Source organism: Pseudomonas sp. GM50, assembly GCF_000282375.1.
Taxonomy (GTDB): Bacteria; Pseudomonadota; Gammaproteobacteria; order Pseudomonadales; family Pseudomonadaceae; genus Aquipseudomonas.
In genome coordinates this window covers 1-115,343 of sequence record NZ_AKJK01000049.1, presented here as the reverse complement: position 1 = coordinate 115,343, position 115,343 = coordinate 1, and the positions used below count along the sequence as shown (strand labels likewise).

The window sequence follows — 115,343 nt, the reverse complement described above, 5'->3', positions numbered from 1 at the left end:
CCTTCACCGGCTCGACCCCGGTCGGCTCGCACATCATGAAATGCGCCGCCGAAAACATCATTCCGTCCACCGTGGAGCTGGGTGGCAAGTCGCCGAACATCTTCTTCGAAGACATCATGAAGGCTGAGCCAAGCTTCATCGAAAAAGCCGCTGAAGGCCTGGTGCTGGCATTCTTCAACCAGGGCGAAGTCTGCACCTGCCCGTCCCGCGCCCTGGTGCAAGAGTCGATCTACGACGAGTTCATGAAAGTGGTCATGAACAAAGTCCTGCAAATCAAACGTGGCGACCCGCTGGACACCGACACCATGGTCGGCGCCCAGGCGTCCGAGCAGCAATTCGACAAAATCCTTTCGTACCTGGAAATCGCCAAGGGCGAAGGCGCCGAACTGCTGACCGGTGGCAAGGTGGAAAAACTCGAGGGCAGCCTGGCGACCGGGTATTACATCCAGCCGACCCTGCTCAAGGGCACCAACAAAATGCGCGTGTTCCAGGAAGAAATCTTTGGCCCGGTGGTGAGCATCACCACCTTCAAGGACGAAGCCGAAGCCCTGGCCATCGCCAACGACACCGAGTTCGGCCTGGGTGCCGGCCTCTGGACCCGCGACATCAACCGCGCCTACCGCATGGGCCGCGCCATCAAGGCCGGTCGCGTATGGACCAACTGCTACCACCTGTACCCGGCTCACGCCGCGTTCGGCGGTTACAAAAAGTCCGGCGTCGGTCGTGAAACCCACAAAATGATGCTCGATCACTATCAGCAGACCAAAAACCTGCTGGTGAGCTACGACATCAATCCGCTGGGCTTCTTCTAAAAACCGGGGGCGACACCGATGTTTCGGTGTCGCCCTTCAGATGGCAATCGCGAGCAGGCTCGCTCCCACATTGGATTTGGATCAACCCCCAAAAGTTGATTCACCACCTAACCCTGTGGGAGCGAGCCTGCTCGCGATGGCCGTCCTCAACGACACACCAATCATCGCCCTGCCGCTCTGGCATGGGCTTTGCGTGCCCGCATCACACATAAACGCCATACCCGAAAGTCCAACAGATCAAACAATAAAAAAGACAGAGAGGACTTATGACTTCTACTACACAGCTCAAACCCACACTCGGCACCCTGCATTTATGGGGCATTGCCGTCGGCCTGGTGATTTCCGGCGAGTACTTCGGCTGGAGTTACGGCTGGGGCACCGCAGGGACCCTGGGTTTTCTCGTCACCGCCCTGATGGTGGCGACGATGTACACCTGCTTCATCTTCAGTTTCACCGAATTGACCACCGCCATTCCCCACGCTGGCGGGCCATTTGCCTACAGCCGCCGGGCCTTCGGTGAAAAAGGCGGACTGATCGCCGGCATTGCGACCCTGATCGAATTCGTCTTTGCGCCACCGGCAATTGCCATGGCCATCGGCGCCTACCTCAACGTGCAATACCCGGAACTGGACCCGAAAATCGCCGCTGTTGGCGCCTATTTCGTGTTCATGGGTTTGAATATCCTCGGCGTGAGCATTGCCGCCACGTTCGAATTGGTGGTCACCGTGCTGGCGGTCGCCGAGTTGCTGGTGTTCATGGGCGTGGTCGCACCGGGCTTCAGCTTCAGCAATTTCGTACTCAACGGTTGGTCGGGTTCCAACGAATTCACCATGGCCTCGATCCCCGGCATCTTTGCGGCAATCCCTTTCGCGATCTGGTTCTTTCTCGCCATTGAAGGCGCCGCCATGGCCGCCGAGGAAGCCAAGGACCCGAAACGCACGATTCCCAGGGCTTACGTCAGCGGCATTCTGACCCTGGTGTTCCTGGCCATCGGCGTCATGGTGATGGCTGGCGGTGTCGGCGACTGGCGCCAACTGTCGAACATCAACGATCCGCTGCCTCAGGCGATGAAAGCGGTGGTCGGCAACAATTCGACCTGGATGCACATGCTGGTATGGATCGGCCTGTTCGGCCTGGTGGCGAGTTTCCACGGGATCATTCTTGGCTATTCGCGACAGTTCTTCGCCCTGGCTCGCGCCGGTTACCTGCCCAAAGGGCTGGCCAAACTCTCGCGTTTCCAGACGCCGCACCGGGCGATTCTGGCGGGCGGCGTAATCGGCATCGTGGCGATCTACAGCGACGGCCTGATCAACCTGCAGGGCATGACGCTGACGGCTGCGATGATCACCATGTCGGTATTCGGCGCCATCGTGATGTACATCATCAGTATGCTGAGCCTGTTCAAGTTGCGTAAAACCGAGCCAAACCTGGAACGCACCTTCCGTGCACCGGGCTACCCGATCGTACCGGGCATCGCGCTGTTTCTGGCCGTGGTGTGCCTGGTGGCGATGGCGTGGTTCAACACCTTGATCGGGTGTGTGTTCCTCGGGTTCATGGCGGCCGGTTACCTGTATTTCCAACTGACTGCCAAGCAGCGTTCCGACGCGCCGGCGGATGCGATGCTCGAAGGCATCTAATTGCACCGGTGCCGGGCGCACGCCCTATTTGGGAGCGCCCCATTCCTGTAGGAGCGAGGCTTGCCCGCGAAGGCGTCCTCGAGTACGCCAAAAGCTTCGCGGGCAAGCCTCGCTCCTACAGGTCATCAATAAACCAGGAGGACACCATGGCCGTATTTGCCCATACCGTCGGCGCCCAGACCTACCGCTTCGACAGTCTCAAAGACGTCATGGCCAAGGCCAGCCCGGCGCGCTCCGGGGACTTTCTGGCCGGCGTTGCCGCCCTCAATGATGGCGAGCGAGTGGCCGCACAGATGGCCCTGGCTGACATCCCGCTGACTCACTTCCTGCAGGAAGTACTGATTCCTTACGAGGCCGATGAAGTCACCCGCCTAATCATCGACACTCACGATAAACAGGCTTTTAAAGCAGTCAGCCACCTCACTGTCGGCGGCTTTCGCGATTGGCTGCTCAGCGACGCCGCCGACGAACAGAGCCTGCGCGCCCTCGCGCCGGGACTGACCCCGGAAATGGCCGCCGCCGTATCGAAGATCATGCGCGTGCAAGACCTGGTGCTGGTGGCGCAGAAAATCCGCGTGGTCACGAAATTCCGCGGCACTCTGGGCCTGCGCGGCCGGCTCTCGACCCGCCTGCAACCCAATCACCCCACCGACGAACCGGCCGGCATCGCCGCGAGCATTCTCGACGGCCTGCTGTACGGCAACGGTGACGCGATGATCGGCATCAACCCGGCTACCGACAGCATCGCTTCGATCTGCGCCATGCTGGAAATGCTCGATGCGATCATCCAGCGCTACGAAATTCCTACACAGGCCTGCGTGCTGACCCACGTCACCACCTCCATCGAGGCGGTGAATCGCGGCGTTCCGCTGGACCTGGTGTTCCAGTCGATCGCCGGCACTGAAGCGGCCAACGCCAGTTTCGGCATCAACCTCAACGTATTGAAGGAAGGTTATGACGCGGGCTTGAGCCTGAATCGCGGCACGCTGGGCCAAAATCTGATGTATTTCGAGACCGGCCAGGGCAGCGCCTTGTCAGCCAACGCTCACCACGGCATCGATCAACAGACCTGCGAAACCCGCGCCTACGCCGTGGCACGCCATTTCAAACCGTTTCTGGTGAACACCGTCGTAGGCTTCATCGGCCCGGAATACCTCTACAACGGCAAACAGATCATCCGCGCCGGCCTCGAAGACCACTTCTGCGGCAAGCTGCTGGGCGTGCCCATGGGTTGTGACATCTGTTACACCAATCACGCCGAGGCAGATCAGGATGACATGGACACCCTGCTGACCCTGTTGGGCGTGGCCGGGATCAACTTCATCATGGGCATCCCAGGCTCCGACGACATCATGCTCAATTACCAGACCACATCGTTCCACGACGCCCTCTACGCCCGGAAAACCCTGGGCCTGAAACCGGCACCGGAATTTGAACAGTGGCTGGCGAACATGGGCATCTTCACCCAGGCAGACGGCAAAATTCACTTCGGCGACAACCTGCCGCCAGCCTTCCGTCAGGCCATGGCGCAACTGGGATGAGTATTGAGATGGAAAAACCACCTGTCGATCCGCAAAACCCATTGCTGGAACTGCGGCGCCTGACCCCGGCACGTATTGCCCTCGGTCGTACCGGCACCAGTATGCCGACCAGCGCGCAGCTGGATTTCCAGTACGCCCATGCACAGGCCCGGGATGCGGTGCACCTGCCGTTCGACCACATGGGGCTCAGTTCGCAACTGGCCGAGCGTGGACGTGAGAGTTTGCTGCTGCACAGTGCCGCCACGGACCGGAACAGCTATCTGCAGCGCCCCGATCTGGGGCGCAAACTGAGTGATCAGTCAGCGCAGACCCTGCGCGACTACGCGCTGAGCCATCCTGGCGGGGTGGATCTGGCCGTCGTGGTGGCCGATGGCCTCTCGGCATTGGCCGTTCATCGCCACACCTTACCGTTTCTGGCGCGCATGGAAGAACAGACAGCCGCTGAGGGTTGGTCCCTGTCGCCGGTGATTCTGGTGGAACAGGGCCGAGTCGCGGTGGCCGACGAGATTGGTGAGCTGCTGGGCGCAAAAATGGTGGTCATATTGATCGGCGAGCGCCCCGGATTGAGCTCACCAGACAGCCTGGGGTTGTATTTCACCTATAATCCCAAGGTCGGACTGACAGATGCCTATCGCAACTGCATCTCGAATGTCCGGCTCGAAGGCTTGAGTTACGGCATGGCGGCACACCGCTTGCTGTATTTGATGCGCGAAGCCTGTCGGCGGCAGTTATCGGGGGTCAGTCTGAAGGACGAAGCCCAGATTCAGACGCTGGAGTCGGACATTGGTGCGGATATGAAAGGTAATTTCCTACTGAACCCGTCGGCTACCTGAACCGTTTCCGCATTGCGTTTCTATTCAGGTTTCAGGCAGGATCGATGCACGGCCGCCAGGGTTTCCCGTCGCCGTCACCACGTAAGACAGCCACTTGAAGACGAGACCTACCATGCGGATTATTCAAGCGACCCTCGAACACCTCGACCTGCTGACCCCGTTGTTCGTCAAATATCGTGAGTTTTACGGTTCCCTGCCGTATCCGGACTCGTCCCGGGCGTTCCTCGAGAAACGCCTGCGGCGCAAGGAATCGGTGATCTACCTGGCCCTGGCCGATGACGACAACAACAAACTGATGGGTTTTTGTCAGTTGTACCCGAGCTTTTCGTCTCTTTCGCTTAAACGCGTGTGGATCCTCAACGACATCTACGTCGCCGAAGACGCCCGCCGCCAGTTGGTGGCCGACAATCTGATCCGCACCGCGAAAAAAATGGCCAAGGAAACCAATGCCGTGCGCATGCGCGTTTCCACCAGCAGCAATAACGAAGTCGCGCAGAAAACCTACGAATCCATCGGGTTCAAGGAAGACACCGAGTTCAGGAACTACGTGCTGCCGATCAGTGACGGGCTGTAACGCACTAGGACCTTTGTGGCCAGGGAGCTTGCTGCGGCGAGGGGGCTTGCCCCCGTTCGGCGGCGCAGCCGTCGTAAAACCTGAGCATGCGGTGTATCAGAAAAACCGTGACTACCTGGTTTAGGGGTCGCTTCGCAACCCAACGGGGGCAAGCCCCCTCGCCACAAGGATTGTGCAAAGCCAACAGCCCCATGGTCGCCCCATCGACATCCCCCGCTACAAACTCGACGCGTTTTTCACTTGTCACCCCTTATAATGCCCATTCTTCCGGCTCGTAAGAAAAATCACACTTAGCTGTAGTCTTACGCGAAGCCATCCGCACAGGCCTGCAGAGTCGGGCCATCACCACAGGTGCTTTCCATGGATTTCAACCCGATCGACCTTATCCTGCATCTCGATGTTTACCTCGACCTGCTGGTAACTAACTACGGGGCATGGATTTACGCCATTCTGTTTCTGGTGATCTTCTGCGAAACCGGTCTGGTAGTGATGCCATTCCTGCCGGGCGATTCCCTGCTCTTCATCGCCGGCGCCGTAGCGGCCGGTGGCGGCATGGACCCGGTGCTGCTGGGCGGCCTGCTGATGCTGGCGGCGATTCTCGGCGACAGCACCAACTACATAATCGGCCGCACCGCCGGTGAAAAGCTGTTCAGCAACCCGAACTCGAAAATATTCCGCCGCGACTATCTGCAACAAACCCACGACTTCTACGACAAGCACGGCGGCAAAACCGTGACCCTGGCGCGTTTCATGCCAATCATCCGGACCTTTGCCCCGTTCGTCGCCGGTGTCGGCAAAATGCCTTACCCGCGTTTCTTTGCCTTCAGTGTTCTCGGAACCATCCTCTGGGTGGGCGGCCTGGTCACCCTCGGCTACTTCTTCGGCAACGTACCGTTCATCAAGAAAAACCTGTCGCTGCTGGTAGTGGGCATCATCCTGTTGTCGCTGCTACCGATGATCATCAGCGTGATCCGCAGCCGCCTCGGGAATGCCGCGTCCAAAGCCGAACCCCGCTGACTCACGATGTGGTCCCTTAGCGCCTGGCGACGCCAGCGCACCCTGGCCAGGCATCCGATTGCCGACGACATGTGGCAACGGGTGCGCCATCACCTGAGCTTTCTCGATGGCCTCAGCGCAGACGAAGACCAGTGGCTGCGGGAAGCCTGCGTGCTGTTCCTGCAAGACAAACACCTGACCGCCCTGCCCGGCGTCGAGCTTCACCAGGAGCAACGCCTGCTACTCGCCGCCCAGGCCCAATTGCCGCTGCTGCACCTGGGCGATCTGAACTGGTATCAGGGCTTTCACGAAATCATCCTCTACCCCGATGATTTCCTCAGCCCCCAGCGCCATCGCGATGCCAGCGGCGTTGAACACGAATGGGACGGCGAACACAGCGGCGAAGCCTGGCAGCAAGGCCCGATCATCCTAGCCTGGCCCGGCGTGATGGCCAGTGGTGGCTGGGAAGGCTACAACCTGGTGATCCACGAACTCGCGCACAAACTCGACATGCTCAACGGCGACGCCAATGGCCTGCCCCCGCTGCATGCCGACATGCGCGTCAGCGACTGGGCCAGGGTCATGCAAGAGGCCTATGACGACCTCGACCGGCAACTGGATCGCAACCCAGACGCGCAAACCGCCATCGACCCGTACGCGGCGGAAAACCCCGCCGAGTTCTTCGCCGTCACCAGCGAATACTTCTTCAGCGCCCCGGATTTGCTGCACGAGGCTTATCCACAGGTTTATGAGCAACTGAAGCTGTTTTACCGCCAGGACCCGTTGGCCCGGTTGCGGCAACTTCTGGCCGAGAACCCGGTCTATCAGGCACACGACTAAGGTCTACACGACCTCTGGCACATAGCAACGGTGGCGGAATATGCCTATAATCGCCGCCACTTTTTGGTCAATCCGGCCAAGTGTTTTTGGTCAACTAACGGGGGCACCGCCCAATGAGCTACAGCAAGATTCCGGCTGGCAAAGACCTGCCGAACGACATCTACGTCGCGATCGAGATCCCGGCCAACCACGCGCCGATCAAATACGAAATCGACAAAGACAGCGATTGCCTGTTCGTTGACCGTTTCATGGCCACCCCGATGTTCTACCCGGCCAACTACGGTTACATCCCGAACACCCTGGCTGACGACGGTGATCCCCTCGACGTGCTGGTCGTGACCCCTTACCCGGTTGCCCCAGGTTCGGTGATCCGCGCACGTCCAGTCGGCATCCTGAACATGACCGACGACGGCGGCGGCGATGCCAAAGTGATCGCGGTTCCACACGACAAGCTGTCCCAGCTGTACGTCGACGTGAAGGAATACACCGATCTGCCTGCGCTGCTGATTCAGCAGATCGAGCACTTCTTCGCGAACTACAAAGATCTCGAAAAAGGCAAATGGGTGAAAATCGAAGGCTGGGCCGGCGCAGATGCCGCCCGCGACGCGATCACCAAGTCGGTTGCCGCTTATAAAGGCTGAGAAGCCGCGGTAAGCTTCTAGCTGCGACGGTTGAAGAAGACCCCGGTTGATCCGGGGTTTTTTGTGGGCGCTCCGCCCAGACACTGACCTTTAACGGTACGTGGAACGCTTCTTGGCTTCGGTTTTTGCCTGTTTAATTTCCACTAAAAGCGCCTTACATCCAGTCTTAAATTTCCCTCGAAATTTGAACGGATCGTTTATTCAAACCCCCATCCTGCGCCAGTAGACTCGTGTTTATGAAAAAGAACACTAGCGGCCCACGATTTAAAGCGCTCCTTGAAGCAGCGAAAATCACAACCACAGGATTTGCCGCTTTCTTCGACACGGAAGCGCAAAATATCCATAACTGGTACACCCGCGGTGTGCCCGCCTACCGCATGGAAGAGGTCGCTAGACTACTGTCTGTAAACAGCGACTGGCTGAAAACCGGCGAAGGCCCGAAAGAGTCCTCACGCCTGCGCGTGCTCGACGAGTCCGGCAACACCTTCGACGCCCAGGCCATCCGCGGCATCTATACGGTGATCGAATCCATCGACGTCGAGCTGCCCTTCTACATAGAAACCGCCACCGCCCCGGGCTCCAACAAAACTCACGTTATCAAAGACCCCAGCCAATCCATCCGCCTGCCCCGCAGCCACCTGGACTCCCTGGAAATCAACCACGCCGACGCTATTTGTACCCACATGATCGGCAACAGCATGGGCGAAAAGATTGAAGATGGTTCGACGCTTGCGATCGACCGCGGGCTTACCCAGGTTATTGATGGGGAGATTTATGCGATCGAGCACGACGGGATGTTACGGATCAAATACCTGCACCGAATGCCGGGGAATGCGTTGCGGTTACGCAGCTATAACAAAGCCGAGTATCCAGACGAGATATTCAATGCCGAGCAGATCGACAAGCAAAACATCAGGGTATTGGGGTGGGTATTCTGGTGGTCGACGCTCAACAAACGCCGGCCGTCGGTACCGTTCCTATAAGCACGCACCCGGTGATCCACTGTGGCGAGGGGGCTTGCCCCCGTTCGACTGCGCAGCAGTCGCAAACCATTCACTATGGCGGACACTACGCTTACCGGATTTACGACTGCTTCGCAGCCGAACGCAGCCTTCGGCAGCTGCTACACCTCTCCGCAATCGCCCTATCCCACACGCCAAGCTGGGAATTCCTCAAAAAAATCAGTATGCTGCGCCCCACATTTGCGCATCGACCCTTCTTCAGGCTCAGATCGCACCGACAAGGCAGATGACTTTCTCGCCAAGTCCCACAGCCGGACGCAAGATCCGGGTGTACGTTTTGAAGGCTGGCGCGGTTTACCAAAAATAAACCAAGCCAGTCCCCGAGAAGCCGGCCACAAGCCGGCTTTTTAATGTCTTTTTGAAAGCCACCCTCTTCTACTGAAAATCGCGACAGCCTTGCTAGATCAAGGGTTTCAGCCTATTTTTGCTCCTGTGACTTCCTTTTTCATCCATCGTCTTCCACAGCCAAGTGGGGGATCAAGTGGGGGACCAGAGGACAGAAAAGATGGGTAAGCTGACCGCAAAGTATGTCGAAAATGTGACCGAACCAGGCACCTACGAAGACGGTGAAGGGCTGCGCCTTATCGTCAAAGCTACGGGGCGAAAAAACTGGGTGCTGCGGTTTCAGCTACACGGCAAACGACGAGAGATGGGATTGGGTGGCTACCCCCAGTTCGATCTAAAAAAGGCCCGCACGGCCGCCTATGAAAACAAAGTCCAGATCCTCAAAGGCACTGACCCACTCGCAAAACGACAGGCTGAACAAGCCGCTCAACGGGAAGCTGAACGCCGAGAATTGGCGCAGCTGATTACTTTTGAGAAATTGGCCGCCGACTATCGAGATGCCCATGGTTCGAGCTGGTCGGAGAAATGGCGCAAGGGCTGGCTAAGGAAACTCGAACTCTATGCTTTCCCTACTATAGGGAAGCTGTCAGCTGACCAGGTCGAAACCAAACACCTGATCAAGGCACTGCAACCACTATGGGCAACCAAAACGCGGACGGCTGACGAAGTACGTGGGCAAATCGAACAGATCCTGGATGCCGCCAGAGCCCGAGGTCTCAGGACTGGAGAGAATCCGGCACGCTGGCGCGGCCATCTGGAAAACCTGCTCAGCCGGCATGAGAAGAAGAAAGCTCGCAAACGCCAACATCACCCGGCACTGAAATGGCAGGATCTTCCAACACTAATGGAAGCCTTGCGTAAGGACACCAGCCACGTTTCTGCCGCTGCTCAGTTACTGATCCTAACCGGCGCTCGCTCGCATATGGTCCGATTCGCACGTTGGGATGAGTTTGACTTGGAGTCGGGTCGATGGTCTCTGCCTGATGAGCGCATGAAAACACGGCAAGCGTTCGCGATCCCCTTGGCTCCGGAAGTGGTTTCACTTCTGAAGAACCTTCCGAAAATCAACACCAGAAGTCCCTACGTTTTCCCCGGCCACGGTCGAAGCGGCGTGATGCACGCTAATGGCATTCGCAATCTGCTACATGCACTGGGTTATGAGCACATCACTCGTCATGGTTTCCGCTCAACCTTCCGGGATTGGGCTGGTGAAATGACCCCTTTCCCAAGAGATATCTGCGAGCTCGCGCTGGCCCATGACGAACGCGGGGAAACCGAAAGCGCATACTCTAGATCAGACTTTTTTGATAAGCGACGGGAGCTGATGCACGCGTGGGCCATCTACGCTACATCCACACCTGAACACGCGGATGAGGCACTACGCGATACATCGGGGAAATAATGAGGCGGCACCGCTGAATGCGTCGAACCTTGGGGCGCATCTATCAAGGCGACAATCCCGCAACTGCGGCGAAATCAACATCGGTGTAGGACCACGAGATCTATGGTTACCGACTAAAAAAAGCCAGGTCCCTTTAAGCAGGGATGCGTAGCCTCCCTGCTTAAAGGGACCTCACTTAAAAAATCTAAAGCCCACACAACTGTCTGTGGAAAACCACGGATTTCCACCGGTGGATAATTTCATCCACAGCCGCAGAGTTCCCGAAAATTCGAGCCTTGACCCAAATTATCCACAGGCGTAGAAAAGATCGGGCAAAGCGCTGTCGTTGACAGCAACCCAGGTAGCCAGAACCTTTAAGGCTACACCACACCGTGGTGGTTCTCCCAAAGTGCGATTAGCGTCCGGCGGCTCGCACAGTCACTCACCGAGTGATGGATGCCTACTTCAGATCATTGCCATTGCGGCAAATACATCCCCCCTACCCAGCTGCCCTGCAGCAACCTATCCGCTTGGCCATTTCACTGCGCCAACCTGCGCCCGTCTCTTTCTTCTGGAAAGAGACGGGCGCTCCTACCGCTGCTGCAGCCCATCTCGTACAAGGCTTTGCGGCATTTCCCCTCGTGACAATCGGCGTGACAAACACCGAAGTCACCAGCAACAGCGATGCAGATGATGGTGCCGCAGCCCACGGAATGGGCTGCACCTGACTGACAGTCAGGCATGCCCCAGTCATCGCATCACTGCCTTCACCCGACTCAGGATCTCGCGGCACCGGTCTCGTCAGCCAGTGCAGCCTCTACCCGCCCACTTCTTCGGAGGTGTTCAGGAGGCCAGATCATGAAATGCCCAAGCTCCCGGTCGTAAAGAGCCGTCAGTCCCGCGTTAGTGGACAACCCTCACAGGCCGCAGGGGCCTTGATCCCTGATAACACTCAACATTCTTGGCGGGATGACGTGAGGGAAGGCTTCAAGGTTTTGTCCTCGAGAGGAGTTTGATCATGGCACTGCTGGGCAGCCGAGATGGGCGCAATTTTGGCTATGGTCGGCAACTGAGTTACGCCGGACCGCAGGCGCTGCGCTACCTGCTTGGCGGCGGGCATTATGGGACGGTCATGCAGCCTTTGCCCAGCACTCTCAATTTCCGGCCGCATAACCGCATCCAGTACTGCCAGAAAGCTTGCTGATGCATCCTGGGTTAGAATCCTGCCCATCATTTATATCCCCTTGGGAATCCGTCGCTCACAGAGCGACGAAAAGGAAATTCGTAATGCCCCTCACGCTTCAGCAACTGGAACGTCACCTGTTCAAGGCCGCCGATATTCTGCGCGGCAAGATGGATGCTTCGGAGTTTAAGGAATACATCTTTGGCATGCTGTTTCTCAAACGCTGCTCTGACGTGTTCGAGGAGCGTTACAAGGAGGTGTTGGCGCAGGAGCTCCAGGCAGGCAAGAGCCAGGCCGAAGCCTTTGTCTCTGCAGAAAATCCGCGCTGGTACAAACGCGATGGCGGTTTTTGGGTGCCCAGCTCCTCGCGCTTCAAACACCTGCTCAACGAGGCGCACATCAATGTCGGTAATCTGCTCAATAAGGCGCTGGCGGGTATTGAGGGGAATAACGCTTCTTTGGAAGGGGTGCTGGAGCACATTGACTTCACCCGTAAGGTCGGCCAGAGCAAGATCCCCGACATTAAGCTTCGTCAGCTGATCAGCCATTTCAGTCTAGTGCCTCTGTGCAACTCAGACTTCGAGTTTCCCGACCTCCTCGGCGCTGCCTACGAATACCTGATCGGCGAATTCGCCGACTCTGCCGGCAAGAAAGGGGGTGAGTTCTATACCCCGCGGTCGGTGGTGCGCTTGATGGTTCGTCTGCTCAAACCAGCGCTGAAACACGACATCTATGACCCCTGTTGCGGCTCGGGCGGCATGCTGATCGCCGCCAAGGAATATATTGACGAGCACGGCGAGGATGGCCGCAAAGCCAACTTGTTCGGCCAAGAGTTCAACGGCACCGTTTGGTCCATCGCCAAGATGAACATGCTGCTGCACGGCATCAGTACGGCAGACCTGCAAAACGATGACACCTTAAGCGACCCGCGCCACTTGGAAGGCGGCGAACTGCTGCGCTTTGACCGCATCCTCACCAACCCGCCGTTCTCGATAAACTGGGGCCATACCGAGAAAGATACCAACGGCCAGCCTGCCTGGAGTCCGGAGCACCCGGAGCGTTTCAAATACGGACAGGTGCCACTGGGCTCCAAGAAGGCCGATTTAATGTTCCTTCAACACATGCTCGGCGTCTGCCGTGACGAAGGTATGGTCGCCACAGTTTTGCCCCACGGAGTGCTGTTCCGTGGAGGGGAGGAGAAAGGCATCCGCGCAGGCATCATCAAGGATGACCTGCTCGAAGCGGTGATCGGCCTGCCGGCCAACCTGTTTTACGGAACCGGCATCCCCGCCTGTATCCTGATCCTGCGCCAACAGAAGCAGGACGGTGCCAATCGCGTCAGCGGCAAGCCGACCGACCGCCAGGGCAAAGTGCTGTTTATCAATGCCGATCGAGAGTACTTCGAGGGCCGCGCGCAAAACTTCTTGCTGCCAGAACATATCGAGAAGATTGCCACTGCCTTTGATGAATTTCGCCAGATCGATGGCCTGTCCGATATCGTCGACCTCGCCACGCTGCGCGATCACAACTACAACCTGAATATCCGCCGCTATGTGGACAACGCCCCTGCGCCAGAACCCCACGACGTGCGTGCCCACTTGGTTGGCGGCATACCCAAGTCCGAAGTGGCAGCCAAAGCCGGACTTTTCCGGGCTCATGGCCTAGACCCGCAGGACTTGTTCATCGTCCGTGACGAACGCTATTTTGACTTTCGCCCAGAACTGAACAACCGCCAAGCGCTCAAGCCAGCCATTGAGGACAATGTCGGCCTGCAAGCCAAAGAAACCAAAATTCGCGACGCCTTCAAAAACTGGTGGGAAGAGCACAGCCCACGCATCACCGCCCTGGCTGGGCAAATGGACAACAGCAACAGTCTGGTCAGCCTGCGCAGCGAACTGTTGCAAAGCTTTAGCCAGTCGCTGGAAAACATTGGCCTGCTCGACCCCTTTCAGGTGCGCGGCATCATTGCCGGCTTCTGGTATCAGAGTAAATATGACTTCCTTACCCTAATGGCCCGTGGTGCCACGGGTGTGGTTGATGCTTGGCGCACTAGTATCGTCACCGCCCTGGAGGACAAAGCCAGCAAGGACAGCCCGCTGGAGCACAAGCTGGTCAAGTTTCTGCTCAGCGACTTCGTGACCAAATTGGCCGAACTGGACGGGAAGAAAGCTGAGTTGGAAAGTCAGCTCAAGGCCCCAGTCCCAGCCAAAGACGAGGATGAGGTCGAAGCTGAAGGCGACGAGGAAAACATCGTTGACGAGGCTCAGCTCAAAGCGTGGAAGGACGAACTGACCAAGGTGAAAAAGCAGCTCAAAACCAAGAATGAAAGCTTTACCAGCCACCTAAACAAAGCCGTCGACGGACTGACTCAGGAGGCCGCTGCCGAACTTCTGCTGACCATACTGCACAACGACATGCAGGCTATCGTCGACCGCTATATCTCTGTTCAGCGCAAGCAATTAGTCGCGGCCGTTGAAAACTGGTGGGACAAGTACCGCGTGACCCTTGCCGAGATTGAACACAAACGCAATACGGCGGAACAGACATTGCAGGGTTTGCTGAAGGAACTTGGATATGTCTGAGGTTTCACTTTCAACGATAGCCAAGGTAAACCCTGCTATTCGAATACCCCATGATTTACCCGCCAATGATGAAGTGTCCTTTATTCCGATGAGCGATGTATCCGAATCAGGAGACTGGACTACACAACAGACACGGCCCCTGAGATCGGTGACAACAGGATTTACTGCCTTTGAAGACGGTGATGTGCTCGTAGCTAAAATCACACCTTGCCTTGAGAACGGCAAAGGTGCCTACGTACGCGGATTACGTAACGGAATCGGCTTCGGAAGCACGGAATTCCATGTGCTCCGGGCAAAACCAGGCATCGATCCACGTTTTGTTTTTCACGTTACGCAAAGCCAGCGTTTCAGGCGTGCAGCGGAAAGACAGATGGTCGGATCCGCAGGACAACAGCGCGTGCAGCGCCAGTTTTTTGATGAGTTCTTTGTTAGGGAATTTTCCTCTGACGAGCAAACGCTTATCGCCAAAATCCTCGACACCCTCGACAACACGATCCGCGCAACCGAGGCGATCATCGACAAACTCAAGATCGTCAAACAGGGACTGCTGCACGACCTGTTGACCCGGGGCATTGACTCCAACGGCGAACTGCGCCCGCCACAGAGCGAAATGCCGCAGCACTATAAGGAGTCGCCGCTGGGGTGGATCCCAAAAGAATGGGAGGTAAGGTTGCTTGACTCCGTTGCTGTACGTGGCAGCGGGCATACCCCCAACAAGAACATTGCGTCATATTGGAATGCTGGCATTAAGTGGGTTTCTTTAGCTGATTCACATAACCTCGACAAGATTTTCATCCACGAAACTGACAAGGAAGTCAGCGAGCTTGGCATAGCCAATTCGTCCGCTGTAGTTCATCCAAGCGGAACAGTCATTCTATCTCGTGACGCTGGCATCGGAAAAAGTGCCATTCTGGTAGGCAATATGGCAGTAAGTCAGCACTTCATGGCTTGGCGATGTGGAGAAAAGATGAACAATTTGTTCTTGTATTTCTACTTGCAGCGTGAAAAGCCGAAGTTTGAAAGCATCGCCATTGGAAGTACGATCAAGACGATTGGACTTCCATTTTTCAAAAGCTATAACGTCGTTGTACCTCCACGGTACGAGCAAGATCAGATCGTCGCTATCTTGATGACGACCGAGCAAAACCTGACCGATCATTCTTCGGAACTGGACAAGCTGAAGCAGCAAAAAGTCGGCCTAATGGACGACCTTCTCACCGGCCGCGTACGCGTCACACCTCTACTGGAAGGCGCCACCACCCCATGACCGACTCTCGCCCCATCTCGCTAATCGATCCTCCCGGTGGCTACACCGTCTGGCTGGCCGAACTGAAAACCCGCATTCACCACGCCCAGCAGCGTGCAGTGCAGACAGTCAACCGCGAGTTGGTGCTGCTCTACTGGCAGATCGGCCACGATATCCTCGAACGTCAAAGTCGCGAGGGTTGGGGTGCCAAGGTCATCGAGCGACTGGCTCACGACCTGCGCACGGCCTTCCCCGATATGAAAGGCTTTTCCCGCGCTAACCTGATGTATATGCGCGCTTTTGCCGAGGCATGGCCGGACGCTGAAATTGTCCAACAGGCTGTTGGACAATTGCCGTGGGGCCATAATTTGGTACTGCTCGCCAAGCTGAAAGATTCGCAGCAACGGCTGGCCTATGCCCAAAGAGCCGTCGAATACGGATGGTCGCGCAGCGTGCTAAGCATGCACATCGAAACCCGCTTGCTGGACCGCGAAGGTCAGGCACAAACTAACTTTGCTACGCAGCTGCCGGCTCCGAACTCGGACCTGGCTCAGCAGACGCTGAAAGACCCCTATGTCTTCGACTTTCTCGATGTAAGCCGGGAGGCGAACGAGCGTGAAATCGAACACGCCCTAGTGCAGCATGTCACTCGTTTTTTGCTGGAACTGGGCGCAGGGTTTGCCTTCGTTGGGCGGCAAGTGCCGTTGGAAGTGGGTGGCGACGACTTCTTCATCGATCTGCTGTTCTATCACCTCAAGCTGCGCTGCTACGTGGTCATTGAGCTGAAGGCCGACAAATTCAAGCCTGAGCATCTGGGCCAGTTGGGCTTCTACCTGACGGCCGTGGATGCGCAGATGAAGGGCGAACATGATGCCCCCACTATTGGCCTACTGCTGTGCAAGAGCAAAAACAAGGTAGTGGCTGAGTATGCCCTGCGCGACAGCGCCAAACCCATGGGCGTCGCGGAGTATCAATTGATGGAGGCGCTGCCAGCTGAGCTGCAAAACACCCTGCCCAGCATCGAGCAGATCGAGCAGGAGCTGGCTGATAATTGAGTGTTTATGAACTGACATCAGCCCGTATGGGCGCCAGGTAAATCTGATGGAGTCGGGTGAGATCGGATAGATTTCATCCATTGAAAATGGAGTAGTGAGATGGGCTGGGAACTGGACGACGTTGAGCAACCCTTTGTCACACAGCTGCAAGGACTGGGCTGGACACACATCGAGGGCAGTCTCGACATCCCGGCCTTGACGGGTCGCAACACCTTTGCCGAAGTCATTCAGGAAGCCCAGCTGCGCGAGCGGCTGCGGACCATTAACCTGCGCGATGGAGAAACCTGGCTGGATGACGAGCGCATCAGCGAGGCTGTTTCAGCCATCACTCGCCTGGGCACCGCCAAGCTGATGGAAGCCAACCAGAAGGCCACCGAGCTACTGCTCAAGGGCATCACGGTGGACGGCCTTCCTGGTTGGGATGGCGGCCGTGGGCAGACGATCCAGTATATCGACTGGGAGACGCCGACCAACAACCGCTTCACCGTGATCAATCAGTATCGGGTGGACTGCCCGCCAGGCTACAACAGTGGTAAAAAATTCATCGTTCCCGATCTGGTGTTGCTGGTAAACGGCATTCCACTAGTTGTGGTGGAATGCAAGAGTCCATCCATCCCCGAGCCTTTGACAGAGGCCGTGGACCAACTACGCCGTTACAGCAACCAACGCAAGGCGGCCTTCGAAGTTGAGGACAACGAAGGCAACGAAGCGTTGTTCGCCAGCGTACAGTTACTGATCGCCAGCAGCTTCGACGAGGCGCGGGTCGGCTGCATCGGCTCTGGCTTCGCTCATTTCGCTCAGTGGAAAACGATAGTCGGACCGGACGGCCAGGGCAGCGAACAGGAAGTAGCAAGCGGGCTGAGCAAATCCGTTTTGTCCGAGCAGGAGCGGCTGATTGCCGGCCTGTTGTCCCCTGCGCACCTGCTAGATGTGTTGCGGCATTTCATGCTGTTTATGCAGGTCAGCGGGCAGACCATCAAGACCGTCTGCCGCTACCAGCAATACCGTGCTGTAAACCGTGCCATCACCCGACTGAAGACCGGACAGACCCGCCACGAGCATGGCGAACACGACCAGCGAGGCGGTATCGTCTGGCATACCCAGGGTTCTGGCAAGAGCCTGACCATGGTGTTTCTGGTACGCAAGATGCGCACGGACACACAACTACGTCGTTTCAAAGTCATCGTGGTGACCGACCGCAAAGACTTGCAGAGCCAGTTGTCGGCAACTGCCACGCTGACCGGCGAACTGCCGGAAGTGGCTTCCAGCACCGAGGGTGTGAAGGCGCTGGCTCGGCGTCAGGGACCGGGACTGATCTTCGCCACTATCCAGAAGTACCGAAGCTCTGAACTGGAAGACGAAGCACTGTCCGACGAGAAAGATCTGCCCGAAACGCCTGACGCAGGGCTCAAGGCTGCCGAAAGTCGCGGCGCCTACCAGGTCAGTAGGCCCATCGAAGTATTGAATAGCGACGAGAGCATTCTGGTGCTGGTGGACGAAGCGCACCGTACCCAGGCCGGCGACCTACAGGCCAGCCTGATGGCTGGAATGCCAAATTGCGCACGCATCGGCTTCACCGGCACGCCGATCATCATGGGCGACAAGAAGCGCACCCATGAAATTTTCGGTGCATTCATCGACAAATACACGATCAAGGAAGCCGAAGCCGATGGTGCTACGGTGCCAGTGCTCTACGAAGGGCGCACAGCCCATGGCGCGGTCAAGGACGGTGCCAGCCTGGATGAGCTTTTCGAGGATCTCTTCCGCGAACACAGTAGCGAAGAGCTGGAGTTGATCAAGAAGAAATACGCCACCAAGGGCCATATCTTCGATGCCCCGGCGCTGATCGACGACAAGGCGCGTGACATCCTTCGCCACTACGTCACGAATATCCTGCCCAACGGCTACAAAGCTCAGGTAGTGGCTTACAGTCGGCTGGCCGCCATTCGTTATTTCAGCGCCTTACAGAGCGCTCGTGACGAACTGCTGAACGAGGCAGAAGCGCTGCCAGCCGCCGAAAAGATGCTCGACGATGAAGCCCTGTGCCTGCGCCCACCCAAAGTGCAGGCACGCATCCAGGCCTGGCGCTACCGCGACACGCTACGTAGCCTGGAATTCGCCGCGATTATTTCCGGTAGCAACAATGACGACTCGTCGTGGAAAATCTGGACCGACGGCGGGAAGCACGAACAACTGATCAAGCGCTTCAAAAAGCCGCTACGGCATGAACAGCCGGGCAAGGCTGATCCGCTAGCCTTCCTGATCGTAAAGTCGATGCTGCTGACCGGCTTCGACGCCCCCATTGAAGGCGTCATGTACCTGGACCGACCGATCAAGGAGGCCGAACTTCTGCAGGCCATTGCTCGCGTGAACCGTACTGGCCATGGCAAGCGTTGCGGTATCGTGGTGGACTACTATGGCGTGGCCAACCACCTAAAAGAAGCCTTGGCGGCCTATGCCGACGAGGATATCGAGGGTGCGCTGGTCAGCATCAAGGACGAGGTACCAATCCTGCGAGATCGCCATCTGCGAGTAGTGGACGTCCTGCGCCGCCAGGGTGTCGAGTCGCTGGACGATACCGAAGTCTGCTTAGCCGCCCTCGATCAGGAGAAAGTGCGGGCAGAGTTCGCAGTCAAACTCAAGGCCTTCCTCGCGTCGCTCGATACCATCTTGCCGCGCCCAGAGGGATTGCCCTTTATCAAGGACGCCAAACGTCTGGCCTATATCCACGCTCGCGCCCGCAATCGTTACAAGGACCTGCCCGTGCTAGGCAAAGATATCGGGGCCAAAGTGCGCAAACTGATCGATGACCACGTCATATCACTGGGTGTCGATCCGAAAATTCCACCCATTCAGCTGACCGATGCTGATTTCGAGAAGCAACTATCACGCAGCGCCAACGACCGCGCCAAAGCCTCGGAAATGGAGCACGCCATCCGCTCGCACATCCGCAAACATGCAGATGAAGACCCGGTACTGTTTCGCAAACTGTCCGAACGACTGAACGACATCCTCAAGTCGCTTGATGAGCAGTGGGACGCACTGGTCGCTCAACTGCAGAAAATCATTTCCGACCTGCGTTCGGGACAGATCAACGATGACACTACTCCGACCGATCTTCCCGAGCATTACGCGCCCTTCCTGCGCACCGTATTGGAGGTCGTCTGTGCCGAAGCGGACCCGCAGCCGGCTGAACTGATACGGCTGAAAGATGTGACTGTGGAGTTGGTCGATCTGCTGGTTGATGAACTGCAGAGCCACCGGGACATCTGGAGTCCTCGCAAGCGAGTAGCGCAGGAAGACCTCACCGGCCGACTGTTCGACCACCTGATGCTTTTGCGGCCGCCGCTTGTCGATGCCGACACCGCCGGGATACTGGCCGACCGGCTATTGGATCAGGCTCGGGCCAGCCACGACAAGCTGATGCAGGTGTAAGCATGACGGCCAGCCTGACGGTAAACGATCTGTGTCTGACGCTGCGTCGCAGTGCCCGGCGCAAAACACTACAGATCACCGTCGAACGTGACGGCACGTTGGTGCTCTCAGCACCGCCTGAGGCAGACGAAGAATCGCTGAGCCGATTCGTGCAGGAAAAAAGCTTTTGGATTTACTCTCGCCTGGCCGAGAAGGAGCGCCTGCTACGTGCGGTGCCAACCAAGGAGTATGTGGATGGCGAAGGATTCCTGTACCTCGGACGCAGTTACAGGCTCAAACTGGTCGACGAGCAGGAGGTGCCCTTGAAACTGACTGGGGGACGCTTTCTGCTGCTACGCAGCCAGCTGCCACAGGCGAGGGACCACTTTATTCGCTGGTACAGCCTGCATGCCCGGAACTGGCTCGCCTTGCGGGCAAAGGAGTACCAAGGACGTTTGGACGTTTCCCCCGGAGGGGTGCGGGTGCAGGATCTTGGCTATCGCTGGGGCTCATGCGGCAAAGGTGACATCCTGTATTTCCACTGGAAGAGCATCCTTCTGCCCAAGCGCATCGCCGAATATGTCGTGGTCCATGAAATGGTCCACCTACACGAGCCGCACCACACCCCAGAGTTCTGGCTACGGCTCGAGCGCGCTTTGCCCGAATACGCACAGCGCAAGGAATGGCTGGCTGAGCATGGGATTGAGGTGGAAGGGCTATAAAAGGTCGGAATGCGCGGAGCCTCCACGACTGGTGTTACTCAACCCTCTCAGAAGGTCGTCAAGCAGGCTTTTCTATAAGTTCAATTGCAATGGACAGCCCGAACTGACGGATTCGCTCACAAGCTGCCTGCAGGCTGACTTTACTAAAAAATGGCAAGTCAATCGATCCATCGGCATATGGCTTTCGCATAATTCCATAAACCACGGTGTAGTCTTGACGAGGAAATTTGCTGGCTTTACCAGAGGGTAAGAAAGCTTCAAATCCTCCGCCTTTTTTTCTAACCACTTCGCGCAGTTTCGAACGGAAATCCGCATCGCTTACCAGCGCCTCAGCACTCACCACACCCTGAGACCACAAATGACTGATGGGACCCGAAGAATGACCATCCTTTAGGTGTATGAACTCTCTATTTTTCGAGTAAAAGTCACAGGGCTCAATGTTCGCATAACGCACCCCTTGCGGATTAATTTTTGTCTGGTCAAGCATCAGTATATCTGGCCGATTTTTAACTAGGTCCTCAATCAGCTCTCTTTCGTTTCTGCACCCAGTTGCACCAATCAAACTCACTTGTTTGAGGCTATTGAAGTGTGCTTCAACTCGAGCTCTGAAACCCTTTTCAACCCGATACCATTTCCCAGCAAAAAGAACATGATAACGGTCCGCCCCTTGCTTACCCAGTGACGTTTCGAACGTAAAGCAGTCGTAAACCCTCCAACGCTCGTTGAACTCACCACTTGCATCCTTCTGCGCTCGGATTCGATGATTTTTCTTGATCAGATCAATATCATCAGTACAACCACAACGGTTTAACTCTGACACATAGTCTTCGATAGAAAGATCGTTGAAATTTACGCCATGACTACCAAAGCCGTTGTAGTGAAGTTGTCCACCCTCAGTGTAATTAACAATCTCCGGCGGGGCCATGTGCAGTTCGTTGGTGCCACCCTGGCGTAGCTCATCCAATGCCTGAAACAGTTTTGCATCAAGCCTCGTCAGAGTTGCTTTGAGGGTAACAACCTGCATGTTATCCACCCAAGCAAAATCATTGCGATAACGCTTTGCACTAAATGAATCGAGAATTTCCTCACATTTAGATTCAAGGCCGTCCGCCTCTACTTCACAAGTAATGGAGAGCGCATCCTTACCAGCCACGAATTTTGCAAAAAGTCGATCAGTCGGTGTACCACCTGCGACTCGCGCCAGGTCACGAAGCAGATCAACCCCGAAAGCCTGCAAATCACTGTCCTTGCTCGCCTGAACACGTTTCTGAAACGTCACAGCATCAGGTGTTGCCAAGTCTAGAGTACGCAAACCGTCACGAGGTACGCTATTAAGCGCGACCTTAAGGCCAAAGTGGGGAACAAATGCATCATCGTTCAATGTTATGTGAGCATGGCCGAAGCATAAAGCGAACACCCGCCCCGCAACTGGCAGAAACAGTACGGCACCCGCCCCGCTTGCGCTCAAGTTATCAGGAAGCTCATCCGTATTAGCTTCTAAAAAACCTAACCAGTCAGGACGTTTCCGAAATATTTGGCCGACGTAAAGCTCTCCGCCATCCACTCCGGACCAATCCATACGCGACAGCGGGCGATCACCGTCGGGGCTAAAACTCTCGGTAAACGACCCTTCAGGCTCGTAAGCTTTACGAAGCAGGCGGACGTTCAGTGTTCGGGTTTTCTTCCGTGGGGGCAAAACGTGCTCCTCCTTGATGCCGACAGCTCCAAGGAGATGGCGTGCGTATCGCCTAACGCTATCAATTAGCCATCTTGATGTCTATCGGCAACGTCGCTCCCTTTAGGCTAAAGGCCTAGCACTCTTTCCGCGTCAACGTCATCATAATGGGGAAAATGCTGCTTTAGCCGCTCGATAGTCCACCGCCATTTTGGCGTGGAGGGACGGCAAATTGTGTTCTGGTTTCCGAACATTCCTACCTCTCGTACCGCTTGAGTTATCGGTACCGTCTGAAGCCACTCTATCGATACGAAGTGATCACAGCGCTCAGGATCATCGACAAACTCGGCGTGATAGTTTGCGCGGGTAGCGACTTCAAGCACCGGTACCTCACATCCGTTATGCAGAACAGTGAAGTCCGCCGCAGGTGTGGACGATCCAAGGACACGTCCGACACCGACGTAGCCTTGCTGGGGAATATTTACCCAAACTCGATCCCCTGGTGAAAGCAATTGAAGGGTTCGACTGTACCAGGCACCTCCGCCTCCGGAGATGAAGCCAAACTCAACAGCATCCTCCCAAGAGCGGGAAGTGGAATCTCCGAACGAACAATAGAACTCGCCATTCCAAGGTTCGTTGTGCCCCCCACCCGCCGACACTGCATTGACCTGAGTCTGGACAGGGTCGAGCAACCAAGAACGACTCAATAGTTGCTGGCCACCTGATTGAAAAATCTGAAAACACAGGACATTGATTGGAATATCCCGCTCACTGAGGTACGCGACGATGCGCTCACTGCTGGCATCCAATTCAGTCGCAACAATGATGAGTTGATGGCTCTTGTTCAATTCGTCATCGTCCAAGGCGCGGCCGAAGCGCTCACGAAAGTCGTCGTCCAAGATGCAGCCAGGTCGGAATCGCTTGTAAATAGCGCCAATCTCATCAGCGCGAAGACTTTCGACCCAAACTGCGTAGTCAAGTGCTTGGGCAACCACCTCACGGGGCGTGCGGTCACGCTTGAGCTCAATCAGCACTAGCGCACCGTCAGGCGCTATGGCTAACAAATCGATGCGCCCTCCCATGCCAGTGCTTTCTTGTCTCCCTATAAGCATCCATTCATCTGAGAGTATGCTCGGAGCATTTACGATCATGTCTTCTAGTAGCTGCTCGGTTGCGAGCTTACTTTGCAGCAATCTGGTCGGCATGGTGCCGACAGTCCAAACGTCCGTCTTGATCGGCACGCCGTGTGTCCTTTTCTGGGTTATGTGTGAGCTAAGATGTAAGCAAGCGGACTTTGCCATGTTTCAGTCAATTGGGATGAAAATCCACTTGGGTTGCAGCCTGTTTGCAAGCTATCACCCGAGTCTGCTCAGTACGACGCCTCGTCTCCGAATATTTTTTATCGCGTATCAAATGACAAGAAAGCCGGTCAAAAGCCGCGCAAACATCACAAAAAAGTGGGGGAACATATGGGGGACCAGAACGCTTTGTAAAATCAATAATTCATTGTTTTTCAATTGCCTACTTCAATAAAAAGCTAACCACAAGCCGGCTTTTTAATGTCTGCGAAAAAGTTCGACCCAAATCGACGGAAGACATCGTGCTGGTGGACGGTACGCGGCTGGCGCATCTGATGATGGATCATGAGGGGGTATTACATCGCGATTGTTGCGGTTGCCTGCGCTGGATCGCGATTACTTTGGTGAGGAGTGAGTTTTTTTGGGCAAATATAGGCCAATCCCCCCTAATATTTGTGGCTTTAGGTGATGGCACACTAGAATCATGACGCATGTCCTACTCTGAACGTCGCCGCTAACACGGACAAAGGGTAGGACTGAAGCCAGCTTAAATAGATGTGCAGATCAAGGAGACCACCATGCCGGACGCCAAAAATATCAAGGAACAAAAGCTTCTCTACCATCTCACGTCGATTGAAAACCTGGATGGCATTTTTCAGGAAGGCCTGAAACCTCGGGCCGATCTCACTAATTTCAAAGACGTAGCAGACAGTGAAATCCTGAAAAAGCGTCAGGCCCTTGAACTTGACCGCTATGTACCCTTTCACTGGTTTGCTGCAAATCCATTTGATGGAAGCGTGCAACGCAATAGACCCGATGCCAAATTCGTCCTGATCTCGGTTTACAGATCAATTGCGAAACAAAACGGTTGGAAAATCATTCCGCGCCATCCACTGGCTAGTGATTCAATCCAGCTACTCGATTACGACGAGGGTTTCGAAGCCATCGAGTGGGAAGTCATGAACACCCGCGAGTATCAGGACGCTCATTGCAAACATGGCGGAATGCCTGGCGCCTGGCGTTGTGAAACCAAACGCCTTCTTCAAAATCTTCACTCCTAACGAGGAGGTCGAAGCACTCTGCGTGGCTAAAATGCGAGAGGCCGGTGTTAATGTACTCACCGGCGCGAATCAGAGAATGTTTTATCAATGAACTACACCAGTCTGAATCCAGAGAAGGCTCTGATTTGGCGTATCGTCCATCGCGATAACCTGCCCTGGATTCTGGACAACGGTCTGCATTGCGCAAACTCGGATGTGCAGGCACCGCAGTACGTGAATATTGGCAACGTTGACCTGATCGACAAGCGCCGAACTCGCCGTGTACTCATCCCACCTGAAGGCGTGCTGGCCGACTACGTCCCCTTCTATTTCACACCCTTCTCTGTGATGATGAAAAATATTCACTCCGGGTGGAGTGTTCAGCAGCGCAGCAACGACGAGATCGTGATTCTGGTCTCCAGCATGTACCGCGTCGAACAGCTTGGCCTACCGTTTGTCTTCACAAACGCACATGCCTACCCGGATTGGACAGACTATTACAGCGATCTGGCGAATCTCGGCGAGATCGATTGGTCTATCCTTCAACGACGCGACTTCAAGCGTGACCCTGATGACCCTCGAAAGATGGAGCGTTATCAGGCCGAAGCGCTGATTCATCATCACCTACCGATTACAGGACTCCTTGGCATCATGTGCTACAACGATGCAATGAAAGAACGCATAGAGCAGGACGTGGCCGCTAGAGGCCTGACGTTATCTGTTCATGCGCGTCCGGGATGGTATTTCCAATGATCAGATTTACCCAAGGCAACCTTCTGGAAGCCAACACCGAAGCCCTCGTCAACACGGTCAATACCGTGGGTGTGATGGGCAAAGGTATCGCGCTGATGTTCAAAGAGCGCTTCGCGGAGAACTACCGTCTGTATTCGGCGGCCTGCAAGGCTGGCGAGGTAGAGACAGGCAAGGTTCACGTAACGGCAGTCAACGAACTGGAAGGTCCTCGCTGGATCGTAAATTTCCCTACCAAGCGTCACTGGCGATCGCCGTCGCAGATGGCATGGATAACGGAAGGCTTACACGATCTGCGTCGCTTTTTGATTGAAAACCATGTGAAGTCCGTTGCGGTTCCACCGCTAGGTGCCGGTAATGGTGGTTTGAAATGGCCTGAGGTCCGCGAACAGATTGTTGAAGTTTTGAGTGATCTGGATGTAGATGTGCTGGTGTTCGAACCTTCCAATCAGTATCTGAATGTCGCCAAACGTAGCGGCGTGGAGAAGCTCACGCCTGCTCGCGCGCTCATTGCAGAATTGGTTCGACGCTATTGGGTTTTAGGCATGGAATGCAGCCTGCTTGAGATTCAGAAGCTGGCCTGGTTCCTTGAACGCGCTATAGAAAAGCTGCCGAACACCGAGAACCCTCTGAACCTTAAGTTCGTAGCTCATAAATACGGTCCGTATGCCAATCGGTTGGAGCATCTGCTTAATAATCTTGATGGCAGCTATCTGCATTGCGACAAACGCATCAGTGATGCGGGTATCAGTGATGCGATCTGGTTTGACGAAGACCGCAAAGCCTTTCTGCAAACCTATCTAAAGACAGAGGCCAAAGAGTACTCCCAGGCCTTGGAGCAAACCGCCGAGTTGATTGACGGCTTCGAATCGCCCTTCGGTATGGAGTTGTTGGCGACGGTCGATTGGTTGTTGAGTCAGGAGGAGGTTGCCCCGACCGTTCCTGCCGTGCGCGAAGCGTTGAGGCATTGGGATGGTGGAACCGCTGCAGCCGCTCGCAAAAGCAAGCTGTTCGACGATCAGGCGCTTGATATTGCGCTCAAACGTCTTACCTCCAGTAGTTTCAGGCCTGAGATGGCTACCTGCTAGGGGAGGTCACGATTGTAAGAATCGGATAGACACTGAACCTCGTACCAGATGCCTACTGCTCTATCTGATCCTCGCCGTCAGCACCATGTCGCCTGTCACTCCGACCAACCTGAAATCACAGAGGTGGCTGAGCGGTGAGCCGAATAGGCGCCATATTCGGCTCACTATATGAGCCGAATAGCATTTCTAATCGGCTCAGTCAGCCGCATCGCCCCGTTCGGCTGCGTAGCAGTCGCAAATTGCTGAATGCGGTATGCCTGAAGAAACGCGGTGTCTGGTTTAGGGGCGCTTCGCACCCCAACGGGGGCAAGCCCCCTCACCACAGCGGTCGCATTGACGCCCAAAAACCAGTGGCCGAAACGCCCCGCTCATTTGCCCATAACCCCTATGTCTGCTAGTGTCGCGCCGGTTTAACGTCAACCGGAAATAGCCGCCATGGCCCGCAAAAAAGCTGCACTGGATTTCGAACAATCCCTCGCTGACCTGCAAACGCTGGTGGAGCGTCTGGAGAACGGCGAATTGTCGCTGGAAGATTCGCTGACCGCTTTCGAGCAGGGCATCGGGCTGACCCGCGATTGCCAGGCGGCGCTGGCTCAGGCCGAGCAGAAGGTTCAAGTGCTGCTCGAGCGTGACGGTGAGCTGGCCGAGGAACCCTTCGACGCGGATCAGCCAGAATGATTGCGGCGTATTCGGCGTCCAGCCAGGCTCGCGTCAACGCGGCACTGGAAACCCTGTTCAACGCGCCGAGCCCCGAGCTCGCCCGCCTTTACGAAGCCATGCGCTACAGCGTGATGAACGGCGGCAAGCGCGTGCGTCCATTGCTGGCTTACGCCGCGTGTGAGGCGTTGGGCGGCAAGGCCGAGCAAGCCAACGGCGCGGCCTGTGCGGTTGAGCTGATCCACGCCTATTCGCTGGTGCACGATGATTTGCCGGCCATGGACGACGACGATCTGCGTCGCGGCCAGCCGACGACGCATAAGAAATTCGATGAAGCTTGCGCGATCCTCGCTGGTGACGGTTTGCAGAGTCTGGCCTTCAGCGCCCTGCTCGACCCGCGCCTGAGCAGTTGCGACGCCGAAACCCGTCTGCAGATGGTCAGCGCCCTGGCGTTGGCGGCAGGCCCGGCGGGCATGGTCGGCGGGCAAGCTATCGATCTCGGTTCGGTGGGCCTGAAGCTTGATCAAAAAGCCCTTGAATACATGCACCGTCACAAGACCGGCGCGTTGATTGAAGTCAGCGTCAAGCTCGGTGCCCTGGCCAGCGGTCATGCCGCGAAGGACGAACTGAAGTCCCTGCAGAGTTATGCACAGGCCATCGGTCTGGCATTTCAGGTCCAGGACGACATTCTCGACGTTGAAAGTGACACCGAAACCCTCGGCAAACGCCAAGGCGCCGATATCGCTCGGGACAAGCCGACCTACCCGGCACTGCTCGGTCTCGACGCGGCCAAGTCCTACGCCCTGGAACTGCGCGATCAGGCCCTGCACGCGCTGCGACCGTTTGACGCGGCGGCTGAGCCATTGCGCGATCTGGCCCGGTACATCGTCGATCGCCGCAGCTGACGGCGTATCCGCCAAAAAAAACCAACGCGTGGGCAGGGGGCGATGCATCAGGTAAACTGCCGCATCTTTTATACCTATAACGATTCGCCTGATGCCCACGACGTTTCATGAGATTCCCCGCAAGCGCCCGACCACGCCCCTGCTCGACCGTGCCAACACGCCGGACGGCCTGCGCCGGTTAGGCGAAGCCGAGCTGGAAACCCTGGCCGATGAGTTGCGCCTGGAATTGCTCTACACGGTCGGTCAGACCGGTGGGCATTTCGGTGCCGGCCTGGGCGTGATCGAGCTGACCATCGCGTTGCATTACGTCTTCGACACCCCGGACGACCGGTTGGTGTGGGACGTGGGTCATCAGGCCTACCCGCACAAAATCCTCACCGGCCGTCGCGAGCGCATGGGCACCCTGCGCCAGAAGGATGGCGTTGCCGCCTTCCCGCGTCGTTCCGAGAGCGAGTACGACACCTTTGGCGTCGGCCACTCCAGCACCTCGATCAGCGCAGCGCTGGGCATGGCGATTGCCGCCCGCCTGCAACACAGTGATCGCAAGGCGATCGCGGTGATCGGCGACGGCGCACTGACCGCCGGCATGGCCTTCGAGGCGCTGAACCACGCGCCGGAAGTGAATGCCAACATGCTGGTGATCCTCAACGACAACGACATGTCGATCTCGCGCAACGTCGGCGGGCTGTCGAACTATCTGGCGAAAATCCTTTCCAGCCGCACTTACGCGAGCATGCGCGAAGGCAGCAAAAAGGTTCTGTCGCGTCTGCCCGGCGCCTGGGAAATCGCCCGTCGCACCGAAGAATACGCCAAAGGCATGCTGGTTCCCGGCACGCTGTTCGAAGAGCTGGGCTGGAACTACATCGGCCCGATCGATGGCCACGATCTGCCGACCCTGATCGCCACCCTGCGCAACATGCGCGATCTGAAAGGCCCGCAATTCCTGCACGTGGTCACCAAAAAAGGCAAAGGCTTCGCTCCGGCGGAAGTCGACCCGATCGGTTACCACGCCATCACCAAACTCGAACCTGTGGATGCTCCGGCCGCCGCGCCGAAGAAAGCCGGCGGGCCGAAGTATTCCGGTGTGTTCGGGGAATGGCTGTGCGACATGGCCGCGGTCGATCCGCGCCTGGTCGGGATTACCCCGGCGATGAAGGAAGGCTCCGACCTGGTGGCGTTCAGCGAGCGCTTCCCGGAGCGCTATTTCGACGTGGCGATTGCCGAGCAACACGCCGTGACCCTCGCCGCCGGTATGGCCTGCGAAGGCGCAAAACCGGTGGTAGCGATCTATTCGACCTTCCTGCAACGCGCTTACGACCAGCTTGTGCATGATGTGGCGGTGCAAAACCTCGACGTGCTGTTCGCCATCGACCGCGCAGGTCTGGTGGGCGAAGACGGTCCGACACACGCGGGCAGCTTTGACCTGTCGTTCCTGCGTTGCATCCCCGGCATGCTGGTGATGACCCCGAGCGACGAAAACGAACTGCGCAAAATGCTCAGCACCGGCCACCTGTACGACGGCCCGGCGGCGGTGCGTTATCCGCGCGGCACCGGCCCGAATGCGCCGATCGCGAAAGACCTCGAGCCGATTGAAATCGGCAAGGGTGTAGTCCGCCGTCAGGGCAGCAAAGTCGCCCTGCTGGTGTTCGGCGTGCAATTGGCCGAGGCATTGAAAGTCGCCGAGAAGCTGGATGCGACCGTGGTCGACATGCGTTTCGTCAAACCGCTCGACGAAGCACTGGTTCGCGAAATCGCTGGCAGCCACGAGTTGTTGGTGACCGTCGAAGAGAACGCCATCATGGGCGGTGCCGGTGGTGCGGTCAGCGAGTTCCTCGCCCGCGAGAACATCCTCAAGTCGGTGCTGCATCTGGGCTTGCCGGATGCCTATGTCGAGCACGCCAAGCCTGCGCAAATGCTGGCCGAATGCGGGCTGGATGAGATTGGGATCGAAGAAGCGGTGCGCCAGCGCCTGCAATTGCTGAACCTCTAATTCTCTAGCTACATGCAAAACCCTGTGGGAGCGAGCCTGCTCGCGATAGCGGTCTGACAGTCAATTTAGATGTTGACTGACACACTGCCATCGCGAGCAGGCTCGCTCCCACAATGGTTTTTGCGCCTTTCAAAATTTTGTTCGCTCCAAAGCGCCAACGGATTGCCCATGAAACTCCCCCATCTCGCCCTGGCGCTGGCCCTCCTGCCGGCCGGCCAACTCTTGGCCGACACCTTCGAACGCGACCAAGCCCTGAAACTGCCGGACGTGCTGATCAGCGCCAACCGTCAGGTCGAAGCGCGCAACGACAGCAGCGCCGCCAACACGGTGTTCACCCGCGACGACATCGACCGTCTGCAACCGAGCAGTGTCACTGACCTGCTGCGCCGCGTACCGGGTGTACAGGTCGGGCAAACCGGCGGGCGCGGCAGTCTGCCGGGGGTCTACATTCGTGGTACCAAGTCGGCGCAAAGTCTGGTGCTGGTCGACGGCCAGCGCATCGGCAACTCGACCTCCGGCGACAGTAACCTGCAACACATCAACATCGAACAGGTCGAGCGCGTGGAAGTGCTGCGCGGCTCGCGCTCAGTGATTTACGGCAGCGATGCGATTGGCGGGGTGATCCAGATCTTCACCCGCCGTGGCGACGAACAAGGCCTGCAACCACGCATGCACGTGGGGGCTGGCAGCAACCAGACCTGGGAACGCAGCCTCGAATTGTCCGGCGGCGATGGGCAGACCCGCTTCAATCTCGGTGCCAGCCTCGATGAAACCGCAGGCATCAATCGCACCCGCGAGTCTTATCCCGGCGACGGAGAGCACGACGAATACCGCAATAAATCGGTCAGCTTAAGCCTGAGTCACGCCCTCACCGACGACATCGAAGTCGGCGCCAATCTGCTGGATAACCAGGGCAAAAGTGCGTTCGACAACCCGTTCGGTCGCTTCGACATGAACACCTTTGAATCGGTCCAGCAGCAGCCCTACAGCGAGTTCGCTGTGAGCAGCGTCAGCAGTTACGTCGACGCGAGGATCAATGACCGGTGGAAAACCCGCGTCGAACTCGGCCACAGCGAAAACCGCGAGAAGACGCTCGACAAGCTCAGCGACGAGCGCAGCGTGTTCAATACTTATCGCGATTCGGTGAACTGGCAGAACGACCTGACCCTGGATGAGCGCAACAGCCTGATCCTCGGCGGCGACTGGTACGAAGACCGAATCAACAGCAGCACAGCGTTCGACGAAGACAGCCGCTGGAACCGTGCAGCGTTTATCCAGCATCGCTATCAGGCCGACAGTTTCTCTACCGAACTGGGCCTGCGTCGCGACCAGAACCAGCAGTTCGGCAGCCAGAACAGCTGGAGCGGCACGTTCACGCTGCCGCTGAACCCGAACAACGATGTGCTGTTGACCTACAGCGAAGGCTTCCGCGCGCCGACCTTCAACGACCTGTACTACCCGGATTTCAGCAATGCGGATTTGAAACCCGAAACCTCGAAAAGTTATGAGCTGCAATGGCGCAGTCAGCTGACGCAGAACAGTCGTCTGGAAGCTTCGCTGTACCGCACCGATCTGCAAGACGCGATTATTTTCGGCAGCAACAACCGCCCGGCAAACGTCGCTTCGGCGCGGATCAACGGTTTTGAAGCGGCCTTGAAACAAGAGCTGTTCGGCTGGCAGAGCAACCTTGGCTTGGCGATCATCGACCCGCGGGATCGCGACAGCGGCCACACCCTCGCCCGTCGTGCACGGCGGACTTTGAGCCTGGACCTCGATCGACAATTCGATCGACTGGGCTTCGGTGCCAGTTGGCAGGCAGTGAGCAGCAGTTTTGACGACGAGAACAACCAGCAGCCGTTGGGCGGATATGCGTTGTTGGGGTTGCGCAGCAGTTGGGCGCTGAATCGCGAGATCAAGCTGGAATTGAAGGTCGATAACCTGCTGGACAAGGGTTACAGCCGGGCGCTGTACAGCCATGACGGCAGTCAGTATGGGTATCGCGAGGAAGGTCGGGCGTGGATGTTCGGGGTGACCTGGACACCGGGGTTTTGACCAGAGATCAGCGGTGTTCAGGCGGGCCTCTTCGCGGGCAAGCCTCGCTCCTACGGGTTTGAGCCGATCAAAAAAATTGAATAACTCCTATCCTGTAGGAGCGAGGCTTGCCCGCGAAGGCCGCGCCTCGGTCTCAACGGTCCGGCGCGATCACTTGGCACAACTTGGCAGTCGCTTCGATCATCTGCCCACTCGGCCGCTCCAGGCCTTTATCCGTCACCAGCAGCAATTGCCCCTGCACCACCGCCGTCACTTGGGGCCAGGCCTTCCACGCGTCGAGCTGCGCCTGATCGCTGGCTAGAATCACCTCGGGATTGCGCTGCAACACCGCTTCAATACTGACCTGCGGAGCAGGCTGCGTCAGGTCGGCAAATACATTGCGCGCCCCGCATACCTGCAGCGCATCGCTGATAATCTGCCCACCGCCCACGGTGTACAGCGGCCGATCCCAGACTTGATAAAACACCCGTAACGGCTCATCCCTTCGATAACGCTGGCGCAGGGAATCGAGTCGTTGACGCAGATTTTCGGCCAATGAAACGCCACGTTCAGGCCTTCCGAGCTGCGAAGCGATCACTTCAATCTGGGCAGTGAGTTGTTCGAGGTTGTGAGGTTCGGCGACATAGGTGGGAATGTTCAGCCGTTTGAGCTGCTCACGCTGAGCCGGCCCCACACTGCCCGGCCAGAGCAGTAACAGATCGGGCTTGAGGCTGAGCAGTCGTTCCATGTCCAACTGGCCGTAGCTGCCCACGGAAGGAATGTCTTTGAGTTCAGCGGGACGTTCACCGGCATCCAGCACACCGACCAGAAGGTCAGCCGAGTTCAGCTCAACGACAATCTCGGAAAGCGACGGAGCCAGACTGACGACCCGTTCAACCGCAGCCGCCGAAGCGCTGACAGCCAGCAGCAACACTGCCAGCCAGATGCTGCGCATCAGCCGAGTTGACGCGGGATACGGTAGAGGTAGAACAGCACCGCGGTCGACAGCGCCAGTAGCACCAATGGAACGGCTTCAAGACCGACGAACACCGCCAGCGCACCGATCCAGGCAGGCAGGCAGGCCGCCAGAAACGCGGTGCGGCGTTTCGCGGCCAGGGCGATCCAGGCGTCGGGTTCATCAGGGGTGTCGAGGGCTTTCTGGGTGGCGATCAGCGCGTGTTTGTAGCCGCCGAAGAACTTCAGGCTGACAAACATCGACGCCACACCGGCGATGAACAATGGCATAGCCAGCACCGGCAGAATTGTCTCGCTCTGGCCGAATACGCCGTTGATCACGAACAATGGCACCAAGGCCAGCGCAAGGTATTGCCACCAATTGACGGACAGTCGCCGCCGTACCTGACCGCGGGTCACGCCCGGTCAACCTCGCCCTGGTGCTCATTGCCCATCATGTGATCGAGCTTGCTGGCCTTGGTGGCCAGATAGAGTTTGTTGTGCGGGTTGTGCCCAGTGTGCAACGGCACGCGCTCGGCAACCACGATGCCCATGTCGGTCAAGGCTTTGACCTTGCGTGGGTTGTTGGTCATCAGACGCAGGGACTTCACGCCCAGGTGCTCCAGCATCGGCAGGCACATGGCGTAGTCGCGCTGGTCGGCGGCGAAGCCCAGACGTTCATTGGCTTCAACGGTGTCTGCACCGCCATCCTGCAATTCATAGGCGCGGATCTTGTTCAGCAGGCCAATGCCGCGACCTTCCTGACGCAAGTAGAGCAACACGCCACGACCTTCACGGGCGATCGCCTGCAACGCCGCCTCGAGTTGCGAACCGCAGTCGCAACGCTGGCTGAACAAGGCATCGCCGGTCAGGCATTCGGAGTGCAACCGGCCGAGTACCGGAGCACCGTCGGCAAATTCACCCAGGCTTAGTACTACGTGCTCGCGCCCGTTCTCTTCATCGAGAAAGCCATGCATGGTGAATTGCGCAAAAGGCGTTGGCAGCTTGGAAGCGGCGACAAAAACGACAGGCACCGGTGTGCTCCTGATCTATAGGTACTGAAGATTCGCAGAGGCGGCATTGTAACAGCACGTTCCTACAGACGCTTAGGCTGAATTATGGGGCATAACGATCAAAAAGTTTGATATCAACCTCCGTATCCCCTGTGGGAGCGGGCTTGCTCGCGAAGACGGTTCCACATTCAAAATCATTGTGACTGTCACACCGCTTTCGCGAGCAAGCCCGCTCCCACATTGACCGTATTCAGTCTGCGCCAAACGGGTACGGCTGTTTCCACTTGGCGAAGATCGGTTTCAGCTGGCCGTTTTTTACCAGCACTTCCATACGCTGATCGAACAGCGCCATCAACGTGCGAGCCCGAGGTGTATCGGCGAAGCACAGGTACAGTGGCAGGTCCACGATGTGCGTGCGGCGAAACTGCGACGGGTCCTTGGCTTGATTAACGATGTAATCGATTTCTGTCAGGGCATCGATGTAATAGTCGGCGCGATTGTGGGTCAGCATCGACACAATTCCCGTCCGCCGCACGACTTCGTTATAGCGCTGCACATTGGGCAGATAAGCCTGGTACTTGTAGCCGCGCACCCAGGCCAATCGATAGTTGCCCAGGGTTTGCAGGGTCGGCGCCGGATTGCTGGCCAGACCCAGTGCATAGATCGGATCGGTATCGAAACTCCAGCGCGGATAGAGCACGTCGCTGACTTCATCCCGATAGGTACCGACACAAGCGTCCACTTCGCCACGCTGTGCAAGGCCCGTGGCGCGTGTATACGGTTCGATTCGAATATCCAGTTTGACGCCGGCCGGCTCGAACACTTCGCGCAACACATCCCAGCCCAAACCACGGCCATCGGCGGCGGTAAAGTCTTCCCAGGCTTCGCTGGCCAAGTGAATCACGGACGGCGTCGTCGGGGCCTCCCCCGCCTGGGCGAGCGAGCAAAATAGCGCGAAAACCATCAGCAGCAACCCGCGTCGCGCTATACCCGGTTCTCTCACTTGGCGCCTCAGACGAAAATCCACACCAGCCCTTGCATCGCCAGCCACGCAAATACGCCTGCCAGCACGTCGTCGAGCATGATCCCGACACCACCGTGCACATGCCGGTCTATCCAGTGAATCGGCCAAGGCTTGAGGATGTCGAAGAAGCGGAACATCAGGAACCCCGCCAGCAACCAATACCAGCCTTCCGGCACCAGCCACAGGGTGATCCACATACCGACCATTTCGTCCCAGACGATGCCTTCGTGGTCGTGCACGCGCAAATCATCGGCGACCTTGCCGCACAGCCAGAAGCCGAACAGCATGGTGATGCCGAGCATCAGCCAATAACCCCAATCGGGCAGCATCTGCCACAACGGAATGAAGGGTAACGCCACTAACGAACCCCAGGTGCCCGGCGCTTTTGGCAGGGTGCCCGAGCCGAAGCCGAACGCCAGGAAATGCCAAGGGTTGCGCCAGACCGACGGCGGTACGAACTCCGCCGGGACCTGTTTGGGATGATCTGTCACGGTGTCTCCCGAAAATGTTGATAACCCCGGATTGACGGGGTGATGTCGTGTCCGTCGGCATCCAGCAGTATCACGCCCTGCCCTGCTACGACCCGCCCAAGCACATGGATCGGCCAGCCGTCCGCCAGCAATGATGGCAACTCGGCGGGCGGTAAGGTGAAGGCCAGCACGTAGTCGTCACCGCCGCTCAGGGCGGCTTGCTCAGCGCCGGACTGACCGAGGAAGGCCAGCAGCGCCTTCGACAACGGCAGTTTACTGCGCTCCACCTGAACCCCGACTTTCGACGCCAAGGCAATATGCCCACAGTCGGCGAGCAGGCCGTCGGAGATGTCCAGCGCCGCAGTGGCTCTGCCGCGCAACGCCATGCCCAGACCCAGCTGCGGTTGCGGCGACCAGTAATGGGCCAGCAAGGGATCGGCGATGGCCGCTTCGGCCGTCCGCTGGTCGAGCACCAGCGGCAACGCACCCGCGCCGTTCCCCAGCTCACCACCCACGCAGAGCAAATCGCCCGGTTGAGCGCCACTGCGGGTCAACGCCAGACCGGCCGGCACCCGACCGAACACGGTCATGGTCAGGCTCAACGGACCGCGGGTGGTATCGCCGCCCACCAGCGCCACACGGCAATTCTGCGCCATGAGGTTCAAACCACGGGCGAAGGCTTCCAGCCAATCGGAAGTCCCGGTCGGCAAGGTCAAGGCAAGGGTAAAGGCAATGGGAGTGGCGCCCATGGCTGCCAGATCACTGACGGCCACAGCCAGCGAGCGCTGACCGAGCAGAAACGGGTCGCAGGGATCTGCGAAATGCACACCGGCCACGAGCGTGTCGGTGGAAATGGCCAACTGTTCCCCGGGAGGAACAGCCAGCAAGGCGCAGTCATCGCCAATCCCAAGGGCAACGCCTTCGCCGCCTTGCGCACAAGGCGCGGCGGCGAAGAAATTGCGGATCAGCTCAAACTCGCCCATTGGGTGTCCTGTCTCACCAATACTGTTCATTTTTTAGCGGCGTCTAGTGTCGCCATACTGCGTTGCCACTCCTCGCCATAGCCAGCTATGACTCGTCGCGGCGCCTTGTCTGGCAACACCAGCCACTCGCTAAAAAACGAACGTATCGGCGAGACAGGACACTGAGACAAAGAGTTCAAGCGCCAATCAGCGCTTGAACGCCTTCACTTCAGCTTCACGCAGACGCGGGGCCAGCTTGTCGAGCACACCGTTGACGAACTTGTGGCCGTCGGTGGAACCGAAGACCTTGGCCAGTTCGATACCTTCGTTGATCACAACGCGGTACGGCACGTCCACACGCTCAAGCAGTTCCCAGGTGGACAGGCGCAGAACGGCCAGTTCAACCGGGTCCAGCTCTTCGATGGTGATGTCCAGGCATGGCGCCAGTGCGGCGTCGATCCGGTCCTTCTGAGCCGGAACCCCATGCAGGATTTCACGGAAGTAGGCGCCGTCGACATCGCTGAAATCGTTATCGACCCGGAATTGCGCTTCGATCTCGTTCAGCGACTGCTTGGCCATGTGCCACTGGTACAGTGCCTGAGTCGCGAGCTGACGGGCTTCGCGACGCTTGACGCTTTTCGATGGCTTGCCGGCATCCGCAGGCTTTGGATCGCGCGGGTTGAAACGATCACTTTCGTCGCTAATCACTTGGCCTCCAACTGCGCCAGCAGGCTGACCATTTCCAGAGCGGACAAGGCAGCTTCAGCACCTTTGTTACCGGCCTTGGTGCCGGAACGCTCGATGGCTTGTTCGATGGAATCAACGGTCAGTACGCCGAAAGCGACCGGTACGCCGAACTCCATGGACACCTGGGCCAGGCCCTTGGTGCACTCGCCCGCTACGTATTCGAAGTGCGGAGTACCGCCACGAATGACTGCGCCCAAGGCGATGATTGCCGCGAACTCGCCCTTCTGAGCGACTTTCTGCGCAACCAGCGGGATTTCGAAGGCGCCAGGCGCACGGATGATGGTGATGTCGCTTTCGCTCACGCCATGGCGAACCAGGGCATCAACTGCACCGCTGACCAGGCTTTCAACGACGAAGCTGTTGAAACGGCCCACTACCAAAGCGTAGCGGCCTTTAGGGGCGATGAAGGTACCTTCGATGGTCTTCAGGGTCATTCGTTAGATCTCTTAAAGAGCCGGGACGCGTTTTCTACGCATCCCTCAGTGATGTGTTAACCGCGAATACAGGCCCGCAAATTGCCGGTCATTATTCGGAGGGCACGTATTCTACAACTTCCAGATCGAAACCGGATATCGCATTAAATTTCATCGGCGCACTCATCAGGCGCATTTTGCGCACGCCAAGGTCGCGAAGGATCTGCGAACCGGCACCGACGATGCTGTAGGTGGTCGGTTTTTTCACTGCGCTGTGATCCGCGGTTTCGCGAATGTGCGCCAGCAATACGTCGCCATCGAGCGGGTGACCGAGCAACAGCACCACACCACTGCCAGCCTCGGCAACCGCAGCCATGGCGGCGCGCAGGCTCCAGCGGCCTGGTTGTTTGACCATCAACAGGTCACGTAGCGGGTCCATGTTGTGCACCCGGACCAGCGTCGGCTCTTCGGCGCACACGGTGCCCAGAGTCAGGGCCATGTGCACGTCGCCTTCCACCGAATCACGATAGGTCACCAGGTTGAACTGGCCCAATTCGCTGTCCAGCGGCTGCTCGGCAATCCGCTGAACGGTACGTTCGTGGATCATCCGGTAGTGAATCAGGTCGGCGATGGTGCCGATCTTGATGTTGTGTTCAGCGGCAAACGCTTCGAGTTCGGCGCGACGGGACATGGTGCCGTCGTCGTTCATCACTTCGCAGATCACACCGCTCGGCTCGAAACCGGCCATGCGCGCCAGGTCGCAGGCAGCTTCGGTATGACCGGCGCGGGCCAGCGTACCGCCGGCCTGGGCCATCAGCGGGAAGATGTGGCCGGGGCTGACGATGTCTTCAGCCTTGGCGTCTTTGGCGGCAGCGGCCTGCACGGTGCGCGCACGGTCGGCCGCGGAGATACCGGTGGTCACGCCTTCGGCGGCTTCGATGGACACGGTGAACTTGGTGCCGAAACCGGAACCGTTGCGTGGCGCCATCAACGGCAGCTTGAGCAGTTCGCAGCGCTCGCGGCTCATTGGCATGCAGATCAGGCCACGGGCGTGCTTGGCCATGAAGTTGATGTGTTCAGGCTGGCAGCACTCGGCGGCCATGATCAGGTCGCCTTCGTTCTCGCGATCTTCGTCATCCATGAGGATGACCATCTTGCCTTGGCGGATGTCTTCAACCAGTTCTTCGATGCTATTGAGCGCCACAAGGCACCCCCCTTCTTTCGAAATTTGAGCTTCAGGATTTGAGGTAGCCGTTTTGGGCCAGAAAGCTTTCAGTGATGTTTCCGGATTTTGTAGGCTCTGCGGCCTTGTCGCCGAGCAGAAGGCGTTCCAGATAACGGGCCAGCAAGTCGACTTCCAGGTTCACCCGGCGACCTGGCTGGTACGACGCCATGATGGTTTCGCTCAGGGTGTGCGGAATGATGGTCAGCAAGAACTCGGCGCCATCGACCGCGTTCACGGTCAGGCTGGTGCCGTCGACGGTGATCGAGCCTTTATGGGCGATGTACTTGGCCAGGTCTTTCGGGGCACGGATGCGGAATTCCACGGCCCGGGCATTTTCGGTGCGGGCAACCACTTCGCCCACGCCATCGACGTGACCGCTGACCAGATGCCCACCCAGACGCGTGGTCGGGGTCAGGGCTTTTTCCAGGTTGACCAGGCTGCCGCTTTTGAGGTCGTTCATGGCGGTGCAGTCGAGGGTTTCGCGACTGACGTCCGCCGCAAAGCCATTGCCCGGCAATTCAACCGCGGTCAGGCACACGCCATTGACCGCAATGCTGTCGCCCAGTTTGACGTCGCTCAGGTCGAGCTTGCCGGTTTCTACGTGGACCCGTACATCTCCGCCTTTTGGGGTCAATGCACGAATACTGCCGATGGATTCGATGATGCCGGTAAACATGGAGTCCTCCTCGAGAACAGGGCCAGCGCTAGAGCAATGGCCGGAATTATACGCTCGCCGATGGCACTGGGATGGCAGTGACTCGCCAGTCATCGCCAACCGCGCGGATTTCAGTGATTTTGAGCTCGGGCGCGTCTTTCATCTGCGCCAGTGGCCAGTCCAGCAAGGGGCGGGCCGAGGAGCCAAGAAACTTGCCGGCGATGAAGATCTGGAACTCATCCACCAGCCCGAGCTGGGCAAACGCGCCAGCCAGTCGTGGGCCAGCCTCGACCAGCACGTCATTGACACCACGGCTGGCGAGTTCGACCAGCAACTGATGCAAATCGACCTGGCCATCATCGCCCGGCACGATCAGGCATTCCGGGCCGTTGGCGTACTGTTCTTCCACCGCGACACACGTGGCGACCAGTGCCGGACCCGCCTTGAAGAACGGTGCATTCAGCGGCACCCGCAGGCGACCGTCGATCAGCACGCGAAGCGGCGGACGGCTCATGGCCAAGGCCGTTTGTTCAGCGTCCAGACCCAACTCGTCGGCACGTACGGTCAAGCGTGCATTGTCCGCCAGTACCGTGTCGGCGCCGGTCAGCACCACGCTGGCCTCGGCGCGCAAACGCTGTACCGCCGAACGCGCCGCCGGCCCGGTGATCCACTGGCTCTCGCCGCTTTCCATCGCTGTGCGGCCGTCGAGGCTCATCGCCAACTTGACCCGCACGAATGGCAAGCCATGTTCCATGCGCTTGAGGAAGCCTTGATTGAGCTTGCGCGCCTCGCCTTCCAGCACACCGCTTTCAGTGGCGATACCGGCCTGGGCCAGACGTTGCAGACCGCGACCGGCGACTTCCGGGTTCGGGTCCTGCATCGCCGCAACGACACGCGCCACACCGGCATTCACCAGTGCATCGGCGCAGGGCGGCGTACGGCCGTGGTGGCTGCAAGGTTCAAGCGTCACGTAAGCCGTGGCGCCCCGCGCCTTGTCGCCAGCGGCGCGCAGGGCGTGGACTTCGGCATGGGGCTCACCGGTGCGCACATGCCAGCCTTCGCCGACAATCTGCCCGTCAAGCACCACCACGCAGCCAACCCGGGGGTTGGGATGCGTCGTGTAATGACCTTTGCGCGCCAGTTCCAGGGCCCGGGCCATGTAATGCGCGTCGAGGATGGCTTGTTCGGGAGGTGTGGTCATTCTTTCACCGGCTCACGGGCGAGGCGATCGATCTCTTCGCGGAACTCGTTGAGGTCCTGGAAGCGTCGGTACACCGAAGCGAAGCGGATATAGGCGACCTCATCAAGCTTCTTCAGCTCGGCCATCACCAGTTCGCCGACCACGAGGGATTTGACCTCGCGTTCGCCGGTGGCGCGCAGCTTGTGTTTGATGTGCACCAGCGACGATTCGAGGCGTTCGACACTCACCGGGCGCTTCTCCAGCGCCCGCTGCATGCCGGCACGGAGTTTTTCTTCGTCGAACGGCTGGCGACTGCCGTCGGTTTTGATCAGGCGCGGCAACACCAGTTCAGCGGTTTCGAACGTCGTGAAACGCTCGCCGCAGGCCAGGCATTCACGCCGGCGGCGCACCTGTTCGCCCTCGGCGACCAGACGCGAGTCGATGACCTTGGTGTCGTTGGCACCGCAGAAGGGACAGTGCATGGTGGCAGGCAACAAAAAATGGGAGGGCCATGGTAGCGCATCCCCGTGGCAAGACAAGCCATAGGGTTTGCGGTATACAGACTGGCTGTCTATGGATTTCACTTGCTGGAGCCGCCAATGTCTTTACGACCACTCATTTTGCTCAGTCTTTTCAGCCTGTTGGTGGCCTGTGGCAGCGATGCGCCCAAGCCCCAGCCGCCAACGCCCGGCCCTGCACCGCAACAGGCGCAGAAGAAAGCCAAGGCGTCGGCCGAGCTCGGTCCGCTGCCGGCTTACCAACGTGAAATCAGTGGCACCCTGCTGGGCGTGCCGGCCGATGCCGAAGTCGAACTGGCGTTGCTGGTGATCGACGAAAAGGATCGTCCGCAACTATTGCTCGCCAGTGCCAACCTGATCGGCACCAATCAAGTGTTGCCGTTTCGCCTGCGCTTCAACCCTGAATCCTTTCCGGCCGGTGCCCGCGTCGAACTTCGCGGCCGCGCCAGCCAGTCCGGGCAGTTGATTCTGCATCTGCCCGCGCAAATGATCACACAGCCAACCACCCAGGCATTGGGTCAGCTGCAATTCGTCAAAGCGCCATGATTGCACCGCTCGACCTGCAACAGGCGTTAAGTGAACTGCTGGGCGATGCACAGCTTGTAGCCTGTGAGTTACCGGGCACCAAACTGAAACTCTGGCTGATCGATGGCGACAATATGGATCGCGCCTTCAGCCCGGAAGAAACCCGGCGGATTCTCCACGAGCCGCCGTACTGGAGTTTCTGCTGGGCCAGTGGGCTGGCCGTGGCGCGTTATCTCGCCGAGCACCCGCAATGGGTCGAAGGTAAACGGGTGCTGGATTTCGGCGCAGGCTCCGGGGTGGCCGCGATTGCGGCGGTGAAAGCCGGGGCACTGGAAGTGGTGGCCTGTGACCTCGACCCGTTGGCGATTGCCGCGTGTCGGGCGAATGCCGAACTCAATGGCGTGCAGCTCAGCTACTCGACGGACTTTTTCACCGAGGCCGATCGGTTTGATCTGATTCTGGTGGCCGACGTGTTGTACGACCGGGCAAACCTGCCGTTGCTCGACGAGTTTCTCAGCCGTGGCCGGGAAGCGTTGGTGGCGGATTCGCGCGTGAGGGATTTTCGCCACCCGTTGTATCAGCGCATTGAAATGCTGGAGGCAATGACCTTGCCGGATCTGGCCGAACCCGAAGAGTTTCGGCATGTGAGCCTCTATCACGCGCGGCGTGGCTAAAAGCTTCGCGGGCAAGCCTCGCTCCTACAGGGTGGGTGTAGATTTCGAAACTGTAGGAGCGAGGCTTGCCCGCGAAGGCGTCCCGTCAGGCAACACATCACTCAATCGCCACCCCGCTTTCAGCCACCCCCCACCAAGCCTTATAGTGACCACATCCACGCTTTTACGAGATCCCCCATGAGTCAGGAAACGCCGTACATTTTCGACGCCACGACTGCCGATTTCGACCAGTCGGTGATCGAGAACTCTTTTCACAAACCGGTGCTGGTGGATTTCTGGGCCGAATGGTGTGCCCCGTGCAAGGCCTTGATGCCGATGCTGCAAACCATAGCCGAGAGCTATCAGGGCGAGTTGCTGCTGGCCAAGGTCAATTGCGACATCGAGCAGGACATTGTTGCGCGCTTCGGCATTCGCAGCCTGCCAACTGTGGTGTTGTTCAAGGACGGTCAGCCGGTGGACGGTTTTGCCGGTGCACAACCGGAATCGGCAGTGCGCACCATGCTCGAGCCCCACGTGCAAATGCCCCCGCCCGCTGCTGCCGACCCGTTCGAACAGGCTCAGGCGCTGTTCGATGACGGCCGTTACGCCGACGCCGAAGCCACGCTCAAAGTACTGCTGGCTGAAGACAACACCAACGCCAAGGCGCTGATTCTCTACGCACGCTGTCTCACCGAGCGCGGCGAACTGGGTGAAGCGCAAATCGTGCTCGATGCGGTCAAGACTGATGAGCATAAGGCTGCCCTGGCCGGCGCCAAGGCGCAGATCCAGTTCCTCGGTCAGGCCAGGGATTTGCCGGATGCGGCAGACCTGAAAGCGCGTCTGGCGAAAAATCCGCAGGACGATGAGGCCGTCTATCAACTGGCGATCCAGCAACTGGCCCGTCAGCAATACGACGCGGCGCTGGATGCCTTGCTGAAGCTGTTCATCCGCAATCGCAGCTACAGCGAAGGCTTGCCGCACAAGACCTTGCTGCAAGTGTTCGAACTGCTGGGCAACGATCACCCGCTGGTGACCACGTACCGTCGCAAGTTGTTTGCTGCGCTCTATTAAGATCAAAAGATCGCAGCCTTCGGCAGCTCCTACAGGGGAATACAGATCCCGCGCAGGAGCTGCCGCAGGCTGCGATCTTTTTGCGGCTTACTCGATCCAGCTATAAAGCGGTGTATCCCCGCCGCTCACCACTTTGACGTTTGCGCAGTGGCGCAAGCGCACCAACAAGCGCTTGCCCGCCGCGGCGCTGCCGGTCAGCCCTTCCAGCTGCTCCAGCAAATCCGGCCCGCTCAATTGCCCGGCCTTGCGCAGCAGCTCTTGGGCGATCTGCCACAGCGCATCGTCCTGATTCACCGGTTTGGCAGGTGTCGCATTCGCCTCGGGTTTTGCTGCCTGCAGCTGCGCACCGAGCTGCGCCCAGTCGCCCTCATCCAGTTCCAGCGTCAAATCCACCGGCCAGTCGCCGATGCTTCCGCGTATTCGCAACATAAGTCTGCTCCTGCACATACCTGACTCGCATGCTCCCATGGGTCTTGCGCAACGCCAAGCAGACGGTCAAACTCTCGGCACTTTCGTTATAAGATTACATAACAAATTTTTCATTTTACTTTTCGGAGACCCGTCATGCGCCATCTGCTGCTCGCTTTGCCGTTTGCCTTGTTGCCGCTGGCTGTCGCCCATGCGGCGGTCGAGCATGATCACGATCATGATGAACATGGCAGCCTCAGCGCCCACGAACATGGCGTCGGTCGCCTGAACGCGGCGCTGGATGGCCAGACCCTGGAGCTGGAACTGGAAAGCCCGGCGATGAACCTGGTGGGTTTCGAACACGCCGCCACCAGCGATGCCGACAAGGCCAAAGTCGCCGCCGTCCGCACGCAGCTGGAAAAACCACTGGTGCTGTTCAATCTGCCAAAAGCCGCCGGTTGCGTGGTCGCGACTCAGGAACTGGAAAGCCCGCTGTTCGGTGACAAGCCGGATGCCGATGATGACCACGACGAAGCGGACAAGGACGGTCACGAGCACCACCATGACCACAGCGAGATCCACGCCCACTACCAACTCAGTTGCTCGGCCCCGGGCGCGCTGAAGACCCTGGACCTGGCGAATATCTTCAACACATTCCCGGCCACCCAGAAGATTCAGGTACAACTGATCAGCCCGAGCGGGCAGCAAGGGATTGAAGTGACGGCCAAGGCGGCCGCCCTGAAATTCTGATCCGACACCACCCCCTGTAGGAGCGAGGCTTGCCCGCGAAGAGGCCGTCACATCCAACAGGGATGTCGACTGTGAGAACGCCTTCGCGGGCAAGCCTCGCTCCTACAGGGGTTGGTGTTGAATGTGAAATTGAGACAACCCCATGAAATCGGCGCCATGACCCAAGCACTCATCGAACTGTCCGACCTGGGCTTCAGCTGGCCCGGTCATCCGCCACTGCTGGACATCCCGGCGTTTCGTCTTATGCCAGGTGAAACCCTGTTCCTCAAAGGCCCCAGCGGCAGTGGCAAGACCACCCTGCTCGGCCTGCTCGGTGGCGTGCAAAAGCCTGATCGCGGCAGCATTCGCCTGCTCGGCCAGGAGCTGACCGAACTCTCCGCTGGCGCACGCGACCACTTCCGCGTCGATCACACCGGCTACATCTTCCAGCAGTTCAACTTGCTGCCATTTCTCTCGGTGCGCGAGAACGTCGAGTTGCCCTGCCACTTCTCCAAACTGCGTGCCGAACGGGCGATCCAGCGCCACGGCAGCGTCGATCAGGCCGCGGCCACCCTGCTCGCCCACTTGGGCCTGAAGGATGAAAGCATCCTCAGCCGCCGCGCCGATTCGCTGTCCATCGGCCAACAGCAACGGGTCGCCGCCGCACGTGCGTTGATCGGTCAGCCGGAACTGGTGATCGCCGACGAACCGACCTCGGCGCTGGACTACGACGCCCGCGAAAACTTCATTCGCCTGCTGTTCGCCGAATGCCGCGAAGCCGGGTCGAGCCTGTTGTTTGTCAGCCATGACCAGAGCCTCGCGCCGCTGTTCGATCGCCACCTGTCACTGGCCGATCTCAATCGCGCCGCCACCCCGTCCGAGGTCTGAGATGTATTTGTTTCGTCTAGCCATGGCCAGTCTGGCTAACCGCCGCTTCACCGCGATCCTCACCGCGTTCGCCATCGCCCTGTCGGTCTGCCTGCTGCTGGCGGTGGAGCGAGTGCGCACCGAGGCCAAGGCCAGTTTTGCCAGCACCATCAGCGGCACCGACCTGATCGTCGGCGCACGTTCCGGCTCGGTGAACCTGCTGTTGTACTCGGTGTTCCGCATCGGCAACGCCACCAACAACATCCGCTGGGACAGCTTTGAGCATTTCGCCAACAACCCGAAAGTGAAGTGGGCGATCCCGATGTCCCTCGGCGATTCCCATCGCGGATATCGGGTGATGGGCACCACCGAGGCGTACTTCGAGCACTACCAGTACGGCCATCAACAGCATCTGGAGCTGGCCGACGGCCGTGCGTTCGCCAGCGATCCGTTCGAAGTGGTGCTCGGCGCCGAAGTGGCCGATGCACTGCATTACAAGCTTGGCGACAAACTGGTGCTGGCCCATGGCGTGGCGGTGATCAGCCTGGTCAAACACGACGACAAACCGTTCACCGTGGTCGGTATTCTCAAACGCACCGGGACCCCGGTGGACCGCACGCTGCACATCAGCCTTGGTGGGATGGAAGCGATTCACATCGACTGGCACAACGGCGTGCCAGCACGCGGTAACGGCCGGATCAGTGCCGACCAGGCGCGCAACATGGACCTGACGCCGCAAGCGATCACCGCGTTCATGCTCGGCCTCAACAGCAAGATTTCGACGTTTGCACTGCAACGGGAAATCAACGAATTCCGTGGCGAACCGATGCTGGCGATCCTGCCGGGTGTGGCATTGCAGGAGTTGTGGAGCTTGATGAGCACGGCGGAAAAAGCCTTGTTCGTCGTCTCGCTGTTCGTAGTGCTGACCGGGTTGATTGGCATGCTCACGGCGATTCTCACCAGCCTCAACGAGCGGCGTCGCGAGATGGCGATTCTGCGTTCGGTGGGCGCGCGGCCGTGGCATATTGCGACCCTGCTGGTGCTGGAAGCCTTTGCCCTGGCGTTGTCCGGGGTGATTGCCGGTGTGGCGCTGTTGTACGTGTGCATCGCTGTGGCGCAGGGTTACGTTCAGGCGAATTATGGTTTGTATTTGCCGCTGGCCTGGCCGAGTGAATATGAATGGACGCTGCTCGGTGGCATCCTGATCGCCGCGTTGCTGATGGGCAGCGTGCCGGCCTGGCGCGCCTATCGCCAATCCTTGGCCGATGGCCTGTCGATCCGACTATGAGGACATTCATGATGCCCCGCGCTGTGCTTGCACTATTGATGCTGGTTGCCCTTCCGCTGTGGGCGGCCGAGCCGAAGGACCTGACCTGGTCGGAAATGATCCCGCCGGATGCGGCACCAGAAGTGCCGAACATGACGCCCCTGCATGACCTGTCGAAGATGAGCGACGCGTTGTCCGCAGAGTCGGCCCCAGCGGCCAAGCAGGACATGCCCAACGCGCCGGTGGTGAAGAGCCTCGACGGCAAGAATATTCGTTTACCGGGGTACATCGTGCCGCTGGAAGTCAGTGAAGAAGGCCGCACCACGGAGTTTCTGCTGGTGCCGTATTTCGGCGCCTGCATCCACGTACCGCCGCCTCCGTCGAACCAGATCGTGCACGTCAAAAGTGAAGTCGGCGTGAAGCTTGACGAGCTGTATCAGCCGTACTGGATCGAAGGTGCGTTGCAGGTCAAGGCGTCCACCAGCGAGTTGGCGGATGCCGGGTATCAGATGGAGGCGGACAAGATTTATGTGTATGAACTGCCGCAGTGACCGGTAGTTGTGTGTTGATTGGGAGGACGCCTTCGCGGGCAAGCCTCGCTCCTACAGAGGTCACGCAAGCCCCGTAGGAGCGAGGCTTGCCCGCGAAGAGGCCATCAAAGGTTCCGCAAAAACCAGGGCCATCACTGTTTCATTGAGCTGAATCAAAAGACCGTATCAGTTGGATCCCTACCATTGGACATCGAACATTTTTAACGTCCTTTGGAGCTCCCATGCACAAGTCCTTGCTCTGCGCTTCGCTGTTCGCCCTCGCGCTCGCAGCCCCGCTCGCCCATGCTCACACCGCCGGTGACATCATCGTTCGGGCCGGTGCGATCACCGTCAACCCGAAAGCCGACAGTTCCAGTGTCAAGGTCGATCAAGGCCCGCTGAAGGGTGCCAATCTGGGTGGCAAGGCCACCATGAGCAGCGACACGCAACTGGGTCTGAACTTCGCCTACATGATCACCAACAACCTGGGGATCGAACTGCTGGCGGCCTCGCCGTTCGAGCATGACGTGAAGCTCAAGGGCACCGCGCTCGGCGCCGCCAACGGCAAACTCGGCACGCTCAAACACCTGCCGCCAACCCTGAGCCTGGTCTACTACCCACTGGATTCCAAGTCCGCGTTCCAGCCGTACATCGGCGGCGGTATCAACTACACCTGGATCTACGACGAGCACGTCGGCAGCGAAGCCAGCGCCAACGGCTTCAGCAACTTCAAGGCGGAAAACTCCTGGGGGCTGGCCTGGCAGGTCGGTGCCGACTACATGCTGACCGACAACGTAATGATCAACGCCCAGGTGCGCTACATCGACATCGACACCACCGCGACCGTGGAAAACAACGCCGTCGCACCGGGCACCCGGGCCAAGGTCGACGTTGATGTGGACCCGTTCATTTACATGGTTGGTTTGGGTTACAAATTTTAATCAACCCATCTGGCGAAGGAGATCCTGTGGCGAGGGGGCTCGCCCCCGTTCGACTGCGCAGCAGACGCCATCCAGTCGATGAGAACTGTCAGGCGAAATGCGCTGGGGCTGCTTCGCAACCCAACGGGGGCAAGCCCCCTCGCCACAAAAGACTGCACATAACCGTAATATTCGACACACAAAAAAGGCGCCTTCAAAGGCGCCTTTTTCATGGCTGTGTAAAACCTCAGTGCCCCAACAACCGCGCCAGGCCGACACTCATCGGCGTCTGCTCCGGGTAGGTAAACCGCTCCAGCAAACGTCGGTTGTTCGCCCGTGAATGGCGGATGTCACCGGAACGCGCCGGGCCGTAGCTCACGGGTGGCAGCTTGCCGACCACCGCTTCAAGGGCTGCAAGCATTTGCTTGAGGGTCGTCGCCTGATTCCAGCCGACATTCACAGCCCCGACTTCGACCTGCGGTTTCTCGATGGCTTGCACCAACACGTCCACCAGGTCCTCGACATAGACAAAATCCCGAGTCTGCTCGCCATCGCCAAACACGGTGATCGGCAAGCCTTTCTGCGCGCGCTCGCTGAATATGCTGATCACCCCGGAATACGGCGAGGACGGATCCTGGCGCGGGCCGAAGATGTTGAAAAAGCGGAAAATCACCGGTTCCAGACTGTGCTGGCGACGATAGAAATCGAAGTAATGCTCGCTCGCCAGTTTGTCCGCCGCGTACGGCGTCAACGGTGCCTTGGGCGTGTCTTCGTCAATCGACTCGCCTTCGCCATTGTTGCCATAGACCGCTGCGCTGGACGCGTACAGCACCCGTTTGACGCCGGTCTGACGCATGGCTTCGCAGACATTCAGCGAGCCGATGAAATTGCTCTGGTGAGTCTTCACCGGATCATCCACCGAAGCCTGCACCGAGGCCACCGCGGCCAAGTGCGCAACAGCGCTGCAACCGACCATCGCCTGCGCCACCAATGCGGCATCGGCGACGTCGCCCACGATCAGTTCGATGAGGGGATTGTCCAGCGGCAGGTTGCTGCGTTTGCCGGTGGAGAGGTCATCGAGAATGCGCACCGAATGTCCTTTGGCAAGCAAGGCGTCGGTCAGGTGCGAACCGATGAAACCGGCACCGCCGGTGATTAAAACAGGGCCGTCAGCCATGGCGATAAAACCTATCCAGTAAGCCCGGGAGTGCCGCGCGCCAGGCGCGGGGCTTGATCCCGAAAGTGTGCAGAATTTTCTTGCAGGCCAGCACCGCGTGTTGCGGTTCTTCGGCGGCGTCGGGCCGCGCGGCGTGAGCCTGGGCGGTCGGTGCTTCGATGGCCAACGGGTGCAGGGCGCGTGCTTCGGTAAGAATCGCCTGCCCCAGTGCCAGCGGCGTGGTCGCCTCATGCCCGGCGTAGTGGTAAGTGCCCCACAGCGGCGCAGAGCAATCGAGTTGCTTGAGCACTGAAATGATCACCCGGGCGGCATCGTCCACCGGCGTCGGATTACCCCGACGATCATCGGCCATCAGCAGCTCTTCAGCTTTCTCGGCCCGATTCAGGAATCGCCCAAGGGTGCCGTCGGGGCTGTCATCGAGCAGCCAGCCGAAACGCAGCAGCACGTGCTGCGGACAGGTGGCGCGTACGCTTTGCTCGATTCGCCACAAGGCCTGGCCGCGCAGGCCCAGCGGTACCGGTTCGTCTTTTTCGCTGTAGGCAGTCGCTCGAGAGCCATCGAACACGCGATAACTCGACGGTTGCAGCAGCACAATGTTGTGATGCTGACACAGCTCAGCCAGCCGTTCGACGGCTCGCTCCTGCCCGGCCAGACGCTGTTCGCTGACGGTCTCCGCCTGGAACCAGTCAAAATAATAGGCGAGATTGATCAACGCATCCGGACGGGTATCGTCGAGCAGTTGCGTCAGGCTCGCGGCGTCCCAGCCGTCTTGTGGTGGGCGGGGGGCGAGGAAACCGATGTCTTCCTCCGCACCGAGGCGAATCAGCGCCTGCCCAAGGGCATTTCCGCCGCCCAGTAACATAAGGCGCATTCGCATAGAGTCAGCAGGCCCAGTCTGATTGGAACGATGGCTTTATCGACAGCGCCCGCAGGCGATGTCCTCAATAATTGCCGGAATCGTTGCATTTTGCGGGTTTAGTGCGCAACCGTCATCCGTAAAGTGTAGATCCCAGGGATTTGTGGTGCTTGTGAGGGTCTCTTCGCGGGCAAGCCTCGCTCCTACAGGTTTAACGCTGTCCTTGTAGGAGCGAGGCTTGCCCGCGAAGGGGCCCTCAGCACCGACCCAGATCCTGAGCGGTACTTGCAACTTCCCGCCCCCACCCGCATAAATTACTCCATGAATCTGCCCATCCCCACGGACGCTGCACTGGCAGGCTTTCACCCCGCCGTCAGCGCCTGGTTCAGCAATACCTTCGCGACGGCCACCGCCGCCCAGGCCCGGGCGTGGCCGTTGATCCGTCAGCGCCGCTCGACCCTGATCGCCGCGCCCACCGGCTCCGGCAAGACCCTCACCGCGTTTCTGGCCGTGCTCGACGATCTGGTCCATCGTGGCCTGGAGAGCCCGGATGGCCTACCCGACGAAACCCTGGTGGTCTACGTTTCACCGCTCAAGGCCCTGTCCAACGACATCCGGATCAACCTGCAAAACCCGCTGGCCGGCATCACCGAACAGTTGCGCGTGATGGGCTTGCCCGACGTGCCGATCAGCACCGCCGTGCGCACCGGCGATACGCCGCAAAAAGAGCGTTCGGCCATGCGCAAAACCGCGCCGCACATTCTGGTGACCACCCCGGAATCCCTTTATGTGCTGCTCGGCTCCGACTCCGGCCGGCAAATGCTCGGCACCACCCACACGGTGATCGTCGATGAAATCCACGCCATTGCCGCCAGCAAACGTGGCAGTCACCTGGCCCTGAGCCTGGAGCGTTTGCAGGCGCTCTGCTCGCAACCGCTGGTGCGTATCGGCTTGTCCGCCACGCAAAAACCCATCGAAGCGGTCTCGCGCTTTTTGGTCGGGCGTGATCGCGACTGCGACATCATCGACATCGGCCACGCCCGCCCACGGGATCTCGATATAGAGGTGCCGCCCGTGCCGTTGTCGGCGGTAATGGCCAACGACGTCTGGGAACGGGTCTATGACCGACTCGCCGTCCTCGCCCGTGAACACCGGACCACGCTGATTTTCGTCAACACCCGGCGTCTGGCCGAACGCCTGAGTCGACACTTGAGCGAACGCCTCGGCAAGGATGCCGTTGCCGCCCACCATGGCAGCCTGGCCAAAGAGTTTCGTCTCGACGCCGAGCAACGGCTCAAGCGCGGCGAGCTGCAAGTGCTGATCGCCACCGCTTCGCTGGAATTGGGGATCGATATCGGCGACGTCGACCTGGTGTGCCAGATCGCTTCGCCACGCTCGATTGCCGGATTTCTGCAGCGAGTCGGCCGCTCCGGGCACCAGGTCGGCGGCACGCCCAAGGGCCGGTTGTTCGCCACCACCCGCGACGACCTGATCGAATGCGCCGCCCTGCTCGATTGCGTGCGCCGTGGCGAGCTCGACACGTTGCAGATCCCCGAAGCGCCGCTGGACGTGCTGGCCCAACAGATCATCGCCGAGGTCAGCTGCCAGGAATGGCAGGAACAGGCGTTGCTGGAAATGCTGCGCAACGCCTCGCCTTACGCCACGCTCGACGAAAAGCACTATCAGGCACTGCTGCAAATGCTCGCCGAGGGCTACAACGGGCGCCAGGGTATTCGCAGCGCTTACCTGCACCGGGACGCCGTAAGCCGCACCCTGCGCGGCCGTCGAGGCGCCAAGCTGACCGCCGTGACCAGCGGCGGGACGATTCCGGACAACGCCGACTACAGCGTTTTGCTGGAGCCGCAGGGGTTGAACATCGGCAGCGTCAACGAAGACTTCGCGGTGGAAAGCATCGCCGGGGACATCTTCCAGCTGGGCAATACCTCGTATCGAATCCTGCGGGTCGAAACCGGCAAGGTCCGGGTCGAAGACGCTCAGGGCCAGCCGCCAACCATTCCGTTCTGGCTCGGTGAAGCACCCGGGCGCAGTGATGAACTGTCGTTCGCCGTGGCCCGCCTGCAAGCGCAACTCGATGAACGACTCGGCGCCACACCCGGCAACCTTCAGCCAGCCGTCGACTGGCTGACCGACGTACTCGGTTTGAACCTCCCCAGTGCCGAACAACTGGTGGATTACCTGGCCCGGGCACGCCAGACCCTCGGCGCCTTGCCGTCGCAAGACACGCTGCTGATGGAGCGGTTTTTCGACGAGTCCGGCGGTACTCAGCTGATCATCCACTCGCCGTTAGGCAGCCGCATCAACCGCGCCTGGGGGCTGGCCCTGCGCAAGCGTTTCTGCCGCACGTTCAACTTCGAATTGCAGGCCGCCGCCAGTGAGGACGCCATCGTGCTGTCGCTGTCCACCGGTCACAGCTTCGAGCTGGATGACGTCTGGCGCTATCTGCACAGCAACAGTGCCGAACATATCCTGACTCAAGCGGTGCTCGAGGCCCCGCTGTTCGGCGTGCGCTGGCGCTGGAACGCCGGGGTCGCTTTGGCGCTGCCACGCTACAGCGGTGGACGCAAAGTACCGCCGCAGATCCAGCGGATGAAAAGCGAAGACTTGATCGCCAGCGTGTTTCCCGATCAGATCGCCTGCGTGGAAAACCTCGCCGGCGAGCGCGAGATTCCCGACCATCCGCTGGTGGAACAAACCCTCGACGATTGCCTGCACGAAGCCATGGACAGCGAAGGCTGGCTGGCATTGCTGCGGCGCATGGAACAGGGGGACATCCGCCTTATCAGCCGCGATCTGCCGGCGCCCTCGCCACTGGCGGCGGAAATCCTCAGCGCCCGCCCCTACACCTTTCTCGACGATGCGCCACTGGAAGAGCGTCGCACTCAGGCAGTGCTCAACCGCCGCTGGAGTGATCCGCAATCCACCGATGATCTCGGTGCGCTGGACGCCGAAGCGATCACTGCAGTGCGTGATGAAGCCTGGCCTACGCCAACCGGCATTGATGAAATGCATGAAGCGCTGATGAGCCTGGCGTGCATTACCGAGACCGAAGCTCAGGCCAACCCGAATTGGCTCGATTGGCTGAACACCCTGGCCGACAGTGGCCGCGCCAGCCGTTTGCAGATCAACGCCGAGCAATCGCTGTGGCTGGCGCTGGAGCGACTGACCTGTCTGCGGGCGATTTATCCACTAGCCATATTGGTTCCACCGCTGGAGGCGTTGCCCGGTTTCGATGAAACCTGGGAGCCGGACGAAGCGGTGCTGGAAGTGATCCGCGCGCGGCTCAGCGCGTTTGGTCCGTTGCCGCTCAAAGCGATTGCCGAACCGCTTGGATTACCGGCGACTCGAGTCACTCAGGCTTTGGCACAACTGGAGCGCGAAGGCTATGTACTGCGCGGGCAATTCACCCCAGGTGCCCCTGATGAAGAATGGTGCGAGCGGCATCTGCTGGCGCGGATTCATCGCTACACGGTCAAACGGCTGCGACGGGAAATCGAGCCGGTGGCGTTGCAGGATTTCATGCGTTTTCTGTTCGACTGGCAGCATCTTTCCGCCGCGAGCCAAGGCCAGGGCCGCGCGGTGTTGCCGGCGATCATCAGCCAGTTCGAAGGCTACCCCGCCGCCGCTTCGGCGTGGGACAGCGACATTCTGCCGGCGCGGCTCAAAGACTATTCGGCGAGCTGGCTGGATGAGTTATGTCGCAGCGGCAAACTGGTCTGGACCCGCCTAACCGCGCACAACAAGAGCACCAGCACGGCATTGCGCAGCACGCCGATTCTATTGCTGCCGCGCAGTCAGGTCGGGTTGTGGAGCGGCTTGACCGAACAGACGCCGGTCAGCGAACTGTCGCCCAAAACCCAAAAAGTCCATGAAGCGCTCAGCCAGCACGGCGCACTGTTTTTCGATGAGCTGATTCACGAAGCCCATCTACTGCGCTCGGAACTGGAAATCGCCTTGCAGGAACTGGTCGGTGCCGGGCTGGTAAACGCCGACAGCTTCGCCGGCCTGCGGGCGCTGATTACCCCGGTCAGCAAACGCCAGAATCGCAGCAGCCGACGCGGACGCGGAGCGTTTGTCGGCGGCATGGACGATGCCGGACGTTGGGCGTTGCTGCGACGCGGAGCTACCGTGCCGGCTGTGGATAAGCAACGACCCGCGCCCACACCCAGCGAAACCCTGGAACACATCGCCATGACCTTGCTGCGCCGTTACGGCGTGGTGTTCTGGCGCTTGCTGGAGCGTGAGGCGGATTGGTTGCCGAGTTGGCGGGAATTGCTGCGCACGTTCCATCGGCTCGAGGCTCGGGGCGAGATTCGTGGCGGGCGGTTTGTCAGTGGCCTGGCGGGGGAACAGTTTGCGTTGCCCGAGGCGATTCCATTGCTGCGCGAAGTCAGACGGCGCCCACACGACGGAAGTCTGATTGCGGTGTGTGGGGTGGATCCGCTGAACCTCGCCGGCACTCTGTTGCCGGGCGCGAAAGTGCCGGCGCTGGCGAGTAATCGACTGGTGTATCGCGACGGCTTGCCAGCCGCCGCCGAAATCGCCGGCAAGCAGCAGTTCTGGCTGGAGCTGGATCAGCAGGCCAGTGGCGAACTACGCAATAAACTGACTCGCCACAGCTTCCCGTAGGAGCGAGGCTTGCCCGCGAAGGGAGCGCCGCGGTGTATCAGCGAGACCGCGTCATCGTTCTTCGCGGGCAAGCCTCGCTCCTACGGGGGGATGGTGGTGGTGTTGGGTGCGCGGCAGATCTGGCGCCCGATTCACCGCCTATTGCCTGCCCGACTCAAATACCTGTGGCGAGGGGGCTTGCCCCCGTTGGGGTGCGAAGCGCCCCCAAAACCTGCCAACCGATTTCTTCTGGCACACCGCGTTTACCGGTTTACGACTGCTGCGCAGCCGAACGGGGTTTCATTCGCCGCTCGATCTTTGACCTCAGCGCAAATATCAAATGCCCATCCCTGTATTTTTCCGCACGCCCCCAACCCCGACACTGCGCTCCATCAATCAATCCCCACCGGAGTTGCAGCCATGCCCATTGCCTTGCTCGCGCTGACCCTCAGCGCTTTCGCCATCGGGACGACGGAGTTCGTCATCGTTGGCCTGTTACCCACCATCGGTGCCGATCTCGGCGTCAGCCTGCCGTCCGCCGGTTTGCTGGTCAGTCTGTATGCCCTCGGTGTGGCCATCGGCGCGCCGGTGCTGACCGCCCTTACCGGCAAAGTCCCACGCAAATTGCTGTTGTTGTCGTTGATGGTGCTGTTCACGCTCGGCAACTTGCTGGCCTGGAAAGCGCCGAGCTACGAGTCGCTGATCATTGCGCGGATCGTCACGGGCCTGGCCCACGGGGTGTTTTTCTCGATTGGTTCGATCATCGCCACCAGCCTGGTGCCGAAGGAAAAAGCTGCCAGCGCGATTGCCATCATGTTCACCGGCCTGACCGTGGCGCTGGTCACCGGCGTGCCATTGGGGACGTTTATCGGTCAGCATTTCGGCTGGCGTGAGACCTTCCTCGCGGTGTCGGCATTGGGTGTGATCGCCTTCATCGGCAGCCTGCTCTACGTGCCGAAAAACATCGCCCACAGCAAACCGGCTTCGCTGTTGCAGCAATTGCAGGTGCTCAAGCAGCCACGCCTGCTGCTGGTGTATGCCATGACGGCGGTCGGTTACGGCGGCTCATTCATTGCCTTCACCTTTCTGGCGCCGACTCTTCAGGACATTTCCGGCTTCGGCGCCAGCACTGTCAGCCTGGTGCTGCTGGTCTATGGCATCTCGGTAGCCGTCGGCAACATCTGGGGTGGCAAACTGGCGGACAAGCACGGCCCGATCAGCGCCCTGAAAATCATCTTCGCCCTGCTCGCCGCCGTGCTGTTCGTGCTGACCTTCACCGCCGGCAATCCATGGCTGGCCCTGGCCACCGTGCTGGTTTGGGGCGCCGTCGCTTTCGGCAACGTGCCGGGCCTGCAGGTGTATGTGGTGCGTCAGGCCGAACATCACACCCCGAATGCGGTGGACGTGGCTTCGGGCCTGAACATTGCGGCGTTCAACCTCGGCATTGCCGGTGGGGCGTGGGGCGGTGGTTTGATCGTGGCGCACATGGGCCTGATCCATACCGCATGGATCGGCGGCCTGGTGGTATTGGTCGCACTGGCACTGACCGCCTGGAGTGGGCGTCTTGACCGGTTGGGCCCGGTGTATGCCGAACCTGCTGAGGGTTCTGCCCGGATCGTCATAACTCATTAATAAATTAAAAGATCGCAGCCTTCGGCAGCTCCTGCACGGGCATATGAATACCTGTAGGAGCGAGGCTTGCCCGCGAAGCTCTTCGCTTTACCGTCCGTAGCCCCGTCGAAACTTTCTCGCCCGCCCCGCAGTCATCAAAAGACAGGGCTGTCCGAGGACGGGAGGCGACATGGCGGCGATTCATATCGGTATTTCAGGCTGGCGCTACACGCCCTGGCGGGGGGAGTTCTACCCGAAGGGGCTGACCCAGAAGCGCGAATTGCAATTCGCTTCACGGGCGGTCAACAGCATCGAAATCAATGGATCGTTTTACGCCCTGCAACGGCCCGAACGTTACGCCCAGTGGTACGACGAAACTCCAGCCGGCTTCGTGTTCAGCGTCAAGGCGCCGCGCTTTATCACCCACATCAAGCGCCTGCGGGACATTCATAAACCCTTGGCGAATTTCTTCGCATCCGGAGTGCTGGAGCTCAAGGAAAAACTCGGCCCGATCCTCTGGCAATTTCCGCCCAACTTCAAATTCGACCCCGAGTTGTTCGAAAACTTTCTAGAACAATTACCCCACGACACTGAACAGGCCGCCGCCCTCGCCCGCCAGCACGAACCGCGCCTGAATGGTCACGCCAGCATGAAGGCCTACGGCAAAAAGCCGCTGCGTCATGCCGTGGAAATACGCCACGAAAGTTTCGTCGATCCCGCCTTCGTCCGTCTGCTCAAACGCTACAACACCGCGCTGGTCATCGCTGACACCGCCGGCAAATGGCCGTATCGCGAAGACCTCACCAGTGATTTCGTCTACCTGCGCCTGCACGGTGCCGAAGAACTCTACGCCAGCGGTTACACCCCACAAGCGCTGCAACGCTGGGGCGACCGGATCGAGGCCTGGTATCACGGAAAGCAACCAGCGGATCCGCAATTGATCGCCCCTCGACAAAAAACCAAGACATGCAAATCCCGGGAAGTGTTCTGCTATTTCGATAACGACATCAAAGTCCGTGCGCCCTTCGATGCTCGCCGCCTGCTTGAGCGTTTGCATCTCGACAAAGACCTTGCCACGGCCCCCGGTGAGCCGGTTGCCGAAGGAGTGCTGCCATGAGCATTCCCGAACCGGTCGGCACCACGGATGAACAGCAACCCATCATCACCGCCGTGAGCCGTTTCACTGTGCTGACGGTCAACACCCACAAGGGTTTCACCGCGCTCAACCGGCGCTTCATCCTGCCCGAGCTGCGTGAGGCGGTGCGCAGCGTGTCCGCCGACGTGGTGTTTTTGCAGGAGGTGCATGGCACCCACGAACATCATCCACAGCGCTACCTCAATTGGCCGGCGATGCCGCAGTACGAATTCCTTGCCGATACCTTATGGCCGCAATTTGCCTATGGGCGCAACGCGGTCTACCCGGCGGGCGATCACGGCAATGCGCTGTTGTCGAAATTCCAGATCGTTCGCCACGACAACCTCGACGTTTCCATCAGTGGCCATGAAAACCGTGGAATCCTGCATTGCGTGCTACGGATGCCCGGCGATGGTCGGGAAGTGCATGCCATTTGCGTCCATCTGGGGCTTCGCGAAAGTCATCGCAAGGCACAACTCAAACTGCTGAGCCAACGTATGGAAGAGTTGCCGGAGGATGCCCCGGTGGTGGTCGCCGGCGACTTCAACGACTGGCGCCTGCGCGCCGATGCGCTGCTCAAGCCCTGCGGTTTGCGTGAAGTCTTTGCCGAGCTGCACGGCAAACCGGCACGCAGTTTCCCGGCGCGTTTGCCGGCATTACGCTTGGACCGCATCTACGTGCGCAACCTCAAGGCCAGCCATCCGCAAGTACTGGCGGCACGGCCCTGGTCACACCTTTCCGACCATGCACCGCTATCGGTGGAGATCGAGCTATGACCGGCCCATTGATGGAAAAAACCACGGTCGAACACGTTTCCACACCTCCGCCGGTGCGCAAGCCCGCAGTGGTTGATGTCGAATACGGCTGGCACGGCAATAACCGGGTCCAATTGCTGGAGAACGGTGAGGAATACTTTCCACGGGTGTTTGAAGCGCTGCGCCAGGCCCAGAGTGAAATCCTGCTGGAGACCTTCATTGTGTTCGAGGACAAGGTCGGCAATGAGCTGCAAAAAATCCTGATTGAAGCGGCTCAACGCGGGGTGCGTATCACCGTCAACCTCGACGGTTTTGGCTGCGGCGAACTGAGCACGGAGTACCTTGCGGCGCTGAGCAATGCAGGTGTGCGCCTGCAAATATTCGACCCCGCGCCGCGTCACTTCGGCATCCGCACCAACTGGTTCCGCCGCATGCACCGCAAGATTGTGGTGGTCGACGGCACGATTGCGTTCCTCGGCGGAATCAATTTTTCCGCCGACCATTTGGCCGACTTCGGCCCTGAAGCCAAACAGGATTATTCGGTTGAAGTGCAAGGCCCGGCGGTGGCCGATATTCATCATTTCACCTTGCTGCAAAGCGGTCGCCCGGCCCGGGCCAAATACTGGTGGCAACGCCGAAGACAGAGGCGTGCGGAACTGGCGGTCAGCGATCATGATGGTCAGGTTCGGCTGGTGTATCGCGACAATGGCGAACACCAGGGCGATATCGAAGAGGAGTACTTGCAGGTGCTGCGCGGCGCCCGACATCGCGTGATCATCGCCAACGCCTATTTCTTTCCAGGCTATCGGCTGCTGCGGGAGATCCGCAATGCGGCGCGCCGAGGGGTCGAGGTGCGCCTGATTCTTCAGGGGCAGCCGGATTTGCGGGTGGCCAGGCTCGCCGCGCGCATGACCTACGACTATCTGCTGCGGGCCGGGGTAGCGATTTACGAATATTGCGACCGTCCCCTGCATGGCAAAGTGGCCTTGGTCGACGAGGACTGGAGCACCGTTGGCTCAAGCAATCTCGACCCGCTGAGCCTGTCCCTGAATCTTGAGGCCAACGTGTTGATCCGCGACCGCGCCTTCAACCGCGACCTGTTCCAGCGCCTCGACGAGTTGAGCAGCAATCACTGCAAGGTCATGTCGGCGGACAAGGCGCCTCGCGGACGGGTCTGGGACATGACCATCGGTTTTCTGGTGTTTCACTTCCTGCGGCATTTCCCGGCGTGGGCTGGTTGGTTGCCGGCGCATAAACCGCGTCTGAAACCCTTCATCCATCCGACCGAGAGCGATAAGGCATGAGCCATTCTGATGCGCGGCCGGCCCCTCACTCCGACACGCCGAGAAAATCCCACTGGCACCGCTGGAAAAAGCCTCTGACGATGCTGTTTTTTCTGGCGCTGATCGTACTGTTCACGATGCTCGCCCAACGCATCGAATGGGGCGAAGTGTTCGATACCCTCGCCGACTTCAAAGTGCGCACACTGATCATCGCGTCCGGGGTGACGCTGATGAGTTTTCTGGTGTACGCCTGTTTCGACCTGATCGGCCGCACCTACATCCGACAGGACCTGACCTGGCGACAGATCCTGCCGGTGGGAATCATCAGCTATGCCTTTAATCTCAACCTGAGCGCCTGGGTCGGCGGCATCGCCATGCGTTATCGGCTGTATTCGCGGCTCGGCGTGAGCAAAAGCAACATCGCGAAAATCCTCGGGCTGAGCCTGGCGACCAACTGGTTCGGCTACATGGTAATTGCCGGCGCGGTGTTCAGCAGCGGCTTGGTGCGAATGCCGCCAGGCTGGAAACTGAGCAGCGATGCCCTGCAAGGCGTGGGCGTGCTGTTGCTGCTGTTGAGCGCGGGGTATCTGGCTGCCTGCCGGTTTTCCAGGCGGCGGGAGTGGTCGATTCGTGGCGTGGAAATCAACCTGCCGTCGTTGCATATGGCAATTCTGCAACTGGCCTTGGGCGCGCTGAACTGGTCGTTGATGGCGGCAGTGATCTTCACCCTGCTGCCGAGCAAACTGGACTATCCGCTGGTGCTTGGCGTGTTGCTGATCAGCGCCATTGCCGGGGTCATCACCCACATTCCGGCCGGGCTCGGTGTGCTGGAGGCGGTATTCGTGGCGCTGCTGCAACATGAGGTCTCGCGGGGAAGTCTGGTGGCGGGGTTGCTTGCTTATCGGGCGATCTATTTCCTGCTGCCGCTGCTGATTACCGTGGTGATGTATCTGGTGGTGGAAGCCAAGGCGAAGTCGTTGCGGATTTCGAAAAAATCGGGGTGAGGTGCGGTGTTCGGGATGACGCCTTCGCGGGCAAGCCTCGCTCCTACAGGTTTTGTGTGATTCCTGTAGGAGCGAGGCTTGCCCGCGAATGATCGCAAGAACACCACACCTCTCATGTCGACTGAATGATGCTCAACCGCTCGCCCACCACCATTTCCGTGATCCAGCCCACCAGGATCGAGGTGTACGCCTGTTGCGAAACCGGATCACTCAGGGCGTGATCGGCGCCGTCGATAATCCGGTGGGTCAGCGAGTGGGTCTGCTGACATGCCGCGCGGTAACTCATGATGGTCGCGTGGGGCACATAGGCGTCTGTCTCGGACTCCACCAGCAACACATCCCCGGTAAATTGCGAACAGGCATGCAGTGCGCGATTGCTGTCGGCGCGGACCCGCGTGCTGCGGTAATCGCGCAAATCGAGCTTGTCCAGCTCACGCTTGGGTGTGTGCCAGAAATCGTCGCGATACAACGCCGGCACCCGCAGCGCCAGCCAACGCACCGGACGCAAGGACGTCAGGATCGCCGCCAGATAACCACCATAACTGGTGCCGACCACGGCGATCGCAGACGTGTCGAGCGCCGGATGGGCGAGCAGTCGGTCGTAGGCCGCCAGCAGGTCACGCAGGTTGTCTTCGCGGGTGACCCGGGACAACGGAATACCGGTCCCGCCGGTGTGGCCACGCAAGTCGAATGTCAGGCACACGCAACCCAACCCGGCGATGCCTTTGGCGCGCTCCAGGTCGCGCTCCTGACTACCGCCCCAGCCGTGAACGAAAAGCACTCCCGGGACTTTCGATTTGGGGCTGAGGAAGGTTCCGCTCATCTGTTCATCATCGATGTCGATCGCAATGGTTTCGCTTCTAGCCGTCATAGGATTTGACCGTTACGTACTTGAGAAGAAAGTCACTGTGTTCCGCAGGCCCCCGGTAGACCTCAATGGCGTTGGCCGGCAGAGGTTGATCGGTATAGGTTTCGACCGACGACACGCGAATCGCGCGCAAGCCGGGGTTGTTGACGAAGCTCTGCAGTGCCGCGACTTCAGCACTGCTGGCACCGCCCAGGCGCCAGGACTGTTCGAGCACGCCGCTGCGTTGTTTGCCATCGTAATCCAGCCCCTGGGCGATGTCGTAGTTGCGCCGCGAGGCATAGAAACCGGGGTAGGCTTCATCGGCCGCGCTGTCGAATACCTGCGCTTGCTGGATCGCCAGCCTCGTGTCATCCGGGAGTTCCAGCGCCAGCAGGTCCTCGTAATAACCCTGCACCACCAACAGATTGGACCCGCCATAAACCTGCTCGCCCTGACCGTCTTCGGTCAAGTATTGATCACCGCAATAACTCAGCACTTTGTCGCCGATAAAACTCTGACCGACGCTATGGGTGACCACCTCGGTCAAGTCTTGCTCCAGCACCACACCTTCGGTGAACAATGTTTTGGCATCGGGGCGAGCGAGGATGGCGTCGAACTGGTCGAGGCTTTTGATCACTTCCTGACCACGTCCGGCGCAGGCATGAATCGGCTTCATGCGGATCGGACCGCTGTAGAGCAAATGCTCCGCTGCCGGGCGAGCATCGTCCAGGGAGAACACGCTGAGGCCATCGAGCACAACGCTGCGTACCCGTTCGGAAAACAACGACGACCAGCCTTCGGGGGCGAACGCATAGCGGTTCAACAACCCATGACTGATGGCTTTGGTGCAGATGAAAGCGTGGTCGACGTAACCGCCCCACAAATCCTCCGGCCCTTTGACGCCCAGCTGCCGGGCGGCAGCAACGCCCACCAGCGTCTGGGTCGGCAACAGATAAACATCACGGCCGCGATGCAGGTCCAAGTCATAACTGCCGCCGTATTCGAGCCCGACGACTTGCGCCAGCCAACGAGCGAGTGCGCGATTGGTTTCGACTTCGTGCAGCGGGGCTTTGGGGCGTACCGAATGGGCGAGCACCAGTTTCTTGCGGTTTGTTGGGGTCATGCGTTCCCCTTCAATTTGCGCTTGATGAATGTAGCTGAAGGAGGTGCAGAGATCAGGCCAACGGCGGCTGGAGAGAAACGGGTTTCAAATCAGCCATTTGTGAAATATGCGATAGCACAAGGCCTGTTTTATTCTGCACGACGCCTTTCAATACTCCCGGCATTTTGCACGACTCAAAACCTGCCGCCTGCCCCATGTGGGAGCGAGCCTGCTCGCGATAGCGGCCTGACATTCCAGGTTTATGTTGAATGACACACCGCTATCGCGAGCAGGCTCGCTCCCACATTTTCTGATCTGGTGTGCTCTGATTACCGAGCCATGGCGGCAGTCGGCATCACCCCAAACCGCGCCCGGTAATCACTCGGCGCCAGCCCGGTAATCTTCTTGAACGTTGCCCGAAACGCACTCGGGTCCTGGTAACCCACGGTCCAGGCAATGTGATCAATGGTGCCGTTGGTGAATTCGAGCATTTCCCGCGCCTTGCCAACCCGCAGGTGCTGGCAGTATTCGGTGGGTTTCAACCCGGTCGCCGCACGGAATCGCCGCAGGAAAGTGCGCTCTTCCAGCCCCGCCCGCTCGGCCATTGTCGCCAACGAGACATCGGTTGCCCCGGTGCTTTGCAGCCAATGCTGGACCTTGAGAATCGACGCATCGCCATGATTGAGAATGGGTGCAAAGTTACTGCCGCATTCGCTCGCGCTGTCGCTGTGTTCCACCACCAGAAATCGCGCCGTGCCGGTAGCAATGCTCGGCCCGAGCAAGCGGTTCACCAAGCGTAATCCCAACTCTGACCAAGCCATCAACCCGGCAGTGGTGATCAGGTCACCGTCGTCGATGATCGGCGTGTCAGCCTTGAGCTTGACCGCCGGGTAACGCTCGGCAAAGGCTTTGGCCGAGGTCCAGTGGGTGGTGGCGCTACGGCCGTCGAGCAAGCCGCTTTCAGCCAACAGAATAGAACCCACACAGACTCCGCCAAGGGTCGCGCCGTTGGCGTGTTGCTGACGAAGCCAGCGAATCAGCTCTTGGGGCGCCTGCCGCTCGGAAAAACCTCCGATCGAGGGCGGGATCAACACGGCAACCAACGCGCCGGCCGGGCCTGGATGAGTGTCATAGACCCGCTCGGGCACTTGATCGCCATCGACCTGCCAGTGACTGACCCGCAGCAACGGTAGCTGCGCCGCCTGATGCTCGGCGGCGATCCGGTTGGCCACGCCGAACAGGTCCGTCAGCCCATGCACCGCCGCCATCTGCGCACCGGGATAGATCAGCACTCCCAGTTCGGCGACTGCCCTTTCTACACCCATTGTCAGTTTTCCCCCTTCTATTGTCGGTGCGGCCAATCCTCGGACGGCCAGCAAAACCTGATACTTGATGCACACCCAACAAACACTTCAAGGAAACACTCATGGCCAGGCAAGCACTCATCGTAGTCGATATCCAGAACGACTACTTCCCCCAAGGCAAGTGGCCGCTGGTGGGCGCCGACGAAGCAGCAGACAATGCCGCACGGTTGATTCAGGCGTTTCGCGAGGCCGGTGATCCGGTGGTGCATATCCGCCACGAATTCACCTCCGATGCCGCGCCGTTCTTCACTCCGGGCTCCGACGGCGCGAAGTTGCATCCCAAAGTTCTCAACCGCGCCGACGAACCGGTGGTGCTCAAGCACTTCGTCAACTCGTTCCGCGAGACCGAACTGGAGGCCATCCTCGACCAGCAAGGCATCGAGCATCTGGTAATTGTCGGCAGCATGAGCCACATGTGCATCGACGGCATCACCCGCGCCGCCGCCGATCTTGGCTATACCGTCACAGTGATTCACGACGCCTGTGCCACCCGCGACCTGGAGTTCAATGGCATCACTGTCCCGGCTGCCCACGTTCACGCCGCCTTCATGTCGTCCCTGGGTTTTGCCTATGCAAGCGTGGTGTCCACCGATGATTTTCTGGCTGGTTAAGTGAGATCAACCTGTGGGAGCGGGCTTGCTCGCGAAAGCGGTGTATCAGGCAACATCAATGTTGACTGTCTCGCCGCCTTCGCGAGCAAGCCCGCTCCCACATGACCTTCTATTGTCATTACTCCTGCGCAACAGTCGAAAAAATCTCACGCGTGAGCTATTGAGATCCGCAAAAATTGCCTGTAGTGTTTCTCACGCGTGAGATTTTTCACAACGGGGTCAGCATCATGAAAAGCAGCTCTCCATCAGATCCGCCTACCGGATCTGTTACCGATTCAGCGAGCCAAAAGGGAGAGCGCTCGAAACCGTCCGCGAAAAAACCATCTAGTTTTTATATGAAGCAGATGCGCGCGGGCCTGGGTGCCGCCGGGTATGTGAAACACGAGACTTGGGTGCTTCCCGAAAACCGAAGCCTGCTCAAGCAGATGGAGAAACAGCTACGCCAACCGATTCTGGCTGGCTCATTCATGTCGGAGAATTACATGAGCGCAGGTAACAACTGGAACATCGATCGCCTCTACAGCGCCCTTCAGGCCCTCGACGAAGTGGTTTCGAACGACATCACCCTCTCCCTCGTTCAAGGTTCCGAGTCCAGCATCAAGCTGGAAATGAACGATTTCGGTGGCTTGCCGATTTACATCGCCGTGGTGGGTGATCAGATCATCGTGGACACCGTTCTGGTCGACGTCGAGTCCATCAACGACGTACCGGCATTCAACGATGCCGTTCTGCGCAGCCGGGAAATGTTCCCGCTGTCCTCGATCGGTATCGAGTCCATGCCCAACGGGCAGATCGTTTACAACATGTTCGGCGCCCTGAGCTCCGACTCCAGCCTGACCAACGTCGTGACCGAGGTCAAAACCCTCGTCGACAACGTCCAGCGCGCCAGCGAAGCCTTTGAACGTTTCTTCATCTAATTTTTCGGGAACAGGAAATATCCAATGACTCAGTCCATCTGGAGCAAATTGTTCACCGCGCTGCGTGGCGGTGCCAACGAAGTCGGCGAATCGATCGTCGACCAACAGGCCCTGCGCATCCTCGACCAGGAAATTCGCGATGCTGACAGCGCGCTGGCCAACGCCAAGCGTGAGCTGGTCACCATCATGGCCAAGCACAAACTGTCGGCTGATCGCGTCAGCGAGTACAACGCCAAGATCAAGGATCTGGAATCCAAGGCCCTGGCCGCGATCCAGGCCAATCGCGAAGACCTGGCACTGGAAGTGGCTGAAGCCATTTCGACCCTGACCAATGAACTGGATGTCGAGCAAAAGCAGGCCACCGAATTCGGCGGTTACGCTGACAACATGCGCAAAGACATCACCAAGGCCGAAAACCGCATCAAAAGCCTGCGCCAGCAAGTGGACATGGCCAAGGCGCGTGAAAGCGTACAGAAAGCCCAGGTCAGTGCTTCGATCGCCAGTGGCGGCGCCAACGGCAAACTGGAAACCGCTGTCGGTACGCTGAACCGCCTGCAAGCCAAGCAGCAGCAACGCGCCGCTGAGCTGGAAGCCCAGGACCAACTGGCCGATGCGTCGACCGGGACCGACCTGGAGCGCAAGCTGCGTGAAGCTGGCATCACGCCGAACGAAGGCAGCGCCAATGCGATTCTGGAACGCCTGAAGAAAAAATCGGCTGAGTAACCGGCCCTGATGCCTGGCGCATAACCTGTGGGAGCGGGCTTGCTCGCGAAGAGGGAGTATCAGTCGACATCAATGTTGCCTGACACACCGCCTTCGCGAGCAAGCCCGCTCCCACATGGATTCGTTGCCATATTTTTTGTCGAGTCGAGGTCAAGGATGGATGCCCTGAAGGGTTTCAAGACAATCGCAGGCCTGGCCATCTTCATGGTTGCGCTGCAACTGCTCAATGTGGCGACCGGCTACAGCCTTATTGCCTTCGGCCTGGTCCCGAGAACATTGCACGGACTGGTCGGCATCATCACCTCGCCTTTCTTGCACGGGTCCTTTGCACACCTGAGCACCAACCTGATTGCCTTTTTGATCCTCGGTACTTTGGTCATTGTCGAAGGGCTCAGCCGGTTCATGGCCGTCAGCGCCATCATTATTCTGCTGGGCGGCTCACTGGTCTGGCTGTTCGGTTTTGCAGGTGTACACATCGGTGCCAGCGGATGGGTATTCGGGCTGTGGGCGTACCTGCTGTCGCGCGCCTGGTTCCAGAGGAGCTGGAGCAACCTGATAACGGCCAGTGTCGTGGTCCTGCTCTATGGCGGCCTGATCTTTGGCTTCCTTCCTCGCCAGGGCATGTCCTTCGAAGGGCATATCTTTGGTGCGATCGCCGGATTTATTGCAGCCAAGGTACTGTTATCTACGCCGCGCAGCAGGTTTAATGCCGCCCGGTAAGCGCATTTGAGCACTCAGACGCCAGAGCGATTACGTCGCCAGGAATGAGCCCCCCATGGAGTCAGGGATGTAATGTCGATTTTCCTTCTATTGCGCACGTACGCCGCGTCCTTCTTCCATCGGTTCGGCTGGGCAGGCTTGGCCATTGCGGTGGGCATACACCTGAGCACGGCCTATATCGGCCTGGTGCTTCTGGGCGAACAACACCTCACCGCCCCCGCCACGTTTACCTACTTCTATCTCACCACCACGCTCACCGTCGGCTATGGCGATCTTGCGCCACAGACATCGGCGGGACGAATTTTCGTGGCCACCTGGGTCATGCTCGGGGGCATTGCGCTGCTGACGGCAGCCATCGGCAAAACCACCAGCAGTGTCATCGATGTATGGAGAAAAGGCATGAAGGGCAAAGGCGATTTCACCGGCAAGGTCGGCCATACCGTTCTCATTGGCTGGGAAGGCGCGTCCAGCGAGCGGGTGATTGATTTATTGCTGCAGGACGAAACCTCCAATGACAACCTGATCGTCATTTGCGATTGCGACCTCGAAGAAAACCCCATGCCGGGCAAAGCGGACTTTATCAAAGGCGAAAGCCTGTCCTCTGCCGCGCTTTTGCTGCGGGCCGGCGTTCCCGGTGCCGAACGTGTCCTGGTGCGAACCCATTCAGACGATCTGACCCTGGCCACCGTGCTGGCGATCAATCAACTGAACCCTGTCGGGCATGTGGTCGCCCACTTCAATGAAAGTGAAATCGCTGCCCTTGCCAGCGCCTACGCGCCCAGCCTGGAATGCACCTCGAGCATGGCCATCGAGATGTTGGTGCGCGCCTCTCAGGATCCGGGCTCGTCTGTGGTCATCAATGAACTGCTGTGCGTGGGTCAAGGCGCCACCCAATACCTGATGCGGCTGCCCGAGACCTTTGAAGCAACGTTCGGCGATCTGTACGCGCAGATGAAAGAACAGCACAACGCGACTCTTATCGGCTACCGCGCCAAAGGCGCCCGACAGCCTTCGATCAACCCGCCCGGCGCCACTCGCGTTGAGGGCGGCGAACTCTTCTACATCGCCTCCACTCGCCTCAAGGAAATCACCAATGGGATGGTTTAAACAGTTGATGGGGCTTGAGGCCCCGAAAGCGAATACGGAATCGAAATGGACAGCCAACGAAACCCTGCCCGCCATCGGTCCGCTGGGCCTGGCATTGGGCAAGGGCGTGATGTTCGACACGACCCTGAAATTGTTGCTCGACGGCAACACTGCTGTGGTTATCCCTGGCTCCCAGCAAGTCTGGAGCGCCGGCACCATTGATCTCGGGCAGTCGACCTGGCTGTCGCGCTATTACATGAACGACGAAGACTACTGGCTGCAAGTGCACACCACCGGCGACATCGCCGGACAGGTCGAGTCGGTGATCCTGTTCAATTACCTCAGTTACATCACCATCAACAGTGAAGCGGAGCTGCGTCGACTGGCCGGCCCTCAAAGCCTGATTGGCCTGCCGACCTACACCCACAACGGTGTCGAATACACCCGCGAGTGGGGCACCGAGAACGGCCAGACGGAACTGGTGGCGCTGAGCGAACACCTGAAAAACCCGGATGAGTCCTACAGCATCGAGCACCGTTCGATGCTGTACGCCCGCGAAACCGGCCTGACCGACCGCCGGGAATTCCTGCTGTTTTCCGTCGAAGAAGACGCCGAAGGCACTATCAGCTTGAGCACTTCGCTGGGTATTTCGCTGTACACCACTGACCTGAACACTTTTTAAAAAGGAAGAAATTCATGCTTGAAGCGCTCTCCATCTCCCTGAATAAAGCCGCCGTGCTCGGGTTTGTTTTGTACATCCTCGGCGCCGCCGTGCTGTTCGCGCTGTTCCAGTTCATCTACACCCGAATCACGCCGCACAAAGAGTTCGAACTGATCCGTTCGGGCAACGTTGCGGCCGCGATCGCGCTGGGTGGCGCCATCATCGGTTTCGCCATTCCGGCCAGCAATGTGATTGCCTATTCGATCAGCATTCTGGATTTCGTCGTCTGGGCAGTGATCGCCGCTTTCGTACAACTGCTGGCTTTTCTGGTGACCAGCCTGGTGCTTAAAGGCGCCTCTGAACGCATTAAAAAAGGCGAAATCGCTGCGGGTATCTATATCGCGGCAGTGGCCATCAGCGTCGGCATGTTGAACGCCGCGTGCATGACCCCTTCCCAGAACTGATTGCGCCACGGAGATCCCGATGAAACGAAGCAAGTACGTTCAGCTCTCGCTGGCAGCATCGGTCGCCATGGCGATATCAGGCTGCGGGCCGACGGAAAAAACCTACGAGATACACAAAAAGTACAACTTCCAGTCCGTCCAGCAGTGCGCCGATGAAAAGCTCCCGGTCGACATCTGTTCTGACGCCTATATGAAGGCCATGGCCCAGCATCGAAGCATTGCGCCGGTGTACGACAACCAGGCTGATTGCGACGCCGACTTTGTCGCCGACTGGTGTCAGCAGGATTCCGCCGGCAAGTTCATCCCCAAGCTCGGCGGTTTCGAGCTGAGTGCCGATGGCGAAGTGACGCAAGCCGAAGTAGACGCAGCCAAGTCAAAACTGCCCGCTTCGGAAGCGACTGCAGCTGGGTCGGGATTCTCCGGCAGCAGCCTGCTGACCGGGCTGTTGATCGGCAACATGCTCAGCAACAACCGCAACAGCTACTACTCCGAGCCGGTCTACCGCTATCGTGATGATCGCGGCAGCTACTCGTCCTCGACACTCAGCCAGCGGGTATCGTCAGGTTCAACCTTCAACAGGTCCAATCAGGCGCGCTACGGCAGCAGTAGCAGTTACACCGACACCATCACCCGCAGTAAGCCGGTGTCTGTTGCGGCCTCCACTTCCCGCGGCGGCTTCGGCAGCCAGGCCAGCGCACGCAGCGGCTGGGGCGGATCGAGCAAGAGCTTTGGCGGGTCGAGCAGTTAAGGAAACAGAGCCATGAAGAAGATCCTCTGCGCAGAACGTCATGACTGGAAACAGACCGCCGAATCTCTTGGTTTTCTGTTCCATACCATCGACGACGAACCCTATTGGGACGAGAGCGCGTATTACCAATTCACGCTCAAACAGATCGAGAACGATCTCGAAGACCCGACCACCGAGATTCATGAGATGTGCATGGACCTGGTGGCCCGCGTGGTTCAGAGCGAGGAGTTGCTGGAGCGCCTGAGCATTCCCGCGCCATTCTTCGACATGGTTCGCACTTCATGGCTCGAAGGCCATCCGCACCTGTATGGGCGCATGGACTTCTCCTATAACGGCAGCGGGCCCGCCAAGCTGCTGGAACTCAACTACGACACGCCGACCAGCCTGTATGAGGCCGCGGCGTTTCAATGGGGCTGGCTGGAGCAATGCATCGAACGCGGCTTGCTGCCCAAGCATGCCGACCAGTTCAACAGCATCGACACCAAGCTGCATCAGGCCTTTGCCCAACTGCAGCTCAAACACCCCTTCTATTTCGCCTCGATGAAAGACTCGGTCGAAGACAAAGGCACCACCGACTACTTGCGCCTGATCGCGGAAAAGGTCGGCATCGAATCGCGACACATCGATATCGAAGACATTGGCCTCACCAGTGACGGACGTTTCGTCGACCTCGAAGATCGCTGGATTCCTCATTTGTTCAAGCTGCATGCCTGGGAGTTCATCTTCCACGAACCCTTCGGCGCAGCGATTGCGCAGAGCGACACACAGTTTTTCGAACCGCCCTGGAAATCCATCATCTCCAACAAGGGCATCCTGCCGCTGCTGTGGGAGTTCAACAAAGGTCACCCGAACCTGCTCGCGGCGCACCTGGATACCGATCCAGGCAAAGCGGTGCCCAAAGGCTGGGTGCGCAAGCCGTTCTTCTCCCGGGAAGGCGCCAACATTGAGCTGCAAACCGCTGACGGTCTGATCGTGAAAGAGGACGGGCCCTACACCGACGCGCCATTTATCCTTCAGGAGTTCGCCCCGCTACCGAAGTTTGGCGACAGCTTTACGCTGGTGGGTTCCTGGGTTATCGGCGATCAGGCGGCCGGTATCGGCGTGCGGGAAGACAACAGTTTGATCACCAAGGATTCGAGCCGTTTCTTGCCGCACCTGATACTCGACTGACCCATCCATCGCCGGTGTGGACATAAGTACGATGTCCGCAAGACTTACGGCTGAAATACCGGATAATGGCGGCCATTCGTTTAGCCGTTATTCTGGTAATCCCCCATGGAAATCAAGGTCAACTTTCTCGACAACCTTCGACTTGAAGCCAAGTTCGATGACTTCACGGTGGTGGCCGATCAACCTATCCGCTACAAGGGCGATGGCTCGGCACCGGGTCCGTTCGATTACTTTCTGGCTTCATCGGCGTTGTGTGCGGCTTATTTCGTGAAGTTGTACTGCGACACTCGCAGTATTCCCACGGATAACATCCGCCTGTCGCAGAACAACATTGTTGATCCGGAAAACCGCTACAACCAGATTTTCAAGATCCAGGTCGAATTGCCGGCGGACATCTCCGACAAGGACCGTCAGGGCATCCTGCGCTCCATCGATCGTTGCACCGTGAAAAAAGTGGTGCAAGCCGGGCCTGAGTTTGTGATCGAAGAAGTCGAAAACCTCGACGCCGATGCCCAGGCGTTGCTAATGCCTGCGTCCAGTTCAGAGGCGAGCACTTATATCGCGGGCAAGGATCTGCCGCTGGAGCAAACCATCGCCAATATGTCAGCCATTCTGGCGGACCTGGGCATGAAGATCGAAATCGCTTCGTGGCGCAATATCGTGCCCAATGTGTGGTCGCTGCACATCCGCGATGCGCATTCGCCGATGTGCTTTACCAACGGCAAGGGTGCGACCAAGGAAGGCGCGTTGGCGTCGGCGTTGGGTGAGTTTATCGAGCGACTCAACTGCAACTTCTTCTACAACGACCAGTTCTGGGGCGAAGACATCGCCAACGCAGCGTTTGTGCACTACCCGGACGAACGCTGGTTCAAGCCTGGCCGTAAAGATGAGCTGCCAACTGAAATTCTCGACGAGTACTGCCTGAAGATTTACAACCGCGACGGCGAGCTGCGTGGTTCCCATCTGATCGATACCAACTCGGGCAATGAAGAGCGCGGCATCTGTTCGCTGCCGTACGTGCGCCAGTCGGACGGCGAGGTGGTGTATTTCCCGTCCAACCTGATTGAAAACCTGTTCCTGAGCAACGGCATGAGTGCCGGTAACACGCTGGCCGAAGCCCAGGTGCAGTGCTTGTCGGAGATCTTCGAACGCGCGGTAAAACGCGAAATCATCGAAGGTGAATTTGCACTGCCGGATGTGCCGGCCGATGTGCTGGCGAAGTACCCCGGGATACTGGCTGGTATTCAGGCACTGGAAGAACAAGGGTTCCCCGTGCTGGTGAAAGATGCGTCCCTGGGCGGTGAGTTCCCGGTGATGTGCGTCACGTTGATGAACCCGCGTACCGGCGGTGTGTTCGCCTCGTTCGGCGCGCATCCGAGCCTGGAAGTGGCGCTTGAACGCAGCCTGACCGAATTGCTGCAGGGCCGCAGCTTCGAAGGCCTCAACGACTTGCCCCAGCCGACGTTTGAAGGGCATGCGGTGACCGAGCCGAACAACTTCGTCGAGCACTTCATCGACTCCAGCGGCGTGGTGTCGTGGCGCTTCTTCAGTGCCAAATCGGATTATGAATTCGTGGAGTGGGACTTCTCCGGCCAGGGTGAAAACTCGAACACCGAGGAAGCCGCGACCTTGTTCGGCATTCTCGAAGGCATGGGCAAGGAAGTGTACATGGCGGTCTACGAGCATATCGGCGCGAAGGCGTGCCGCATCCTGGTGCCGAACTATTCGGAAATCTATCCCGCGGACGATCTGATCTGGGATAACACCAACAAGGCGCTGTTCTTCCGCACCGACATTCTGAACCTGCATCGCCTGGACGAAGACGAACTGAAAGCGCTGGTTGAGCGCCTGGTGGAAAGTGAGCTGGACGACTACACCGATATCACCTCCTTGATCGGCATCGAATTTGACGACAATACGGCGTGGGGTCAGCTGACGATCCTGGAGTTGAAGCTGCTGATTTATCTCGCCTTGCAGCAATTTGAAGAGGCGAAAGAGGCGGTGGAGATGTTCCTGCAGTACAACGACAACACGGTTGAGCGTGGCCTGTTCTACCAGGCCGTCAATGTGGTACTGGAGATGAAGCTGGACGAAGACCTGGAACTGGAAGACTACGAGGCCAATTTCCGCCGGATGTTTGGCAACGAGCGGACGGATGCAGCGATCGGATCGGTGGACGGCAGCGTGCGCTTCCATGGCTTGACGCCGACCAGCATGAAACTGGAGGGGCTCGACAGGCACCTGCGGTTGATCGATAGCTACAAGAAACTGCACTCGGCACGGGCCAATGTGACTGCTGTATTCAGTTAACAGCGCCCACAAAAAAGCGAAGCCAGATCACCTGGCTTCGCTTTTTTTATTACTGACTGGATAGCTGCTTTTTAGAACGGGATATCGTCATCAAAGCTGTCGAAATCCGGAGCCGGCTGAGGAGCGGCCTGCTGCTGTGGAGCCGGACGCGACTGTTGCGGTGCCGACTGCTGCGGACGCGGAGCCTGTTGGCGTGGAGCCGGGGCGGACTGCTGGTAGTTATTGCCCCCGCCTTGTTGGTCGCCCTGCTGTGGACGGCCGCCCAGCAGTTGCATGGTGCCTTGCATGTCGACCACGATTTCAGTGGTGTAACGCTTGATACCGTCTTTTTCCCACTCGCGGGTCTGCAGCTTGCCTTCGATGTACACCTGCGAACCCTTGCGCAGGTATTCGCCGGCGATTTCGGCAACCTTGCCGAACATCGAAACACGGTGCCATTCGGTCTTCTCGACCTTCTGACCGGTTTGCTTGTCGGTCCACTGTTCGCTGGTCGCCAGACTCAGGTTGGTCACGGCGTTACCGTTAGGCAAGTAGCGAACTTCGGGATCCTGGCCGCAAGTGCCGACCAATATGACTTTGTTAACCCCACGGGCCATAACGTTCTCCTAGGCTACGCACGCTGCCTCGGCCGGGTTGTTCACCAGGCGCTCAAGGGTCGTGCGATCCAATAGTTCTGTGTCCAATTTGATGTAAATCGCCGCTTCATCAGCAACGATCACCGCATCTGTTACCCCTACGACGGCCTTCAGGCGCTCGACCAGACCCGCTTCGCGGATCGCCTCGGGCGACAACGGCAAGCGCAGGCTCGTCACGTAAGGTGGTTCGCGCATGGTAACAGCAAAGGCCAGCCAGAGGGCAGCCAGGCCGGCGCATCCGAGGAATACAACCGACAAACCGCCGTGCTGGAACATCCAGCCGCCGAGGATCCCGCCCAGCGCCGAACCGAGGAACTGGCTGGTGGAATAAACCCCCATCGCCGTGCCCTTGCCGCCTGCCGGTGAAACCTTGCTGATCAACGATGGCAAGGAGGCTTCCAGCAGATTGAACGCGGTGAAGAACACCACCGTGCCAATCACCAGAGCCCGCAAGCTATCGCCGAACTGCCAGAAGAATAGCTCAGTGAGCATCAGCGTCACGACGGCACCGAGCAAAACTCGTTTCATTTTGCGTCGCTTCTCGCCATAGATAATGAATGGAATCATGGCGAAGAAGGAAATCAGCAGCGCGGTCAGGTACACCCACCAGTGCTGCTCTTTGGGCAGCCCGGCTTTTTCGACCAGGGCCAGGGGCAATGCCACGAAGCTCGACATCAACATCGCGTGCAACACAAAAATACCCAGGTCCAGGCGCAGCAGGTCCGGGTGCTTGAGTGTCGGTATCAGCGCCTGGCGCGCGACGCCGGATTCACGGTGCTGCAACGGCCCGGTTGCACGCGGCACCATGAACATCACGATGACGATACCGACCAGCGCCATGCCACCGGTGGCGAAGAACAACCCGGACAGGCCGAAGGCGCGGGTCAGCAATGGTCCTACAACCATGGCGACAGCGAACGACAGACCGATCGTCATGCCGATCATGGCCATGGCTTTGGTCCGATGCTGTTCCCGGGTCAGGTCTGACAGCAACGCCATGACCGCCGCGGAAATCGCCCCTGCGCCTTGCAGGATGCGTCCGGCGATGACGCCCCAGATCGAATCGGCATTGGCCGCCAGCACACTCCCCAGGGCGAAGATGATCAGCCCCAGGTAAATCACCGGCCGGCGACCGATGCGGTCGGAAATGAAGCCGAAAGGAATCTGAAAGATCGCCTGGGTCAGGCCGTAAGCGCCAATCGCCAACCCGATGAGGGCCGGGGTCGCTCCTGCCAGGTCCATCCCATAGGTCGCCAGAACCGGCAACACCATGAACATGCCAAGCATACGGAAGGCGAACACCAGGGCCAGACCGCTTGCTGCGCGGGTCTCACTGCCACTCATGCGTTCGCTGTGGGGATCGTGCATGGAAAAACCTCATGTGAACCGGCGGCGATTCTACCAGTCCCATCGATTGACGGGGTATATCGCGACGCTATGACGCGCACAGATGACGCAGTCTTCATGCAAGGCTGCGCGCCCCGCATTTGATAGTGTGCATCCATCCAGTATTTGGCCGTATACTCCTACGTTTTCGACGCCCGCCGAGCGAGGCCACTTTGGACAAGATCCTGATTCGTGGGGCCCGAACCCACAACCTGAAGAACATCGACCTGACCCTGCCACGGGACAAACTGATCGTTATCACCGGCCTGTCCGGATCCGGCAAGTCGTCCCTGGCCTTCGACACGCTGTACGCCGAAGGCCAGCGTCGTTATGTCGAATCGCTGTCGGCCTACGCCCGGCAGTTCCTGTCGATGATGGAAAAACCTGACGTCGACACCATCGAAGGTCTGTCGCCAGCGATCTCCATCGAACAGAAGTCGACCTCGCACAACCCGCGCTCGACGGTTGGCACCATTACCGAAATCTACGATTACCTGCGCCTGCTCTACGCTCGCGTCGGTATTCCGCGCTGCCCGGACCACGACATTCCGCTGGAAGCCCAGACCGTCAGCCAGATGGTCGACCTGGTGCTGGCACAACCGGAGGGCAGCAAACTGATGCTGCTGGCCCCGGTGATCCGCGAGCGCAAAGGCGAACATCTTTCGGTCTTCGAAGAACTGCGCGCCCAGGGCTTTGTACGGGCCCGGGTCAACGGCAGACTGTGCGAGCTGGACGAGTTGCCGAAGCTGGATAAACAGAAGAAGCACTCGATCGACGTCGTGGTCGACCGCTTCAAGGTTCGCGCCGATCTGCAACAGCGTTTGGCTGAGTCGTTCGAGACTGCGTTGAAACTGGCGGACGGGATTGCGCTGGTGGCGCCAATGGACGACGAGCCCGGCGAAGAAATCATCTTCTCCGCACGCTTTGCCTGCCCTATCTGCGGCCACGCCATCAGCGAGCTGGAACCCAAGCTGTTTTCCTTCAACAACCCGGCCGGCGCCTGCCCGACGTGCGATGGCCTGGGGGTCAAACAATTCTTCGACACCAAACGATTGGTGAACGGTGAACTGACCCTGGCCGAAGGCGCGATTCGCGGCTGGGACCGGCGCAACGTCTATTACTTCCAGATGCTTGGCTCGCTGGCCTCGCACTACAAGTTCAGCCTTGAAGTGCCGTTCAACGACCTGCCGGCCGATCAGCAGAAGTTCATCCTGCATGGCAGTGGCTCGCAGAACGTCGACTTCAAATACCTGAACGACCGTGGCGACATCGTCAAACGCTCGCACCCGTTCGAAGGCATCGTGCCGAACCTGGAACGCCGCTACCGCGAAACCGAATCGGCTTCGGTCCGTGAAGAACTGGCCAAATTCCTCAGCACCCAACCCTGCCCGGATTGCCGCGGTACCCGTCTGCGTCGCGAGGCGCGGCACGTTTGGGTTGGCGAGAAGACCTTGCCGGCGGTGACCAATCTGCCAATCGGCGACGCCTGTGAATATTTTGGCGTGCTGAAGCTGACCGGCCGCCGTGGCGAAATTGCCGACAAGATTCTCAAGGAAATCCGCGAGCGCCTGCAGTTCCTGGTCAACGTTGGCCTGGACTATCTGTCACTGGATCGCAGTGCCGACACGCTGTCCGGCGGTGAGGCCCAGCGTATCCGCCTGGCCAGCCAGATCGGCGCCGGCCTCGTGGGGGTTCTGTATATCCTCGACGAACCGTCAATTGGCCTGCACCAACGGGACAACGACCGGTTGCTGGGCACCCTCAAGCACCTGCGGGACATCGGTAACACGGTGATCGTGGTCGAGCACGACGAAGACGCGATTCGTCTGGCCGACTATGTGGTGGATATCGGCCCGGGCGCGGGTGTACACGGTGGGCATATCGTCGCCGAAGGTACGCCGGCCGAGGTCATGGCTCACCCTGATTCGCTGACCGGCAAGTACTTGTCAGGGCGGGTGAAGATCGCAGTGCCAGCCAAACGCACGCCGCGTAACAAGAAGTTGTCGCTGGCCCTCAAGGGCGCTCGCGGCAACAATTTGCGCAATGTCGATCTGGAGATTCCGATCGGCCTGTTGACCTGCGTGACGGGTGTTTCCGGTTCGGGCAAGTCAACGTTGATCAACAACACACTGTTTCCTTTGAGCGCTACGGCACTCAACGGGGCAACGACCCTGGAAGCGGCTGCTCACGACAGCATTAAAGGCCTGGAACATCTGGACAAGGTTGTGGACATCGACCAGAGCCCGATCGGTCGCACACCGCGCTCCAACCCCGCGACCTATACCGGGCTGTTCACGCCGATTCGCGAGTTGTTCGCCGGTGTGCCTGAATCCCGCTCCCGCGGTTACGGGCCGGGGCGTTTCTCCTTCAACGTGAAGGGCGGACGCTGCGAAGCTTGTCAGGGCGATGGCCTGATCAAGGTGGAAATGCACTTCCTGCCGGACATCTATGTCCCGTGCGACGTCTGCAAGAGCAAGCGCTACAACCGCGAGACGCTGGAGATCAAGTACAAGGGCAAGAGCATCCACGAAACCCTCGAGATGACCATCGAGGAAGCCCGGGTGTTCTTCGACGCGGTTCCAGCTTTGGCGCGCAAGCTTCAGACGCTGATGGACGTAGGCCTTTCGTACATCAAGCTGGGGCAATCGGCGACGACGCTGTCCGGCGGTGAAGCCCAGCGGGTGAAACTGTCTCGTGAGCTATCCAAGCGTGATACCGGCAAGACCCTGTACATCCTCGATGAGCCGACCACCGGCCTGCACTTTGCGGATATCCAGCAACTGCTCGACGTACTGCATCGTCTGCGCGACCACGGTAATACCGTGGTGGTGATCGAGCACAACCTGGACGTGATCAAGACCGCCGACTGGTTGGTGGACCTGGGGCCGGAGGGCGGTTCCAAGGGTGGGCAGATCATTGCCGTCGGCACGCCAGAGGAAGTGTCGGAGATGAAGCAGTCCCACACCGGCTTCTATCTCAAGCCACTGCTGGAGCGTGATCGGGCCTGAATCCGGCTCCAAAAAAAGCCCCTGTCACTTGCTCAGTGACAGGGGCTTTTTGTATCGGTGCAATCAGGCGTGGGATTGCAGGTAGTTCTCGAGACCGATCAACTTGATCAGACCCATCTGCTTTTCAAGCCAGTAGGTGTGGTCTTCTTCAGTGTCATGCAATTGAACCCGCAGCATCTCGCGGCTGACATAGTCCTTGTGCTGCTCGCAGAGTTTGATGCCCTTGCAGAGCGCGGCGCGGACTTTGTATTCCAGGCGCAGGTCAGCGGCGAGCATGTCCGGCACAGTGGTGCCAACATCAAGGTCGTCCGGACGCATGCGAGGCGTGCCTTCGAGCATCAGAATTCGACGCATCAGGGCATCAGCGTGCCCGGCTTCTTCTTCCATCTCGTGGTTGATACGTTCGTAGAGCTTGGTGAAACCCCAGTCCTCATACATCCGCGAATGGACGAAATATTGATCACGGGCTGCCAGTTCGCCTGTCAGCAACGTGTTGAGGTAATCGATTACGTCTGGGTGACCTTGCATCGCCCTACATCTCCCTGCTTGAAAGTCTGTAGTTTGAACCAACCTGACCGTAAGGTCACTCGCCCGACGCTATAAAAGCGAAGATATTCTGAGAAAAGCAGTTTAAATAACGCAAAAACCGCCCAAATGAGGGCGGTTCTGCTTATCGTTTAGACTTAGTTAAGCTGTACGTTGAGTGCCTTTGCGATTGCTTCTCCATACGCCGGGTCGGCCTTGAAGAAATGTTGCAATTGGCGATCAACCACATCGCTGGAAACACCAGCCATTGCGCCGGCAATGTTGTTGATCAGCAGCGTTTTCTGCTCATCGCTCATCAGGCGGAACAGCGCACCAGCGTGGCTGTAGTAGTCGGTGTCTTCGCGATGATCGTAACGATCAGCCGCGCCACTCAAGGCCAAAGCGGGTTCCGCGTAGCGCGGTGCCTGTTTCGGTGATTCTACGTAACTGTTCGGCTCGTAGTTCGGCGCTGCGCCGCCATTGGCGCCAAACGCCATGGAGCCGTCGCGCTGGTAAGTGTTGACCGGACTGCGAGGCGCATTCACCGGCAGCTGCTGGTGATTGGTCCCCACACGGTAGCGGTGAGCATCAGCGTAAGCGAACACGCGACCTTGCAGCATGCGGTCAGGCGACAGACCGACGCCCGGGACCATATTGCTCGGACCGAACGCCGCCTGCTCGACTTCAGCGAAGTAGTTCAACGGATTACGGTTGAGCTCCAACTCACCCACTTCGATCAGCGGAAACTCTTTCTGCGACCAGGTTTTGGTCACGTCAAACGGGTTTTCGTAATGAGCCTCGGCTTGGGCCTCGGTCATGATCTGGATATTGACACTCCATTTCGGGAAGTCACCGCGTTCAATGGCGCCGAACAGGTCGCGTTGTGCGTAATCCGGATCGGTACCCGCCAAGCGCGCCGCTTCTGCCGGAGCGAGGTTCTTGATCCCTTGCCTGGTTTTGTAGTGCCACTTCACCCAGTGACGCTCGCCATTGGCGTTGATCAGGCTGTAGGTGTGGCTGCCGAAGCCATGCATGTGGCGATAGCCGTCAGGGATGCCACGGTCCGAGAACAGGATAGTGACCTGGTGCAACGCCTCAGGCGAATGCGACCAGAAATCCCACATCGCCTGCGCGCTTTTCAGGTTGCTTTGCGGCAGGCGCTTTTGGGTGTGGATAAAGTCGGGGAATTTCAGCGGGTCGCGAATGAAGAACACCGGCGTGTTGTTACCAACAATGTCCCAGTTGCCTTCTTCTGTGTAGAACTTCAGGGCGAAACCGCGCGGATCACGCTCGGTGTCAGCCGAACCACGTTCGCCACCTACAGTGGAGAATCGCAGGAAGGTCGGAGTTTGTTTGCCGACGGACTCAAACAGCTTGGCGCTGGTGTACTCAGTGATGTCGCGAGTCACGGTGAACGTACCGTAGGCACCCGAACCTTTGGCGTGCACACGACGCTCAGGAATGTTTTCACGATTGAAGTGCGCAAGCTTCTCGATCAGGTGGAAATCGTCGAGCAGCAAAGGGCCACGAGGGCCGGCGGAGCGGGAATTCTGGTTGTCGGCGACAGGAGCGCCACTGGCGGTCGTAAGCGTTTTATTCTGGCTCATGCGATCTCATCCTTTGTCAGTTTTGGAACTGCCGGCTAATCGGCGTGGAAGGGAGTATTGACCATCAATCATGGCACCTACAAATTCATTAATTTGCAGACATCAATAGAAAAATACTACCAACAATCCCGCTCATATACTGAAGGCATGAACCGCAAGGAAGCTTGTACGAACAGCGCGTTTTCTCACACGCACAAAAAACCGGGCACTAGGCCCGGTTCCTTGTTTCAGACTGACGTCTTACTCAGCGGATACAGCTTCACCGCCGACAGGACGATCAACCAACTCGACGTACGCCATAGGCGCGTTGTCGCCAGTGCGGAAACCGCACTTGAGGATGCGCAGGTAGCCACCCTCACGGGTAGCGTAACGCTTGCCCAGGTCGTTGAAGAGCTTACCAACGATAGCTTTCGAACGAGTACGGTCGAAAGCCAGACGGCGGTTAGCCAGGCTGTCTGTCTTGGCCAAAGTGATCAGCGGCTCAGCAACGCGGCGCAGTTCTTTGGCTTTTGGCAGTGTAGTTTTGATCAGCTCGTGCTCGAACAGCGACACCGCCATGTTTTGAAACATGGCCTTGCGGTGCGAGCTGGTGCGGCTCAGGTGACGACCACTTTTACGATGACGCATGGTTCATTCCTTACCAAACACAACGTTCGGTGATTACGACGATCAGGCAGTCGCCTTGTCGTCCTTCTTAAGACTTGCAGGCGGCCAGTTGTCGAGGCGCATGCCGAGGGACAGACCGCGGGAGGCCAGAACGTCCTTGATTTCAGTCAAGGATTTCTTGCCAAGGTTCGGAGTCTTCAACAGCTCTACTTCGGTACGCTGAATCAGGTCACCGATGTAGTAGATGTTTTCCGCCTTAAGGCAGTTAGCCGAACGTACAGTCAGTTCCAGATCGTCAACCGGGCGAAGCAGGATCGGATCGATCTCGTCTTCCTGCTCAACAACCACTGGCTCACTGTCACCTTTGAGGTCGACGAACGCAGCCAACTGCTGTTGCAGAATGGTTGCAGCACGGCGGATAGCCTCTTCAGGATCCAGGGTACCGTTGGTTTCCAGATCAATAACCAGCTTGTCCAGGTTAGTACGCTGTTCGACACGGGCGTTTTCCACCACGTATGCGATACGGCGAACCGGGCTGAACGAAGAGTCAAGCTGCAAGCGACCGATGCTGCGGCTTTCGTCTTCATCGCTCTGACGCGAGTCTGCCGGTTCATAACCACGACCACGAGCTACGGTGAGCTTCATGTTCAGGGCGCCGTTAGACGCCAGGTTAGCGATTACGTGATCGGGGTTAACGATCTCGACATCATGATCCAGCTGAATATCGGCAGCGGTAACCACCCCCGAACCCTTCTTCGACAAGGTCAGCGTAACTTCGTCTCGACCGTGCAGCTTGATAGCCAGACCTTTAAGGTTCAACAGGATTTCAATTACGTCTTCCTGTACACCTTCGATGGCGCTGTACTCGTGGAGCACACCGTCAATCTCGGCCTCGACTACTGCACAGCCGGGCATTGAGGACAACAGGATGCGGCGCAGCGCGTTGCCCAGGGTGTGGCCGAAACCACGCTCGAGAGGCTCGAGAGTGATCTTGGCGCGGGTTGGACTGACAACCTGCACATCAATATGGCGGGGTGTCAGGAACTCATTTACCGAAATCTGCATGGATGCACCTATTTTCTAGCCCTTACTTGGAGTAGAGCTCGACAATCAGGCTTTCGTTGATGTCGGCGGACAGATCACTGCGAGCTGGAACGTTCTTGAAAACGCCCGACTTCTTCTCAGTGTCTACTTCTACCCATTCTACGCGGCCACGTTGGGCACACAGATCGAGAGCTTGGACAATGCGAAGTTGGTTCTTTGCTTTCTCGCGAACTGCGACCACGTCACCAGCACGAACCTGGTAAGACGGAACGTTTACGGTCTGACCGTTAACGCTGATCGACTTGTGCGATACCAGCTGACGGGATTCGGCACGAGTAGAGCCAAAACCCATACGGTATACAACGTTGTCCAGACGGCATTCGAGCAGTTGCAACAGGTTTTCGCCAGTTGCGCCTTTCTTGCCAGCAGCTTCTTTGTAGTAGCCGCTGAATTGACGCTCGAGAACGCCGTAGATACGACGGACCTTCTGCTTTTCACGCAGTTGGGTGCCGTAATCGGACTGGCGACCGCGGCGTTGGCCGTGGATACCAGGTGCTGCTTCGATGTTGCACTTCGATTCGATCGCGCGCACGCCGCTCTTCAGAAAGAGATCGGTGCCTTCACGACGAGCGAGTTTGCATTTTGGACCAATGTAACGAGCCATTCTTTACAATCTCCTGGATTACACGCGGCGCTTCTTCGGCGGACGGCACCCGTTGTGCGGGATTGGCGTCACGTCGGTGATGCTGGCGATCTTGTAGCCACAGCCGTTCAAAGCGCGGACTGCGGATTCACGACCTGGGCCTGGACCTTTGACGTTAACGTCGAGGTTTTTCAGGCCGTATTCCAGCGCAGCTTGACCAGCACGTTCAGCAGCTACTTGAGCAGCAAACGGGGTGGACTTGCGGGAACCGCGGAAACCCGAACCACCGGAGGTAGCCCAGGAAAGAGCGTTGCCTTGACGGTCGGTGATGGTCACGATTGTGTTGTTAAAAGAAGCATGGATGTGGGCGATGCCATCAACCACTGTCTTTTTAACTTTTTTACGAGGACGAGCAGCAGGTTTAGCCATGATTAATTTCCTGTCGATTCGCTGGGGCGATTACTTGCGGATCGGCTTACGCGGACCTTTACGGGTACGCGCGTTAGTCTTGGTACGCTGACCGCGCACTGGAAGACCACGACGATGACGCAGACCGCGATAGCAACCGAGGTCCATCAAACGCTTGATTTTCATGTTGATTTCGCGACGCAGGTCACCTTCAGTGGTGAACTTCGCCACTTCGCCACGCAGCTGTTCAATCTGCTCGTCGCTCAGATCTTTGATCTTTGCGGCTGGGTTTACCCCAGTCACTGCACAAATTTTCTGTGCAGTAGTGCGACCAACACCATAGATGTAGGTCAGCGAGATAACAGTATGCTTGTTATCTGGAATGTTAACGCCTGCAATACGGGCCATTCAGTGGGACTCCAATTGACAGCTACCTACGCCCCGGAAGCCAAGAAATAGGGCGCGAGATAATATCGCTGTAATAACAAATAATCAACCCGGCAGCGCACTAGCTGCCGGGCTTGAAGCACAATCACACTCAGCCTTGGCGCTGTTTGTGACGCGGTTCCGCGCTGCAAATTACTCGAACAACACCTTCGCGGCGAATAATCTTGCAGTTACGGCACAGCTTTTTCACCGATGCACGAACTTTCATCACCAACTCCTCGAACCTTATGGGTACTCAGCGCAACATGCCGCTGCCGTAACCCTTCAGGTTGGCTTTCTTCATCAGGGATTCGTACTGGTGCGAAACGAGGTGCGATTGTACTTGAGACATGAAGTCCATCACAACCACGACCACGATCAGCAACGAGGTCCCGCCAAGGTAGAACGGAACGTTTGCTGCAACCACCAGGAACTGGGGCAACAGGCACACGGCCGTCATATATAGAGCACCGAACAGGGTCAAACGAGTCAGAACGCCATCAATGTAGCGCGCAGACTGCTCACCTGGACGGATGCCCGGAATAAAGGCACCGGACTTCTTCAGGTTTTCCGCCACGTCTTTCGGATTGAACATCAACGCCGTATAGAAGAAGCAGAAGAAAATAATCCCTGCACTAAACAGCAGAATATTCAACGGCTGACCAGGAGCGATCGACTGCGAGATGTCCTGCAGCCAGCCCATACCTTCAGACTGACCAAACCAGGTACCCAACGAAGCCGGGAACAGCAAAATGCTGCTCGCGAAAATGGCTGGAATAACACCGGCCATGTTCACCTTCAACGGCAAGTGGCTAGTCTGCGCAGCAAAGACCTTGCGGCCCTGCTGACGCTTGGCGTAATGAACAGCAATACGACGCTGACCACGCTCAATGAACACCACGAAACCGATAATCGCTACTGCCAGCAAACCGATGGCAACCAAGGCAAAAATGTTGATATCACCCTGACGCGCAGACTCGAAAGACTGCCCGATCGCTCTCGGAAGACCGGCGACGATACCTGCGAAAATCAACATCGAGATACCGTTGCCAACACCACGCTCAGTAATCTGCTCACCCAGCCACATCATGAACATCGCACCAGCCACAAAAGTGGATACCGCGACGAAATGAAAGCCAAAGTCACCAGTGAACGCAACGCCCTGCCCCGCCAGACCAATGGACATGCCAATTGCCTGAACGAGAGCGAGGACGACAGTGCCGTAGCGGGTGTACTGAGCAATCTTGCGACGCCCAGCTTCACCTTCCTTCTTCAACTGTTCCAGCTGCGGGCTGACGGCGGTCATCAGCTGCATGATGATCGATGCCGAAATGTACGGCATGATCCCCAGTGCAAAGATGCTCATCCGCTCCAGCGCGCCGCCGGAAAACATGTTGAACAAGCTAAGAATGGTCCCCTCATTCTGTCGAAACAGGTCCGCGAGTCGGTCCGGGTTGATACCTGGAACCGGGATGTGTGCGCCTATTCGGTAGACGATAATCGCCAAGAATAGAAAACGCAGACGAGCCCAGAGTTCAGACATACCGCCTTTGCCGAGCGCAGAGAGAGCACCTTGCTTAGCCATTTATTCCTCGAACTTGCCGCCAGCTGCTTCGATAGCCGCACGCGCACCTTTGGTGGCGCCGATTCCCTTTCCGATGGTAACAGCGCGAGTAACTTCGCCGGACAGCATGATTTTCACACGCTGAACGTTGACGTTGATCACGTTGGCATCTTTCAGGGACTGCACGGTGACGATGTCGCCTTCCACTTTAGCCAGCTCGGACAAACGCACTTCTGCGCGATCCATGGCTTTCAGGGAAACGAAACCGAACTTCGGCAGGCGACGATGCAGCGGCTGTTGACCGCCTTCAAAGCCTGGAGCAATGGTGCCACCGGAGCGGGAGGACTGACCTTTGTGGCCACGGCCACCGGTCTTGCCCAAACCACTACCGATACCACGGCCCGGACGATGCTTTTCGCGACGGGAACCCGGCGCTGGACTCAGATCATTGAGTTTCATCGATTAACCCTCGACACGCAGCATGTAGTAAGCCTTGTTGATCATCCCGCGATTCTCGGGAGTATCAAGTACTTCTACAGTGTGACCGATGCGACGCAGACCCAGACCCTTAACGCACAGTTTGTGGTTAGGGATGCGGCCGGTCATGCTTTTGATCAGCGTAACTTTAACGGTAGCCATGATCAGAAGATCTCCTTGACGCTTTTGCCACGCTTGGCGGCAATGGATTCAGGAGACTGCATAGCTTTCAAACCTTTGAAAGTGGCGTGAACCACGTTTACCGGGTTAGTCGAGCCGTAGCACTTGGCCAGAACGTTCTGAACGCCAGCAACTTCGAGGACAGCACGCATAGCGCCACCAGCGATGATACCGGTACCTTCAGAAGCAGGCTGCATGTACACCTTCGAAGCGCCATGGGCGGACTTCATTGCGTACTGCAGAGTGGTGCCGTTCAGATCAACTTGGATCATGTTGCGGCGAGCAGCTTCCATTGCCTTCTGGATCGCAGCAGGCACTTCACGCGACTTGCCACGGCCGAAGCCAACACGCCCTTTACCATCACCAACCACGGTCAACGCGGTGAAAGTGAAGATACGGCCGCCTTTAACGGTTTTGGCTACGCGGTTAACTTGAACCAGCTTCTCGATGTAGCCTTCGTCGCGCTTTTGGTCGTTATTTGACATAACTTAGAACTCCAGCCCAGCTTCACGAGCAGCATCAGCCAGCGCCTTGACGCGGCCGTGGTACTTGAAGCCAGAGCGGTCGAAAGCCACCTGCGAGACGCCAGCGGCTTTAGCACGCGTAGCGACCAGCTGGCCAACCTTAGTGGCCGCGTCGATGTTGCCAGTGGCCCCATCACGCAGTTCTTTATCCAAAGTCGAGGCACTTGCCAGGACTTTGTTGCCGTCGGCCGAAATGACCTGGGCGTAGATGTGCTGCGACGAGCGGAACACGCAGAGACGCACGACTTCGAGTTCGTGCATTTTCAGGCGTGCTTTGCGAGCGCGACGCAGTCGAGTAACTTTTTTGTCGGTCATTTGCTATGCCCTACTTCTTCTTGGCTTCTTTACGACGGACGACTTCGTCCGCGTAGCGCACACCTTTGCCTTTGTACGGCTCTGGTGGACGGAAGTCGCGGATCTCGGCGGCCACTTGACCTACCAGCTGCTTATCGATACCCCGGATCAGGATATCGGTCTGGCTAGGAGTCTCAGCGGTGATGCCTTCCGGCAGTTCATAATCCACTGGGTGCGAGAAGCCAAGAGCCAGGTTCAGCACTGTGCCTTTTGCTTGCGCTTTGTAACCAACACCGACCAGCTGGAGCTTGCGCTCGAAGCCTTGGCTTACGCCTTGGACCATGTTGTTAACCAACGCACGAGTGGTACCAGCCATTGCGCGAGTTTGTTGATCGCCATTGCGAGCAGCGAAACGCAGCTCACCAGCTTCTTCAACGATCTCAACGGACGAATGGATGTTCAGTTCAAGAGTACCCTTGGCACCCTTCACCGAAAGCTGTTGGCCTGCGAATTTGACTTCGACACCGGCTGGCAGCTTAACGGGGTTCTTAGCGACGCGTGACATGCTTATCCCCCCTTAGAACACAGTGCAAAGAACTTCGCCGCCGACACCGGCAGCGCGCGCAGCACGATCCGTCATCACACCTTTGTTGGTGGAGACGATAGACACACCGAGACCGCCACGAACTTTTGGCAGATCATCGACGGACTTGTACTGACGCAGGCCTGGACGGCTAACGCGCTTCACTTCTTCGATGACCGGACGGCCTTCGAAGTACTTCAGCTCGATGGACAGCAGTGGTTTGATTTCGCTGCTGATCTGATAACCCGCAATGTAACCTTCGTCCTTCAGGACTTTGGCAACAGCTACCTTCAAAGTAGAAGATGGCATGCTTACGACGGACTTTTCAGCCATCTGGGCATTACGGATTCGAGTTAGCATGTCCGCTAACGGGTCCTGCATACTCATGGGCTAGACGCTCCTAATACACAAAAAATTAGCCTTGCGGCTACTACGTGTCGCCGAGTACATCCGCGCGAAAAAAGCACGGGCTCAGGCGAGCCGGGTATTCTAGACACACCCCACAAATGAATCAAGCCCCAATAGGGGCTTGATTCAAGTTCAAGGTCACCGATGGTCAGGATCTTGCGATCCCGAACACCGAGACTTTGATAGTGCTTACCAGCTGGCTTTAACCAGACCAGGTACGTCACCACGCATAGCAGCTTCACGCAGTTTGTTACGGCCGAGGCCGAACTTGCGGTAAACGCCGTGTGGACGACCGGTCAGGCGGCAGCGGTTACGCATGCGCGAGGCGCTTGCGTCACGTGGCTGCTTCTGCAGAGCTACTGTAGCTTCCCAACGTGCTTCTGGACTTGCGTTCAGATCAACGATGATAGCTTTCAGTGCTGCACGCTTTTTGGCGTACTTGGCAACCGTGAGCTGACGCTTCAGCTCGCGGTTTTTCATGCTCATCTTGGCCATTTTCCTACTCCAATCAGTTGCGGAACGGGAATTTGAAAGCACGCAGCAGAGCGCGACCTTCATCATCGTTCTTGGCAGTGGTGGTCAGGGTAATGTCCAGACCGCGGAGAGCATCGATCTTGTCGTAGTCGATTTCCGGGAAGATGATCTGCTCTTTAACGCCCATGCTGTAGTTACCACGACCATCGAAGGACTTGGCATTCAGGCCGCGGAAGTCGCGAACCCGAGGCAGGGAGATCGACAGCAGACGATCCAGGAATTCATACATACGCTCACGGCGCAGAGTCACTTTGACGCCGATCGGCCAACCTTCACGGACTTTAAAGCCAGCGATGGATTTCCGAGCGTAAGTCACAACGACTTTCTGACCGGTGATCTTTTCCAGGTCGGCAACAGCGTGCTCGATGACTTTTTTGTCACCGACTGCTTCGCCCAGACCCATGTTCAGGGTGATTTTGGTAACGCGTGGAACTTCCATCACGTTCGAAAGCTTAAGTTCTTCCTTAAGCTTCGGTGCGATTTCCTTCCAGTAAATCTCTTTTAGTCGTGCCATGGTCTTCTACCTAGCAGTGTTCAAGCATCAACCGCTTTTTGGGTCGACTTGAAGACACGAATTTTCTTGCCGTCTTCTACTTTAAAACCAACGCGATCAGCCTTGTTGGTTTCGCCGTTGAAAATGGCAACGTTGGAAGCGTGCAGTGGCGCTTCTTTCTCGACGATACCGCCTTGTACGCCCGACATCGGGTTAGGCTTGGTATGACGCTTGACCAGGTTCAGACCACCAACGACCAGACGGTCGTCAGCGAGAACCTTAAGCACCTTACCGCGCTTACCTTTGTCTTTGCCGGCGATCACGATGATCTCGTCGTCACGACGAATCTTTTGCATGTCGGATCTCCTTACAGCACTTCTGGGGCGAGCGAGACGATCTTCATGAACTTCTCAGTACGAAGTTCACGGGTCACTGGCCCAAAGATACGGGTGCCGATCGGCTCTTGCTTGTTGTTCAGAAGAACAGCAGCGTTGCCATCAAAGCGGATAATGGAGCCATCAGCACGACGTACGCCGTGACGAGTGCGGACTACTACAGCAGTCATCACTTGGCCTTTTTTCACTTTACCGCGAGGAATTGCTTCCTTGACGGTAACTTTGATGATGTCACCGATACCAGCGTAACGACGATGGGAGCCACCCAGCACCTTGATGCACATAACACGGCGAGCGCCGCTGTTATCGGCCACATCGAGCATGGATTGAGTCTGAATCATATAATTTCTCCGACCCCTAGTCCTTAGACTTCCACAGCGCGTTCGAGAACATCAACCAGCGCCCAAGACTTGGTCTTGGCCAAAGGACGAGTTTCACGAATAGTGACTTTGTCGCCGATGTGGCACTGATTGGTTTCGTCGTGCGCGTGCAGCTTAGTCGAACGCTTAACGTATTTACCGTAGATCGGGTGCTTAACGCGACGCTCGATCAGAACGGTGATGGTTTTGTCCATCTTGTCGCTGACAACACGGCCAGTCAGCGTACGGACAGTTTTTTCGGCTTCAGCCATGATTACTTACCTGCCTGCTGGTTGAGCACAGTCTTCACGCGAGCGATGTCACGCTTAACTTGCGAGAGCAGATGAGACTGCCCCAACTGGCCAGTTGCTTTCTGCATACGCAGATTGAACTGGTCGCGCAGCAAGCCGAGCAGTTGCTCGTTCAGCTGCTGTGCGGATTTTTCACGAAGTTCATTCGCTTTCATCACATCACCGTCCGTTTAACAAAGGCGGTGGCGAGCGGCAGCTTTGCAGCAGCCAGGGCAAAAGCCTCACGCGCCAGCTCTTCAGAAACACCCTCGATTTCATACAGGACTTTGCCTGGCTGAATCTGGGCAACCCAGTACTCCACACTACCCTTACCTTTACCCATCCGAACTTCGAGTGGCTTTTTGGAAATAGGCTTGTCCGGGAATACACGGATCCAGATCTTGCCGCCACGTTTAACGTGACGGGTCAGAGCACGACGCGCTGACTCGATCTGACGAGCGGTGAGACGACCACGAGCTACAGACTTCAGCGCGAACTCGCCGAAGCTGACTTTGCTACCGCGCTGAGCCAGACCACGGTTGTGACCTGTCATCTGCTTGCGGAACTTCGTACGCTTTGGTTGCAACATTTGGCGTACCCCTTACTTAGCAGCTTTTTTACGAGGCGCTGGTGCTTGTGGTTTCAGTTCTTCTTGGCGACCACCAATTACTTCGCCTTTGAAGATCCAAACCTTTACACCGATCACACCGTAAGTGGTGTGAGCTTCGTAGTTGGCATAGTCGATGTCGGCACGCAGGGTGTGCAGTGGCACACGACCTTCGCGATACCATTCAGTACGTGCGATTTCAGCACCGCCGAGACGACCGCTCACTTGGATTTTGATGCCTTTGGCACCAATGCGCATGGCGTTCTGAACAGCGCGCTTCATAGCGCGACGGAACATTACGCGACGCTCCAGCTGCTGAGCTACGCTCTGCGCAACCAGCATACCGTCGAGCTCCGGCTTGCGGATCTCTTCGATATTGATGTGCACAGGCACACCCATTTGCTTGGTCAGGTCCTGACGCAGTTTCTCAACATCTTCACCTTTCTTCCCGATAACGATACCTGGACGAGCGGTGTGGATGGTGATACGTGCAGTCTGAGCCGGACGATGGATATCGATACGGCTTACGGACGCGCTTTTTAGTTTGTCTTGGAGATACTCACGCACCTTCAGATCAGCGAACAAATAGTCCGCATAAGTCCGACCGTCTGCGTACCAGACGGAGGTGTGCTCCTTGACGATTCCCAGGCGAATGCCAATGGGATGTACTTTCTGACCCATCTCTTCGACTCCGTTACTTGTCAGCAACCTTGACAGTGATATGGCAAGACCGCTTGACGATGCGATCAGCACGGCCTTTGGCACGTGGCATGATTCGCTTCAGCGAACGCCCTTCGTTGACGAAAACGGTGCTGACTTTAAGGTCATCAACGTCTGCGCCTTCGTTATGCTCGGCGTTGGCTACGGCCGACTCCAGCACTTTCTTCATGATCTCGGCGGCTTTCTTACTGCTGAAAGCCAACAGGTTGAGCGCTTCGCCCACCTTCTTCCCGCGGATCTGGTCGGCGACCAAGCGGGCTTTCTGGGCGGAGATTCGAGCGCCCGACAACTTAGCGGCTACTTCCATCGTTCCTTACCCCTTAACGCTTGGCTTTCTTGTCTGCCACGTGCCCACGATATGTGCGGGTACCGGCAAACTCGCCCAGTTTGTGGCCGACCATGTCTTCGTTCACGAGAACTGGAACATGTTGACGACCGTTATGCACAGCAATGGTCAAACCGACCATTTGTGGCAGGATCATCGAACGACGCGACCAGGTCTTAACTGGTTTGCGATCGTTCTTTTCCGCCGCCACTTCGATCTTCTTCAGTAGGTGAAGATCAATAAAAGGACCTTTTTTCAGAGAACGTGGCACTGTCGTATCCCTCTATTTACTTGCGACGACGGACGATCATTTTGTCGGTACGCTTATTACCACGAGTCTTCGCGCCCTTAGTCGGGAAGCCCCATGGCGATACCGGATGACGACCACCAGAGGTACGACCTTCACCACCACCATGTGGGTGGTCAACCGGGTTCATGGCAACACCACGAACGGTTGGGCGAACGCCACGCCAGCGTTTGGCACCAGCTTTACCCAGCGAACGCAGGCTGTGCTCGGAGTTCGAGACTTCACCCAGGGTCGCGCGGCATTCAGCCAGCACTTTACGCATCTCACCAGAACGCAGACGCAGGGTCACGTAGACACCTTCACGAGCGATCAGCTGAGCCGAAGCACCAGCGGAACGAGCGATTTGCGCGCCTTTACCTGGCTTCAATTCGATGCCGTGTACGGTGCTACCAACTGGAATGTTACGCAGTTGCAGAGCGTTGCCCGGCTTGATCGGTGCCAAAGCACCTGCGATCAGCTGGTCACCAGCACTCACGCCTTTAGGGGCGATGATGTAGCGACGCTCGCCATCTGCGTACAGCAGCAGAGCGATGTGAGCAGTACGGTTTGGATCGTATTCAATACGCTCGACAGTGGCAGAGATGCCATCTTTGTCGTTGCGACGGAAATCGACCAGACGATAATGCTGCTTATGGCCACCACCGATGTGACGAGTGGTAATACGACCATTGTTGTTACGACCACCAGTCTTCGATTTTTTCTCGAGCAGCGGTGCGTGAGGAGCGCCTTTATGCAGCTCCTGGTTGACCACCTTGACCACAAAACGGCGGCCAGGGGAAGTCGGTTTGCATTTAACGATTGCCATGATGCACCCCTTCCTTACTCAGCACTGCTGCTGAAATCGAGATCTTGGCCTGGCTGAAGGGAGATAACTGCCTTCTTCCAGTCATTACGCTTGCCCAGACCGCGAGCAGTGCGCTTGCTCTTACCCAGAACATTCAGGGTAGTAACACGCTCTACTTTCACGCTGAACAGGCTTTCGACGGCCTTCTTGATTTCCAGCTTGGTTGCGTCAGTTGCAACCTTGAAAACGAACTGGCCTTTCTTGTCAGCCAGAACCGTAGCCTTCTCGGAAACGTGCGGGCCAAGCAGAACTTTAAATACGCGTTCCTGGTTCATCCCAGCAGCTCCTCGAATTTCTTCACGGCCGACACGGTGATCAACACCTTGTCGTATGCGATCAGACTAACTGGATCGGAACCTTGCACGTCACGTACATCAACGTGTGGCAGGTTGCGAGCAGCCAGGTACAGGTTCTGATCAACCACTTCAGACACGATCAAGACGTCAGTCAGGCCCATGCCGGTCAGTTTGTTCAGCAGATCTTTGGTCTTCGGTGCATCAACAGCGAAGTCCTGAACCACAACCAGACGATCAGTACGCACCAGCTCAGCAAGGATGGAACGCATTGCTGCGCGATACATCTTCTTGTTCAGCTTCTGGGTGTGATCCTGAGGACGAGCTGCGAAAGTGGTACCGCCGCCACGCCAGATTGGGCTACGGATAGTACCGGCACGAGCACGGCCAGTACCTTTCTGACGCCATGGGCGCTTACCGCCACCACGAACGTCGGAACGGGTCTTTTGCTGCTTGCTACCTTGACGGCCGCCGGCCATGTAGGCCACGACTGCTTGGTGAACCAGCGTCTCGTTGAATTCGCCGCCAAATGTCAGTTCGGAAACTTCGATCGCTTGAGCGTCATTTACATTTAATTGCATGTCAGCTTCCCCTTAACCGCGAGCCTTGGCTGCTGGACGTACAACCAAGTTGCCGCCAGTAGCGCCAGGAACAGCGCCCTTGACCAACAACAGATTGCGTTCAGCGTCCACGCGCACTACTTCGAGGGACTGCACGGTCACGCGCTCAGCGCCCATATGACCGGACATTTTTTTGCCCTTGAATACACGACCAGGAGTCTGGCACTGGCCGATAGAGCCTGGAACGCGGTGGGACACGGAGTTACCGTGGGTATTATCTTGCCCGCGGAAGTTCCAACGCTTGATCGTACCCTGGAAGCCTTTACCTTTGGACTGACCGGTTACATCAACCAGTTGACCAGCAGCGAAGATTTCAGCGTTGATCAGATCGCCGGCCTGGTACTCGCCTTCTTCAAGGCGGAATTCCATTACGGTACGACCAGCGGCAACGTTCGCTTTGGCGAAGTGGCCAGCCTGAGCAGCTGTAACACGCGAAGCACGACGCTCGCCTACAGTGACTTGCACTGCACGATAGCCATCGGTCTCTTCAGTTTTGAACTGGGTGACGCGATTCGGCTCGATCTCAATGACCGTGACCGGAATGGAGACACCTTCTTCGGTGAAAATACGGGTCATACCGCATTTACGACCGACTACACCAATAGTCATGTTGTAAACCTCATGAGTGTACGGGGCTTTCACCCGCTATGGCCGCCCATTTCAGAGCGTTACACGACTAAGACCGAGTCTTAGCCGAGGCTGATCTGCACTTCCACACCGGCCGCAAGATCAAGCTTCATAAGTGCATCAACGGTTTTATCCGTTGGCTGGACGATGTCCAGAACGCGCTTATGAGTACGGATCTCGTACTGGTCACGCGCGTCTTTGTTGACGTGCGGGGAGACCAGAACGGTGAACCGCTCTTTACGGGTAGGCAGTGGAATTGGACCACGCACTTGAGCACCAGTACGTTTCGCGGTTTCCACGATTTCCTGGGTGGATTGGTCGATCAGGCGATGGTCAAAAGCCTTCAACCTGATACGGATTTGCTGATTTTGCATTGGATTTCAGACTCCGGCTGCTATTCCCACCGAGCGCAATACGCCCGTTAAAAGGAGGCGCAATTCTATAGACGCCCCATATAGGTGTCAACCCAATAAAAAAGCCCCCGCTAAGCGGGGGCTTTTTCAACTCATCGAAGCTTACTCAAAAAAGAGCTTACTCGATGATTTTGGCTACGACGCCAGCGCCGACGGTACGACCGCCTTCACGGATAGCGAAACGCAGACCGTCTTCCATTGCGATGGTCTTGATCAGGGTGACAACCATTTTGATGTTGTCGCCTGGCATTACCATTTCAACGCCTTCCGGCAGTTCGCAGTTACCAGTCACGTCAGTAGTACGGAAGTAGAACTGTGGACGGTAGCCTTTGAAGAACGGAGTGTGACGACCGCCTTCTTCTTTGCTCAGAACGTAGACTTCAGCTTCGAACTTGGTGTGCGGCTTAACCGAACCTGGCTTAACCAGAACCTGGCCACGCTCAACGTCGTCACGCTTGGTACCACGCAGCAGAACGCCGCAGTTCTCGCCAGCACGACCTTCGTCGAGCAGCTTACGGAACATTTCAACACCGGTGCAGGTGGTGACGGTAGTGTCACGCAGACCAACGATTTCCAGTGGATCCTGAACCTTGACGATACCGCGCTCGATACGGCCAGTTACAACAGTACCGCGACCAGAGATCGAGAATACGTCTTCGATTGGCATCAGGAACGGCTTGTCGATAACACGGACTGGATCCGGGATGTAGCTGTCCAGAGTCTCAACCAGTTTACGAACGGCAGTGGTGCCCATTTCGTTGTCGTCTTGGCCGTTCAGAGCCATCAGAGCCGAACCGATGATGATCGGAGTGTCGTCACCTGGGAAGTCGTAAGTGCTCAGCAGATCGCGCACTTCCATCTCAACCAGTTCCAGCAGCTCAGCGTCGTCAACCATGTCAGCCTTATTCAGGAAGACAACGATGTACGGAACGCCAACCTGACGGGACAGCAGGATGTGCTCACGGGTTTGTGGCATCGGACCATCAGCGGCCGAGCAAACCAGGATAGCGCCGTCCATCTGAGCAGCACCGGTGATCATGTTCTTCACATAGTCAGCGTGACCTGGGCAGTCAACGTGAGCGTAGTGACGGATCAGCGAGTTGTATTCAACGTGCGCGGTGTTGATGGTGATACCACGAGCCTTTTCTTCCGGAGCGCTGTCGATTTTGTCGAAAGCAACAACGGCCGAACCGAAAACTTCGGAGCAGACGCGAGTCAGAGCAGCGGTCAGCGTGGTTTTACCGTGGTCGACGTGACCGATGGTGCCAACGTTGACGTGCGGGAGGGTACGGTCAAATTTTTCTTTAGCCACGACAATTAACTCCTAGCCTAAAGGGGCTGAATCAGCCTTGTTTTTTGGTAACAGTTTCGACGATATGCGACGGAGCTGTATTGTATTTTTTGAATTCCATAGAGTAGCTTGCGCGACCTTGGGACATGGAACGGACGTCGGTCGCATAACCGAACATCTCACCCAGCGGAACTTCGGCGCGAATCACTTTGCCGGAGACCGTGTCTTCCATACCCAGGATCATGCCGCGACGACGGTTGAGGTCGCCCATCACGTCACCCATATAGTCTTCAGGCGTAACAACCTCTACCGCCATGATCGGCTCAAGCAACTCACCACCGCCCTTCTGGGCCAGCTGCTTGGTTGCCATGGAAGCAGCCACTTTAAACGCCATCTCGTTGGAGTCGACGTCGTGGTAGGAACCATCAAACACGGTAGCCTTCAGGCCGATCAGCGGATAGCCGGCAACAACGCCGTTCTTCATCTGCTCTTCGATACCCTTCTGGATAGCCGGGATGTATTCCTTAGGAACCACACCACCCACTACTTCGTTCAGGAATTGCAGACCTTCCTGACCTTCGTCAGCAGGAGCAAAACGAATCCAGCAGTGACCGAACTGGCCACGACCGCCGGACTGGCGAACGAACTTGCCTTCAATCTCGCAGCTCTTCGTGATGCGCTCACGGTACGAAACTTGAGGCTTACCGATGTTGGCTTCGACGTTGAACTCACGGCGCATCCGGTCAACCAGGATGTCCAGGTGCAACTCGCCCATGCCGGAGATGATCGTTTGACCAGTCTCTTCATCAGTCTTGACGCGGAAAGATGGATCTTCCTGAGCGAGCTTGCCCAGAGCGATACCCATTTTTTCCTGGTCGTCCTTGGTCTTAGGCTCTACGGCAACCGAAATAACCGGCTCCGGGAAGTCCATGCGAACCAGGATGATTGGCTTGTCAGCGTTGCACAAAGTTTCACCAGTGGTGACGTCCTTCATGCCGATCAAGGCCGCGATGTCACCAGCGCGTACTTCCTTGATTTCTTCACGGGCGTTTGCGTGCATTTGCACCATACGACCCACGCGCTCTTTCTTGCCTTTAACCGAGTTGATCACGCCGTCGCCGGAGGCCAACACGCCCGAGTAAACTCGAACGAAAGTCAAGGTACCCACGAATGGGTCGGTAGCGATCTTGAACGCCAAAGCCGAGAACGGCTCGCTGTCGTCTGCGTGACGCTCCATTTCCTTGGTCTCGTCATCCGGGTCAGTACCCTTGATGGCAGGAATGTCGGTAGGAGCCGGCAGGTAGTCGATCACGGCGTCGAGAACCAGGGGAACACCCTTGTTCTTGAAGGAAGAACCGCAAACAGCCAGAACGATCTCACCAGCGATAGTACGCTGACGCAGAGCGGCCTTGATTTCCGCGTTGGTGAGTTCTTCACCTTCGAGGTACTTGTTCATCAGCTCTTCGCTGGCTTCGGCCGCAGCCTCAACCATGTTGCCGCGCCACTCGTCAGCCAGTTCCTGCAGTTCAGCAGGGATAGGCTCGCGACGTGGAGTCATGCCTTTGTCAGCATCATTCCAGTAAACAGCTTCCATGGACATCAGATCGATCTGACCCTGGAAGTTGTCTTCGGAACCGATGGCCAACTGGATTGGCACCGGAGTGTGACCCAGACGCTGCTTGATCTGACCGATCACGCGCAGGAAGTTCGCACCAGCACGGTCCATCTTGTTTACGTAAACAAGACGTGGAACGCCGTATTTGTTGGCTTGACGCCATACGGTTTCCGACTGAGGCTCAACACCCGAGGTGCCGCAGAACACAACGACCGCGCCGTCGAGAACACGCAGGGAACGCTCAACTTCAATAGTGAAGTCAACGTGGCCCGGGGTGTCGATGACGTTGAAGCGGTATTGGTCCTTGTGCTGCTTCTCGGAACCCTGCCAGAAGGCGGTAATGGCAGCAGAAGTAATGGTAATACCACGCTCCTGCTCCTGAACCATCCAGTCTGTGGTCGCGGCGCCGTCATGCACCTCGCCCATCTTGTGACTTTTGCCAGTGTAAAAAAGGACGCGCTCGGTGGTGGTGGTTTTACCAGCATCCACGTGAGCAACGATACCAATGTTACGGTAGCGGTTAATCGGTGTAGTACGAGCCATAAAGCCCTCGCAAAATTAGTGACGCTAAAATTAGAAGCGGTAGTGCGAGAAAGCCTTGTTGGCTTCAGCCATACGGTGCACGTCTTCACGCTTCTTAACTGCAGCACCTTTGCCTTCGGCAGCGTCCAACAGTTCGCCAGCCAAACGCAGAGCCATAGACTTCTCGCCGCGCTTACGGGCGAAGTCTACCAACCAGCGCATTGCCAGAGCGTTACGACGGGACGGACGAACTTCGACCGGAACCTGGTAAGTAGCACCGCCTACACGGCGCGACTTTACTTCGACCAGCGGAGCGATGGCGTCGAGAGCTTTCTCGAAGATTTCCAGGGGATCGCTGTTCTTGCGTTCTTTAACCTTTTCCAGCGCGCCATAAACGATACGCTCGGCAACGGCTTTCTTGCCGCTTTCCATTACGTGGTTCATGAACTTGGCCAGGATCTGGCTGCCGTATTTTGGATCGTCAAGCACTTCGCGCTTGGCTGCTACGCGTCTTCTTGGCATGGATAAGCCCTCAAACGGTCTTCAGGTTCGCTCGGAATCGGTGCCCTTTCGGGACGCCTCCGACCTTACTCTTATCGACTCAGAAAAATAGAAAATCAGTTTTTACAAAAAGCCACTACTACTTAGGCTTCTTGGTACCGTACTTCGAACGACCCTGGTTACGACCTTTAACGCCGGAAGTATCCAAAGAACCGCGTACGGTGTGGTAACGAACACCTGGCAAGTCTTTTACACGACCGCCGCGGATCAGTACCACGCTGTGCTCTTGCAGGTTGTGGCCTTCACCGCCGATGTACGAGGAAACCTCGAAACCGTTGGTCAGACGCACACGGCATACTTTACGCAGTGCCGAGTTAGGTTTTTTCGGCGTGGTGGTATACACACGGGTGCATACGCCACGACGTTGCGGGCAGTTCTGCAGCGCAGGCACGTCGGATTTCTCGACGATACGCTTACGCGGCTGACGTACCAGCTGGTTGATAGTTGCCATCTACTAGCTCCACTGTTGTCTTGCGACGCTATTGTCTTGCAAGAAAAGCAAAATGGCAGGAACGAATTCCCGCCAAATTTAGGGGTACAAGAGTCTAAAGAGGATCTTGCCCCCAGTCAAGGCAAGGCCCCGACCTCCCCACTCATCCAACCTCGACAAATTGTCTCGATTCGATGAACGGAACGGCCAGGGCCTCACGCTCATTTATCGCAGAACTCAGTTACCGCTTGAGTTCAGCGCTTCGGTCAGTGCAGCTTCCACTTCACTGGCGCTTACGCGCAACGGTTTGTCAGCATCACGGCGGCGCTTGCGCTCGCTGTGGTAAGCCAGACCGGTACCCGCCGGGATCAAACGACCCACGACCACGTTTTCTTTCAGGCCGCGCAGGTAATCGCGCTTGCCGGTTACCGCCGCTTCGGTCAGTACGCGAGTGGTTTCCTGGAAGGAAGCCGCCGAGATGAACGATTCGGTGGACAACGACGCCTTGGTGATACCCAACAGTACGCGAGTGAACTTGGAAACGAATTTCTCGTCGCCAGCCAGACGCTCGTTCTCTACCAGAACGTGAGTCAATTCCATCTGGTCGCCCTTGATGAAACTGGAATCGCCGGATTCAGCGATTTCAACTTTACGCAGCATCTGACGCAGGATGGTCTCGATGTGCTTATCGTTGATCTTCACGCCTTGCAGACGGTAAACGTCCTGGATCTCGTTCACGATGTACTTGGCCAGCGCACTCACACCCAGCAGACGCAGGATGTCATGCGGATCGCTCGGGCCGTCGGAGATAACTTCGCCGCGGTTTACCTGTTCGCCTTCGAAGACGTTCAGGTGACGCCACTTCGGAATCAGCTCTTCGTACGGATCGCTACCGTCGTTCGGGGTGATAACCAGACGGCGCTTGCCTTTGGTCTCTTTACCGAACGCGATGGTGCCGCTGACTTCAGCCAGAATCGAGGCTTCTTTCGGACGACGGGCTTCGAACAAGTCGGCAACACGCGGCAGACCACCGGTGATGTCACGGGTCTTCGAAGTCTCTTGCGGAATACGAGCGATAACATCACCGATCGCGATTTTCGCGCCGTCCGCTACACCGACCAGGGCGTTAGCAGGCAGGAAGTACTGAGCAATTACGTCGGTACCCGGCAGCAAGAGATCCTTGCCGTTGTCATCAACCATCTTCACAGCAGGACGGATATCTTTACCGGCAGCTGGACGGTCTTTGGCGTCGAGTACTTCAATGTTGGTCATACCGGTCAATTCGTCAGTCTGACGCTTGATCGTGATGCCTTCTTCCATGCCCACGTAGGTCACGGTACCTTTCATTTCGGTAACGATTGGGTGAGTGTGCGGATCCCACTTGGCCACGATTGCGCCAGCGTCGACCTTGTCACCTTCTTTAACCGAAATCACAGCACCGTACGGCAGCTTGTAACGCTCGCGCTCACGACCGAAGTCATCAGCGATCGCCAGCTCACCAGAACGGGACACAGCAACCAGGCAACCATCCACTCGCTCAACGTGCTTCAGGTTGTGCAGACGGACGGTACCGCCATTCTTCACCTGAACGCTGTCGGCTGCGGAGGTCCGGCTTGCCGCACCACCGATGTGGAACGTACGCATGGTCAGCTGGGTACCCGGCTCACCGATGGACTGGGCAGCGATAACGCCGACCGCTTCACCGATGTTCACCTGGTGACCACGAGCCAGGTCACGGCCGTAGCACTTGGCGCAAATGCCGTAGCGGGTTTCGCAGCTGATCGGCGAACGCACGATCACTTCGTCGATGCTGTTCAGCTCGATGAACTCGACCCACTTCTCGTCTACCAGAGTGCCGGCAGGAACGATGATTTCCTCGGTACCTGGCTTGAATACGTCACGGGCAATGACACGACCCAATACGCGCTCACCCAACGGCTCAACAACGTCACCGCCTTCAATGTGCGGAGTCATTACCAGGCCATGTTCGGTACCGCAATCGATCTCGGTCACAACCAGATCCTGCGCCACGTCTACCAGACGACGAGTCAGGTAACCGGAGTTCGCAGTTTTCAACGCGGTATCCGCCAAACCTTTACGAGCACCGTGAGTGGAGATGAAGTACTGAAGTACGCTCAAACCTTCACGGAAGTTCGCAGTAATCGGCGTTTCGATGATGGAACCGTCCGGCTTGGCCATCAGGCCACGCATACCGGCGAGCTGACGGATCTGCGCAGCAGAACCCCGTGCGCCCGAGTCGGCCATCATGTACATCGAGTTGAAAGACTCTTGGTCGACTTCGACGCCATGACGGTCGATGACTTTCTCTTTCGAGAGGTTGGCCATCATCGCCTTGGAAACTTCGTCGTTCGCCTTGGACCAAAGGTCGATCACTTTGTTGTACTTCTCGCCCTGGGTTACCAGGCCGGAGGCGTACTGACTTTCGATCTCTTTCACTTCGTCGGTGGCTGCACCGATGATGCGGGCTTTTTCATCCGGGATAACGAAGTCGTTAACACCGATGGAAACGCCGGAGATGGTCGAATAAGCAAAGCCGGTGTACATCAACTGGTCAGCGAAGATCACGGTCTCTTTCAAACCAACCACGCGGTAGCACTGGTTGATCAGCTTGGAGATCGCCTTTTTCTTCATCGGCTGGTTGACGACGTCGTACGACAGGCCTGGTGGAACAACCTGGAACAACAGCGCACGGCCGACAGTGGTATCGACGATACGGGTGTTCTTGACGCTGCCGCCATCACGATCGTTGACGGTTTCGTTGATCCGCACTTTGACTTTAGCGTGCAGTGCGGCTTCGCCGGCACGGAACACACGGTCAACTTCTTGCAGATCCGCGAACACACGACCTTCGCCCTTGGCGTTGATCGCTTCACGAGTCATGTAGTACAGACCCAATACAACGTCCTGCGACGGAACGATGATTGGCTCACCGTTGGCTGGCGACAGAATGTTGTTGGTCGACATCATCAACGCACGCGCTTCCAACTGGGCTTCCAGCGTCAGCGGTACGTGCACGGCCATTTGGTCGCCGTCGAAGTCGGCGTTGTACGCAGCACAGACCAGAGGGTGCAGCTGGATAGCCTTACCTTCGATCAGTACCGGTTCAAACGCCTGGATACCCAGACGGTGAAGGGTCGGTGCACGGTTGAGGAGAACCGGGTGTTCGCGAATCACTTCAGCGAGAACGTCCCAAACCTCTGGCAGTTCGCGCTCGACCATCTTCTTGGCAGCTTTGATGGTGGTAGCGAGACCACGCATTTCCAGCTTGCCGAAAATGAACGGCTTGAACAGCTCGAGAGCCATCTTCTTCGGCAGACCGCACTGGTGCAGACGCAGGGTCGGACCTACGGTAATTACCGAACGACCGGAGTAGTCAACACGCTTACCGAGCAAGTTCTGACGGAAACGACCCTGCTTACCCTTGATCATGTCAGCCAGGGATTTCAGAGGACGCTTGTTGGAACCAGTGATAGCGCGGCCACGACGACCGTTGTCGAGCAGTGCATCGACGGCTTCCTGCAACATACGCTTTTCGTTGCGCACGATGATGTCCGGTGCGGACAGATCGAGCAGACGCTTCAAGCGGTTGTTACGGTTGATCACTCGACGATACAGATCGTTGAGGTCGGAAGTCGCGAAGCGACCGCCATCCAGCGGGACCAGTGGACGCAGATCTGGCGGCAGAACCGGCAGAACGGTCAGCACCATCCACTCTGGCAGGTTGCCGGAACCCTGGAAGGCTTCCATCAACTTCAGACGCTTGGACAGCTTCTTGATTTTGGTTTCGGAGTTGGTTTGCGGAATTTCTTCACGCAGACGGCCAATCTCGTGTTCCAGGTCGATAGCGTGCAGCAGTTCACGGACAGCTTCGGCACCCATGCGGGCATCGAAATCGTCGCCGAACTCTTCCAGCGCTTCGAAGTACTGCTCGTCGTTGAGCAGCTGACCTTTTTCAAGGGTGGTCATGCCTGGATCGATAACGACATAGCTCTCGAAGTAGAGAACGCGTTCGATATCACGCAGGGTCATGTCCATCAGCAAGCCGATACGCGACGGCAGCGATTTCAGGAACCAGATGTGGGCAACTGGCGAGGCCAGTTCGATGTGCGCCATGCGCTCACGACGAACTTTTGCCAGCGCGACTTCAACGCCGCACTTCTCGCAGATCACACCACGGTGCTTCAAGCGCTTGTACTTACCGCACAGACACTCGTAATCCTTTACCGGGCCAAATATCTTGGCGCAGAACAGGCCGTCACGCTCAGGTTTGAACGTACGGTAGTTGATGGTTTCCGGCTTTTTAACTTCACCGAACGACCACGAACGGATCATCTCAGGCGATGCCAATCCAATACGGATGGCGTCGAACTCTTCGACTTGACCCTGGTTTTTCAGCAAATTCAGTAGGTCTTTCAAGGCCTTTCCTCCTGGCGGAGCAGAGAGCGGGCAATCCTGCCCCGCTCTCGATTCGCGTCACGTGTTATTCGGTTTCCAGATCGATATCGATGCCGAGGGAACGAATTTCTTTGATCAACACGTTGAAGGACTCGGGCATGCCCGGCTCCATACGGTGATCGCCGTCCACGATGTTTTTGTACATCTTGGTCCGACCGTTCACATCGTCCGACTTCACTGTGAGCATTTCTTGCAGAGTGTAAGCAGCACCGTATGCTTCCAGTGCCCAGACCTCCATCTCCCCGAAACGCTGACCACCGAACTGCGCCTTACCACCCAGCGGCTGCTGGGTAACCAGGCTGTACGAACCGGTAGAACGAGCGTGCATCTTGTCGTCTACCAAGTGGTTCAGCTTCAGCATGTACATGTAGCCAACAGTAACCGGGCGCTCGAACTTGTTGCCGGTACGGCCGTCGGTCAGCTGCATCTGGCCGCTTTCTGGCAGGTCTGCCAGTTTCAGCATGGCCTTGATTTCGCTTTCCTTGGCACCGTCGAACACTGGAGTGGCCATTGGTACGCCGCCACGCAGGTTCTTCGCCAGATCCAGGATTTCCTGGTCGGAGAAGCTATCCAGATCTTCGTTACGACCGCCGATCTGGTTGTAGATCTCGTCCAGGAAGGTGCGAAGTTCAGCAACTTTACGCTGCTCTTCGACCATCCGGTTGATCTTCTCGCCCAGACCTTTGGCCGCGAGGCCCAGGTGGGTTTCAAGGATCTGACCAACGTTCATACGCGAAGGTACGCCCAACGGGTTGAGGACGACGTCGACCGGGGTGCCATTGGCATCGTGCGGCATGTCTTCAACCGGCATGATCACGGAGACCACACCTTTGTTACCGTGACGACCGGCCATCTTGTCGCCCGGCTGGATGCGACGACGGATTGCCAGGTAAACCTTGACGATTTTCAGCACGCCTGGAGCCAGGTCATCGCCCTGCTGCAGTTTGCGCTTCTTGTCTTCGAACTTGTCGTCCAGCAGACGGCGGCGATCAACGATGTAGGCCTGAGCCTTCTCGAGCTGCTCGTTCAGAGCATCTTCAGCCATGCGCAGTTTGAACCACTGACCATGCTCAAGACCGTCGAGAACTTCGTCGGTGATTTCCTGACCTTTCTTCAGACCGGCGCCGCCTTCGGCTTTGTGGCCGACCAGAGCGGAACGCAGACGTTCGAAAGTGGCGCCTTCAACGATACGGAACTCTTCGTTCAGGTCCTTGCGGATCTCGTCGAGTTGAGTCTTCTCGATCGACAGTGCACGAGCATCACGCTCAACGCCGTCACGGGTGAAGACCTGTACGTCGATGACAGTACCCTTGGTGCCGGTAGGCACACGCAGGGAAGTGTCTTTAACGTCGCTGGCTTTTTCACCGAAGATGGCACGCAGCAGTTTTTCTTCCGGAGTCAGTTGGGTCTCGCCTTTCGGAGTGACCTTACCAACCAGGATGTCGCCTGCGCCAACTTCAGCACCTACGTAAACGATACCGGCTTCGTCCAGTTTGTTCAGTGCAGCTTCACCCACGTTCGGGATGTCTGCAGTGATTTCCTCTGGCCCAAGCTTGGTGTCACGCGCCACACAGGTCAGTTCCTGAATGTGGATCGTGGTGAAACGGTCTTCCTGAACAACACGTTCGGACAGGCAGATGGAGTCTTCGAAGTTGAAGCCGTTCCATGCCATGAACGCGATGCGCATGTTCTGACCCAGAGCCAGTTCACCCATGTCGGTGGACGGACCGTCGGCCATGATGTCGCTGCGCTGAACCCGATCACCCTTGCTCACCAGCGGACGCTGGTTGATGCAGGTGTTCTGGTTGGAGCGGGTGTACTTGGTCAGGTTGTAGATGTCGACACCAGCTTCGCCGGTTTCAACTTCATCATCAGCAACACGAACCACAATACGGCTGGCGTCGACGGAGTCGATCACGCCGCCACGACGAGCCACGACGCAAACGCCGGAGTCACGGGCTACGTTACGCTCCATGCCGGTACCGACCAGCGGCTTGTCAGCGCGCAGGGTTGGTACAGCTTGACGCTGCATGTTCGAACCCATCAACGCACGGTTGGCGTCGTCGTGCTCGAGGAACGGGATCAGCGACGCTGCAACCGAAACTACCTGCTTCGGCGATACGTCCATCAAGGTGACGTCTTCCGGCGCCTTGACGGTGAACTCGTTCAAGTGACGAACAGCTACCAGCTCGTCGATCAGGACTTTCTTGTCGTTCATCGTGGCCGAAGCCTGAGCGATCACGTGATCAGCTTCTTCGATGGCGGACAGGAACACGATCTCGTCGGTGACCAGAGCGTCTTTCACCACACGGTACGGGCTCTCGAGGAAGCCGTACTGGTTGGTGCGCGCATAGGCAGCCAGGGAGTTGATCAGACCGATGTTCGGACCTTCCGGCGTTTCAATCGGGCATACACGACCGTAGTGAGTCGGGTGTACGTCACGCACTTCAAAGCCAGCACGCTCACGAGTCAAACCGCCAGGGCCGAGTGCAGAAACACGACGCTTGTGGGTGATCTCGGACAGCGGGTTGTTCTGGTCCATGAACTGGGAAAGCTGGCTGGAACCGAAGAACTCTTTCACCGCCGCAGCCACTGGCTTGGCGTTGATCAGGTCTTGCGGCATCAGGCCTTCGCTTTCAGCCATCGACAGACGCTCTTTGACCGCACGCTCAACACGTACCAGGCCAACGCGGAACTGGTTCTCGGCCATTTCGCCTACGCAGCGAACACGACGGTTACCCAAGTGGTCGATGTCATCGACGATGCCTTTACCGTTACGGATGTCGACCAGAGTCTTCAGTACCGCGACGATGTCTTCTTTGCACAACACGCCCGAACCTTCGATCTCGGTACGACCGATACGACGGTTGAACTTCATCCGGCCGACCGCAGACAGGTCATAGCGCTCAGGGCTGAAGAACAGGTTGTTGAACAGGGTTTCGGCAGCGTCTTTGGTTGGCGGCTCGCCAGGACGCATCATGCGATAGATCTCGACCAGCGCTTCCAATTGGTTGCTGGTGGAGTCGATCTTCAGAGTGTCGGAGACGAACGGACCGCAGTCGATATCGTTGGTGTACAGAGTTTCGATGCGAACAACCTGAGCCTTGGCGATTTTTGCCAGGATTTCGGTATTCAGCTCGGTATTGCACTCTGCCAGGATTTCGCCGGTTGCCGGATGCACGATGACCTTGGCGGTAGTGCGACCCAGGACGTAGTCCAGAGGCACTTGCAGCTCTTTGATCCCTGCTTTTTCCAGCTGGTTGATGTGGCGAGCAGTAATACGACGACCTTGCTCGACAATAACCTTGCCTTTGTCATCCAGGATATCCAGGACAGCAATTTCACCACGCAGGCGCTGAGGCACCAGTTCCAGGCTGAGGTTTTCACCTTGCACGTGGAAGACGTTGGTGGTGTAGAACGCGTCCAGCACTTCTTCAGTGGTATAGCCCAGCGCGCGCAGCAGTACCGATGCAGGCAGCTTGCGACGACGGTCGATACGCACGAACACGCAGTCTTTCGGGTCGAACTCGAAGTCCAGCCACGAACCGCGGTAAGGAATGATGCGCGCGGAGTACAGCAGTTTGCCGGAGCTGTGCGTCTTGCCACGGTCGTGGTCGAAGAACACGCCCGGGGAACGGTGCAGCTGGGAAACGATTACACGCTCGGTACCGTTGATTACGAAGGTACCGTTTTCAGTCATCAGGGGGATTTCACCCATGTAGACTTCTTGCTCTTTGATGTCCTTGATCGCTTTGTTCGACGATTCTTTGTCGAAAATGATCAGGCGCACTTTTACCCGCAAAGGTACGGCGTAAGTTACACCGCGCAATACGCATTCTTTGACATCAAATGCCGGTTCGCCCAGGCGATAACCGACGTACTCCAGCGCAGCATTGCCGGAGTAGCTGATGATCGGGAAAACGGATTTGAAGGCCGCATGCAGGCCCACGTCGCGGAACTGATCTTTAGTCGCTCCCGCTTGCAAGAATTCACGATACGAATCCAGCTGGATGGCCAGGAGGTACGGCACATCCATGACGTCCGGCAACTTGCTAAAGTCCTTGCGGATACGTTTTTTCTCAGTATATGAGTAAGCCATCAGCGTTCCCCAGCTTGGTCACCTGCTTGTTTGGCCCCTCCCGACGGGAGCAGCCAGAAAATCGTGCAAACCCCATGGTTTGCGCCACCGCATCGGGTGGTTACAGCTCGTTACCAGCACCGACCCAGTCGGCTGCCAATAACGGAAAAAGGCCGGTGGCAAGAGCCACCAGCCATCAGCCTTTCGCTTAACGCTCGGGCTGGAGGTGCAAAGTCGATGCTTACTTCAGCTCGACTTTAGCGCCTGCTTCTTCCAGAGTGGCTTTTGCTTTGTCAGCTGCGTCTTTCGAAACAGCTTCCAGAACGATGCCAGGAGCGCCGTCAACTACAGCCTTGGCTTCTTTCAGGCCCAGACCGGTCAGTTCACGTACTGCCTTGATCACGTTAACTTTCTTCTCGCCAGCTTCGGTCAGCATGACGTTGAATTCAGTTTGTTCTTCAACAACGGCAGCAACAGCAGCTGGACCAGCGGAAGCAGCGGCAGCGGAAACGCCGAACTTCTCTTCCATGGCCTTGATCAGCTCAACGATTTCCAGAACGGATTTTTCGCCGATTGCTTCGATGATTTGGTCGTTAGTCAGAGACATGACTATAAATTCCTGTATTGGGGTGACAGCCTACGCGGCCATCGAAATAAACAATAAACGCTGAAAGGAGTCGCTCAGCCTTAGGCTGCGGCAGCTTCTTTCTGGTCGCGAAGGGCCGCCAGAGTACGAGCCAATTTGCTGGTTGCGCCTTGAATCACGCTCATCAGCTGAGAAATTGCTTCGTCACGGGTCGGCAGACTTGCCAGTACGTCGATCTGATTAGCTGCGAGGAACTTGCCCTCGAACGCAGCTGCCTTGATCTCGAACTTATCCTGACCTTTTGCGAATTCTTTGAAGATACGAGCAGCAGCGCCCGGATGTTCTTTCGAAAATGCAATCAAGGTCGGGCCGGTGAACACGTCGTTGAGCACGTCATATTGAGTGCCAGCAACGGCGCGCTTGAGCAGGGTGTTACGTACAACACGTACGTAAACGCCAGCTTCACGAGCCTCTTTACGGAGTCCGGTCATAGCGCCAACTGTCACGCCGCGGGCATCAGCCACAACAGCAGACAGGGCAACATTGGCAGCCTCGTTGACTTCAGCGACGATGGCCTTCTTGTCTTCGAGTTTAATTGCCACGGGTTTAACTCCTGCTTGTTACCGTTTCATCCAACCGAAGCCGGATGTCGTTTTGGTGTCTGATTCGGTAAGGAACCGGGAGCACCATCTGCGTAGGCTTGTGGTTTAAGACTTGCGTCGCCTACGGTCTTGGATAGCCCCCGCCAGGCAGGGACCCCAATCTTTCAATTGGCGCAATCGCTTGCGCTAACCTGCGTCTTACGCGTCGAGCGAGCCTTGGTCGATGACCAGACCTGGACCCATGGTGGTGCTCAGGGTAACGCGCTTGACGTAAATACCTTTCGAGGAAGCTGGCTTGATACGCTTCAGATCAGCGATCAGGGCTTCAACGTTTTCCTTCAGCTTGACGGCATCGAAGCCGACTTTGCCAACGGAGGTGTGGATGATGCCGTTTTTGTCGGTGCGATAACGAACCTGACCAGCCTTGGCGTTTTTAACCGCGGTAGCTACGTCTGGAGTTACGGTGCCGACTTTAGGGTTAGGCATCAGGCCGCGTGGGCCCAGGATCTGACCCAACTGACCAACAACGCGCATGGCATCCGGGGATGCGATAACTACGTCATAGTTCAGGTCGCCGCCTTTCATTTCGGCAGCCAGGTCGTCCATACCTACACGGTCAGCGCCGGCAGCCAGAGCAGCCTCGGCAGCTGGACCCTGGGTGAACACAGCAACGCGAACAGTCTTGCCAGTGCCGTGTGGCAGCACGGTAGCGCTACGAACGACCTGGTCGGATTTACGCGGGTCAACACCCAGGTTCACAGCAACGTCGAACGACTCGCTGAACTTTACAGTCGACAGCTCAGCCAGCAGAGCAGCAGCGTCTACAAAGTTGTAGGACTTGCCTGCTTCGATTTTGCCGGCGATAGCCTTTTGACGCTTGGTCAACTTAGCCATTACACACCCTCCACGTTAAGGCCCATGCTACGAGCAGAACCGGCGATAGTACGCACGGCTGCTTCCATATCAGCTGCAGTCAGATCCGCGTTTTTGGTTTTCGCGATTTCTTCCAGCTGAGCACGGGTCACGGTGCCAACCTTAACGGTGTTCGGACGAGCGGAACCGCTAGTCAGACCAGCAGCCTTCTTCAGCAGAACCGAAGCAGGTGTGGATTTGGTTTCGAAAGTGAAGCTACGGTCGCTGTAGACAGTGATGATCACTGGAGTCGGCAGACCTGGCTCAATACCCTGAGTACGGGCGTTGAAAGCCTTGCAGAATTCCATGATGTTCACGCCGTGCTGACCCAGAGCAGGACCAACAGGTGGGCTTGGGTTAGCCTGAGCGGCCTTCACTTGCAGCTTGATGTAAGCGGTAATCTTCTTGGCCATGAGGCACTCCAATTACGGGTTCGAACGCCTCGAAAGGCTCCCCGGTTACTTGCGCGTTTATCCCAGTGACGACAAAACCCCACAGCCTAGGGCTGCGGGGTTGGGATGCTTGCTCAGCTAGACCTTTTCGACCTGGCTAAACTCTAGCTCTACCGGAGTAGAGCGACCGAAAATGAGCACTGCCACTTGGATCCGGCTCTTCTCGTAGTTAACTTCTTCAACCGTGCCAGTAAAATCAGCAAACGGCCCGTCATTGACACGTACCGACTCACCTGGCTCGAACAACGTCTTCGGCTTCGGCTTGTCGCTACCATCAGCAACGCGACGCAGAATCGCTTCTGCCTCTTTATCAGTGATCGGCGCAGGCTTATCGGCAGTACCGCCAATGAAACCCATCACCCGAGGAGTATCCTTGACCAAGTGCCAAGTACCCTCGTTCATGTCCATCTGGACCAGCACATAACCTGGGAAGAACTTGCGCTCGCTTTTGCGTTTCTGGCCATTACGCATTTCAACCACTTCTTCAGTGGGAACCAGAATTTCGCCGAAGCCATCTTCCATGCCAGCCAGCTTTACGCGCTCTACCAACGAGCGCATGACATGCTTCTCGTAACCGGAGTAAGCATGCACAACGTACCAACGCTTAGCCACGGGACACCCTTAGCCGACAATCAAGGAAACAAGCCAGCCGAGCAGGGAATCAAGCCCCCACAACAGCAACGCCATAACCAGGACAACAGCCACAACAATCAGCGTGGTCTGCGTGGTTTCTTGGCGAGTTGGCCATACGACTTTACGAATCTCGGTGCGAGCTTCCTTAACCAGTACAAAGAAAGACTTGCCCTTGACTGTCTGCAGGCCTACAAAGGCAGCTACAGCAGCAATGACGAGCAAAGCAAGTACGCGGTACAGGATCGGCGAAGCAGAGTAATACTGATTGCCAACAACGCCAACAACCACCAAAGCGACTACTACTAGCCACTTGAGCAGATCGAAGCGAGAGCCTTGAGCTTCAGCTTTAGGAGTCATCTATGAAGATCCTGTGAAAAGAAAGCCAGACACACCAAGTGAATCTGGCAGGTCAGGAGGGAATCGAACCCCCAACCTACGGTTTTGGAGACCGTCGCTCTGCCAATTGAGCTACTGACCTAAAACAAAATCAGGCCGACCATTATGCCGGCCCGAAAAAGACATTACAACAACTTACTCGATGACTTTTGCTACGACACCAGCGCCGACGGTACGACCGCCCTCACGGATAGCGAAACGCAGACCATCTTCCATCGCGATGGTTTTGATCAGGGTAACGGTCATTTGAACGTTATCACCTGGCATCACCATTTCAACACCTTCTGGCAGCTCGCAGTTACCAGTCACATCAGTCGTACGGAAGTAGAACTGTGGACGGTAGCCCTTGAAGAATGGCGTATGACGACCACCCTCTTCCTTGCTCAGAACGTAAACCTCAGCAGTGAACTTGGTATGTGGCTTGACAGTGCCAGGCTTGACCAGAACCTGGCCACGCTCAACATCATCACGCTTGGTACCACGCAGCAAAACGCCGCAGTTCTCACCCGCACGACCTTCGTCGAGCAGCTTGCGGAACATTTCAACACCAGTACAAGTAGTTTTGACAGTGTCACGAAGACCAACAATCTCAACTTCTTCCTGAATGCGGACAATGCCACGCTCAACACGACCAGTCACAACAGTACCGCGACCGGAGATCGAGAACACATCCTCGATCGGCATCAGGAACGGCTTATCGATAGCACGCTCAGGCTGCGGAATATAACTATCCAGAGTCTCGACCAACTTCTTGACGGCAGTAGTGCCCATCTCGTTGTCGTCTTGACCATTCAGCGCCATCAGCGCCGAACCAATGATGATCGGAGTGTCATCACCCGGGAAATCGTAAGTGCTCAGCAGATCGCGCACTTCCATCTCAACCAGTTCCAGCAGCTCAGCGTCGTCAACCATGTCAGCCTTGTTCAGGAAGACAACGATGTACGGAACACCAACCTGACGGGACAACAGGATATGCTCACGGGTTTGCGGCATCGGACCATCAGCGGCCGAGCAAACCAGAATCGCACCATCCATCTGCGCAGCACCGGTAATCATGTTTTTTACGTAGTCGGCGTGACCTGGACAGTCAACGTGTGCGTAGTGACGCACAGCCGAATCGTACTCAACGTGAGCAGTGTTAATGGTGATACCACGAGCTTTTTCTTCTGGGGCGCTATCGATCTTGTCGAAGTCAACCTTTGCCGAACCGAACACTTCGGAGCAGACGCGGGTCAAAGCAGCAGTCAAAGTCGTCTTGCCATGGTCTACGTGACCAATGGTGCCAACGTTGACGTGCGGCTTGTTACGTTCGAACTTTTCCTTAGCCATCGAAATCACCCCTAGCAGAAGAATTAAGCAAGTACTATCAGCCATTAAAACAAAGGCAGATATTTTCATATCTGCCTTGTCATATGGAGCTCTTGAGCGGATTTGAACCGCTGACCTCACCCTTACCAAGGGTGTGCTCTACCAACTGAGCTACAAGAGCGTAACACTTTGCAGGACCTGCAAACTTGGAGCGGGTAGCGGGAATCGAACCCGCATCATCAGCTTGGAAGGCTGAGGTTCTACCACTAAACTATACCCGCGGAGCTTGCAGCTCTCGCTAAAAATGGTGGAGGGGGAAGGATTCGAACCTTCGAAGTCGTAGACGTCAGATTTACAGTCTGATCCCTTTGGCCGCTCGGGAACCCCTCCTAAGCGAGCCGGCATTCTATATCATGCCAGCCTTCTGTCAAGCATTTTCTCATTAAAAACCTGAGGTTAGCTGCGTTGACCTCGCTTCACACTGCTGACCGTTAAAAGGTCTTCACTGCGAAGCGGGCGCCATTCTATGCAAACTATTCGACGGGTGCAACCCCCTCGCACGGCATTATTTTATGTTTTAACTCATTGAATTCTTTAGAAAGGTTTTGCAACTGCGAGTCACCCAGCAAACGCCGGCTTTCCGGGGCTATGCGCACCCAGTAACCAGCATATTCGGGGAGATCCTTCGGCAAGGACTGAAACTTTATATCCATATCACTCAATCGACGCTCGATTACCTGCGCGACCTCCTGTCGAGCAGAACCTCCCAGATAGAGACAACTGCTATCCGTCTGCGTAGATTTTCCTTTGTCTCGAGCTGTATCAGCTGCCTCGCTCAACAAACGAATATCCTGCTGCGAGCCGCGATACAAACTCAGGGGGGTTACATCTTTCGCGCGAAGCGGAGCCTCCTGTTGGTGCCAGACGTAATAGAACACATTGAGAACAAGCAACAGCAGGAACAACCAACGCATAAAAACCTCAGGACAAGGGACACGCCATCGCCAAGCCTACAAATACCAGGTCTGGAACCACCCTGGCCTCGGGCACAATCTCGGAGACCAGATCAGCATCCCCTCCTGTCAGGAAGACTGCGAAATCTTCTCCCCAATAGCTGCGCGCCAACTCTAGCTGAGTCAGGACAAACCCTCTCAACATTAGCAAACAACCTCGCTCGACCGCCTCGACGGTTGTGCGCCCAGGAACAAGACTCTCCAAAGCGCGCTCGGCAGCAAGATCTCCATAGCGAATTCTACGGGTATGGGTACGCAACTGGTTGCGCATCAAAGGCATCCCCGGACAGATAAATCCTCCGAGATGCTCACCATCCCCTGCAATAAAATCAGCCGTAACAGCCGTACCAAAGTCGAGCACCAGACAAGCACCCGAAGCCAGATGAAATCCTCCGAGCATTGCAAGCCAGCGATCAAGCCCTAACCGCTCGAACTCCTCATAGCCATTTCGAACCCCGGACATCTCGCGAGCCGGTGCCGCGCACACGACGGAAACGCCGAAAGCCTCGGTCAACAGAGAAATCAGTGCACTGGTTTCTTCGGCGGTTCTGACGCTGACCAAACGACAATGCATGAGAGCGAGCCCCTTAAGCCCTCTCAAGCTCTCCAGCAATGCGAGATCTGTATCAACGACCCCCTCGCCAATCACCCGCCGGACATCCTCGCCGAGCACACGCCATTTGATGAAACTGTTTCCACAATCGAGCTCAAGAATCATCACGCAACCTCAGGCTGAGCTCGCCACCACTAAAGACCTTCTCCACACCATTCACCTTCAAGCGCAAGGCACCCTGACTATCGATACCCAGCACCTCCCCATCTATCTGACTCACACCGGCAATCAACGATACCGCCCGCCCCTGCCATAGATGATTTTGCTCCCACTCCGCCTGGATAGCCGGAAATCCGCCGGACTGGTGGCGATTTAAATAGGCCTGGAGCATCAACCCTAACTCCGCAACCAGATGATTGCGATCAACTGCCTTACCCGACTCGAGGCGCACGGACGTCCATTGCTGATCAACCTCATCGGTCATCTGCATGTTCACATTTATTCCGACACCGATCACCACGTGACACACATCAGCAGGATCCCCCACCAACTCGAGCAGTATTCCAGCAATCTTTTGCTGCCCCACCAGAACATCATTCGGCCACTTCAACCCCACACCCGAGAGACCAAGCTTTCGCAAGGCCTGCATTACGGCAAGCCCGACAACAAGACTCAGGCCTTCCAGCTGCCGCATCCCACCATCAATACGCAGCACCAGACTGTAATAGATGTTTTCCGCGAACGGACTGACCCATTTGCGCCCACGCCGCCCACGACCGGCCGTTTGCCGCTCAGCGAGCACCAGAAATGGCGTAGGCTGGCCACGCTCGATAGCGCGCAAGGCTTCAGCATTGGTGGAGTCAATTGAGTCGAAGACCAGAATGGGCCACTCACAAGAAGGCGCCTGCGCGCTTATTTCCGCAGGATCAAGCAGTGTCAACGGCGCAGCCAGTTGATAGCCGCGACCCCGCACCTTATGAATGGATAAACCGAGCTCAGCTTCCAAGTGCTGAAGCTGCTTCCATACAGCGCTACGACTGACGCCCAAGGCAGCACCCAGGGCTTGGCCCGAATGGAATCGACCATCCTTAAGAAGCTTTAACAACGTCAGCATGCAAGTCTCGCCTCACAATGAGGCCCGCATGATAGCCATGCCCCGGGCTGTTGCATAGAAACCCTACAAGCGAGATTTTCCTGCGGACAAAACAAAA

General features: G+C 57.6%; 114 protein-coding genes, 4 tRNA genes and 2 pseudogenes (1 of these 120 running past the window's edge). 48 read left to right on the top strand and 72 right to left on the bottom strand.

Annotated features, from left to right (window positions below; genetic code table 11):
• The 16 genes and pseudogenes from exaC to PMI30_RS17565 all read left to right on the top strand — a co-directional run.
• A protein-coding gene (gene exaC / locus PMI30_RS17495) for an acetaldehyde dehydrogenase ExaC (protein ID WP_007894337.1) crosses the window boundary here: on the top strand, positions 1-812 show its 3' portion. It extends 709 nt beyond the left edge of the window; only the last 812 of its 1,521 coding nucleotides appear in the window; the start codon falls outside the window, past its left edge; it ends in the stop codon at positions 810-812.
• A 266-nt stretch (positions 813-1,078) separates the two neighbouring features.
• Positions 1,079-2,449: an ethanolamine permease gene (gene eat, locus PMI30_RS17500; protein ID WP_008009023.1), complete on the top strand. Its 1,371-nt coding sequence runs from the start codon at positions 1,079-1,081 to the stop codon at positions 2,447-2,449.
• Between the two features lie 146 nt (positions 2,450-2,595).
• On the top strand, positions 2,596-3,990 hold the full coding sequence (locus PMI30_RS17505) for an ethanolamine ammonia-lyase subunit EutB (RefSeq protein ID WP_008009020.1): 1,395 nt from the start codon (positions 2,596-2,598) through the stop codon (positions 3,988-3,990).
• Between the two features lie 8 nt (positions 3,991-3,998).
• Positions 3,999-4,823 (top strand): ethanolamine ammonia-lyase subunit EutC, encoded by an 825-nt coding sequence (gene eutC / locus PMI30_RS17510; RefSeq protein WP_162130605.1) that lies wholly within the window; start codon positions 3,999-4,001, stop codon positions 4,821-4,823.
• 112 nt (positions 4,824-4,935) lie between these two features.
• Entirely contained in the window at positions 4,936-5,397 is a 462-nt protein-coding gene (locus PMI30_RS17515; protein WP_008009015.1) for a GNAT family N-acetyltransferase, read from the top strand.
• A 360-nt stretch (positions 5,398-5,757) separates the two neighbouring features.
• On the top strand, positions 5,758-6,414 hold the full coding sequence (locus PMI30_RS17520; protein ID WP_008009013.1) for a DedA family protein: 657 nt from the start codon (positions 5,758-5,760) through the stop codon (positions 6,412-6,414).
• 6 nt (positions 6,415-6,420) lie between these two features.
• Positions 6,421-7,233: a zinc-dependent peptidase gene (locus PMI30_RS17525; RefSeq protein ID WP_008009011.1), complete on the top strand. Its 813-nt coding sequence runs from the start codon at positions 6,421-6,423 to the stop codon at positions 7,231-7,233.
• A gap of 113 nt (positions 7,234-7,346) precedes the next feature.
• Entirely contained in the window at positions 7,347-7,874 is a 528-nt protein-coding gene (gene ppa / locus PMI30_RS17530; protein WP_007894323.1) for an inorganic diphosphatase, read from the top strand.
• Between the two features lie 236 nt (positions 7,875-8,110).
• A complete protein-coding gene (locus PMI30_RS17535) occupies positions 8,111-8,857 on the top strand; it encodes a S24 family peptidase (RefSeq protein ID WP_008009009.1) in 747 nt (248 codons plus the stop codon).
• A gap of 544 nt (positions 8,858-9,401) precedes the next feature.
• Entirely contained in the window at positions 9,402-10,643 is a 1,242-nt protein-coding gene (locus PMI30_RS17540; protein ID WP_008009007.1) for a tyrosine-type recombinase/integrase, read from the top strand.
• Positions 10,644-11,640: 997 nt separating this feature from the next.
• A pseudogene (locus tag PMI30_RS30550) lies at positions 11,641-11,754 on the top strand (integrase domain-containing protein); the annotation flags it as partial.
• Between the two features lie 155 nt (positions 11,755-11,909).
• Positions 11,910-14,387 carry a type I restriction-modification system subunit M gene (locus PMI30_RS17550; RefSeq protein ID WP_008009002.1) on the top strand — a complete coding sequence of 826 codons (2,478 nt, stop codon included), beginning with the start codon at positions 11,910-11,912 and terminating at the stop codon, positions 14,385-14,387.
• Positions 14,380-15,654: a restriction endonuclease subunit S gene (locus PMI30_RS30115; protein WP_050562558.1), complete on the top strand. Its 1,275-nt coding sequence runs from the start codon at positions 14,380-14,382 to the stop codon at positions 15,652-15,654. The genes PMI30_RS17550 and PMI30_RS30115 overlap by 8 nt, the downstream gene beginning before the upstream one ends.
• Entirely contained in the window at positions 15,651-16,688 is a 1,038-nt protein-coding gene (locus tag PMI30_RS17555; RefSeq protein ID WP_008008999.1) for a PDDEXK nuclease domain-containing protein, read from the top strand. The genes PMI30_RS30115 and PMI30_RS17555 overlap by 4 nt, the downstream gene beginning before the upstream one ends.
• 99 nt (positions 16,689-16,787) lie before the next feature.
• Positions 16,788-20,123 carry a type I restriction endonuclease subunit R gene (locus PMI30_RS17560; RefSeq protein WP_008008997.1) on the top strand — a complete coding sequence of 1,112 codons (3,336 nt, stop codon included), beginning with the start codon at positions 16,788-16,790 and terminating at the stop codon, positions 20,121-20,123.
• Positions 20,124-20,125: 2 nt separating this feature from the next.
• The gene (locus tag PMI30_RS17565) at positions 20,126-20,824 is read left to right on the top strand and encodes a M48 family metallopeptidase (protein WP_008008994.1); all 699 of its coding nucleotides are present in this window, start codon (positions 20,126-20,128) and stop codon (positions 20,822-20,824) included.
• A 58-nt stretch (positions 20,825-20,882) separates the two neighbouring features.
• Here PMI30_RS17565 and PMI30_RS17570 read toward each other — a convergent pair whose 3' ends face one another.
• Together PMI30_RS17570 and PMI30_RS17575 are read right to left on the bottom strand one after the other, a co-directional pair.
• The gene (locus tag PMI30_RS17570) at positions 20,883-22,520 is read right to left on the bottom strand and encodes a DUF6119 family protein (protein ID WP_008008991.1); all 1,638 of its coding nucleotides are present in this window, start codon (positions 22,518-22,520) and stop codon (positions 20,883-20,885) included.
• A gap of 107 nt (positions 22,521-22,627) precedes the next feature.
• Positions 22,628-23,740, bottom strand: a complete 1,113-nt coding sequence (locus PMI30_RS17575; protein ID WP_008008989.1) for an endonuclease NucS domain-containing protein — start codon at positions 23,738-23,740, stop codon at positions 22,628-22,630.
• A gap of 635 nt (positions 23,741-24,375) precedes the next feature.
• Between PMI30_RS17575 and PMI30_RS17580 the strand changes: the two are divergent.
• The 7 genes and pseudogenes from PMI30_RS17580 (at position 24,376) to PMI30_RS17610 (ending at position 32,279) form a co-directional block, all read left to right on the top strand.
• Positions 24,376-24,949: pseudogene (locus PMI30_RS17580) on the top strand (DarT ssDNA thymidine ADP-ribosyltransferase family protein).
• Positions 24,946-25,590, top strand: a complete 645-nt coding sequence (gene darT, locus PMI30_RS17585) for a type II toxin-antitoxin system toxin DNA ADP-ribosyl transferase DarT (RefSeq protein WP_008008985.1) — start codon at positions 24,946-24,948, stop codon at positions 25,588-25,590. The pseudogene PMI30_RS17580 and the gene darT overlap by 4 nt, the downstream one beginning before the upstream one ends.
• Positions 25,587-26,675 (top strand): type II toxin-antitoxin system antitoxin DNA ADP-ribosyl glycohydrolase DarG, encoded by a 1,089-nt coding sequence (gene darG, locus PMI30_RS17590; protein ID WP_008008984.1) that lies wholly within the window; start codon positions 25,587-25,589, stop codon positions 26,673-26,675. The genes darT and darG overlap by 4 nt, the downstream gene beginning before the upstream one ends.
• Positions 26,676-27,110: 435 nt before the next feature.
• Positions 27,111-27,353, top strand: a complete 243-nt coding sequence (locus PMI30_RS17595; RefSeq protein WP_007894317.1) for an exodeoxyribonuclease VII small subunit — start codon at positions 27,111-27,113, stop codon at positions 27,351-27,353.
• Positions 27,350-28,237, top strand: coding sequence for a (2E,6E)-farnesyl diphosphate synthase (ispA, locus tag PMI30_RS17600; protein ID WP_008008980.1), 888 nt, complete (start codon positions 27,350-27,352; stop codon positions 28,235-28,237). Before PMI30_RS17595 ends, ispA begins: the two co-directional genes overlap by 4 nt.
• A 91-nt stretch (positions 28,238-28,328) precedes the next feature.
• Positions 28,329-30,227, top strand: coding sequence for a 1-deoxy-D-xylulose-5-phosphate synthase (dxs, locus tag PMI30_RS17605; RefSeq protein WP_008008978.1), 1,899 nt, complete (start codon positions 28,329-28,331; stop codon positions 30,225-30,227).
• A 168-nt stretch (positions 30,228-30,395) separates the two neighbouring features.
• Positions 30,396-32,279, top strand: a complete 1,884-nt coding sequence (locus PMI30_RS17610; protein ID WP_008008976.1) for a TonB-dependent receptor domain-containing protein — start codon at positions 30,396-30,398, stop codon at positions 32,277-32,279.
• A 133-nt stretch (positions 32,280-32,412) separates the two neighbouring features.
• Here PMI30_RS17610 and PMI30_RS17615 read toward each other — a convergent pair whose 3' ends face one another.
• The 12 genes from PMI30_RS17615 to nrdR all read right to left on the bottom strand — a co-directional run bounded on the left by PMI30_RS17615 (position 32,413) and on the right by nrdR (position 41,383).
• Complete coding sequence (locus tag PMI30_RS17615; protein ID WP_008008975.1) at positions 32,413-33,213, bottom strand: cobalamin-binding protein; 801 nt, start codon at positions 33,211-33,213, stop codon at positions 32,413-32,415.
• Positions 33,213-33,632, bottom strand: a complete 420-nt coding sequence (locus tag PMI30_RS17620) for a hypothetical protein (RefSeq protein ID WP_008008973.1) — start codon at positions 33,630-33,632, stop codon at positions 33,213-33,215. Before PMI30_RS17620 ends, PMI30_RS17615 begins: the two co-directional genes overlap by 1 nt.
• A complete protein-coding gene (ribA, locus tag PMI30_RS17625; protein WP_007906827.1) occupies positions 33,629-34,246 on the bottom strand; it encodes a GTP cyclohydrolase II in 618 nt (205 codons plus the stop codon). The genes PMI30_RS17620 and ribA overlap by 4 nt, the downstream gene beginning before the upstream one ends.
• 229 nt (positions 34,247-34,475) lie before the next feature.
• Complete coding sequence (locus PMI30_RS17630) at positions 34,476-35,189, bottom strand: substrate-binding periplasmic protein (protein ID WP_081501270.1); 714 nt, start codon at positions 35,187-35,189, stop codon at positions 34,476-34,478.
• A gap of 47 nt (positions 35,190-35,236) precedes the next feature.
• Entirely contained in the window at positions 35,237-35,740 is a 504-nt protein-coding gene (locus PMI30_RS17635; protein ID WP_007906829.1) for a phosphatidylglycerophosphatase A family protein, read from the bottom strand.
• Positions 35,737-36,702 carry a thiamine-phosphate kinase gene (thiL, locus tag PMI30_RS17640; protein ID WP_008008969.1) on the bottom strand — a complete coding sequence of 322 codons (966 nt, stop codon included), beginning with the start codon at positions 36,700-36,702 and terminating at the stop codon, positions 35,737-35,739. Before thiL ends, PMI30_RS17635 begins: the two co-directional genes overlap by 4 nt.
• Positions 36,703-36,888: 186 nt before the next feature.
• The gene (nusB, locus tag PMI30_RS17645) at positions 36,889-37,389 is read right to left on the bottom strand and encodes a transcription antitermination factor NusB (RefSeq protein WP_007906833.1); all 501 of its coding nucleotides are present in this window, start codon (positions 37,387-37,389) and stop codon (positions 36,889-36,891) included.
• Positions 37,386-37,862 (bottom strand): 6,7-dimethyl-8-ribityllumazine synthase, encoded by a 477-nt coding sequence (gene ribH / locus PMI30_RS17650; protein ID WP_003228649.1) that lies wholly within the window; start codon positions 37,860-37,862, stop codon positions 37,386-37,388. Before ribH ends, nusB begins: the two co-directional genes overlap by 4 nt.
• A 91-nt stretch (positions 37,863-37,953) precedes the next feature.
• Complete coding sequence (gene ribBA, locus PMI30_RS17655) at positions 37,954-39,045, bottom strand: bifunctional 3,4-dihydroxy-2-butanone-4-phosphate synthase/GTP cyclohydrolase II (RefSeq protein WP_007906834.1); 1,092 nt, start codon at positions 39,043-39,045, stop codon at positions 37,954-37,956.
• A gap of 31 nt (positions 39,046-39,076) precedes the next feature.
• Positions 39,077-39,742, bottom strand: coding sequence for a riboflavin synthase (locus PMI30_RS17660; protein ID WP_008008966.1), 666 nt, complete (start codon positions 39,740-39,742; stop codon positions 39,077-39,079).
• 46 nt (positions 39,743-39,788) lie between these two features.
• The gene (ribD, locus tag PMI30_RS17665) at positions 39,789-40,922 is read right to left on the bottom strand and encodes a bifunctional diaminohydroxyphosphoribosylaminopyrimidine deaminase/5-amino-6-(5-phosphoribosylamino)uracil reductase RibD (RefSeq protein WP_008008964.1); all 1,134 of its coding nucleotides are present in this window, start codon (positions 40,920-40,922) and stop codon (positions 39,789-39,791) included.
• Positions 40,919-41,383 carry a transcriptional regulator NrdR gene (gene nrdR / locus PMI30_RS17670; RefSeq protein WP_007906838.1) on the bottom strand — a complete coding sequence of 155 codons (465 nt, stop codon included), beginning with the start codon at positions 41,381-41,383 and terminating at the stop codon, positions 40,919-40,921. The genes ribD and nrdR overlap by 4 nt, the downstream gene beginning before the upstream one ends.
• 117 nt (positions 41,384-41,500) lie before the next feature.
• Between nrdR and PMI30_RS17675 the strand changes: the two genes are divergently transcribed.
• From PMI30_RS17675 to trxA, 3 genes are all read left to right on the top strand, one after another.
• A complete protein-coding gene (locus PMI30_RS17675; protein ID WP_008008962.1) occupies positions 41,501-41,965 on the top strand; it encodes a YbaY family lipoprotein in 465 nt (154 codons plus the stop codon).
• Positions 41,962-42,618: a class I SAM-dependent methyltransferase gene (locus tag PMI30_RS17680; protein ID WP_008008959.1), complete on the top strand. Its 657-nt coding sequence runs from the start codon at positions 41,962-41,964 to the stop codon at positions 42,616-42,618. Before PMI30_RS17675 ends, PMI30_RS17680 begins: the two co-directional genes overlap by 4 nt.
• A 177-nt stretch (positions 42,619-42,795) precedes the next feature.
• Positions 42,796-43,668, top strand: a complete 873-nt coding sequence (gene trxA, locus PMI30_RS17685) for a thioredoxin (RefSeq protein WP_007906841.1) — start codon at positions 42,796-42,798, stop codon at positions 43,666-43,668.
• Positions 43,669-43,755: 87 nt separating this feature from the next.
• Here trxA and PMI30_RS17690 read toward each other — a convergent pair whose 3' ends face one another.
• Positions 43,756-44,097: a hypothetical protein gene (locus tag PMI30_RS17690; protein WP_008008956.1), complete on the bottom strand. Its 342-nt coding sequence runs from the start codon at positions 44,095-44,097 to the stop codon at positions 43,756-43,758.
• 135 nt (positions 44,098-44,232) lie between these two features.
• Here PMI30_RS17690 and PMI30_RS17695 point away from each other — a divergent pair, with 135 nt between their 5' ends.
• The 5 genes from PMI30_RS17695 to PMI30_RS17715 all read left to right on the top strand — a co-directional run bounded on the left by PMI30_RS17695 (position 44,233) and on the right by PMI30_RS17715 (position 48,410).
• On the top strand, positions 44,233-44,826 hold the full coding sequence (locus PMI30_RS17695) for a DUF2796 domain-containing protein (protein ID WP_008008955.1): 594 nt from the start codon (positions 44,233-44,235) through the stop codon (positions 44,824-44,826).
• A gap of 156 nt (positions 44,827-44,982) precedes the next feature.
• Positions 44,983-45,693 (top strand): ABC transporter ATP-binding protein, encoded by a 711-nt coding sequence (locus PMI30_RS17700; RefSeq protein ID WP_032835258.1) that lies wholly within the window; start codon positions 44,983-44,985, stop codon positions 45,691-45,693.
• A gap of 1 nt (position 45,694) precedes the next feature.
• Positions 45,695-46,960, top strand: a complete 1,266-nt coding sequence (locus PMI30_RS17705) for an ABC transporter permease (protein ID WP_008008950.1) — start codon at positions 45,695-45,697, stop codon at positions 46,958-46,960.
• Between the two features lie 11 nt (positions 46,961-46,971).
• Positions 46,972-47,490, top strand: a complete 519-nt coding sequence (locus PMI30_RS17710) for a DUF3299 domain-containing protein (protein WP_032835271.1) — start codon at positions 46,972-46,974, stop codon at positions 47,488-47,490.
• Between the two features lie 221 nt (positions 47,491-47,711).
• Entirely contained in the window at positions 47,712-48,410 is a 699-nt protein-coding gene (locus PMI30_RS17715) for an OmpW/AlkL family protein (RefSeq protein WP_008008947.1), read from the top strand.
• 226 nt (positions 48,411-48,636) lie between these two features.
• Here PMI30_RS17715 and PMI30_RS17720 read toward each other — a convergent pair whose 3' ends face one another.
• Together PMI30_RS17720 and PMI30_RS17725 are read right to left on the bottom strand one after the other, a co-directional pair.
• A complete protein-coding gene (locus tag PMI30_RS17720) occupies positions 48,637-49,566 on the bottom strand; it encodes an NAD-dependent epimerase/dehydratase family protein (protein ID WP_008008945.1) in 930 nt (309 codons plus the stop codon).
• Positions 49,559-50,443: a sugar nucleotide-binding protein gene (locus tag PMI30_RS17725; RefSeq protein ID WP_032835255.1), complete on the bottom strand. Its 885-nt coding sequence runs from the start codon at positions 50,441-50,443 to the stop codon at positions 49,559-49,561. The genes PMI30_RS17720 and PMI30_RS17725 overlap by 8 nt, the downstream gene beginning before the upstream one ends.
• A gap of 300 nt (positions 50,444-50,743) precedes the next feature.
• Between PMI30_RS17725 and PMI30_RS17730 the strand changes: the two genes are divergently transcribed.
• The 6 genes from PMI30_RS17730 (at position 50,744) to PMI30_RS17755 (ending at position 60,836) form a co-directional block, all read left to right on the top strand.
• Positions 50,744-55,069, top strand: coding sequence for an Lhr family helicase (locus PMI30_RS17730; protein ID WP_008008942.1), 4,326 nt, complete (start codon positions 50,744-50,746; stop codon positions 55,067-55,069).
• Positions 55,070-55,468: 399 nt separating this feature from the next.
• The gene (locus tag PMI30_RS17735) at positions 55,469-56,680 is read left to right on the top strand and encodes an MFS transporter (RefSeq protein WP_008008941.1); all 1,212 of its coding nucleotides are present in this window, start codon (positions 55,469-55,471) and stop codon (positions 56,678-56,680) included.
• A gap of 169 nt (positions 56,681-56,849) precedes the next feature.
• Entirely contained in the window at positions 56,850-57,776 is a 927-nt protein-coding gene (locus PMI30_RS17740) for a DUF72 domain-containing protein (protein WP_008008938.1), read from the top strand.
• A complete protein-coding gene (locus tag PMI30_RS17745) occupies positions 57,773-58,570 on the top strand; it encodes an endonuclease/exonuclease/phosphatase family protein (protein WP_008008937.1) in 798 nt (265 codons plus the stop codon). The genes PMI30_RS17740 and PMI30_RS17745 overlap by 4 nt, the downstream gene beginning before the upstream one ends.
• Positions 58,567-59,853, top strand: coding sequence for a cardiolipin synthase ClsB (gene clsB, locus PMI30_RS17750; RefSeq protein WP_008008935.1), 1,287 nt, complete (start codon positions 58,567-58,569; stop codon positions 59,851-59,853). Before PMI30_RS17745 ends, clsB begins: the two co-directional genes overlap by 4 nt.
• A complete protein-coding gene (locus PMI30_RS17755; RefSeq protein ID WP_008008933.1) occupies positions 59,850-60,836 on the top strand; it encodes a lysylphosphatidylglycerol synthase domain-containing protein in 987 nt (328 codons plus the stop codon). Before clsB ends, PMI30_RS17755 begins: the two co-directional genes overlap by 4 nt.
• 112 nt (positions 60,837-60,948) lie before the next feature.
• On the opposite strand, the gene PMI30_RS17760 is transcribed toward PMI30_RS17755, so the two are convergent.
• The 3 genes from PMI30_RS17760 to PMI30_RS17770 form a co-directional block, all read right to left on the bottom strand.
• The gene (locus tag PMI30_RS17760) at positions 60,949-61,707 is read right to left on the bottom strand and encodes an alpha/beta hydrolase family protein (protein ID WP_008008928.1); all 759 of its coding nucleotides are present in this window, start codon (positions 61,705-61,707) and stop codon (positions 60,949-60,951) included.
• The gene (locus PMI30_RS17765; protein ID WP_008008927.1) at positions 61,697-62,806 is read right to left on the bottom strand and encodes a DUF3182 family protein; all 1,110 of its coding nucleotides are present in this window, start codon (positions 62,804-62,806) and stop codon (positions 61,697-61,699) included. Before PMI30_RS17765 ends, PMI30_RS17760 begins: the two co-directional genes overlap by 11 nt.
• 308 nt (positions 62,807-63,114) lie before the next feature.
• Positions 63,115-64,110, bottom strand: a complete 996-nt coding sequence (locus PMI30_RS17770) for a GlxA family transcriptional regulator (protein ID WP_008008925.1) — start codon at positions 64,108-64,110, stop codon at positions 63,115-63,117.
• 101 nt (positions 64,111-64,211) lie between these two features.
• On the opposite strand from PMI30_RS17770, the gene PMI30_RS17775 reads away from it, so the two are divergent.
• The 10 genes from PMI30_RS17775 to PMI30_RS17820 all read left to right on the top strand — a co-directional run bounded on the left by PMI30_RS17775 (position 64,212) and on the right by PMI30_RS17820 (position 73,559).
• Entirely contained in the window at positions 64,212-64,760 is a 549-nt protein-coding gene (locus PMI30_RS17775) for a cysteine hydrolase family protein (RefSeq protein WP_008008924.1), read from the top strand.
• Between the two features lie 335 nt (positions 64,761-65,095).
• Entirely contained in the window at positions 65,096-65,677 is a 582-nt protein-coding gene (locus PMI30_RS17780; RefSeq protein WP_008008922.1) for a YjfI family protein, read from the top strand.
• Between the two features lie 24 nt (positions 65,678-65,701).
• Positions 65,702-66,400: a PspA/IM30 family protein gene (locus PMI30_RS17785; protein ID WP_007896817.1), complete on the top strand. Its 699-nt coding sequence runs from the start codon at positions 65,702-65,704 to the stop codon at positions 66,398-66,400.
• Positions 66,401-66,556: 156 nt separating this feature from the next.
• Positions 66,557-67,120 (top strand): rhomboid family intramembrane serine protease, encoded by a 564-nt coding sequence (locus tag PMI30_RS17790; RefSeq protein WP_008008919.1) that lies wholly within the window; start codon positions 66,557-66,559, stop codon positions 67,118-67,120.
• A gap of 72 nt (positions 67,121-67,192) precedes the next feature.
• Positions 67,193-68,227, top strand: coding sequence for an ion channel (locus tag PMI30_RS17795; protein WP_008008917.1), 1,035 nt, complete (start codon positions 67,193-67,195; stop codon positions 68,225-68,227).
• The gene (locus tag PMI30_RS17800) at positions 68,214-68,888 is read left to right on the top strand and encodes a DUF2491 family protein (RefSeq protein WP_008008915.1); all 675 of its coding nucleotides are present in this window, start codon (positions 68,214-68,216) and stop codon (positions 68,886-68,888) included. The genes PMI30_RS17795 and PMI30_RS17800 overlap by 14 nt, the downstream gene beginning before the upstream one ends.
• A gap of 14 nt (positions 68,889-68,902) precedes the next feature.
• Positions 68,903-69,331 carry a DUF350 domain-containing protein gene (locus PMI30_RS17805; RefSeq protein WP_008008913.1) on the top strand — a complete coding sequence of 143 codons (429 nt, stop codon included), beginning with the start codon at positions 68,903-68,905 and terminating at the stop codon, positions 69,329-69,331.
• Positions 69,332-69,350: 19 nt separating this feature from the next.
• Positions 69,351-70,079, top strand: a complete 729-nt coding sequence (locus tag PMI30_RS17810) for a DUF1190 domain-containing protein (protein WP_008008911.1) — start codon at positions 69,351-69,353, stop codon at positions 70,077-70,079.
• Between the two features lie 12 nt (positions 70,080-70,091).
• Positions 70,092-71,249 carry a glutathionylspermidine synthase family protein gene (locus PMI30_RS17815; protein WP_008008909.1) on the top strand — a complete coding sequence of 386 codons (1,158 nt, stop codon included), beginning with the start codon at positions 70,092-70,094 and terminating at the stop codon, positions 71,247-71,249.
• A 105-nt stretch (positions 71,250-71,354) separates the two neighbouring features.
• On the top strand, positions 71,355-73,559 hold the full coding sequence (locus tag PMI30_RS17820; RefSeq protein ID WP_008008907.1) for an OsmC domain/YcaO domain-containing protein: 2,205 nt from the start codon (positions 71,355-71,357) through the stop codon (positions 73,557-73,559).
• A 71-nt stretch (positions 73,560-73,630) separates the two neighbouring features.
• On the opposite strand, the gene PMI30_RS17825 is transcribed toward PMI30_RS17820, so the two are convergent.
• Entirely contained in the window at positions 73,631-74,155 is a 525-nt protein-coding gene (locus PMI30_RS17825; protein ID WP_007896798.1) for a single-stranded DNA-binding protein, read from the bottom strand.
• A 9-nt stretch (positions 74,156-74,164) separates the two neighbouring features.
• The gene (locus tag PMI30_RS17830; RefSeq protein ID WP_008008905.1) at positions 74,165-75,562 is read right to left on the bottom strand and encodes an MFS transporter; all 1,398 of its coding nucleotides are present in this window, start codon (positions 75,560-75,562) and stop codon (positions 74,165-74,167) included.
• A gap of 191 nt (positions 75,563-75,753) precedes the next feature.
• On the opposite strand from PMI30_RS17830, the gene uvrA reads away from it, so the two are divergent.
• On the top strand, positions 75,754-78,588 hold the full coding sequence (uvrA, locus tag PMI30_RS17835; protein ID WP_008008903.1) for an excinuclease ABC subunit UvrA: 2,835 nt from the start codon (positions 75,754-75,756) through the stop codon (positions 78,586-78,588).
• A gap of 63 nt (positions 78,589-78,651) precedes the next feature.
• Here uvrA and bfr read toward each other — a convergent pair whose 3' ends face one another.
• The 50 genes from bfr to birA form a co-directional block, all read right to left on the bottom strand.
• Positions 78,652-79,116 (bottom strand): bacterioferritin, encoded by a 465-nt coding sequence (gene bfr, locus PMI30_RS17840; protein ID WP_007943775.1) that lies wholly within the window; start codon positions 79,114-79,116, stop codon positions 78,652-78,654.
• 155 nt (positions 79,117-79,271) lie between these two features.
• On the bottom strand, positions 79,272-80,720 hold the full coding sequence (locus PMI30_RS17845; protein WP_008008901.1) for a catalase: 1,449 nt from the start codon (positions 80,718-80,720) through the stop codon (positions 79,272-79,274).
• A 240-nt stretch (positions 80,721-80,960) separates the two neighbouring features.
• Positions 80,961-81,347: a 50S ribosomal protein L17 gene (gene rplQ, locus PMI30_RS17850; protein WP_007896790.1), complete on the bottom strand. Its 387-nt coding sequence runs from the start codon at positions 81,345-81,347 to the stop codon at positions 80,961-80,963.
• A gap of 42 nt (positions 81,348-81,389) precedes the next feature.
• A complete protein-coding gene (locus PMI30_RS17855) occupies positions 81,390-82,391 on the bottom strand; it encodes a DNA-directed RNA polymerase subunit alpha (protein ID WP_003186012.1) in 1,002 nt (333 codons plus the stop codon).
• 22 nt (positions 82,392-82,413) lie between these two features.
• Positions 82,414-83,034, bottom strand: a complete 621-nt coding sequence (gene rpsD, locus PMI30_RS17860; protein WP_003176404.1) for a 30S ribosomal protein S4 — start codon at positions 83,032-83,034, stop codon at positions 82,414-82,416.
• A gap of 18 nt (positions 83,035-83,052) precedes the next feature.
• On the bottom strand, positions 83,053-83,442 hold the full coding sequence (rpsK, locus tag PMI30_RS17865; protein WP_002555466.1) for a 30S ribosomal protein S11: 390 nt from the start codon (positions 83,440-83,442) through the stop codon (positions 83,053-83,055).
• Between the two features lie 30 nt (positions 83,443-83,472).
• Positions 83,473-83,829: a 30S ribosomal protein S13 gene (rpsM, locus tag PMI30_RS0129640; RefSeq protein WP_003186020.1), complete on the bottom strand. Its 357-nt coding sequence runs from the start codon at positions 83,827-83,829 to the stop codon at positions 83,473-83,475.
• Between the two features lie 130 nt (positions 83,830-83,959).
• On the bottom strand, positions 83,960-84,076 hold the full coding sequence (gene rpmJ, locus PMI30_RS0129635) for a 50S ribosomal protein L36 (RefSeq protein ID WP_002555468.1): 117 nt from the start codon (positions 84,074-84,076) through the stop codon (positions 83,960-83,962).
• Between the two features lie 27 nt (positions 84,077-84,103).
• Positions 84,104-85,432, bottom strand: a complete 1,329-nt coding sequence (gene secY, locus PMI30_RS17870) for a preprotein translocase subunit SecY (protein WP_007896784.1) — start codon at positions 85,430-85,432, stop codon at positions 84,104-84,106.
• Positions 85,433-85,870 carry a 50S ribosomal protein L15 gene (rplO, locus tag PMI30_RS17875; protein WP_007896782.1) on the bottom strand — a complete coding sequence of 146 codons (438 nt, stop codon included), beginning with the start codon at positions 85,868-85,870 and terminating at the stop codon, positions 85,433-85,435.
• Positions 85,871-85,873: 3 nt separating this feature from the next.
• Positions 85,874-86,050 (bottom strand): 50S ribosomal protein L30, encoded by a 177-nt coding sequence (rpmD, locus tag PMI30_RS17880; protein WP_003186033.1) that lies wholly within the window; start codon positions 86,048-86,050, stop codon positions 85,874-85,876.
• Positions 86,051-86,052: 2 nt separating this feature from the next.
• Positions 86,053-86,553 (bottom strand): 30S ribosomal protein S5, encoded by a 501-nt coding sequence (gene rpsE, locus PMI30_RS17885; protein ID WP_003186035.1) that lies wholly within the window; start codon positions 86,551-86,553, stop codon positions 86,053-86,055.
• 3 nt (positions 86,554-86,556) lie between these two features.
• On the bottom strand, positions 86,557-86,907 hold the full coding sequence (rplR, locus tag PMI30_RS17890; RefSeq protein WP_003186037.1) for a 50S ribosomal protein L18: 351 nt from the start codon (positions 86,905-86,907) through the stop codon (positions 86,557-86,559).
• 10 nt (positions 86,908-86,917) lie between these two features.
• Positions 86,918-87,451, bottom strand: coding sequence for a 50S ribosomal protein L6 (gene rplF, locus PMI30_RS17895; RefSeq protein WP_007896774.1), 534 nt, complete (start codon positions 87,449-87,451; stop codon positions 86,918-86,920).
• 12 nt (positions 87,452-87,463) lie between these two features.
• On the bottom strand, positions 87,464-87,856 hold the full coding sequence (gene rpsH / locus PMI30_RS17900) for a 30S ribosomal protein S8 (protein WP_003186040.1): 393 nt from the start codon (positions 87,854-87,856) through the stop codon (positions 87,464-87,466).
• Between the two features lie 210 nt (positions 87,857-88,066).
• Positions 88,067-88,372, bottom strand: a complete 306-nt coding sequence (gene rpsN, locus PMI30_RS17905) for a 30S ribosomal protein S14 (protein WP_003176414.1) — start codon at positions 88,370-88,372, stop codon at positions 88,067-88,069.
• Positions 88,373-88,385: 13 nt separating this feature from the next.
• Positions 88,386-88,925, bottom strand: coding sequence for a 50S ribosomal protein L5 (gene rplE, locus PMI30_RS17910; protein WP_003176415.1), 540 nt, complete (start codon positions 88,923-88,925; stop codon positions 88,386-88,388).
• Between the two features lie 20 nt (positions 88,926-88,945).
• Complete coding sequence (rplX, locus tag PMI30_RS17915; RefSeq protein WP_007896770.1) at positions 88,946-89,260, bottom strand: 50S ribosomal protein L24; 315 nt, start codon at positions 89,258-89,260, stop codon at positions 88,946-88,948.
• A gap of 11 nt (positions 89,261-89,271) precedes the next feature.
• Complete coding sequence (rplN, locus tag PMI30_RS17920; protein ID WP_002555479.1) at positions 89,272-89,640, bottom strand: 50S ribosomal protein L14; 369 nt, start codon at positions 89,638-89,640, stop codon at positions 89,272-89,274.
• A gap of 23 nt (positions 89,641-89,663) precedes the next feature.
• Entirely contained in the window at positions 89,664-89,930 is a 267-nt protein-coding gene (gene rpsQ / locus PMI30_RS17925) for a 30S ribosomal protein S17 (protein ID WP_003176419.1), read from the bottom strand.
• A gap of 2 nt (positions 89,931-89,932) precedes the next feature.
• Positions 89,933-90,124 (bottom strand): 50S ribosomal protein L29, encoded by a 192-nt coding sequence (rpmC, locus tag PMI30_RS17930; RefSeq protein ID WP_002555481.1) that lies wholly within the window; start codon positions 90,122-90,124, stop codon positions 89,933-89,935.
• The gene (gene rplP / locus PMI30_RS17935) at positions 90,124-90,537 is read right to left on the bottom strand and encodes a 50S ribosomal protein L16 (protein WP_007896757.1); all 414 of its coding nucleotides are present in this window, start codon (positions 90,535-90,537) and stop codon (positions 90,124-90,126) included. Before rplP ends, rpmC begins: the two co-directional genes overlap by 1 nt.
• A gap of 12 nt (positions 90,538-90,549) precedes the next feature.
• Positions 90,550-91,236 (bottom strand): 30S ribosomal protein S3, encoded by a 687-nt coding sequence (gene rpsC, locus PMI30_RS17940; RefSeq protein ID WP_003176422.1) that lies wholly within the window; start codon positions 91,234-91,236, stop codon positions 90,550-90,552.
• Between the two features lie 13 nt (positions 91,237-91,249).
• Positions 91,250-91,582, bottom strand: coding sequence for a 50S ribosomal protein L22 (gene rplV / locus PMI30_RS17945; protein WP_003103908.1), 333 nt, complete (start codon positions 91,580-91,582; stop codon positions 91,250-91,252).
• 13 nt (positions 91,583-91,595) lie between these two features.
• On the bottom strand, positions 91,596-91,871 hold the full coding sequence (gene rpsS / locus PMI30_RS17950) for a 30S ribosomal protein S19 (protein WP_002555486.1): 276 nt from the start codon (positions 91,869-91,871) through the stop codon (positions 91,596-91,598).
• Positions 91,872-91,887: 16 nt separating this feature from the next.
• Positions 91,888-92,712: a 50S ribosomal protein L2 gene (rplB, locus tag PMI30_RS17955; RefSeq protein ID WP_003176423.1), complete on the bottom strand. Its 825-nt coding sequence runs from the start codon at positions 92,710-92,712 to the stop codon at positions 91,888-91,890.
• 14 nt (positions 92,713-92,726) lie between these two features.
• Positions 92,727-93,026, bottom strand: a complete 300-nt coding sequence (rplW, locus tag PMI30_RS17960; protein WP_002555488.1) for a 50S ribosomal protein L23 — start codon at positions 93,024-93,026, stop codon at positions 92,727-92,729.
• Positions 93,023-93,625 carry a 50S ribosomal protein L4 gene (rplD, locus tag PMI30_RS17965; protein ID WP_007896707.1) on the bottom strand — a complete coding sequence of 201 codons (603 nt, stop codon included), beginning with the start codon at positions 93,623-93,625 and terminating at the stop codon, positions 93,023-93,025. The genes rplW and rplD overlap by 4 nt, the downstream gene beginning before the upstream one ends.
• A 12-nt stretch (positions 93,626-93,637) precedes the next feature.
• Positions 93,638-94,273: a 50S ribosomal protein L3 gene (gene rplC, locus PMI30_RS17970; protein WP_003186059.1), complete on the bottom strand. Its 636-nt coding sequence runs from the start codon at positions 94,271-94,273 to the stop codon at positions 93,638-93,640.
• A gap of 80 nt (positions 94,274-94,353) precedes the next feature.
• Positions 94,354-94,665 (bottom strand): 30S ribosomal protein S10, encoded by a 312-nt coding sequence (rpsJ, locus tag PMI30_RS17975; protein WP_003186070.1) that lies wholly within the window; start codon positions 94,663-94,665, stop codon positions 94,354-94,356.
• A 157-nt stretch (positions 94,666-94,822) separates the two neighbouring features.
• Positions 94,823-96,016, bottom strand: a complete 1,194-nt coding sequence (tuf, locus tag PMI30_RS17980) for an elongation factor Tu (RefSeq protein WP_007896660.1) — start codon at positions 96,014-96,016, stop codon at positions 94,823-94,825.
• Positions 96,017-96,047: 31 nt separating this feature from the next.
• Positions 96,048-98,153: an elongation factor G gene (fusA, locus tag PMI30_RS17985; protein ID WP_008008893.1), complete on the bottom strand. Its 2,106-nt coding sequence runs from the start codon at positions 98,151-98,153 to the stop codon at positions 96,048-96,050.
• Positions 98,154-98,183: 30 nt separating this feature from the next.
• Positions 98,184-98,654 (bottom strand): 30S ribosomal protein S7, encoded by a 471-nt coding sequence (gene rpsG, locus PMI30_RS17990; protein WP_002555493.1) that lies wholly within the window; start codon positions 98,652-98,654, stop codon positions 98,184-98,186.
• 118 nt (positions 98,655-98,772) lie between these two features.
• On the bottom strand, positions 98,773-99,144 hold the full coding sequence (rpsL, locus tag PMI30_RS17995; protein WP_002555494.1) for a 30S ribosomal protein S12: 372 nt from the start codon (positions 99,142-99,144) through the stop codon (positions 98,773-98,775).
• Positions 99,145-99,360: 216 nt separating this feature from the next.
• Positions 99,361-103,560, bottom strand: coding sequence for a DNA-directed RNA polymerase subunit beta' (gene rpoC / locus PMI30_RS18000; protein ID WP_007896632.1), 4,200 nt, complete (start codon positions 103,558-103,560; stop codon positions 99,361-99,363).
• A 64-nt stretch (positions 103,561-103,624) separates the two neighbouring features.
• Complete coding sequence (rpoB, locus tag PMI30_RS18005; RefSeq protein ID WP_007896631.1) at positions 103,625-107,698, bottom strand: DNA-directed RNA polymerase subunit beta; 4,074 nt, start codon at positions 107,696-107,698, stop codon at positions 103,625-103,627.
• A gap of 220 nt (positions 107,699-107,918) precedes the next feature.
• Positions 107,919-108,284, bottom strand: a complete 366-nt coding sequence (rplL, locus tag PMI30_RS18010) for a 50S ribosomal protein L7/L12 (RefSeq protein WP_007896630.1) — start codon at positions 108,282-108,284, stop codon at positions 107,919-107,921.
• Positions 108,285-108,364: 80 nt separating this feature from the next.
• Positions 108,365-108,865 carry a 50S ribosomal protein L10 gene (rplJ, locus tag PMI30_RS18015; RefSeq protein WP_007896629.1) on the bottom strand — a complete coding sequence of 167 codons (501 nt, stop codon included), beginning with the start codon at positions 108,863-108,865 and terminating at the stop codon, positions 108,365-108,367.
• Positions 108,866-109,063: 198 nt separating this feature from the next.
• The gene (rplA, locus tag PMI30_RS18020) at positions 109,064-109,759 is read right to left on the bottom strand and encodes a 50S ribosomal protein L1 (protein WP_007896626.1); all 696 of its coding nucleotides are present in this window, start codon (positions 109,757-109,759) and stop codon (positions 109,064-109,066) included.
• Entirely contained in the window at positions 109,759-110,190 is a 432-nt protein-coding gene (gene rplK / locus PMI30_RS18025) for a 50S ribosomal protein L11 (protein WP_008008888.1), read from the bottom strand. Before rplK ends, rplA begins: the two co-directional genes overlap by 1 nt.
• A 117-nt stretch (positions 110,191-110,307) precedes the next feature.
• On the bottom strand, positions 110,308-110,841 hold the full coding sequence (nusG, locus tag PMI30_RS18030; RefSeq protein WP_007896622.1) for a transcription termination/antitermination protein NusG: 534 nt from the start codon (positions 110,839-110,841) through the stop codon (positions 110,308-110,310).
• Positions 110,842-110,850: 9 nt separating this feature from the next.
• Complete coding sequence (secE, locus tag PMI30_RS18035; RefSeq protein WP_007896620.1) at positions 110,851-111,219, bottom strand: preprotein translocase subunit SecE; 369 nt, start codon at positions 111,217-111,219, stop codon at positions 110,851-110,853.
• A 45-nt stretch (positions 111,220-111,264) separates the two neighbouring features.
• Positions 111,265-111,340 (bottom strand) — tRNA-Trp (locus PMI30_RS18040).
• Between the two features lie 53 nt (positions 111,341-111,393).
• Positions 111,394-112,587 carry an elongation factor Tu gene (tuf, locus tag PMI30_RS18045; RefSeq protein ID WP_007896619.1) on the bottom strand — a complete coding sequence of 398 codons (1,194 nt, stop codon included), beginning with the start codon at positions 112,585-112,587 and terminating at the stop codon, positions 111,394-111,396.
• Positions 112,588-112,671: 84 nt separating this feature from the next.
• Positions 112,672-112,747: transfer RNA gene (locus tag PMI30_RS18050), tRNA-Thr, on the bottom strand.
• Between the two features lie 26 nt (positions 112,748-112,773).
• A tRNA-Gly gene (locus PMI30_RS18055) sits at positions 112,774-112,847 on the bottom strand.
• Between the two features lie 24 nt (positions 112,848-112,871).
• Positions 112,872-112,956, bottom strand: a tRNA-Tyr gene (locus PMI30_RS18060).
• Between the two features lie 143 nt (positions 112,957-113,099).
• Positions 113,100-113,540, bottom strand: coding sequence for a hypothetical protein (locus PMI30_RS18065; RefSeq protein WP_008008886.1), 441 nt, complete (start codon positions 113,538-113,540; stop codon positions 113,100-113,102).
• Between the two features lie 7 nt (positions 113,541-113,547).
• A complete protein-coding gene (locus PMI30_RS18070; RefSeq protein WP_008008884.1) occupies positions 113,548-114,297 on the bottom strand; it encodes a pantothenate kinase in 750 nt (249 codons plus the stop codon).
• A complete protein-coding gene (birA, locus tag PMI30_RS18075; RefSeq protein ID WP_008008882.1) occupies positions 114,287-115,246 on the bottom strand; it encodes a bifunctional biotin--[acetyl-CoA-carboxylase] ligase/biotin operon repressor BirA in 960 nt (319 codons plus the stop codon). The genes PMI30_RS18070 and birA overlap by 11 nt, the downstream gene beginning before the upstream one ends.
• Positions 115,247-115,343: the final 97 nt, after the last annotated feature.

Coding starts and splice junctions, on each gene's coding strand:
- eat (WP_008009023.1), top strand. CDS start 1,079: ATGACTTCTACTACACAGCTCAAACCCACACTCGGCACCCTGCATTTA.
- PMI30_RS17505 (WP_008009020.1), top strand. CDS start 2,596: ATGGCCGTATTTGCCCATACCGTCGGCGCCCAGACCTACCGCTTCGAC.
- eutC (WP_162130605.1), top strand. CDS start 3,999: ATGGAAAAACCACCTGTCGATCCGCAAAACCCATTGCTGGAACTGCGG.
- PMI30_RS17515 (WP_008009015.1), top strand. CDS start 4,936: ATGCGGATTATTCAAGCGACCCTCGAACACCTCGACCTGCTGACCCCG.
- PMI30_RS17520 (WP_008009013.1), top strand. CDS start 5,758: ATGGATTTCAACCCGATCGACCTTATCCTGCATCTCGATGTTTACCTC.
- PMI30_RS17525 (WP_008009011.1), top strand. CDS start 6,421: ATGTGGTCCCTTAGCGCCTGGCGACGCCAGCGCACCCTGGCCAGGCAT.
- ppa (WP_007894323.1), top strand. CDS start 7,347: ATGAGCTACAGCAAGATTCCGGCTGGCAAAGACCTGCCGAACGACATC.
- PMI30_RS17535 (WP_008009009.1), top strand. CDS start 8,111: ATGAAAAAGAACACTAGCGGCCCACGATTTAAAGCGCTCCTTGAAGCA.
- PMI30_RS17540 (WP_008009007.1), top strand. CDS start 9,402: ATGGGTAAGCTGACCGCAAAGTATGTCGAAAATGTGACCGAACCAGGC.
- PMI30_RS17550 (WP_008009002.1), top strand. CDS start 11,910: ATGCCCCTCACGCTTCAGCAACTGGAACGTCACCTGTTCAAGGCCGCC.
- PMI30_RS30115 (WP_050562558.1), top strand. CDS start 14,380: ATGTCTGAGGTTTCACTTTCAACGATAGCCAAGGTAAACCCTGCTATT.
- PMI30_RS17555 (WP_008008999.1), top strand. CDS start 15,651: ATGACCGACTCTCGCCCCATCTCGCTAATCGATCCTCCCGGTGGCTAC.
- PMI30_RS17560 (WP_008008997.1), top strand. CDS start 16,788: ATGGGCTGGGAACTGGACGACGTTGAGCAACCCTTTGTCACACAGCTG.
- PMI30_RS17565 (WP_008008994.1), top strand. CDS start 20,126: ATGACGGCCAGCCTGACGGTAAACGATCTGTGTCTGACGCTGCGTCGC.
- darT (WP_008008985.1), top strand. CDS start 24,946: ATGAACTACACCAGTCTGAATCCAGAGAAGGCTCTGATTTGGCGTATC.
- darG (WP_008008984.1), top strand. CDS start 25,587: ATGATCAGATTTACCCAAGGCAACCTTCTGGAAGCCAACACCGAAGCC.
- PMI30_RS17595 (WP_007894317.1), top strand. CDS start 27,111: ATGGCCCGCAAAAAAGCTGCACTGGATTTCGAACAATCCCTCGCTGAC.
- ispA (WP_008008980.1), top strand. CDS start 27,350: ATGATTGCGGCGTATTCGGCGTCCAGCCAGGCTCGCGTCAACGCGGCA.
- dxs (WP_008008978.1), top strand. CDS start 28,329: ATGCCCACGACGTTTCATGAGATTCCCCGCAAGCGCCCGACCACGCCC.
- PMI30_RS17610 (WP_008008976.1), top strand. CDS start 30,396: ATGAAACTCCCCCATCTCGCCCTGGCGCTGGCCCTCCTGCCGGCCGGC.
- PMI30_RS17615 (WP_008008975.1), bottom strand. CDS start 33,213: ATGCGCAGCATCTGGCTGGCAGTGTTGCTGCTGGCTGTCAGCGCTTCG.
- PMI30_RS17630 (WP_081501270.1), bottom strand. CDS start 35,189: ATGGTTTTCGCGCTATTTTGCTCGCTCGCCCAGGCGGGGGAGGCCCCG.
- thiL (WP_008008969.1), bottom strand. CDS start 36,702: ATGGGCGAGTTTGAGCTGATCCGCAATTTCTTCGCCGCCGCGCCTTGT.
- ribH (WP_003228649.1), bottom strand. CDS start 37,862: ATGACCCTGAAGACCATCGAAGGTACCTTCATCGCCCCTAAAGGCCGC.
- PMI30_RS17660 (WP_008008966.1), bottom strand. CDS start 39,742: ATGTTTACCGGCATCATCGAATCCATCGGCAGTATTCGTGCATTGACC.
- ribD (WP_008008964.1), bottom strand. CDS start 40,922: ATGACCACACCTCCCGAACAAGCCATCCTCGACGCGCATTACATGGCC.
- nrdR (WP_007906838.1), bottom strand. CDS start 41,383: ATGCACTGTCCCTTCTGCGGTGCCAACGACACCAAGGTCATCGACTCG.
- PMI30_RS17675 (WP_008008962.1), top strand. CDS start 41,501: ATGTCTTTACGACCACTCATTTTGCTCAGTCTTTTCAGCCTGTTGGTG.
- PMI30_RS17680 (WP_008008959.1), top strand. CDS start 41,962: ATGATTGCACCGCTCGACCTGCAACAGGCGTTAAGTGAACTGCTGGGC.
- trxA (WP_007906841.1), top strand. CDS start 42,796: ATGAGTCAGGAAACGCCGTACATTTTCGACGCCACGACTGCCGATTTC.
- PMI30_RS17690 (WP_008008956.1), bottom strand. CDS start 44,097: ATGTTGCGAATACGCGGAAGCATCGGCGACTGGCCGGTGGATTTGACG.
- PMI30_RS17695 (WP_008008955.1), top strand. CDS start 44,233: ATGCGCCATCTGCTGCTCGCTTTGCCGTTTGCCTTGTTGCCGCTGGCT.
- PMI30_RS17700 (WP_032835258.1), top strand. CDS start 44,983: ATGACCCAAGCACTCATCGAACTGTCCGACCTGGGCTTCAGCTGGCCC.
- PMI30_RS17705 (WP_008008950.1), top strand. CDS start 45,695: ATGTATTTGTTTCGTCTAGCCATGGCCAGTCTGGCTAACCGCCGCTTC.
- PMI30_RS17710 (WP_032835271.1), top strand. CDS start 46,972: ATGCCCCGCGCTGTGCTTGCACTATTGATGCTGGTTGCCCTTCCGCTG.
- PMI30_RS17715 (WP_008008947.1), top strand. CDS start 47,712: ATGCACAAGTCCTTGCTCTGCGCTTCGCTGTTCGCCCTCGCGCTCGCA.
- PMI30_RS17720 (WP_008008945.1), bottom strand. CDS start 49,566: ATGGCTGACGGCCCTGTTTTAATCACCGGCGGTGCCGGTTTCATCGGT.
- PMI30_RS17725 (WP_032835255.1), bottom strand. CDS start 50,443: ATGCGAATGCGCCTTATGTTACTGGGCGGCGGAAATGCCCTTGGGCAG.
- PMI30_RS17730 (WP_008008942.1), top strand. CDS start 50,744: ATGAATCTGCCCATCCCCACGGACGCTGCACTGGCAGGCTTTCACCCC.
- PMI30_RS17735 (WP_008008941.1), top strand. CDS start 55,469: ATGCCCATTGCCTTGCTCGCGCTGACCCTCAGCGCTTTCGCCATCGGG.
- PMI30_RS17740 (WP_008008938.1), top strand. CDS start 56,850: ATGGCGGCGATTCATATCGGTATTTCAGGCTGGCGCTACACGCCCTGG.
- PMI30_RS17745 (WP_008008937.1), top strand. CDS start 57,773: ATGAGCATTCCCGAACCGGTCGGCACCACGGATGAACAGCAACCCATC.
- clsB (WP_008008935.1), top strand. CDS start 58,567: ATGACCGGCCCATTGATGGAAAAAACCACGGTCGAACACGTTTCCACA.
- PMI30_RS17755 (WP_008008933.1), top strand. CDS start 59,850: ATGAGCCATTCTGATGCGCGGCCGGCCCCTCACTCCGACACGCCGAGA.
- PMI30_RS17760 (WP_008008928.1), bottom strand. CDS start 61,707: ATGACGGCTAGAAGCGAAACCATTGCGATCGACATCGATGATGAACAG.
- PMI30_RS17765 (WP_008008927.1), bottom strand. CDS start 62,806: ATGACCCCAACAAACCGCAAGAAACTGGTGCTCGCCCATTCGGTACGC.
- PMI30_RS17770 (WP_008008925.1), bottom strand. CDS start 64,110: ATGGGTGTAGAAAGGGCAGTCGCCGAACTGGGAGTGCTGATCTATCCC.
- PMI30_RS17775 (WP_008008924.1), top strand. CDS start 64,212: ATGGCCAGGCAAGCACTCATCGTAGTCGATATCCAGAACGACTACTTC.
- PMI30_RS17780 (WP_008008922.1), top strand. CDS start 65,096: ATGAAGCAGATGCGCGCGGGCCTGGGTGCCGCCGGGTATGTGAAACAC.
- PMI30_RS17785 (WP_007896817.1), top strand. CDS start 65,702: ATGACTCAGTCCATCTGGAGCAAATTGTTCACCGCGCTGCGTGGCGGT.
- PMI30_RS17790 (WP_008008919.1), top strand. CDS start 66,557: ATGGATGCCCTGAAGGGTTTCAAGACAATCGCAGGCCTGGCCATCTTC.
- PMI30_RS17795 (WP_008008917.1), top strand. CDS start 67,193: ATGTCGATTTTCCTTCTATTGCGCACGTACGCCGCGTCCTTCTTCCAT.
- PMI30_RS17800 (WP_008008915.1), top strand. CDS start 68,214: ATGGGATGGTTTAAACAGTTGATGGGGCTTGAGGCCCCGAAAGCGAAT.
- PMI30_RS17805 (WP_008008913.1), top strand. CDS start 68,903: ATGCTTGAAGCGCTCTCCATCTCCCTGAATAAAGCCGCCGTGCTCGGG.
- PMI30_RS17810 (WP_008008911.1), top strand. CDS start 69,351: ATGAAACGAAGCAAGTACGTTCAGCTCTCGCTGGCAGCATCGGTCGCC.
- PMI30_RS17815 (WP_008008909.1), top strand. CDS start 70,092: ATGAAGAAGATCCTCTGCGCAGAACGTCATGACTGGAAACAGACCGCC.
- PMI30_RS17820 (WP_008008907.1), top strand. CDS start 71,355: ATGGAAATCAAGGTCAACTTTCTCGACAACCTTCGACTTGAAGCCAAG.
- PMI30_RS17825 (WP_007896798.1), bottom strand. CDS start 74,155: ATGGCCCGTGGGGTTAACAAAGTCATATTGGTCGGCACTTGCGGCCAG.
- PMI30_RS17830 (WP_008008905.1), bottom strand. CDS start 75,562: ATGCACGATCCCCACAGCGAACGCATGAGTGGCAGTGAGACCCGCGCA.
- bfr (WP_007943775.1), bottom strand. CDS start 79,116: ATGCAAGGTCACCCAGACGTAATCGATTACCTCAACACGTTGCTGACA.
- PMI30_RS17845 (WP_008008901.1), bottom strand. CDS start 80,720: ATGAGCCAGAATAAAACGCTTACGACCGCCAGTGGCGCTCCTGTCGCC.
- rplQ (WP_007896790.1), bottom strand. CDS start 81,347: ATGCGTCATCGTAAAAGTGGTCGTCACCTGAGCCGCACCAGCTCGCAC.
- PMI30_RS17855 (WP_003186012.1), bottom strand. CDS start 82,391: ATGCAGATTTCGGTAAATGAGTTCCTGACACCCCGCCATATTGATGTG.
- rpsD (WP_003176404.1), bottom strand. CDS start 83,034: ATGGCTCGTTACATTGGTCCAAAATGCAAACTCGCTCGTCGTGAAGGC.
- rpsK (WP_002555466.1), bottom strand. CDS start 83,442: ATGGCTAAACCTGCTGCTCGTCCTCGTAAAAAAGTTAAAAAGACAGTG.
- rpsM (WP_003186020.1), bottom strand. CDS start 83,829: ATGGCCCGTATTGCAGGCGTTAACATTCCAGATAACAAGCATACTGTT.
- rpmJ (WP_002555468.1), bottom strand. CDS start 84,076: ATGAAAGTTCGTGCATCGGTGAAAAAGCTGTGCCGTAACTGCAAGATT.
- secY (WP_007896784.1), bottom strand. CDS start 85,432: ATGGCTAAGCAAGGTGCTCTCTCTGCGCTCGGCAAAGGCGGTATGTCT.
- rplO (WP_007896782.1), bottom strand. CDS start 85,870: ATGAAACTCAATGATCTGAGTCCAGCGCCGGGTTCCCGTCGCGAAAAG.
- rpmD (WP_003186033.1), bottom strand. CDS start 86,050: ATGGCTACCGTTAAAGTTACGCTGATCAAAAGCATGACCGGCCGCATC.
- rpsE (WP_003186035.1), bottom strand. CDS start 86,553: ATGTCAAATAACGACCAAAAGCGCGACGAAGGCTACATCGAGAAGCTG.
- rplR (WP_003186037.1), bottom strand. CDS start 86,907: ATGACCGACAAAAAAGTTACTCGACTGCGTCGCGCTCGCAAAGCACGC.
- rplF (WP_007896774.1), bottom strand. CDS start 87,451: ATGTCACGCGTCGCTAAGAACCCCGTTAAGCTGCCAGCCGGTGTCGAA.
- rpsH (WP_003186040.1), bottom strand. CDS start 87,856: ATGAGTATGCAGGACCCGTTAGCGGACATGCTAACTCGAATCCGTAAT.
- rpsN (WP_003176414.1), bottom strand. CDS start 88,372: ATGGCCAAGATGAGCATGAAAAACCGCGAGCTGAAGCGTCAGCTCACG.
- rplE (WP_003176415.1), bottom strand. CDS start 88,925: ATGGCACGACTAAAAGAGATTTACTGGAAGGAAATCGCACCGAAGCTT.
- rplX (WP_007896770.1), bottom strand. CDS start 89,260: ATGCAAAAGATTCGTCGTGACGACGAGATCATCGTGATCGCCGGCAAA.
- rplN (WP_002555479.1), bottom strand. CDS start 89,640: ATGATTCAGACTCAATCCATGCTCGATGTGGCCGATAACAGCGGCGCT.
- rpsQ (WP_003176419.1), bottom strand. CDS start 89,930: ATGGCTGAAGCCGAAAAAACTGTCCGTACGCTGACTGGCCGTGTTGTC.
- rpmC (WP_002555481.1), bottom strand. CDS start 90,124: ATGAAAGCGAATGAACTTCGTGAAAAATCCGCACAGCAGCTGAACGAG.
- rplP (WP_007896757.1), bottom strand. CDS start 90,537: ATGTTGCAACCAAAGCGTACGAAGTTCCGCAAGCAGATGACAGGTCAC.
- rpsC (WP_003176422.1), bottom strand. CDS start 91,236: ATGGGTCAGAAAGTACATCCCATTGGCATTCGCCTGGGAATCGTCAAG.
- rplV (WP_003103908.1), bottom strand. CDS start 91,582: ATGGAAGTAGCCGCTAAGTTGTCGGGCGCTCGAATCTCCGCCCAGAAA.
- rplB (WP_003176423.1), bottom strand. CDS start 92,712: ATGGCAATCGTTAAATGCAAACCGACTTCCCCTGGCCGCCGTTTTGTG.
- rplW (WP_002555488.1), bottom strand. CDS start 93,026: ATGAACCAGGAACGCGTATTTAAAGTTCTGCTTGGCCCGCACGTTTCC.
- rplD (WP_007896707.1), bottom strand. CDS start 93,625: ATGCAATTAAATGTAAATGACGCTCAAGCGATCGAAGTTTCCGAACTG.
- rplC (WP_003186059.1), bottom strand. CDS start 94,273: ATGACTATTGGTGTAGTCGGTCGTAAATGCGGTATGACCCGTATTTTC.
- rpsJ (WP_003186070.1), bottom strand. CDS start 94,665: ATGCAAAATCAGCAAATCCGTATCAGGTTGAAGGCTTTTGACCATCGC.
- fusA (WP_008008893.1), bottom strand. CDS start 98,153: ATGGCTCGTACTACACCGATTAACCGCTACCGTAACATTGGTATCGTT.
- rpsG (WP_002555493.1), bottom strand. CDS start 98,654: ATGCCAAGAAGACGCGTAGCAGCCAAGCGCGAAGTGCTTGACGATCCA.
- rpsL (WP_002555494.1), bottom strand. CDS start 99,144: ATGGCAACTATCAACCAGCTGGTACGTCAGCCGCGTAAGCGTATCGTC.
- rpoB (WP_007896631.1), bottom strand. CDS start 107,698: ATGGCTTACTCATATACTGAGAAAAAACGTATCCGCAAGGACTTTAGC.
- rplL (WP_007896630.1), bottom strand. CDS start 108,284: ATGTCTCTGACTAACGACCAAATCATCGAAGCAATCGGCGAAAAATCC.
- rplA (WP_007896626.1), bottom strand. CDS start 109,759: ATGGCTAAGTTGACCAAGCGTCAAAAGGCTATCGCCGGCAAAATCGAA.
- rplK (WP_008008888.1), bottom strand. CDS start 110,190: ATGGCCAAGAAGATTACCGCTTACATCAAGCTGCAAGTGAAGGCCGCT.
- secE (WP_007896620.1), bottom strand. CDS start 111,219: ATGACTCCTAAAGCTGAAGCTCAAGGCTCTCGCTTCGATCTGCTCAAG.
- tuf (WP_007896619.1), bottom strand. CDS start 112,587: ATGGCTAAGGAAAAGTTCGAACGTAACAAGCCGCACGTCAACGTTGGC.
- PMI30_RS18065 (WP_008008886.1), bottom strand. CDS start 113,540: ATGCGTTGGTTGTTCCTGCTGTTGCTTGTTCTCAATGTGTTCTATTAC.
- PMI30_RS18070 (WP_008008884.1), bottom strand. CDS start 114,297: ATGATTCTTGAGCTCGATTGTGGAAACAGTTTCATCAAATGGCGTGTG.
- birA (WP_008008882.1), bottom strand. CDS start 115,246: ATGCTGACGTTGTTAAAGCTTCTTAAGGATGGTCGATTCCATTCGGGC.